Origin of the sequence: Catellatospora sp. KI3 (assembly GCF_029948125.1) — a bacterium.
Taxonomy (GTDB): domain Bacteria; phylum Actinomycetota; class Actinomycetes; order Mycobacteriales; family Micromonosporaceae; genus Catellatospora.
Genome location: NZ_JASAMB010000012.1, coordinates 55,536 through 169,580, shown reverse-complemented (window position 1 = coordinate 169,580; position 114,045 = coordinate 55,536). Strand labels below are relative to the sequence as shown.

Genomic DNA, 114,045 nt, shown 5'->3' with positions numbered 1-114,045 from the left:
CAGCCCGACGGCGGCGAGCCGGCTCAACGCCAATCTGGCTTCAGTGGAGGGCAGCTTGCTGTGGCGCAGGATCTCCGCCGCAGCGGTCGGATGCGAGCTAGCCCATGTGTCGTTGTTCAGCTGCTCCTCACTGCGCGGGATGGCCACCGAGTGCACCAGCACGAGCGTCAGCACCGCACGCTCCAGTGTCGTCAGCGGCTGCCATCCCGCGGCAGTGAGCCCGGCTGCGATCGTGTCGTCGAACCCGGAGGTCCAGTGCAGGCCGCCGTCGACCGTGACCAGCGTGCGGCCGGTGCGGCGCAGGAGATCTTCCAGACTTGTGCGCGAGCTGGCGTCCTCCATGGCTGGCAGGTACTGGCGATGGACCGGTTCGATGCTGTGTTCCAGCAGGGCGAACGCCGCTTCGATGTGTTCGCGCTGCCGGTCGTTGAGGTGCCCGAGCGCCTGTGCGAAGATCGGGTTGGGTCGGCTCACCTGATGCCGCCTTTCCCGGTGTCCTGCGCGGCAGGGTCGGCGGAGGGGATCATGCGCCACAGCTCGCGCAGGGTCGTCAGCTCCAGCGGCCCCCACGACGCAACCCTGGGACCGAGCTGCACGACGCGGGTGCGTTCGTCGAAGCGCAGCCACCCGGCCCAGGCCAGCCTCCGCACCGCGCCCAGCAGCGCGCGATGGCGGGTCTGCCCGTCGCGGCCAGGCGTCAGATGCGCGAACACCGCCGCGATCTGGTCCAATGCCGCTGGCGCGCCGGGCCACATGTCGGAGCCGGGGTCGGTCCAGCAGCAGCGCAGGCAGGCCGCGAGCACCCGCATGGACCCTCGTGGGTCGCTGACCGACTGGCCGGGCAGGCCGTACTCTTCGAGTACCGCGGGCCCTGCCGCCTCGGGCAGGTTGGGCAGCAGCCACACCGCCTGCGCGTCGGCTTCAACCAATCGGCGCAGCCCGGCAGGGGTGAGCCCACCCGGTGGGACGCGCTGCGGACCCCCGGAGCGGATCTTGGCCCACCACAGTGCCGCGTCGTGGTCGCTCACCGTACGCCCTCCTCTGCCGTGCCGGTGCGACCGAACCATCCGTCGGTCACCCATGTTGCCGCCGACTCGACGTCGACACGCAGACCGTCACCCCAGGTCAGCTCGTACGCAAGCTCGTCGCGGTGATGGATCGCGATCATGTGTGACAGCACCTGCCGGCCGGCGGGCCACGGCCCGGCCTCGCGCAGCAACCGGGCCACACTGATCCGGTTACTGCCCGCGAGCAGCAATTCAGCCAGCTCGGCCAGCCTCGGGCCCTCGGTGTCACGCTCATGCTCGGTGGGCGTCGGATCGTCGTCGGTGCGCGGCCGCGGTGGCTGCACCCGGCCGGCCTCGGCGTGCAGACCCTCCTCAACCGCGTCCAGCAGCGCCTCGACCGGAAAGTGGGGCGCGGGTGCGTCGAACAGAAGCCCGTCCAGCGCTGACGCCAACACCGACGCGTCGCTGTCGCGCGCGAACGTGCGCCACCGCTCGGCGGGCAGCAGGCCCAGCGCCCTGGTTTTGCCCGCGTGGGCCAGCAGACGATGCGTCGCCGTGCTGACCGCGTCGCGGTAGCCAGCCAGCGCCATCCGCAGCTCGCTGCAGGCAGGCAGCAGCTGTGGCCACTGTTCCGCGGCGGCGTCGTGGTACTCCTGGGCCTTGTTCAGCAGCTCCTCGTTACCCAGCAGCGGCCGGGCCTGCTCACGCAACGCCTCGATGGCCGCGGATGTCGCCAGATGCATCAGCGGGTTGGCCAGCAGCCGGAACACGTTCGTGACCTCCACAAGGTGAGCACGCGCATCCGCGGCAGTCGCGCCCTTGTCGTCCAGCGACATCCGGGCCAGCGACAGCAGCCGGTGCAGCTCAGCCTGGCCACCGGTGTCGCCGAGGCGCCGCAGGAACAACAGCATCACGTACGGGGCGAACGTGGCCTGGTAGAACATCTCGTTCGGCCTGTCGTTGACCTTGACAACCGCCCGGTACGAACGAAGCACCGAGAACCGGCGCCGCACCTGAGCATCTGGGAAGCCTCGACAGGCCACCGCAACCTGATCCACGCTCAGCCCGCCGGGGCCCGCCCCGGCGAAGGCGTCCAAGATCGACTCGTCGACCTTCACCGAATCGGCGTCATCGACCATGGCGTTGGACTCACGCGCCAGAACCGCGAAGACCTGCTGGTAGATCCCCACGACGGCAGCTTCGGCCACATAGTCGTCGAGCGTGGGTGCGGAAACCTCGGTCACAGGTAGCACACGATAGCGCAGAGCAGCGACACCACTGCACTCAGAGATAGCGCCAGCACCGGACAGGTCATCTATCGAAACTGTTTAGGTGCGTGCGGGCGCAACCGAGGCTGCCTGCCTCGCAGGCAACTCGCCAAGGCGAGACGACGCTCCGAAACCGCGTGACCAGGCGCCCATGCGCAGAGCCGTTCTTCCTCGGCCTCGACGACGAACAGTGGTGGGCCCACAACCGAGATCCCATCGAGTCCACGTCAACATTCTTCGTGGGGCTGTCGCAGGCCGCCCAGCGAATCATCTTCACGACCACGAGCCAGCGCGCTCGCACCGGTCGGATCGCCAAGTTCTTCTCCATGCTCGACGAGGCAGGCGTCCCCGAGATAGATCACAGCTGAGACAAGCCTCCGACCCAGGACACGGGCCCATGCGCGTGAGAGTCGGGCCCCGGCGAAAAGCCAGTGGCGACCGCAGCTGGGGTAAGTAGCCTTGTCCGGTGACGATTTTTGACTGGTGTCGGCACTGCGGCGTGCACAAGCCCATGACGGAGGAGCACCTGCCACCACGAGCCGCGGGCAACGCGTCGCCGATCACCGTCTACACCGAACGGGACGGAATGCTGGCAGTCCTGCGCAGTTACCAGGACGGGCACACAATCCCGTCGCTGTGCTTGGCCTGCAACAACGGCGCCGGAGACCGGGGACTTCCGCAGGCCTACGCGCTCTGGCGGGACGACACCATCGGGCACCTGCAAAGGGCCGCCGCAGGGTTCCACCACGTCACCGGCCAGCCGCACAACGACATGTTCTGGGTCTTCAAGGATACCGGAGCCTTCACCCTGCCAATGGAGCATGGTCGCGGGCTCGGCACAGAGCATCTCGTCACCCTGAACCCAAGCAGGATCATCCGCCAGGTGCTCGGCATGATAATGGCCGTTCAGGACTCGCGACATCTGCTGGACGTCTACCCGCAGCTCGTATCCGCCTACCGGTCGGACAAGCCCGCTTCGATCGAGCCGCTCACGGTGCACGTCGCCCTCGCCAACGTCGACCTGGGCTACTTCCGCAATGGCGTGCTGTCCGTCTCGGTCGACCTCACTGGCCAGGCAACGAGCAGCAGCACCCAGTTCTGGGCAGTCGCCTTCCCTCCGTTCCTCATCTTCCTCGCCAACGGCTCAAAGCCACCCATCGAGGCGACCCGCATCGACCAATGGCTTGCGTACCCGGCCGGCAACGCGTTCAGCAAGCGCGACCGCAAGATCGTCTATCCGATCGCCGATCCGCGCGAATTGCTCGTCCGGAAGCTCTATCAGGATCAGGCGGCGCTGAACAGCTCGGTGGGCCGCCATATGTACCCATTGCCTGACACACAGGAAAGTGTCACCGGCTAGCATGTCGACGCGACTGCCGCGCCATTGCTAGGCCGGTCCTTGGCCTGCGGTCTGCTCGCGGTGCCTCGGTGTCTGCACGTGCGCGGGGACAGGCTCCGGCGGAAGCGTGCCCCCGCGCCGTCTCGCGAGGGGCGCCCGCGACGCCTCCGCAGACCGGAGTCATCGTCTTTCGGGGAGTTGGGGCGGACGAGCCGTCCTGTACGCCGGAGTCTGGGGTACCTATCCATCCGGACCGAAGGTGTTATGCGACGAGTAGGAGGAGCGTCTACCACAACTTCACAGGTCCGGCGCGCTGGCCGCGCTGCGGCCGCTGACCTCGGCAGCCGCCCGACTAAGGGCGGCACGCCAGCCGCGGGTGTGCGAATCTTCGCCACAGCAGCGGACCGGCGGTCGAACCGGCCAAGCCGGTCGAGGGGCCGTGGTGATGTCGGATGTGGATTCACACTGTCGCGAAACGTGTTGAAGGCTGCGGTGTCGCCCCGTAGCGTCGGTGTCCTAGATAGAGGCAAAGGGGGATGAGATGAAACCGGACGCGGTGCACGTGGAGGAGGAGGACGCTGAACATCGAAGGGTGACGACCTTGCGACTCCAGGCCGCACGCGACGACATCCAAATGCTCATGCTCAGCCGGGAAATCTGCCAACGGACGACCCGGATCGCCGAGGCAAGTGATCACGTAAGCGGCAGCCCGTTCTTCCTATACTGGCTCATCAGCCAGTACGCTCAGGCATCCTGCATAGCCATCCGGCGTCTCACCGACAAGGACCCGTCAACCAGCTCTCTGGTAGCAGTATTAAATCGAATCCGCTCCCGGCCTGGCGCATACCGGTACCGGTTCCTTCCTTCTGACTACAGGGCCGAAGGCGGGACGACGGTCAATCCACAGCGGGTTGGCCAAGATGTCGATGAATTGCGGACTGTAGCCGAAAAGGTGATCCAATACGTCAACAAGCATCTTGCTCACCTGGATAAGGCTCCAAATATGGCGATTCCAGACCTTGCTGAACTTAATAAGGTCATCGATTTGCTGGGCGAACGCCTTCATCGGTATGAGTTGCTGGTAACCGGTGTCGACCTAATGTTGCTACCCGTGCTTCAGTTCGACTGGACCACGGTCTTTGATCAGCCGTGGCGCACGGTCCTAACGCCCTAGTCGGATCCCGAAAGTATATGATGAACTCAACGAATGAATGGCCACTCCGGGGCAACCCAGATGAGCAGGTGGGTGCTCCCCATCACATTGTGCCTCGGTTTCAGCTTGAGATGTGGTCGAATTCGGCCAAGGAAATCTTGGTGGTTCAGAAGACCTCCGGCAAGCGATTCCGGACTCACGTCACAAATGCTGGCGCTGAGCGTGACTTCTATACGTACGTCGGTGATGACGGCGAATTGCACGGGCATGCCGAGCAGATGCTATCCAAAATCGAGGATCAAGCCTCATCAGTAATCAAGAATGCTCTGGGGGTATTTCAAGTCTTTCCGCCACAAAGCGAAGACAGGGTACTGCTCGCAACTCTGATCGCTTTTCAAATGACGCGGGGGCGAAAGACGAGACGAGCACTTGAGTTGCAGGCAGACCTGATGGCAAGGCTTCGACTGTGGAACGCAACGCCCGAACAGCTTCTGAACTCTCTCGCCGATGGGGGCGTAGAGGTAGATTCCGGTAGCCTGGACGCGACGCGAGAGTTTATTGAGAACCTCGATTCCTTTGAGTTCAGCGTCGATCCGAACGTGCACATCGGCTCCATGGGGCAGAATGCGCTCGGTGCGCTCCCATTTCTCATGAGGATGCGCTGGTACCTTTTCGACTACGGCCAGCCTTCTCTTTTGACGTGCGACGAGCCGGTTGCGCTCTATATGCACAACCCGCTGCCGACGGACTCTCTTGGCCTCGCCACTGCTGATGAATTGTGGTATCCGCTTAGTCCGCGACATCTCCTCGTGCTTACACGCCACGATGTTGGAGCAGAGGGCGTGCTCCCTGGCGATCCAGCAACCCTGGCCACGGTTAATTACAGGCTTGTGCAGAACGCATACGAACACATCTTCATGCATCCCGACCACGACGTTCTGCCCACGGAGATGCCCGATGACATGCCGCTTTTTGAGGTTGCTGGAGGCCCTAACGCGGAGATGCTCACCCGCTACAACAGGCCCCCGACGAACCGTAAAACGGAACGACGCCGTAAACGTCGCTAGAGCCAACTCGTTTAGTTGAGTCTATTCGCAAATACCAGACGGAATTGTAGGTCGGCGACACCGTTGGCTCGCATCTCATACACGTTGCCGACCAGCCTGCTCGAAGGTAAACGCGCGGGATGGAGATCCTGCGGCCCGGTACGCTTTCTGCATCAATGATGAGCAGTCGCTCGGCGTCCCCAACCGAGTACCACTGGGTCCGGAGGATCAGCGCGGTCCATCCGGCCAGTTAGCGGCATTCGAGCAGACATGGACGAGCGCAGCTTACGGGCCGCGGTGTAGGGCACGGAAATGGTTCACCCGGGGCGATGTGCGAGATCGTCATGCTGTCGACACCGGCTGGGTGACGCCGCCAGTGGCAGCAGCAACCGACGCCAGTGGCAATCATGAATCATGTAACAATGCTGGTCAGTGTCATAAACTACTTGTAGTCCGACATGTTTGGCGCGGGTACATGAAGGCCCTGATTGCAAAGATCGACGTCCGGACCGACTGCGAAGGCCTCCGACTGTTCCACGCAACATCCAGGAGGATCCACGTATCTACCCCGTGGCGTCCACTGAGAGCATCGGAGTCGTATCTGGGCCCGTCGCCGAAACAACTTGTTCTGGGGCAACCGGCCGCTCTGCGCCTCACTGGCGAAGACCATGCGCTCGCGGCCCTGCTGCACGCCGTCACGGACCAAACCAACAAGCTTGCCGGTTGCCTCGCGAATGACAGCTTTCTCACCGATGACCTCGTTGGCTAAGGCGACGGCTCGGTGTGGGCTGATTGGCCAAATGACATAGGGCGCCTCTAGGAGACTCGGTCGGACGTTGCGAATGAAGGGGATAAGGACCGGTGCATCGCATGTCAGGAATCGGCCGTCGAGGTCATGCCACACCTCGATCTGCCGGGTCGTGAGCACGTCGGCAGCCTCCCACATCGCCTTGAACAACAGTTCGGTGTGGATGCCGGCGGCGAGAAAGGGGTTCTCGGGGTCGTTCATCTCGGTGAACTGGTCTGGATTCTGTGCAACGAGCCACGCATGGTGTTGTTGCCGGAGCCGCCGCATTTGCAGGGTGCGCATGTGCTGTACAGCGACCGTGACACCCAAGGCGATCAGATCGTCGAACTCCAGAACGTTTGGGTCTTCGATATCGTTGAACAAAACCTGTAACCGTCGAAGTTCATCGTCTACGACGCCGAAGAGCAACTCCACCCGATTGTGAGCAACGCCATTCGGCCCCACAACTCGATAAAAATTCTCCTTGACACACACATCGGCGAGCCCGAGCGGCTTCACCGCTCCCGTAACGGTGTCGAGGGTCCATATACGCTTGCCGTCAAAGGACCACCGACGAAGGTAGGTCCTCGGTACGTAATGATGCTGGCGGCTCACCGGGTCCTTGGCCGTCTGCAAGCTCAGCAACTTGTCCATGTAAGCGCGTGCGCGTCCGTGCAAGGAGCGGCCACCAGCAGTAAGGGGTACCTGACCCCACGGGTTCCGAACCTCCTTGACCAGCCTCCAGCCGTCCACATCCTCACTCAAGTGCGCGAACTTCACTGTAGGTCAGCTCGTGGCGGTGACCCTCTGGGCAGAGCCATTCGTCGAGGGTGGTCGGAGCCATACTCGGCCGTTCGTTCGGCTTGAGCGGGCGTTGACGCTCCGGCGGCTGTACGGTGATCTGCGCATCAGCGCCGCACGTCCTGCACGGCTTTGTCCATACCATGTTGCTCACACATCCCCGGCTGCTACAGCAATGCAGACCGTCGGTCCCTCAACTGGCAGCTGCTGGAACCGGAAGTCGCGGTAACCTGCCGTCGGACGGAGCCGACGCCCTGCCTGACGTTTTCTGAGCAGTTCGACGATGATCTCGGTGTCATCGACGCTAAGCCCCGCGGACAGACACTTCGTGCGCAGTGACGCGGTGGTGACGTTCCGCCACCGGCTTGGCACATTCATCATGTCGGCCTTCAACTTTGCCACCTCGTTCCACTTCAAGCCGGTGCTGTAACCCGCCGCCCACCTGGCGATCAGATCAATGATCTCGTCTACGTCGTTCGGCAATCCTTCGGCCATGCCGTCAGTGTCCGTGAGCCATCTGACAATCAGCGACGGTGACCCCATGGCACGGCGGTGACGTGTCGTCTTCTCCAGGTGCGTGGGCCCTGAATGCGCTGTTACACGTCGAATCGCGCCTCGAACGCAGACGGTCGTCACCCTTTTGGGTGACCAAACGTATTCGCGGGCGCCACTCCAGCTCTTAACTTCGCGGCTGCTAGCGGCGGGTGGCCGAGCTCAGTTACCAGGTGCCGGACGCGACGGCACGCGACTCGACAACGATGTTCGGCTGGCCCGAGGTCAGGCTCTGGCACACCACGAGCTACGTCCTAACGGCGATAGGTCGTACCGCCGCCGCGTACTCGGCGCAGGACACGGCACTGGCGCTCTATGGCTCGACGTCGCTGGCACCGGATCGGGCCAAGGTGGAGCTGCACAAGGCGCGGTGCCTGATCATCGACGGCAGCGTGTCCGAGGGCCTCGATGAGGCACATCGAGTACTCGACCACCTTCCAGCGGCCCGCAGCGGCTCGGTGCTCAGCATCGCGCGCCGGGGAATGGACACCGTGCCGCAGGTCGAGACGCACCGACCTGCGGCGCTCGCGCTGCGCGAACGGCTGCAGCTGACCCCATGACCCCCATCACCTACGAAACGCTCGACCAATGGGCAGTCGCCCAGAACCGCGACGCCATCGTCGCCGTGTATGCGTCCGTCTTTACCGAGCCGCCGTACTTCGACACCCCTGAGCAAATCGCGACGTTCGGCGATGATCTGCTTTCTCACGCAAGCCTTCCTGGTTTCAGATGCGTGGTGGCATGCCACGGCCAGGAGCTGGTCGGATTCGAGTACGCCATCACCATGGAAGGCAGCAGGTGGTTCCGCCGGGCGGCGGCGCCTCCGCCGGACTTCCTAGCGGGAGTCGACCGCTGCTTCATCCTCGAGTGGGCGGTTCTGCAGGCGTGGCGAGGACGCGGCATCGGCGAGGAGCTGATGCGCCGCGTTCTCACCGACCGGCCAGAGCGGTATGCGGTGCTGCCGGCACGGCCGCACGCTCCCGCTATGGCCGTCTATCGCCGGGCCGGGTGGCAGAAGGCCGGTGACAGCTATCCAACGCCGGAGAACCCGCGACCGCACATGGAGATCATGTACCTGCCATTACCCTGATACGTTGTCCGCACGATATTGGTGAGGCTGCGAAGACAGGTCCGACGCGCCATACCCGAACGCGCCGACCAGGTCGCCCGCCGGTCCGCCAGAGGCAGCCCCAGCGGGCGACCGCCGGTATGTGAGTCAAGTGCTCGTGCCACCCACGCCGACACTGTCGGCGCCGCCTCGGCCCGCTGTCGCCACGGGTTGATCGACGCCTAATTCGGTCTCCAGAGCGTTGACCGCGATGGTCCACGCGTCGATGTCCTGCAGCGGCGGTTGGGAGTCCGGATTGCGGCCGTGCAGCAGCTCGCAGATCGCGCTGTACACCCCGACGGCCGCCGAGACTCGGCGGAGACGCTGAGTCTGCTCGGTATGTGCGAGCCCTGGATCGCCAAGGCTGAGGTATAGGCGCCGTTCGACCACCGAACCCTCAGGCGGCGCGGCGATCACTGAGCGCGGCAGCCCTGCTGCGGCGCGTTCGATGCGCACGCGCAGGATCAGCGCCCACAGGGCCGCCTTCTCGTCGGAGCTGCCTGGCCATGCCGTGTACGCAGTTTCGAGATCGGTGATGCTGACGTCGGAGAACTTTGCCACGTCAGCCACCAATCCCGTTGACGACGCGAATGATCTCGCGGGTGTCGCGCACCCACCGCTGTAGGTCACCATTCGGCACGCGGCCGTGGGACCCGCCGTTGAGGGCCCGGATCGTCTGGTCATAGGGATGGGTAGGTACCGGCTGGATGCCCGCGCGTTGCGCGTACTCGTTGAGAAGACCCAGCTGTTCACGGGTCTTTCGCTTCGCCCGGAGGTCTTCGGCCACCTTCGCCTCAGCAAGCTTGATGCGCCGTGCCATGATCTCGATCTGGGTCACGACCTCCGTGTCGAGGGCCTGACGGCACAGCGCCAGCGTCATGGCCGTAGTGGCCTCCGGGGTGCCGATAGGCTTCCTGGCCTCTTTGTCCAGCATTTCCTGCAGGTCGTCGAGCAGGTGCGCACCCGGGCTGGTGACGTGTGAGATTCGAACCTGCGGCTGCGGTGCGCCGCGCCGATCCATGCGCATGTGGGTGGGCCGGGCGCCGAACGCCCGGAACTCCCGCCAGAGTCGGTCGTCGTGGGTGAATACGACCACTTGGAAACGAGTGGCGAGTTCGAGCAGGTGAGCGGCGAGGTAGCGTACGCGCCAGGTGTCGAACGCATGGATCGGGTCGTCGAGAATCAGGAATCCGAACGGGCTCTCCGGCTGGGTGGCTCGGGGGAGATACGTCGCGAGGGACAGGGCGTTGCGCTGGCCTGTGCTCAGCACGGCCGAGCTGTTGCGGCCGGCCGGAACCACGACATCACCGTCGGCCAGCGCCAGTGCGACGCTGCGCTGGCGCTGGGTTCCGCCGGTCAGCGCGATGTCGATGAGCCTCAGGTCGGTATCGGAGTTGAGCACAGCCCACAGCTGCTTGACCTGGGTGCCGATCGGCCCGAAGATCTCCTCCCGTGAGGTGCGCAGCCAGGTGTCCACTCTGCGGTTGAGCCGCTCAGCGACTGCCAGTCGCGCGAGCGCTGGCCGAGTCCCGGTCAAGGTCTCGATCCACAACTCGATGTGAGCCTTGATGGTTGCCTGGGCAGCGATGGCTTCGTCTCGCACAGCGAACAGCTGCTCGCGGATCGGTGCATACCAGACCGCCAGATCGGCACACTCGTCCAGGACCATCGTTAGTGTCTCGGCGGACATCGTGTACGGGCTCAGGTCGGCGGCGATGTGGGCGAGCCGGTCCCACTGCTTGATGCGCAGCTCGTACGCGGGGGCGGCCTGCCGGTGCAACGCTTCACGTAGGGATGCTGGAAGCGCCGGCGGCAGGCACGAGGTGAGGTTCGCCAACGCCTTGGCGGCTGCTGTTTCGGCCACCCCTATGGCGTCGGTCGTCTCGTCGAGGCGGATCCTGGTGCTAGTCGCGATCTCCACCCAGCCGCGACCTCCAGCCTGGCACAGGGGGCAGACATCGTGCTCACGGTTGCGGGTCAGCAGCGGGTTATCGTGGTCGAGCAGCCTGGCAAGAGCGTCGCGGACCGCTGCCGCGCCAGGCAAACTGGCAGCTCGGGCACCAGCGAGGCGCTGGAGCGCGGAGACGGCGCCGCTCCGTCGGACGCTGTCGTCCTGCCAAAGCTCGGGCAGGCTCGGCGGAGGTGGGGCCGTGTCCGCCAGGTCGCCGACGAGCGCTCGGATGTGCTGCACCGTGTCCGGATCGGCGGCGGATCCACAAGAGCGTAGGAGCGACTCGAGGTCTGGGCGGCCGCTGCGGTGCACGGAGTTGACCGCCGTGCTGAACGTTCGATCTAGCTCACGCCTAGCTGCCATGCCGGCTTCCCTGACGGGTTTCAGTCTGGCCTGAAGCTCTTCCAATGCGCCGAGTTCGAGCGCGTCCTTCAGGAACGAGTGAAGGTTGCCCGGATCCTGGATGACCTGGGAGACCTCTGGGTATAGCAGGACCGGCATGTAGCGGGCGAACGCTTCAGCCCACTCAACGGGGGGAGTGGCGGACATGCCCGCCGAATCGCGCCACGATACGACCTTGTCCGATCCGCACACGATCTCGACGTCGCGGTGGCCGTTGGTGACCGTCACAAGGATCTCGCGGTCGCCGCAGTGGACGTTGTCAGCGAGGACCTGGTAGGCACGCTGCGAACCACCGCTGAGATTGTGCCGGAGTCCGTCAGCGACGCTGGTCTTGCCAGTTCCGTTGCGCGCCGTGATGAGAGTGAGCCCGGGGGCGGGGGTGAAGCTCAACTCGACGGGCTGCTGTCCGACGCCGATGTGCCCACGCACCCGGACCGACCTGACGTACCACGGTCCCTCCGCTGTGATGACGCTGGTGGCGAGAGTAATCCCCTTCTCTCGTACGATCTCGAGCAGTAGCTCGCGCATGGCGGGTTCGAGCCCTGTCGCGGCGTCGGCGATGTCCTGCCAGGTGAGTAGCACGTCGCGCGGCGTGGCTGTGGCGTCCACGTGGGTCCTTCCAGGTGTGGGGATGGCCGGTGGACAGTCGCCGCGATGCCTCGTGCCGGGGTGAGCGTATGGACCGGCGAGCGGCCCAGCAGCGAGCCGGACAACATAGCTGAGCCGGTCCCGGGTCGTAAAACTGTTTCGCACCCGGGTTCACTCGAATGGGTGGTGCGCTGGAGGTGAACGTTCACGCAGCCGAAGAGGCGAGGACGAGCCCCTTGTCCGCCGGCCCGCGCGGAACGCCTGATGACCCTGAGCAAGGGCCTACTCGGTGTCTGCCTCCGCCGGGCCGATGAGGCGGGTGGAGGTCGTCAGCTCCAGCCCGGCCACGAACGGCACCAGACGCTGCGCGAGGTGTGCCGTCCGGTGCGCGACGAAGCCATTGCCATCGCCGTTGCTGAGGCTTTCCCACGCCACTTGGGGGATACCGTGGCTGGCGAGGACCTCGTTGCGATCCGCAGATGCCAGGTTGGTCAGCGCTGACCGGACCGAGGTGCCGTTTCGTGTCGGTAGGATGATCCGGTTCGCGGGCCGGTAGTCCCGCTCGATCACCTGACGGAACAAGGTCGAGTCGCTGGTCGCCAGCAGGCTCGCCGTGTCGATCGGCTCGTTCGCGGCGTTTCGTCGGGCGGGGAACTCGGCCAGTTCCCAGATCAGATAGGCGCGGGTGCGAGCACTGTTCAGGTTGAACTTCTCCGGGATCGGCTCGACCAGGTCCTTCTTCAGCGTCAAAGTGCCGTGCCCGTTGGCGAAGGCGATCATCTCGTCCAGCGCTCTGCGCACCGCAGTGGAGTTGGCGCTGGCGAACGCCTCCGTCCAGGACGTCTTCCAGAACCAGCTCCGGAGTGCGGCTAGTTGGGTTCGCGTCGCGTTCGGTTGGTGGTGGAAGAAGACAGTGAGGAGCATGAGCTGATGGGCGTAGGGCAGGTACTTGAACAGCGGCACCTTGGCCTCATGCTGCAAGAAGGCTGCGGCCGCCGTCATTGCGTGTGCGGTCTCCTCTGTCGCGGTGGCCACCCGACCATCAACCCGCCGTACGACCGCGTTCCAATCAGGGGCCATCACATCCTGCTCGCCGGCGATCGCGAGCACCGTGCGGAACACGGTCTCCCGCCGCGGCTCGCCGAACCCGGTGTCGGCGATCTGCGAGACGATGGTGTCGATGCGCTCGGCCAGTGTCACCTGGCCGCTCTCCCGGAAGGTCAGCGCTGAGACCATCTGATCCGAAGTGATCTTCTGACCTGCCTGGTTGACCCGGGCGAAGACCTCGACAGCCTGGTTGAGATCCCCGCCGATGAGGTGACTCAGAGCGATCTTGTATGACTTGACCCGCTGAGTGATCAGCTCAGCCTGCTCGACGAGGTGTTGGGCATTGTCCAAGCCCTCGCGATCGACCATCTCCCGGGAGAAAGCCAGGAAGTCCAGTGTCCTCAGTACTGACCGTAGCGGGAGGTAGTGTGCTGGCGCCTGGTCGGGCTTGGGAAAATGGCGGTACGCCGATGCCTTGTCGCCTGCGCGTAGGTCCCGGTAAACCCACCAGCGCCAGTCCTTAGGGTCGTCGCCGCGCGGTGCGTCGCTTGCGCGGTAGAGGCAGCCGAACAGGGTGGAGATCCGCTGGTGGCCGTCGAGGATGTAGGAGACGCTCGCGCCAGGCTCCGGGGATGGGATCGGTATGTCGCCGATCTGGTCGAGGCTTTGCACGGGTTCGTCGGTCTGCCAAACGAGCAGGCTGCCGACTGGGTACCCGCGCTCGATGCTGTCGAACAGCTCCAGCATCTGCTCCGGCCGCCATACGAAGGGCCTGTTGAAGACAGGGACCCGCAGTTTTCCGTTGGCGACCCGCTCCAGCAACTCGTCCATCATGACGATCTCAGGACGTACGGACATCGTGATGTTCGCGTTAACCATGATCTTCCTCAAAGCACTCGTTTGATCTTATCCAGCAGGTGCAGCAGCTCGTCGTGCACCTCTTCGCCGAGGGCGCGGAAGTCGTCGAGGGTGAGCGTGAGGTCGTCGGGAACCAGCGGCTTCGGCAGCTGCTTGCGGTATCCCGAGTCCCAGATCCGACGACCTTCGGGGCTGAAGGCATCGGAGATCGACTTGGGACTCTTCGCCAGGCCGTATTTCATGTCGATCCAGCCCTGTTGCTCCGTCGGCAGCGAGCGAAGGTGCCTGAGCAGCTGGTCGGCGTGCTCATGGGGGGACAGCTCCAGGACGGCATCGGGCAGGTAGTTCTCGACCTCGTGCCGCCACCAGATGTGGATCAACGGCTCCTTCGCCGCTCGGCTCGCCAGCTCCGCGGGGGTGGTCGCCTGCTGCGGCAGCCGTTTGTCGTTGTCCTTGAGCACCATGACTCGGCATACGTGCTGAAACCGCTTGGCCGCCTCGTCGGCCAGCCAGGGTTGGTCTCCGCCTCCGCCCGAGTGGTCGATCCTCAGCCAGTGCTTCTCGAGCGCTTCGAGCAACTGGCGGTCGTACGCGCCGAACACCGCCTTCAGCAGGCTGCCGTCGTTGCGGGCGTTCTCGACGATGATGACGGCTGGCAGTCCCAGATCCCCGACGAGGTCCGCGACATTGGCGGCGGTGACCGTCACCGGCGGTGAGGCGTTCTCGGACAGCCGGTCGGTGCTCGTCCAAGCGGAGGCGGTGGCCGCGGTGAAGAGGTACTCGCTCCAACTGGCCAACCCCGGAGCCTTGGCCTCGAGGTACCTACGGGCAGTCTCTGCCGTGGAGGGCTCCGGCAGCCAGTCGTGCCGACGCTCCATCGTGAACTCGAGCAGCTTGAGCACGGTCATGACGTCGGCGACTTGATCGGAGAAGACTCCGTCTTCGATCTCAAGCAGCATCGGCGTGCGCCCTTCTCAGCTGGGCGGCGGTGAGTGCCCGCACCTCGTCGAAGTCTTCGGTGAACACCCCGTCCGGCCACGAACTCAGGCGTCCGGCCTCGTCGACGGCGATCTCCTCCGCGTGTGCGGCGCGACCGTCGTGGTGCACGAAGTAGATCCCCACATCGGCCGGCGTCACGAGGTTCTCGGCGATGCGGCGTCGCAGACGCAGCAGCAGGGCTTCGCTGTGGGTCTCGATGAGAAACCGTTTGCCGGTCTTCTTCGCCGCGCGAAGGTAGAGATCGGCCAGCTGGGCGTGGGCGGCGGGATGCAGATGAAGCTCCGGCTCCTCGACGATCTGCAAGCCCGAGGAGCGGCCGGCGGTAAGTTCGTCGATTGCCTGCTGAGCTAAGATGGGCAGGATCTGGGTCACCCCGGAGCCGGCGTCGGCCACGTTGACGCTCAGATGTGAGTCACGACGCGACCGTAAGACCGTGGCGTACAGCCGGCCGTCCGGCACCTCGTCCAACTGCCAGTCGGGCAGGACCTCCTGGAGGAGTTCGTTGATCCGGCGCCGGACCCGCCCTTCGCCCCGCACCTCGTCGTTGGCCAGGACGGCGGACAGGTGCTGTCCTCCGTCGCCGAGGCTCACTGGCTCGCCGACCGGCAGATAGTGCTCCCGCTTCGGCCGGTCCCGGAAGGGCGACAGATAACCGATCCTGCCGAACGCGGATGCGCACGCCTGAGCCAACTGGACCGCAGCTGTCGGGTAGCTCCTGTGGACGAATTCAGGGAATTTTTGCGGTGCCAGTCCGTCGAACCTCACCGGCCCGAGCAGCACATGGTCCTGGCCGTCGGCACCGAGCCAGCGCTGCCGGTAGAAGTTCTTCTCTTGCGTCCACTCCAGTGAAAGTGTGCCCTCTTTCAGCACCACCTCGAATCTGGACACGATCTGCAACCGCTCGCCGTCGATGTTCTGAATCTGCGCCGTCGCGGAGCGGACCAGGCGGTCGTCGAACTCGAACTCGACGGAGATCCGTCCGTGTGGGCTGTGTCTGTAGACGAGATCGGTGAACGAGCCGACACTGTCCGGACCGAGGCGATCGAGGTCCAGTGGTGCGCGCTGCAGTGTTGTCGATCCCTCGCTGAATCCGGTGCCGAAGACCATAGGGGCCCGAGTGAAGGCACTCTTTCCCGAATTGTTCTTCCCCAACACCACCGTGACCGGCTTCAGGTCGAGAGTCTGGCTATCCTTGAAGCAGCGGAAGTTGCTGAATGCCAGCTTCGTCAGCATACGGCGTTCCTATCGCTTTGCGTCGGGGAGGTCACTCTTTCCATGGCACCGGCCGCTTTTCCCACAGGGCGACTATCGTGTGCCGGCGTAACATCTCGTCTCCCAGTTCCGGCCGGATCTCCTCGCAGCTCAGAAACAGACGGACAGCGAGTCTCTGGGCAGGCTGACGAATGATAGGTTCGTGATGGGCGACTCGATTGCGCAGCCGATAAAGCATGTTCACCTCGTGATCGATCTTCTGCCTCGACGCACCTTGGTTATAAGCGCGATGAAGGGCGGGGACCCATAGTGACTTCTCGCGGGACGTCACAGTCAGATAGCGCCAGAAATCGAGTGTGAGATTCGCGATGAGCTGCCCCGCCGAGGTGTCGCCTCGGGCGTATCGGACTGCTTTGGCGATGGCGTGCCGGGTTTTCGCGTTGATGTCCACGCCGTCGCGGAGGATCGGTCTCCTGACGGGGCTCTGAGGGTCGAGTAGCCAGTGCTGATCGCCCTGCCACCAGGAACTGATGACCGCGTCGTAGGCGTTGCGTAGGGCGATCTCCCACTCACCCAGGCCCTTCTGCAGTTCTCCGCGCATGTCGCGATCCCACTCGACCAGCGCCACTGCCTGCGACCGATCTCCGTCGGCTGCCTCCAGAAAGCTGGCGAAGCGTTCCCGGCCCAGGTATTCCTCGTACCAGTGGTCCGATGCGGCTTGCATTGCGCCCTCCCCAGAGCTCTGTTATGGTTGGTTGAAAGCCCCGGACCGACCGATGACCCTCGCGGTTATGTCGCCGGGGCCTCATTCATTTCCAGGCACCTTCGACATCGTCGAAGCGGATTTCGAGCAGCATCGTGCGGCCACTGCAGTGGGGTCGCAGCGGCCGGCGCGGTGCCGAGCAATCAATCTGACCGATGCGCGCGGGTTACGTCAACAGGCCCTGCTGAATCGGCAAAGAATGACCCTTGGATGGAAATTGTCCATGATCTGACATACCGTGTCGTGCTGTCACTGGTATGTTCAAGGGCTTTGCGCTCGCCAGAACTAGATGGAGCCCTCGGTGTGGATGAACCTCAACGCTAGTCTGACCTCGTTCAGCGGGGCGGTCATCCCTGTTCCGGCACTCCCAGAAGATCGCAGGGGCGGTCGCCGCCAGTGGCTCCAGGTGTCGTGTACCGGACACGATTGCGGGCAGAAAGAAACGTTCATCGACTCCCGTACTCGCAGGTACGCGGTGATGATTACGTTTCGCGGCGGCTAGCTGACGTGTTGACTCGGCGCCCGTCACCACCCTTTGACACTCCCACCCTCGGAGAATCGGCTATGTCAGACACTCCTCTCAGCACTCCGGCCCGGCAGGCCCTCATCGCATTGGCCCTCGTGGGTGAGAAGTCCACCAATAGCGAGATCCACGATCTGTTCGGACTCAGGATCGCGAAGGCTCCGCGAGAGGCACTGGAAATGGCGGACTTGATCCGCACCGAGAAGGGACCGAATCGCGCGACCATCCACGAGCTGACCAAGCAGGGCTGGGAGCGGGCACGGGCGGAGCTGGCGGCCATGGCACCGAAGTTCACCGCGAACGCCGGGCCCGCCTGGGGACGCCTGCTGTACGGAGCGCTCAACGTCCTGGACCGGCTGATGACCGAGAAGAAGCTTGAGATGGCACATGTCTTCGGCACCCCAGCGACCTCCACCGCTCAGAGCTGGGAACCTGAGGCCCACATCGACATGGATGACCAGACCGCCATCGTCGAGAGCAGAGTTCTTGCTGTCTACGACGAACTGGCCCCACGTCCGGGTGATCTGGTGAGCCTGGCCAGGCTCCGTGGCAAGATGGCGGACGTTCCACGAGCCGATCTCGACCGGGTGCTCAAAGCGATGGATCGCGGGCGGATCATCCAGCTCGATCCTGACCCGAACCGCAAGGCGTTGCCGCCGGAGGCCATCGAGGCGGCGATCAACATCGGTGGTGAGGACAAACACCTGCTTACGGTCGTCCGCTGATGAACGAGGACGAGCGAAGGGCACTCGCGGCGCTGAGGTTCGACTGGTCTCCGACGCGAGAGGACGTCTGGAGCCCACCGGAAGCGCATGTGGACGGGATGAACATCGGCATCGCCCGGTCCATCCTCGATGTTTTCGGTAAGGCGATTGAGAGCTCAGGGCCGAGCCCCCTCGGGCTGGTCGTGGAAGGGCAGCACGGGTCTGGAAAGACTCACCTGCTGAGCTGGACTCGTGAGCAGGTTCAGCAGCAAGGCGGCTACTTCTTTCTGCTGGGCCTGCCGCGGGGACGTGACTTCTGGCACACGATGGCGCAAACCTACCTTGACGGGCTGTCTAGACCTGCGATCAAGCATCGCGATCAACTCACCATGCTCTTGGACGGGCTGTCAGATCACGCCTCGGTCCCAGAAAACCTCCGTGACCAGGTGGCGGGTCGGCGACTGTTGACCCGCGAAGGGCTTGACGAGTTCGTCCGACTGGTTCGCCAGGTAGAACGATCACTCGGCAGGGAGAGCCGCGACACCCTGCGAGCGCTCGTGCTCCTGAACGCCGATGACGATGCCCTGAAGGACATCGGAGAAGCGTTCCTGACGTCGCGATCTGATGGGGCGGCGGAGGAGTGGGCACTGTGGGGTCTGCCGTCGCAGGCGAATCCGTCCCACGAGACGGTTGGCGAGATATCACGTCTGATGGCACTGACGGGGCCGAGCCTGCTCGCCGTTGATCAGATCGACACGGCATTCGCCCACATCTCCAATTCAACCGTCTCACATGCGGGATCCGGTTACACCGCTCAGCCAGCGACGAAGCAGCTCGCCGAGGAGATTGGCCACGGCCTGATGGAAGCACGTGAGGTGCTGTTCCGTACGGTCACGGTGGTTGCCTGCCTCGCCACAACGTGGCAGCTCATCCGCACCCACGCACTGGAATCGATCCCCGATCGCTTCCGGCAGGCATCCCGCCTGGCTCGAATCCCGTCGGCCCAGGTCGGGATCGAGCTGGTGGTAGCACGGTTCACACCGCGGTTCTCGGCGCTCGGCTTTGCCGCGCCACACCCCACCTGGCCGGTTGATCCGGCTGCATTCAACGATGCGCCGGACTACACCCCCCGTTCACTCTTCCAGCGGATCGACGACCACGTCGACCGGTGTCTGCGGCGGAACGAGGTGGTGCCGCTGACCGATTTCGGGCGGCAACTCGCTGCGCCGGTTGCTGTCTCGGTTGAACCGGTGATCTCCGAAGCGAAGATGGCGGAGTTCGATTCGCAGCTTGCCAAGCTGAGTTCGGAGACCGACGTAATGCGTGCCCTGTTGGAAGAGCACGAGGACACCGAGATGCCGGCTCTGCTGGTGGCGGGGCTGGAAGCGTGGACGCGGGAGCAGGGTCCGAACCGCGGACGTTACGCCGTCATGTCCGGTGCGGGTGGCAGATCAGTCCACGCGACTCTGCGGGAGACGATCGACGCCGATACGGCGAACTACCGGCTGTGGTTCTTCCGGAGTCTGGCGCGAACCAACGCTCTGGCAGTGCTGTCCCGGATCGAACGGATCAAGGAGCACGCCGCCCTCGACCCGGCCGCACCCGACCGTAAAGCATTCATTCTGCGCAACGTGGCATGGCCGAACGGGCGGGTCACCGCCCAGAGGCTTCAGGAGTTTAAGGCTGCGGGCGGCAGGCAGGAACTAGCCGATCCAGGCGACCTGCGGATCTTCAGTGCGCTCGCGACGATGATGGCGGAGAAGGACCCACAGCTGGACGCGTGGCTGGCGCATCGGCGGCCGGCCAGCGGCACCCTCCTGTTCACGGAGGTCTTTGGCCGACAGCCTGGAGCTGGGTCGGCGTCCGCTGAACCGGACGGTTCTCCGGATAGTGGACCTGCTCGAACGACCAGCACGGGCACGTGGCCGAGTCATACCGCTGCTGCACTGACCGCCGCCGATGCGCCGGCCGCCGGCGGTGCAGATTTCGGCGGCGATCCGGAGCGTCCGGATGTGGCCGGGCCGCGCGATTCGGCGTTGGCGCTGACGTTGGGCGAGGCACTGGGGGTCGGTGCCTCGGTCACGATTCCGCTCATCGCGCTGAGGAAGCACACTGCCATCTTCGCTGGTTCGGGTTCGGGCAAGACGGTGCTGATCAGACGGCTGATCGAGGAGTGCGCCCTGCGCGGTATCTCCACCATCGCACTCGATCCCAACAACGACCTGGCCCGGCTGGGTGATCCGTGGCCGAAGCAGCCGGAGACATGGCGTAGCGGTGACGCCGACCGGGCCAGGGAGTATTTCGAAAGCACCGATGTCGTGGTCTGGACGCCGAGGCGAGAGTCTGGTCGTCCGCTGAGCCTGCAGCCGCTGCCGGACTTCAGCGCCGTACTCGATGATCCTGACGAATTTGGGCTTGCCCTGGATTCTGCTGTCGCCGCGTTGGCACCCCGGGCACGGATGGACGGTGGCACCGCTAAGACGGACCGAGGCAGGGCAGTGCTCAGGGAAGCGCTCGCCTATTGCGCGCGTCGGGGCGCGTCAGGGCTGACCGGACTGATCGACCTGCTGGCCGAGCTGCCAGCAGAGGTTACGTCGCTCGGTAAGGCCGCTGATCTCGCTTATGAGATGTCGCAGACGCTGACAGCCGCAATGATCAATGATCCGCTGTTCGGTGGGTCGGGGGTGCCGCTGGATCCAGGGGTGCTGATGACGCCACCACCGGGCAAGCGCGCCCGGATCTCAGTGATCAGCATGGTGGGCTTGCCGAGCAACGAGCAGCGGCAGAGTTTTGTGAACCAGTTGCAGATGGCACTGTTCGCCTGGATTAAGCAGAACCCGGCGGGAGACCGGCCGCTGAGCGGGCTGTTCGTGATGGACGAGGCGCAGACCCTGGCGCCGTCAGGCGCTATGACCGCCTGCACCGAAAGCACGCTGGCACTGGCCAGCCAGGCCCGTAAGTATGGCCTCGGCCTCGTCTTTGCCACTCAGGCGCCACGCGGGATCCACAACCGGATCGTCGGCAATGCGGCGACTCAGTTATTCGGGTTTCTAAACAGCCCGGTCCAGATCATCGCGGCTAAGGAGATGGCGCAGGCCAAGGCGGGCGATGTGCTCGACATCTCCCGGCTGTCTGCCGGCCAGTTCTATGCGGCAGGGGAGGGGATGCCGTTTCAGAAGCTGGCCGCTCCGATGTGCCTGAGCCACCACCCAAGCAGCGCACTCACGACGGAGGAGGTATTGGAGCGAGCAAGGAGCTGATTGGGCGGAGACGCGTGACACGGCAGTGGGGCGCGGCTTGGAGGAACACTCCGACAACGTCATGAGCAAGTCGTACAAATGGAGGAAGTGTGGCGCGGCCGAAGGGCTTGATCAGGCAGATCCTCGACGCACGGGCGCAGGCAAGAAGGCGTGAAGAAGCCGAACTGCGGCGGCTGCATCAACTTGCGATGGCGGAGGAGCGCAGTGCCGCCGCGGAACATCATCGCAGAGCCAAGCAAGCAGAATCGGACGCCAAGCGGGCCGAGGCTCAGCGGTTACGCGAGCAGAACAAAGCTGTGCGTCTCGCGGAGCAGGCGACCAGAGCAGCCGAGCAGCGACAGCGTGCTGATCGGCGTCGCCAGGAGGCAGACGAACGCAACCGTACCCAGCAAGCTGCCACACTGAGGCGCTCGGCCGAAGCCGCTGAGAACGAGCGGAAGGTCTCCGAAGCGCAGTTCCGCACCGCTGCTGTCGCGGCGAAGCTGGATGCGTTCGCAAGACTGCTGTTCGATCGAAACCGCTCAGCCGCTGCTGCCACACTCGAACTTGAGGGGGCTTTGCGGCACGGCGGGGCGCAGGCACTGGTCGAGCGTCTGCAGCGAGTGCTTGCGCGTTCGCGTTATCCCGAGGGCATGAGCGGCCGGGTGGCTGCTCGGTACGAGCCGAACCCCGGAGAGCTGCTCGTGGAGTACGAGTTCCCGCCACAGGCCGTCGTGCCTGTGGTGACGGGCTACCGCTTCAGCAAGGCGAAAGGCATGCAGCCTGTGCCGCGCAAGGAACCCGAGGCCAAGAAGCTTTATGGTGACCTGCTGGCCCGGCTGACCCTGCGGACCCTTGCGGAAGCGTTCGCCGCGACGCCACCGGATGCCGTGACCGGTATCGTATTCAACGGGTACGTCGCGACCAAGGACAAGGCGACAGGTCAGGACGTCCGGCCGCTACTGATCAGCATCAACGCTGACCGCGAGAAGTTCGCATTGGTCCAGTTGGACGAGCCGCAGTTGGACCCGGTCCTGTGCCTACGTCAGCACCTCAACGCCATCGTCTCGCCGCACCCGTACGACCTTGAGCCGGTCCGTCCAGTAGTCTCCTTCGACCTGTTGAGGTACAAGTTCGTCGATGAGATGGATGTCGTCGCCAGCCTGGACAGCCGACCGGACCTGCTCCACCTCAAACCCGTCGAGTTCGAGCACCTTATCCGGCAGCTGTTCGAGAAGATCGGTATGAAATCGTGGGTGACGCAGGCGTCGAAAGACGAAGGCGTCGATGCCGTGGCGGTCAACGAGGATCCGATCGTCGGCGGCCTGTGCATCATCCAAGCCAAACGCTGGAGCAAGCTCGTCACGGTGGAGTCGGTGCACGCTCTTGCGGGAGTCATGGAGCACAAGCGGGCGGCGAAAGGGGTACTGGTTACCACATCGTGGGTCGGCAAGGCGAGCCGTGACTTCGCAGCCACCAATGGACGTATCGAGATCATTGAGGGCCGACACCTGAAGAGTCTGCTCAAGCAGCACCTCAACATCGATGTGTTAATCAGCCTTCCGGCCAGACCTTCTGGGTGGTCGGACTCGGACCTCGCGTAGGCGTTGCCGGTCGGCGGGTGGCTGTGACGACGCGGAGCCCAGCTGGATCGGGCCTTCGGCGCCGACCGTTCCTCACTGGGAGTGGCGGCCCCGAAGCCATTCCAGTAGTCCGGTTGAGTGAATTCCGATTGGAGGACTTCGGAGTGATATTGCGACCTGGGCATGCGTTGGGCTGGGTTAACGCAGCGCAGAAGTGGTGTGATCACAGACCCCTTGACTGGGGCACTTTATACTTCTGGTGACCTTGGCAAACGATGCCTAGTACACCGCTGACCCTTTACTTGAACCCTGGGGGTCAAGGGGTCGTCGGTTCGAATCCGGCCAGCCCGACAGCGAGAGGGTTTCCGCAGGTCACAGACCACGGAAACCCTCTTTTTCTGATTCAGGGTCGTCGGCCGAGGGCAAGTACACCGCTGGTGGACCCCTTGACTGACGGCTGACCATCTGTTCTTGCACGGCGATGAAGTGCAGTGGGTACTCGTCGTCGAGGTCGAGGCGCAGTTCCTCGGCCAGTTCGCGCTGCAGCGCGTCGTGCAGCGACTCTCCGGTCTCGACGTTGCCGCCGGGCAGCGTGTATTGGTCGATGCCGTCTTTCTCTCGGTGGATGAGGGCAACGTAGCCCTCGCAGAACACAGCGGCGGCGGTGCGGAGCTTGATCTTCTCGAAGGGCGTGTTCATCCTGGCACTCCCGGGTAGGTGTAGAGCTGGTTTGCTGAGGTCAGGGGCATTTTCTCAGTTTCGGCACCGTCGAGCACGTAGCGGCGGAGCGGCTGGCCGGTGACGCGGCTGACGGGGCGCAGGTGCTGTGGGTCGAGTTCCTCGACGAGCAGAGCAGGGACAGCCTGGGCGGTGTTCTTGCCGCCGATGCGGTGCACGGGGCCGACCTCGGTCGGAGCGACGGCGATTCGCCAGACGTTGCCGCGCACGCTGGACAGGCTGAGGTCGCCGTAGCCTCGTTCCTCGCGCGGGGTCATCGGTTCGTCGTCGGTCGCGGCAAGCCCGAGGAACAGGGCACGGGCTCTGCCCTGGTTGACTAGGGCATTGGGGAAGAATCGGGTGGCGTCGGTGTAGCCGCTTCGGGTGCGCCGTTCGGTGCGCGTGTAGACGCGGCACGGCGGTAGAGCTCCTGGCCGTCGCGGTAGGCGCCGAACGCGTCTGGCTTGTCGCCTATCACCATGCACAGCGGCTGGGTGAGCAGCACCTCGACCCGGTTGAACGCATCCGAGCCGACCAGTGGTCCGGTGGGAGAACAGCGCGCGGTTGAGACCGTTGGGCTTGCGCCGTGGTCGCGATCCTCGCCGGCCCCGGATCCGGTCATGCCTTGTGGTCAATAGATTGATATACAATGATCTCTTGAGAGGATTTCTACCCAAGGGAGATCAACATGCGGAAGGCGATCAAACTTGCCTTGGTCAGCGGGCTTGTCGTAGCCGGGCTGGGGCTCAGCGCCTCCCCGGCCGGTGCCCTGGACATCCCGGCCGGGGAGGCATGCGAATACGCGGGCCAGCTGTACTACCCCACCTACCGGCTGGTCCTCCCCGACGGAACCGACATGGTCTGCACGAGCCACGGGGTTTGGCAGGTTCTCTCGGGGCCGGTGTGACGGTCTCTGGCCTGGAGCCGGGGCCCTTGACCAGCCGTGATGCCGGCCGCGGGACTCGTCGGCCGGGGCGGCTGACCATCTGGTCTTGCACGGCGATAAGGTGCGGCGGGGCTCGTCGTCGAGGTCGAGGCGCAGCTCCTCGGCCATTTCGCGCCGTAGCGCGTCGTGCAGCGGCTCCAGGTCTCGACGTTGCCGCCGGGCAGCATCGCGGAGATTCCAGTCGGTGTCTGGTCGGGTCCGGCCTGGCCGGCGCGGGAGGTCAGGTGAGCACTGGCGGGACGATGGCCTTGCAACCGGTGATCTTGCCGTCGGTCACGAAGAGGTAGCCCTCTCGGTTGTCGTGCTCAGACTCGATGTCGACTCCACCCATGACGAGGTACTGCAAGCTCTGCGGGTTGCCCACTTCGGCGCGGACCGCTTCACCGGTGGAGGCGGTCCGCACCGCCTGCTCGATGCCCATCCGCCGGGCGACGGTGCGTCCCGCCCCGCGCAGGTCGACGGTCTGACCGCCGGGGCGGACACCGCGGTGGCGCTCCACGACGACCGGGCTCATCCCGTACTCGTGCAGCCAGTGGGCCAGCGCGGGACCGGCGATGCCCGCACCCGAGATCACCACCCGGCGCCCGGCCATCGATGTCCTTCTCCGTCGCCCCAGCTTCTGAAGTGTCGCGGACCGGGTGCCGCCGATCTAGCAACACGGCCGTCTCACCGGCCCGATGGTGTTCCCGGCGTCGGCTACGGCGGCAGGAGGCCGCGGACGTAGGCGGCCTGGGCGGCGTGCGCGACGTCGTCGTTGGCGACGCTGACGAGCCGGACGCCCATGGTCACCGGCGGATCCCACGCTGCGTCCACGATTCGGTCGAGATCGGCTGGGGTCGACCGGCGCAGCACGTCGCGGGTACGTGCGGCGACGGCGTCGTAGTACTCGACGAGCACGTCCGGGCCGTCGGGCCGCACGGCCGCGACCTGCTTCGGTGTGTGGCCGTATCCTGTGTCGCCGGGGTCCGGCCGCCGCCCGAACCGCCCCGCCCAGGCGCCGGATACCCAGAGCTGCTCCTGGTCGAGCAGCTCCGAGACATGGTCGTCCTGGATCCGGGCCAGGTGCCACACGAGCCAGCCGATGGAGTTGGCACCCGGTGCGGGCGACCAATGCAGCTGCTCTGCGGTCAACCCGGCGACGGCGTCCTGAACCATCTCCGGAATCCGGTCGAACACATCGACGAGCAGGTCGTTCACGTCCACGCTGGAGACCTTCCACTGCGGCTGGCGCCGTGTCGCGTCATGGCCCGGTCACCTGCCGGTTGTCGTCGTCGCGCAGGTAGACGATCTCGCACGGCACCACGCCGTTGCCGAGCCGGTCGGCGGTTTCAGAGGTGGCGTCGGCCTCGATGTCGAACGTCCTGCTCTCTCCGGCACCGACCTCGTCGGTGTTCACCCAGGTCCGGCCGAGGCGCTCGCTTGGATCACCCCATACGACCTGGAGGGTGTAACTGTGGGCCTTGTCGGGATCCAGGTTGTGTATGTGCCATTTCGCCCTGAGCGCGATTCCGGGGTCTTCCGGGCCGAGCCAGGTCGGTGGCCGCTCGCCGATGAGGCAGTCCGTGAGGCTCCAGTCGCCGGCGCTGGCGGCAGCCGGCTGGCCCGGCGAGAACGTGGTCGGTACGAGTACCGCGATCACCGCCCCGATGAGGCAGGAAACTCGGCATCTGCGTGGCTCTGGCATTTCAGCCTCCCCGAGCAGCATCTGCCACCTGGTGTCCCGTCCCGCTCCAGCGGTTCATCGGAGGGTGCGGGTCTTCCGGCTTCTCTGCCCGGCAGTCGCTCTGCGACTGTGCGTGGGTCCGCCACCAGGCGACCGGGATGAACCTTGTGGTACCGGCGGTCGGCTGTAGACCTGGGTCGCTCTTCCACGAGACGAGGGGCCGCCGTGAGTACCGCTTCCCTATAGCTTATCCGCTGCGTGTGTGGGGCGTCGGGCATCGGAGACCCGCGCCCGATGTGGTCGGGCACCGGCGTGGCCTTGCCCGCACTCGCCCGCTACGACGGCCGAACCTGTCGGCGGAGGTCGCCGGTTCTCTCGCGGTCGCTGGTTCACCGTGCCGCCGAGCGAAATGCCGGCGAGGGTTGTGCTTCGGCCGCAGGGGAGTCATTCTTGTCCTCCAACCGGACATGTGTGTCCGGTTGGAGGAGGAGTAGATCATGGTGGACTTCGACAGGGAAGTCGACGTCCTGGTCGTCGGCACCGGCGCGGCCGGGTTCGCCACGGCCCTAGGCGCGGTCGACGAGGGCCTTTCGGTGCTGCTGGTGGAGAGCACCGGCAAGTGGGGCGGCAACAGCGCCAAGTCCGGCGGCGGCATGTGGCTGCCGGACAACCCGCTGATGCGCGCCGACCGCGTCGCCGACTCCCGCGAGGAAGCCCTGCAGTACCTGGAGGCGACCGTCGGGACCGAGGGCCGCGCCAGCAGCCGGGAGCGCAAGGAGGCGTTCGCCGACGGCGTCGCCGACTTCGTCGACACGGCCCGCCGACACGGTATGACGTTCGTGCGCGCGCCCGAGTACGCCGACTACTACCCGGAGCGGCCGGGCGGCAAGATCGGCCGGGGCATCGAGCACGCCCCCTTCGATCTGCGCCGGATCGGCGCCTGGTGGAAGACCTCCCAGGCCCCGGCGGCGCTGCCCGTACTCACCGACGACGTATGGCTGCTCGGCCGCGCCTGGTCCACCCCCAGCGGGTTCCGGCGCGGGGCGAAGCTGGTGTTCCGCGCCCTCGGCGGCATCCTGACCGGCAAGAAACTGGCCGGCATCGGAGCCGGGCTGACCGCCTCGTTCCTACGTGCCGTCGTCATCGACAACAAGACCGAACTGTGGCTGAACTCCCCGCTCGAAGACCTCATCGTGGAAGACGGGCACGTCGTCGGCGCCCGGGTCGGCCGCGACGGGCGAACCCTGGCCATCCGCGCCCGCCGCGGCGTGATGCTGGCAGGCGGCGGCTTCGATGCCAACAAGCAGTGGCGACGCAGATATCACGGCATCGACGGCAACCCCTCCGGTGCGCCGGGCAACCTCGGCCGCCCGATCGAGATCGCGGTGGCGGCCGGCGCGGCCGTGGAACTCATGGACGATGCCTGGTGGGGCGCGTCGATCGCGCCGACGTCGGTCTCCGAGCCGTCGTTCCTCGTGGGGGAGCGGTCGTTCCCGTACACGGTGATCGTCGACAGCCGCGGCGACCGGTTCGCCAACGAGTCGGAGTCCTACGTCGACCTCGGCCACCACATGCTCGAACACGACCGGCACGGCGTCTACTGGATGATCGCCGAGCGCCGCCACGCCCGCCGCTACCTGCGCACCTACGCCATGGACCCGAAGGCGAGCCGGGCCATGAAGAACGAAGGCGTCATGTTCCAGGCCCCCACCCTCGCCGAGCTCGCCGCCAGGATCGGTGTCGAGCCCGCGCGCCTGACGGCGACGGTCGAGCGGTTCAACGGATTCGCCCGCGCGGGAGTCGACGGCGACTTCGGCCGCGGCAACTCCGCCTACGACCGCTACTACAGCGACCCGCTCGTACACCCGAATCCGAACCTCGGCCCGTTGGAGAAAGGCCCGTTCACCGCCGTGAAGGTCGTCGTCGGCGACCTCGGCACCAAGGGCGGCGTCGTCACCGACGGCCACGGCCGAGCCCTGCGCGAGGACGGCACGGTCATCGACGGCCTGTACTCGGCCGGCAACAACTCCGCCTCCGTCATGGGCCGCACCTACCCCGGCCCCGGCTCCACCATCGGGCCCGCCGTGGTCTTCGGCCTGCGGGCAGCCCGCCACATGGCACACCCCACCGAGGAAACCGCATGAGACTCGACAGCAAGGTCATCGTCGTCACCGGCGGCGGCAACGGCATCGGCGGCCAGGTCGTCCTAGGGCTGCTCGCCGCCGGTGCGCGCGTCGCCGCCGTCGACCTGAGCGCCACCGGGCTCGCCGACATCGCCGGGCGCGCGAACGCCGGGCGGCGGCTCAGCACCCACACCGTCGACATCACCGACCGGGCCGCCGTCCTGGCACTGCCGGACGCGGTCGTGGCCGCGCACGGGCAGGTCGACGGCCTGGTCAACGTCGCCGGGATCGTCCACCACTTCAAGCCCGTCAGCCGGCTCGGCTTCGACGACATCGAGCGGGTCATGGCGGTCAACTTCTGGGGCACGGTCAACACCACCAAGGCGTTCCTGCCGCTGCTGGCGGCCCGGCCCGAGTCGGCGCTGGTCAACGTCGCCAGCATGGGCTCGCTCGTGCCGGTCCCCGGCCAGAGCGCCTACGGTGCCAGCAAGGCCGCGGTGAAGCTGTTCACCGAAGGGCTCATCGCCGAGCACCAGGGCATCCAGCCCCGGGTCAGCGTGGTGTTCCCGGGTGGCATCGCCACCAACATCCTGGGCAACTCGGGCATCAGCCTGCCGGGCAGGGACGCCGGCGCGGCGGCCGCGGCCAAGCTGACCTCGCCGCAGGACGCGGCCCGGCAGATCATCGACGCGGTGGTGACGGGGCGGCCGCGGGTCGTCATCGGCCGGGACGCGCGGATGCTGGACCGCCTCGGGCGGTTGGCGCCCACCCGAGCCATCCCGTTCATCGCCGGCAAGATGCGCGACCTGATCAAGTAGTACGCACGGTTCAGGGCCGTAGCGCCCGATCGAGCAGCGACCAGGCCGCCGACGCGGTATCGAGGCGCTCGGATTCGGGCACCTTGGCCAGCAGCGAGGCGATCATGCCCACGGCCAGCATCACATCGTCGGCGGTCACCGCCGGGCGGAGCACACCCGCCCGGCGGGCCTGGTCGACCACGCCGACCAGCGCCGTACGCACCCGGTCGCGGATCGCCTCCAGCCTCGGGTCGCGGTCGGCGCCGGTCACGATGTCGACGAACGCCACCGAGTCGATCATCTGCCGCGTCAGCGCCGCGAACAGCTCATCGACGTCGCAGCCGGGTCGGGCCGCCAGGGCCTCGATCTCGGCGACGTTGGTGTCGAACGCCGCCAGCGCCAGACTGATCCGGTCCGGGAAATGCCGGTACAGCACGCCCTGACCGACCCCGGCCCGCTTGGCCACCGCGTTCAGCGGAGCGTCGATGCCCTGCTCCGCGAACACCTCTGTGGCCGCAGCGACCAGGGCCAGCCGATTCTGCGAGGCAGCACCCGGGCCCCGGTTGGCGGGACGCCGCCCGGTCATCGTCGTCCGCGGGGGTGGATGGTCACCCCGACACAGTACGTGCCCCTCCACCCCACTGCTGAACGCCAGACTGGCGCAGAGGCCCCGGCCATCGTCTCCAGGTCGGGGTCGCCGACGGGCACCTGCTTGCGGACCGCGGCCAGCAGCAAATACCTCATCCGGCGCCCCAGCCACGTCTGGCGCAGATCCTCGATCGTGGCATCCGTCGTGGCGGCGAGGCGCCGGCACCGGCCCGCCCAGCAGCACCGCCATCTCCGCCGACGACATCGGCGCGGCAGCCCTGGCGTCCTCACCGCTCACCACCGTCCGCCTCGACCCGGCGACCCTGGTCCCCGCCCTGGTCACGTCGATCCTGCGGAGCATCGGCCGCGATACCGGTGAGCCCGGCCCGGCCGCCGCCTCGGCCCAGGTGGTCGCCCGCGGCTCGACCGGCCGGGGCGGCAGTCGCGGCGGCTCCCGCCCGGTCCCGCTTGCGGGGCGGGAGCCGCCGTCGATCAGGAGGCGGTGAACGGGACCAGGTTGATCATGTACTCGGCAGGCGGCGGTGCGCAGACGGAGAAGACACTGATGGTGCGGGCCACGGTGCCGTTGTTGCGCAGGCTGACCATATCGTCCCGGACGGGGCCGAAGGCCGGCGATCGGCCGCCCTTCGACCCCCCCCCGCGAGCTGTGTAACCGTTCAAGGTCCGATGAAGAATCGGTGAACAGTCAAGGGTTCCGCAAGGGGCGCCCAGGGTTTCTCATCGACAGGCGCCTTTGGTTGGCTCGGGACGCCGCAAGCGCGGCACGAACCCACCTTGGAGCCCCGATGAAACGCAGAACGTTGACGGCCGGGCTAACCCTGGCCGTCTTCGCCGGGATGACGGTGACGCTGGCCGTACAGCCGGCGGCCGCGACCCCGCCGCCTGCACCCGTCCAGGTGCAGAGTCCGCTCTCGCTGGCGATCTCCGCGGCCGACCGGGCCGCCGTCGGCGGTCACGACGCCCTGGCGAAGGGCCCCTTCGAACAGTACGACCGCCGCATGGTGATCCCGTGGGTCGATGGGTTGTACTCGATCGCCTACACGCGTACCTACCGCGGCCTGCCGGTGGTCGGCGGCGACGCCGCCGTGCTCGCCGACGGCAGGGGCGCCATCCGGGCGATCTCGGCCGCGTCCAGGGCGAAGATCAATGTCTCCACGGTGCCGACCGTCACCGCCGACCGTGCCGAGCAGACCGCCAAGGGCCTGCTCGCCAAGGTCGACAAGATCGAGTCGCGTACGCTGGTGGTACACGTCGAGGACAACACCGCCCGCCTCGCGTGGGAGGTCGTCGAAGCCGGACGCACCGCCTCGGCCCCCAGCCACCTGCATGTGTTCGTGGACGCCCGGACCGGCCAGGTGCTGGCCAAGCAGGAAGACGCCGCCGCCGGTTCGGGTACCGGCAAGTGGAACGGACCCAACCCGCTGTCGATCACCACGTCGCAGTCGGGCGGCACCTACTACCTTCGCGACACCACACGCAGTGGCCTGAACTGCCAGGACTACAGCACGAACACGGTCTTCTCCGGTCCCGACGACAGCTGGGGCAACGGTGTGGGCACCAGCAAGGAGACCGGCTGCGTCGACGCCCTGTACTCGGCGCAGACGGAATGGGACATGCTGTCGAGCTGGCTGGGCCGCAACGGGCACAACGGCAACGGCGGCAGCTGGCCGATCAAGGTTGGCTTGAACGAGCAGAACGCCTACTGGAACGGTTCGACCATCACGATCGGCAAGAACGCGGCGGGCAACTGGATCTCGTCCATGGACGTGGTGGGCCACGAGTTCGGTCACGGCATGGACCAGAACACCCCCGGCGGCACCAGCTCCGAATCCGGTCTCGGCGAGGGCACCGGCGACATCTTCGGCGCGCTGACCGAGGCGTACGCCAACCAGTCCAGCACCTACGACGAGCCGGACTACCTGGTCGGCGAGGAGATCGATCTCGTCGGCAACGGCCCCATCCGCAACATGTACAACCCGTCGCTGGTCGGCGGCGACCCGAACTGCTACTCGGCCTCGATCCCGAACACCGAGGTGCACGCGGCAGCAGGCCCGCTCAACCACTGGTTCTACCTGCTCGCCGAGGGCAGCGCGCCCGGCGGTGGCAAGCCGAACAGCCCCATCTGCTCGGGCGGCCCGGCGTCGGTCACCGGCGTCGGCATCCAGAACGCCGGCAAGATCTTCTACGGCGGCATGCTGCTCAAGACCTCCGGCATGACCTACAAGAAGTACCGCACCGCGACCCTGACCGCCGCGAAGAACCTGGACTCCTCGTGCGTCCTGTTCAACCGGACCAAGGACGCGTGGAACGCGGTGGCGGTCCCGGCCCAGACGGCCGACCCGACCTGCACCGGCTCCAGCACCGACTTCTCGATCTCGGTCAGCCCCACCTCGGGCAGCGTCAACGCGGGCTCCTCGGCGACCGCGACGGTCAACACCACCACCGTCTCCGGCAGCGCGCAGACCGTCTCGCTGACCTCGTCCGGCACCCCGTCCGGGGTCACCGTGTCGTTCAGCCCGTCGTCGGTCACCTCGGGCAGCAGCTCCACCATGACGGTGGCGACCACCTCCGGCGCCGCCGCCGGCACGTACACGATCACCGTGACCGGCACCGGCTCGGTCACCCACACCGCGCAGTACGCGCTGACCGTCAACGGCGGCACCCCCGGCGGCACCGCCCCGAACATCAGCGTGACCAACGTGCAGGCGCACCTGACCCAGCTCAACACCATCGCCACCAACAACGGCGGCAACCGGCGCTCGACCGGCCAGGGGTACCTGCAATCGGTGGCGTACGTCAAGGGCAAGCTGCAGACCGCCGGCTTCACCGTCACCGAGCAGCCCTGCACCTCCGGCTGCACCAGCGGCGCCGGCCCGAACCTGATCGCCGAGTGGCCCGGCGGCAACGCCGGCAACGTCTACATGTTCGGCGCCCACCTGGACAGCGTCTCGGCCGGTCCCGGCATCAACGACAACGGCTCCGGCTCGGCGGCGCTGCTCGAGGTCGCCCTCGCGCTCGCCGCGCAGAACCCGACCATGCTGAACAAGGTCCGCTTCGGCTGGTGGACCGACGAGGAGCAGGGCCTCAACGGCTCGAAGTTCTACGTCAACTCCCTCACCAGCACCCAGCGGACCGCGATCAAGGCCTACTACAACTTCGACATGATCGGGTCGAAGAACGGCGGCTACTTCATCAACAACATCAGCTCGACCGCGTCGCAGCCGATGAAGGCCTACTGGGACTCCCTGAGCCTGCAGCCGGAGGAGAACGTCGAGGGTCAGGGCCGCTCCGACGACTACTCGTTCCAGAACGCCGGCATCCCGACCTCCGGCTACGCGATGGGCGCCAGCGCCACCAAGACCTCGGCCCAGGCGTCGAAGTGGGGCGGCACGGCCGGCCAGGCCTACGACTCCTGCTACCACTCGTCGTGCGACACCACCAGCAACATCAACGCCACCGGGCTGGACCGGGCGGCCGACGGCATCGCCTACACGCTGTGGAACCGGGCGGTCGGCACGACCACGCCGACCAACGACTTCTCGATCTCGGCCAGCCCCGCGTCGGGCACCGTGAACGCGGGGTCCAGCACCACGACCACCGTCGGCACCGCCACCACCGCGGGCAGTGCCCAGACGGTGAACCTGACCGCCAGCGGCGCCCCCACGGGCGTGACGGTCTCGTTCAGCCCCTCGTCGGTGACCTCCGGCAACTCGTCGACCGCCACCATCACGGTCGGCTCGTCGGTGGCCGGCGGCACCTACACCATCACCATCACCGGTACCGGGTCCGCGACGCACAGCACCACGTACACCCTGACCGTGCCCGGCGGTCCCGGGGGCTGCACCTCCGCCCAGCTGATCGTCAACGGCGGGTTCGAGAGCGGCACCTCGCCGTGGACCGGCTCCACCGGCGCGATCGGCAACTACACCGGGCAGGTGGCGCGTAGCGGCACGCGGTTCGCGTGGCTCAGCGGCTACGGCTACGCCGCGACCGACGCGATCAGTCAGACCGTCACCATCCCGTCGGGCTGCACCAGCGCGGTGCTGGCCTATTGGCTGCACATCGACACCGAGGAGTACGAGGCGGTCGCCTACGACACGTTCACCGTCAAGGCCAACGGCACCACCCTGGTGACGCTGTCCAATGTGAACGCGGCGGCGGGCTACACCCAGCGCACCGTCAACCTCGGCGCGTACGCCGGCCAGACGGTCACGCTGACCTTCACCGGCACCGAGGACTCCAACCTGCAGACCAGCTTCGTGCTGGACGACCTGACCCTGCAGGTCGGCTGAACCAGCGGCCGGGTGGGGTCAGCCCCACCCGGCCGCCCCGAGCCGCCGCTGTCCGTGTCGGCACTCGACCGGCTACCCCCCCGCCGCGCCGGGCTGACGGCTGGGCGGCTCAGTTCAGCACCGACCTGGCCAGGGCCGCGGCGCGCTCGGTCAGCGGCAGCACCGGTTCCAGCACGTCGGCGTTGCGGCGCCACTTGTCGGGATGCGGCGCCGAGATCGTCCAAGCCGACAGCGGCAGCCGACCGGTCAGCTGCCGATCGTAGGGCCAGCCGAGGAACGAGCAGATCCGGGCCGTCTCGGCGGCCGGGTCGGCGACCAGACGCCGGTAGTCGGTGGCCAGCCACTGCCGGGGGTCGAGTCGGGCCAGGTCGTTCAGCAGGATCTCCGTGGTGGTGGCCCACTGCACCGCGGCGATCTCCGCGACCGGCCGGCCGATCAGCTCACGCCAGCCGGGCACGAGCATGAACGACCACGGCAGCCCGGTCCAGCCAGGCAGATCGGGGTAGGTGATGCAGCGGCCGGTCAGCCAGCCCTCCAGCATGCTGCTGATGGTCTCCGCCGGCTCGCGGTACAGGTAGACGAAGCGCGCGTCGGGGAACGCCGCCGCCAGGAACGGCAGCCGCAGCGCGTTGCGAGGTGTCTTCTCCAGCAGTGTGGGCTGGTCGAGCGGGCCGGGGCGACGCCCGTCCCGGTCGTGCCACAGCTGCTGGAAGCCGGTGCCCAGCCGGGCGACGACCTGCGGGGTGGCGTCTTCGGCGGTCAGCCGGCTGGACTCCCAGCCCCGTTCGCGCGCCCGCAGCGGTTCGATCGCCTCGATGACGGCGTGGCTCTCGCCGCCGATCGTCCACGCCCGAGGTGACTGCGCGAGCACCTCGAACAGCAGCGTGCTGCCTGCTCGGGGTGTGGACATGAGGAACACGGGTCGCTTCAGCATCCTGTTAACATATCTTTAAAACATTTCGATTTATCGAACTATGGGGGGCCCGTGGACACCGAACAGGCCATCGACCCGGACAGCCTCCTCGCCGACGCCGCCAGCACCCTCGACCTCGCCGACTTCGGTCCGCCCGGTTTCCGCACCGGCCTGCGTGAACTCGCCCGCAGCCTCGATCACGACCGCACCCTCACCCGTGCGGGCCGCGAGCAGGCCCGCGAATTCGTTCGCGCGCCCCTGCGCAACCGCCTGCTGCTGGCCCGGCAGGCGGCCCGGCATCCCGAGATAGCCGCCATCCCAGTGGCCGACCCCGTCTTCGTCCTCGGCGGACCCCGCAGCGGCACCACCCTGCTGCACCGCCTGCTCGCCGGGCATCCCGGCCTGCACGCACCACGATTCTGGGAACTCACCCGGCCGGTCACCCCGGACGGCATGACCGCCGAGGACCTGCTCCGCGCCACCGAGCAAGGGCTCGCCGACCTCTACCGGAAGGCCCCGCGATTCCGGGCCATCCACGCCACCGCGGCGCAGGACCCTGAGGAGTGCACCTGGCTGCTGGCCACCGAGATGGCCAGCATGGTGTTCAGCGTCAACTTCGACATCCCCGAGTACACGACGTGGCTGCTGGCACAGGAGCTGACCGAGGCCTACCGGGGGCACCGGCGTCAGCTCCAGCACCTGCTGTGGCGCCGCCCGGCCACGGGCACGCTGCTGCTCAAGGATCCTTATCACGGCCTGTGGCTGTCGGCGATCGACCGGGTCTACCCGCAGGCACGCTACCTGTTCCTGCGCCGCGATCCGACCACTGTCACCACATCCCTGGCGAACCTCGTACGAACCCTGCGCGAGGTCACCCACGACCGGGTCGACCCGGATGCGATCGAGGCCGAATGCGCTCGACTCGTCAAGACGCTGACCCTCCGACAGGACCCGGCGCGGCGGGCTCCGGCAGTGGCCGGGCGCAGCCTGGAGATCGAATACGACGACCTGGTCGCCGCACCGGGTCAGGTCGTGGCAGACGTCCTGGGCTTCCTGGGTCTGGACGTCGACGAGCCGCGCGAACCGCGGCGAGCGTCCATCGCCGGGCAGCTCGGCGAGTTCGGCCGCAGCGCGGTGTAAGCAGGGGATGGTCGGCCCGGCCTCAGCGAGTGGCCCACGGGCGACTGTCGGAAAGCCGAACCGGCGGCAGTCGCCCACCGCACAGCGCGGCGGCTGCCGCGGCCGCATGCCATCGGTCGGGGTCACCGCGCTGCTCGGCGGTCATCGACCCGAGCATTCCACAGCCGGGCTCGTGCTGGCCGCGGTCTCGCTGGCGATCATGCCGGTGCTGTCTGCCGCGCAGCGGCGGGCCGGGGCGGCAGACAGCGCTGGCTGCCTTGGTCATGGTCTGCCGATGTGCCGGTCTAACTGGAGTCTTACGCGGGAGCTTCGGTACGTGCCGAGGCGAGCAGTGCAGCAGCCGCCATCAGGCACAGAACTGCGACGGTGGCCATCATCGCGGTGCCGGTGACGGCTGCGGCAGCCAGCGGCGCGGCGGCTTTGGCGATCGTGATGGGGACGGTCAGGGTGCCGGAGATGGCGCCGTAGGAGGTGGTGCCGTAGCGGTCGACGAGGATCGCCGGGCGGGCGATGGTGCCGATACCGAAGCCCAGCCCGAACGCGGCCACGCAGGCGATCGCGGCAGTCAGGTGCGCGCCGGCGAGCGGCAGGGCCGCCGCGGCGGCGGCCTGGCCGGCGAAGACCGCGGCAGCGACCGTGGTGACGGTCCGGCGCCGGGCGAGGCCGGTGGTCAGGACCCGGCCGGTGACCGACAGGACGCCAAGCATGCCGGCGACGGTCGCGGCGAGTGCGACGGGGTGGCCCAGAGCGGTGAGGTAGCCGACGAGGTGGACGCTGACGGCCGAGACGGCGGTGCCGTGGGCGACGAACGCGACAGCAAGCAGCCAGAAGCCTCGGTCCCGCAGTGCTTGTCTGGTGTCGGCGGCACGGTTCGATCCTGGCGCCGCGTGTGCCGGGTCGGCGGGAGCGCGGCGGGGGATGGCGAGGGCGTGCGCCGGGACAGTGGTCAGGGCGTGGACGATCGCGAGTACCAGTAGTGCGGTACGCCAGTCGTAGGCGGTGGTGAGCCAGCCGGTGGCCGGGACGAAGATGGTGGAGGCGAACCCGGCGACGATCGTGATGGCCAGTACCGATCCGGCGCGGCGGGCCGGGCCGAGTTGGTGCACCACCACGGTGAAGATGGCTTCGTAGAGGCTGGCGGAGGAGGCCAGGCCGATGAGGGCGAACGCCGCGTACACGTGCCATACGGCTGTGGCCTGGGACAGGCCCGCCACGGCCACCGATCCCAGGGCGGCGCCCGCGGTCATGAGTCCGCGCGCGCTGCGACGGTCGAGGTAACGGCCGACGGGGATCGCGGCCAGGGCGGCGGCCAGGACGCTGACCGTGTACGCGCCGGTGATCACGGCGGTGCTGGTGTGCAGGTCGGCGGCGATCGGGTGCAGGACGACGGAGAAGGTGTAGTACAGCACTCCGTAGCCGACGGTCGCGGTCACGGCCAGCACGGCGATCAGCCGGCGGCCGGTGGTGGGAGTGCCGCCGCCCCGGGCGGGGGCGGCGGCACGGTCGGCGGTGGCGGTCACGTCAGCTGCCGCAGCATCCGCCGCCGTTGCCCGCCTCGGTGGCGGGCTGGAGGACGGGCAGGGTGAGCAGCCCGCCGCCGATTCCGGTGGACAGCCCGCGCGAGACCTGGACCTGCGCGGGCTCAGGCGCGCCGCAGCAGGCGGAGTCGTCTTCGGCGCCGAGGGCGGCGCTGCTGGAGCAGACACCGGTCTCGGGCAGTTCCAGCTGCACGTCGCGGGCGGCGTCCCAGTCCCCGGCCAGCGCGGCGACCACGGAGCGGGCCTGTTCGTAGCCGGTGGCCATGAGGAACGTGGGGGCGCGGCCGTAGGACTTCGCGCCGATGGCGTAGTAGCCGGGCTCCGGCTGAGTCAGCTCGTCAACGCCGTGCGGAGGGACGGTGCCGCAGGAGTGCTGGTTCGGGTCGATCAGCGGCGCGAGGGCGCGGGTCGAGCCCATGATCGGGTCGAGGTCCAGGCGCAGCTCGGACGCGATCGTGTGGTCAGGCCGGAAGCCGGTGGCCGACACGATCCGGTCGGCGGTGACGGTCGCGCCGCTGCGCGCGGTCACGGCCACCTGCCCGCCGTCGACGGCGATGGAGCGCACGGAGAACCCGGAGTGCAGGGTGATGGCGCCGGAGTCGACCAGGGCCCGGACCCGGGTGCCGAGCGCGCCGCGGGCAGGCAGCGCGTCGGCGTCGCCGCCGCCGTAGGTGCGGGTGGCCGCGCCGGTGCGGATCGCCCAGCTCACCTGCGTGCCCGGGACCTCGGTGGCGAGTTGTGCGAGGGCCAGCAGGGTGTTGGCGGCGGAGTGCCCGGCGCCGACGACAAGGGTGTGGCGGCCGGCGAACCGGTCGCGGTCACGGCCGAGGACGTCGGGCAGCGCGGTGTCGATGTACGCCGCGGCCTCGGGTTCGCCGTGGGCGGGCAGGCCGGAGCCGCCGAGTACGTTCGGGGTGGGCCAGGTTCCGGTGGCGTCGATGACCGCCTTGGCGGTCAGCTCCTGCCCGTCGGCCAGGCGGATGAGGAACGGCGCCTGCTCGCGTCCGGTGGAGCGGACCCGGTCGAGGCCGTCGCGGCTGATCGCGACGACCCTCGCCCCGTAGCGGACCCGCCCGGCCAGGGCCGGAAGTTTGGTCAGGGGGAGCAGGTAGTCCTCGACGATCTGCGCGCCCAGCGGCAGCTGTGCCAGGTCGGGGGCGATCCAGCCGTCTGCCTCGAGCAGGCGGCGGGCGGCGGCGTCGAGGTTGTAGCGCCACGGGCTGAACACCCGCACATGTCCCCAGGCGGCCATCGCGGCGGCCGGGCCGTCACCGGCCTCCAGGACGAGGAAGTCCAGGCCGCGCTCGGCCAGGTGCGCGGCCGCGGCGAGGCCGACCGGTCCGGCGCCGATCACCACGGTGGGAAAGGTGTCCTGCGTGCTCATCGTCGTACTCCTCTTGCTCGGGCGCGGGCGGTTCAGATGCGGACGGTGGTCAGCGCGGCGCGCTCGTAGCCGAGGGTGCGGGCGGCCTCGGCGCGGCAGGCGGCGGTGCATACCGGCTCGGTGCAGCCTTCGCAGAACGTGGTGGTGGCCACGATGCGGGCGGTACGGGCGGCGGTGACGCGCCGGATCAGGGAAAGCATGACAATGACCCCTTGTTTCGAAGTTTCTCTAAGCGACGTGTTTAGAGTGCCGCCTACTTAGAGAACTGTCAACTCAGCCTGGTGTGGTGCCCGCCACCGTGCTGCGCCGCTCGACCGCCACCACGTCACGCCACCGCCCGTGCAGGCGGGCTGGCCGCTCGCGCACGCCGACCTCGCGGAAGCCGACCGCCCGGTGCAGGGCCAGGCTGGCGGTGTTCTCGGGGAAGATCCCGGACTGGATCGTCCAGATCCCGGCCGCCTCCGTCGAGGCGATCAGAGCCCGCATCAAGGTCAGTCCGACGCCGCGGCCCTGAGCATCGGGGTGGACGTAGACGCTGTGCTCGACCACGCCCGCGTACGCCGGACGCACCGACACCCGGCTCACAGCGACCCAGCCCAGCACCCGCCCCGACTCTTCGCAGCCGACCAGCCGGTGCTCGGGCAGCCGGCCGGCGTCGAACGCCTCCCACGTCGGGGCGGCCGTGTCGAAAGTGGCGTTTCCGCCGTCGATGCCCAGCTGGTAGATCGCCAGCACCGCCTCGGCGTCGGCGGCGGTCATGGGTCTGACGGTCAGCACGGCGTGTCTCCCGGTGCTGGGACCGGCCTGCCCATCACGACGTCGGCGGCAGTGGGAAAGCAGCTCAGGCAGTTCGCGTTGATCCGGTACAGGTTCGCGTTGCCCGACGCCTCCACCAGCACGAACCGCACTTCCGCCAGGATCTTCAGATGCTGGGAGATCGTCGACTGGGCCAGTCCGACCGCAGCGGTGATCTGGCCGACGCTCATCGCCTCGCGGCTGCGGGCGAGTAGCTCGGCGATCTGCACGCGGGTCGGGTCGGCCAGGGCCCGGAACCAGGACGCGTATCGCTGGGCGACCTCCCGGTCGAGTAGCTCCTCCACCTGCACTCCTGTCAAGTCATCGTTCATCGCCGATAGACGATGATATTGCGTGAAGTGAGGTTCGACAAGCCCCGTTGCCGCCTGCTTCGAAATCTGTCAACCTAGGGGCATGTCGAAGCAGATGCTCACCGTTCTCGAGCCCGAGGTGTGCTGCGCGCCGTTGGCCAGCGCGGCCGTGCCTGCCGAGGCCGCCGCCGACCTTGCCGCGTCGTTCAAGGCCCTCGGTGACCCGGTGCGCCTGCAGTTGATGTCGATGATCGCCTCCGCGGACGGGGGAGAGGCCTGCGTCTGCGACCTCACCCCGGCCTTCGACCTGACCGGCCCGACCATCTCCCACCACCTCAAGGTGCTGCGCGAGGCCGGGCTGGTGGAGTCCGATCGTCGTGGCACCTGGGTCTGGTACCGGGCCAACCGGACCAGGCTGGCCGCCCTGTCGGCGCTGCTGGCCATCGGGGCGCCGACCGCCTGACCCGTCCCGGGCCCTCTCCGCTGGTCGTCACCAAAAGTTCATGATCGCCAAGTTGACGAGCTGACCTGCATCGCAGTTACATAACCACGTGGTGATATCAGTTTCCGGTGATGCGTCGGCGGACGTGGTGCGGCTGCTCGCAGACCCGGCCCGCGCCGCGATCGTCGACCTCCTCGCCGCAGGCCCCGCCTGCACCTGCCACCTCGTCGACGACCTCGGCCTGACCCAGCCAAACGTGTCCAACCACCTGCGCGCCCTGCGCCACGCAGGAGTGGTCAAAGCCGAACCGTACGGCCGCTACACCTACTACCACCTCAACGCCGACGCCCTCGAAGCCGCCGCGGCCCACCTCACCGACCTCGCCGCGCGCGCCCGCGCCGCCGCCGACCGGCGCCGGGAGTGCTGATGCCCACCACCCTGCCCCGCCGCCTGCTCGCCGAGTTCCTCGGCACCATGCTCCTGGTGACCGCCGTGGTCGGCTCCGGCATCATGGCCACCACGCTGTCGCCCAACGACGTCGGCCTGCAGCTGCTGGAGAACTCCACCGCGACCGCGTTCGCCCTGGCCGTGCTGATCCTGATCCTCGGGCCGGTCTCCGGGGCGCACTTCAACCCCGTGGTCACCGCCGCCGCCTGGTGGACCGGCCGCCGCGAACCCGGTGCCCTCACCGGCACCCACGTCGCCGCCTATGCCGTCGTCCAGACCCTCGGCGCGATCGCCGGCTCGGTGCTGGCCAACGCCATGTTCGGCGTCGCCCAAGGCATGTCGACCAAAGACCGCGGCGACGCCAACCTGTGGCTCGGCGAGGCCGTCGCCACTGCCGGACTGCTGCTGCTGATTCTCGCGCTCGTACGGACCGGCCGCGCCGCCCTGGCGGCACCAGCGGTCGGCGCCTACATCGGCGCCGCGTACTGGTTCACCAGCTCGACCAGCTTCGCCAACCCGGCCGTCACCGTCGGCCGCGCCTTCACCGACACCTTCGCCGGCATCACCCCGGCCTCAGTACCCGCGTTCATCGCCGCTCAGGTCCTCGGGGCCCTGATCGGCGTCGTCCTCGTCGCGCTGCTCTACCCGCAGCACGAACCCCGCCCGGTCGCCGGGCCCGCCCCGGCCGATACCGAACTCGCGGCCGCAGGCGCGGGGCAGCGCTGATGGCCGCGGCCGCCGACGTCGACGCCGCGCCCGCCCGACGCCTCGATGCCCTCACCGCCGCCATCGTGACGATGGGCTGCGGCGACGCCTGCCCGTGGTGGCCGGCGAGTGCCACCTCGACTGGGACATCCCCGACCCTGCCGGAGCCGACCTGGCCACGGTGCGGGCCATCGGCGACGACATCGACGTCCGAGTGCGACACCTCATCGAAGAACTGACCGCAGGAGACACGGCATGACCGACAAGAAGCCCAGCGTGCTGTTCGTGTGCGTGCACAACGCCGGCCGCTCCCAGATGGCCGCCGGCTGGCTGCGCCACCTCGCCGGCGACGCCGTCGAGGTCCGCTCCGCCGGCTCCGCGCCCGCCGACCAGATCAATCCTGTCGCCGTCGCGGCCATGGCCGAGGCCGGCATCGACATCACCGACCAGACCCCGAAGATCCTCACCTACGAGGACGCGGAAGCCTCCACCGTGGTCATCACCATGGGCTGCGGGGACGTCTGCCCCTACTTCCCCGGCCAGCGCCACGAGGACTGGAGACTCGACGACCCCGCCGGGCAGGGCATCGACGCCGTCCGCCCGATCCGCGACGAGATCCGCGACCGCGTACGGGCACTCGTCGGCGACCTGCTGCCGCACGCCTGACCAGCGTCAGTGCCACGAAACTACCGGTCTACGGTTAGGCAGCCGACCGGTATGAACGGGTGTATCGCTCGATCGCCGGCATCACCGGCACCTGAAGGTTCGCACACCTGAGAGCCGGGTCCCCCCGAACCAGCAGCGGGGCGGCGAAGTCGGTGTTGTCCACGACGAGGTCGGCACGCTCGTGCGGGCGGACCTCGTCGACATACCGCTGCTCGCCCGGGATGTACTTGGTGCGGTAGCGGTGCTCGGCCGCCGCGGCGTCGCCCATCCACGCCTGGTCGCGCACGATGCCGCGGCGCAGCACCTCGTCGAACCCGATCGCGAGGTAGATCCGCAGGTCCCAGTACGCGTCGAGCTCGGCGCGCTGCAGGAACGCCCCGTCGGCCAGCAGGATCGCGTCGTCGGCGGCGGTGCGCACCGGGCCGTCGACGGGCTCGGTCGCGGGCAGGTTCATGATCGCGTCGCGGTAGCGGCGGCCGCCGCCCGGCCCCAGCGGCTCCAGCAGCTGCTCACGGATGGCCGGGTAGTCCCAGGAGTCCAGGTAGTAGCTGTCCGGCGAATCCTGCGGGTATGCCGTACGCAGGCTGACCGCGCGTTTGAACCAGTCGAGGCCGACCCGGATCACCGGCCGTGAGGTGACCGCCCGGACGGCCGCGGCGAGCTCGTCGCCGAACGTCGACTTGCCCGCGGCGGAGTTCCCGTCGATCGCTACCCGCACCGGATGCGGCCTGGACACGGCCGCCACGGCGCGGGCGACCTCGGCCAGCACCTCATCCCGACCGCCCACGATGACTCCTCCCGCGCGACGCCGTCCAGATCGGTGCGGATCCCCACGCAGTATCGCCGGACTCGGCGTGAGCTGACCACCTGCCGCGCGCGTACCGCATGGCGTTCCCGGCATCTTGCCGATGCCTGCCGCTTGACAGGTGCCCGGGCACCCGTGCATCCTCATTCCACTAGTATCCTAGTAAAACGGGAGTACGGTTTGATCGACTTCCACCTTGACGTGCGTTCGGGGGTCGCCCCGTACCAGCAGATCGTCCGGCAGGTACGCCAGGCGCTGCTGCTGGGGCTGCTCGCCGAGGGCGACAAGCTGCCCACGGTCAAGGAGGTGGTCGCGAAGCTGGCGATCAACCCGAACACCGTGAGCAAGGCCTACCGCGAACTCGAACACCTCGGCCTGGCCGCCGCGAAGCCCGGGGTGGGCACCTTCATCACCCGATCACTCGGCCACGCGTCGCTCACCGAGCACGGGCCGCTGCAGCAGGAACTGCGCGCCTGGATGGACAAGGCCCGCGCGGCGGGCCTGACCGCCCCGGGCATCGAGGCCATGTTCCAGAACACCCTGCGCGAGAGCGACGAAGAGGAGAAATGACAGCGATCCTGCAAGCCCACGCGCTGGGCAAGAGCTACGGCCGACGCCAGGCGCTGGCCGACTGCACCCTGGAGCTCCCGCCGGGACACGTCATCGGCCTGGTCGGGCCCAACGGCGCGGGCAAGACCACCCTGCTGAAGATCGCCTGCGGCATGCTCGCCCCGACCACGGGGCAGATCGAGGTGCTGGGCGAACAGCCCGACGGCGCGACCTCGCAACTGGCGCGGGTCGGCTACGTCGCCCAGGACACCCCCACCTACGCGAACCTGTCCGTCGCCGACCATCTGACGCTCGGCGCCAGGATGAACCCCGGCTGGGACGCGAAGCTCGCCCAGGCCCGCATCGAGCAGCTCGGCCTCCAACCGAGGCAGAAGGCGGGCAGGCTCTCCGGCGGCCAACGCGCCCAGCTCGCCCTGACCCTCGCGGTGGCCAAGCGACCCGAACTGCTCATCCTCGACGAACCCGTCGCCAGCCTCGACCCGCTGGCACGGCGCGACTTCCTGCGGCATCTGATGGAGTCGGTCGCCGAGCAGGGCACCAGCGTCATCCTCTCCTCCCACCTGATCTCCGACCTCGAACGCGTCTGCGACTACCTCGTCGTGCTGGTCTCCTCCCGCGTGCGGCTCGCCGGTGAAGTCGACGAACTGCTCGCCCAGCACCACCGGATCGTGTGCGCGCGGCGCCAGGAGTCCGACCTGCCCGCAGGGCTGATCGTCATCTCGGCGGAGCACACCGACCGGCAGTCCACGTTCGTCGTACGAAGCGAAGGCGAACTGCCCGCCGGCGACTGGTCCGCCGAACACCTCGAACTGGAGGACCTCGTGCTGACCTACCTCGAGCGAGGCGCCGCCCCCGGCGCCGGTGCCGCGACGCGACCGACGGGAGCAGCGCGATGATCTGGCTGACCTGGCGGCAGTTCCGCCCGCAGGCCGTCACCGGCCTGGCTCTGCTCGCCGCCGCGGCGGCCCTGTTCCTGGTGACCGGGTCGCGCATGCACGACAGCTACGCCACGGCACTGGCCGGGTGCGCCCCGATGGGCGCCTGCGACGGGTCGACCGCCGCGGCACGGGCATTGGGCGCCCAGCTCAGCCAACTCCAGCGAAGCTACGAGCTGATGTTCATGCTCCTGCAGCTGCTCGTCATCGCCGTTCCGGCGGTGATCGGCATCTTCTGGGGCGCGCCGCTGATCGGGCGGGAACTGGAGACCGGCACGCACCAACTCGCCTGGAACCAGACGGTGACGCGCACCCGGTGGCTCGCGGTCAAGCTCGGCGTCGTCGGCGTCGCCGCGATCGCCGCCACCGCGCTGCTCACCTGGTTGCTGAGCTGGTGGGCCGGGCCGCTGGACCACCTCGGCGGCGACCGATGGGCGGCGATGACCTTCGCCTCCCGCGGCACCGTCCCGCTCGGCTACGCCGCGTTCGCCTTCGCCCTGGGCACCACCCTGGGACTGCTGCTACGCCGGACGCTGCCCGCCATGGCCATCACGCTGGCCGTGTTCACCGCCGTCCAAATCCTCATGCCCGCCCTCATCCGACCCCACCTGCTGCCGTCGACCACGACCACCTACCCGATCGACCAGGCCACCACGAGCCGGTTCCACGACTTCCAAAGCACCCAGACCGACTTCCGCTTCGGCCTGCCCGTACCGAAGGACGCCTGGCTGACCTCCCAGCCGCCGGTCGAGAACTCGGCGGGACAGGTGGCCCGCGTCGCCGACCACCTCGACTGCCTCCCGACGGGGGCGACGCCCCAGAACTGCCTCACCTCGGCGACTGCCTTTCCAGGTACGACCTGCACCAGACGGTCAGCTACCACCCCGCGAGCCACTACTGGCCCCTGCAGTGGATGGAGACCGGACTCCTCCTCGCCTTCGCCGGCGCACTCGTCGGCACCTGCTTCTGGTGGATCCGACGCCGACAGAACTGACCCGCCGCGCAACGCACGGCCCCGAACCTCCCAGGTCACCCGAAACATCGTTCGCGGGGCTCGCTTGTGCGTCAGTACGTCAGCACGGCCTTGATGGGCAGGTGGTCGGAGGTCCCCTTCAAGGTCTTGCGGCTGAAGGGCCGGGGCCGCCTGCTCGGCGTGGCGACCGAGAGGTCGTCCACGATCGACACGCTGGACAGGTCCAGCCGCAGCCCGTCGCCGGTCAGCAGCCCGCGCGAGGCGATGAACTGGTCCAGGACCTGGTACCGGTTGGCGAACGCCTCGTTCGGGGTGCTCTCCAGGAAGAACGTGCCGGTGCTCTCCGGCGCCAGGAACCGCCACATCGGGTTGTAGAGGAAGTTGTCGTCCCCCCGGTACGCCGACGGCTCCTTCTCGAAGTCGTCGATGTCGTTGGTCGGCCCGACCACCCGGTCCAGCTCGCTCGATGCTTGCAGATGCGATACGACACTGCGGTCGGTCGGCTCGTCGTTGAGGTCGCCCATCAGCAGGATCGGCGTGTCCCAGCGCGCCCGTACGGCGTCGAGGTCACCGTCGGCGCGCAGCTTCAGATAGGTCTCGGCGTCCACGCGCAGGTGGTCGCGTACCAGGAAGGCCACGTTCTCGGCCAGCGCGATGCGGGAGGGCTCGCTCTCGTAGCGGCCCTGGCGGCGCGAGGGCCAGTGGCTGGCCAGGACCACCAGCCTCGCGCCGGTGTCCTTGACGCGGAAGACGACCTCGAAGATGTCGCGGGTCGGGTAGCGCAGGTGCACGACGTGGGAGCGGCACTGCTCGACGGTCAGCTTGCGCTCGTCGTAGGCCAGGGACACGTCGATACCGCGCAGGTCGCTGGTGCCGGACTTGTCCTTGACCACCTTCAGATGCGGCTCGCCGACCTCGTGCAGCAGCTGGGCGAAGACGTCGTCGCCCTCGACCTCGGCCACGCCGAACAGTTCGGGTGCCCGGCCGTTGTGCAGGACCCGGACCGCATCGGCGAGGTTGGACAGCTTCGCCTGGAAGACGGCGGGTGTCCAGCCGCTGGCGGTGGTGAACTCGAGATCGGCCGAGATCGGGTCGTCGTCGGTGTCGAACAGGTTCTGCAGGTTCCACCAGGCGACACGGATGGATTCCATGGCTGCGTCCCGCCTCTGGTTCGGAAAGCGCCCTGCGCTGGTTCCCGCGCTCGTGCCCGGCTGGGAAGGCGAGGACACTGGATGTCGGGTCTCGGAGATGAGATGACGCGGCAGCAGCGGAGGCTGTCCGCCACGGGCCGCGAATGATTCGTACCATTTCACGGCAGGAGCCAACAGACCGGACCGGTCACCCCCAGTCTAACTCGCCGGACCGCACGGAGAGTCTTCGAACCGTCACAACCGATTCACAACCGCCCGGTCGTAGCCTGGCCGTGGCCGTCGACGTCCCCTACCCGCCGTCGGAGTGGCCGCGGCGAGAAGAGGCGGCCAGGAAAGGCGCCCCGTGATACGACTGCTCCGTCTGCCCCTGCTGACCGCGGCCGCCGCCGCGCTGCTGCTGGCGGTGACCCTGCTGCCCGGCGGCCCCGCCGCCACCGCACCGATCCGCCCGGTGGACATGACCCTGCTGATCAGCCCGTCGCCGCTGCCCAGCCCGACCGCCAGCGGCTGCGCCGGCTGCGTGCAGCCGCTGGACACGCTGTGCTGGGAGGGCCCGCCCCGGTGCATGGTGGTGGTGCTGCGGACACCCCCGCGCAGCAACACCGTCACGGCCCACTTCCGGACCGTGGCCATGACGGCCAGGCCGGGGATCGACTACGTCGGCGTCGACTCGGGGACGCTGGTGCTCCAACCGAACCAGTCCTCAGCCGAGATCGCGATCCAGCTGCTGCCCCATCCGCCCGCGAGCCAGGACCGGACCTTCGGGGTGGAGCTGTTCGCGGTCTCGGGGGCGGGCCTGGCCAGACCGATGGCGATCGTGACGGTCAAGCCGGCACAGCACTGACGGCGCGTACCGGACGCGGTGCCGCGAGGTCCACGTGACCGTGGACCTCGCGGCACCGGGCCGCCACGTCATGCTGCGGCGGTGCTCAGGCCGCTTCGACGGGCAGCCACAGTTCGCAGGTCGCGGTGCTGAAATCGGCGGCGCGGTCGAGGATCGCGACGATCGACGGGCCCGGCCGCAGCCGCCACGGGTTGGACGGGAACCACTCGGTGGCCGTGGCGGCCCAGGTGGTCTGCAGCGTCTGCGGGTACGGCCCGGACGTGCGGAAGACCGCCCACCGCCCGGCCGGCACCTCGATGGCGTCGAGGTCGCCGGGCGCGGGCGAGTCGGCGGCCACGGCGACCCCGTGCAGGTAGGTCAGCTCGGTGCCCTCGACCGCGTCGGGATCGACGCCGTCGGTGACCTGCAGCAGGCCGCCGGGCTCGGCGGTGCTGAGGGCCTTCAGCCGCGCGTGCTCCGCCACCGGCAGCGCGGCGATGTGCTGCTGGATGTGCGGGTTGACGCCGTGGTGGATCAGCGGCACCCGGGCTGCGTGCCCGATGAGGCGGAACGCGGGGCGCTCGACGATGCGGGTGTCCATGGGGATGCTCCCTTCGACGGTCAGGCGGAACCTGAGCTGCGGTTGTGTCCGAAGGGGGCCGCCGTCGCGGCGGACGTCGCCCGGGTTGGCGCCGTGCACGGCCCGGAACGCGCGGCCGAACGCCTCGGTCGAGCCGTACCCGTACCGGACCGCGATCCCGAGCAGGTCGTCCTGCCCGCGGACCACGTCGGCGGCGGCCACGGTCATCCGGCGGCGGCGCATGTACTCCGACAGCGGCATGCCCGCCAGCGACGAGAACATCCGGCGCAGGTGGTACTCGGTGGTGCCGAGCGACCCGGCCAGCCCGCCGAGGTCCAGCTCCTCGGTGAGGTGCTGCTCGACGAGGTCGACGAGCCGGTTGAGTGCCGAGATCATGCGGCCTCCCTTCGACCTCCAGCCTGGCCGACGGGCCCCTGCCCGCGCCCGATCGCGCCGGACCGATCCGATCATGCGGCGGGGTGCGGTGTCACGGCGGCGGGCCGGTGCCGCCCCCGCCGGGCTGTCGCGGGGGCGAGCCGCCGGTCCGGGCGGCGAGCCGGTCCAGGTCCGCGCGGATCGCATCGGATTCGTACGGGTCGGGGGCCAGTTCCCGGACGGCCAGGGCCCGGCTGAGGTGCTCGCCGGCCGCCGCGGCGTCGCCCACGGCGAGGTCGATGCGGCCCAGGTGGGCCAGCGCGATGGCCTCCTGGTGCGGGTCGGCCTGCTGCCGGCTGAGGGTGAGGGCCTGGCGGAAGTGCTCGGTGGCCGAGGTGAACCGCTGCCGGGCGTACTCGGTCAGGCCCAGGTTGTTCAGCGTCTCGGCCTCGTAGCGGCGGTCGCCGGTCTGGCGCCGCAGCACCAGGGCGTCATGGAACCGGGCCGTGGCCAGGTCCCATTCGCCCAGGTCGCGGTGGGCCTGGCCGAGCCCGCCCAGCGCGGCGGCCTCCAGCCGCGCGTTGCCGATCTCGCGGCTGGCGGCCAGCGCCCGGCTGAGGTGGTCCAGGGCCAGGTCGGCCCGGCCCATGCGGACGTAGGCGTCGCCGAGGTTGCTCAGGGTCAGCGCGACGCCCAGCCGGTTGCCCTCGGCCAGGTGCAGGGCCAGCGCCTGGCCGTAGGCGTCGACGGCCTCGGGGAAGCGCCGGGCGCTGGCCAGGGTGACCGCGATGTTGTTGCGCACGTGCGCCTCGCCCCGCTTGTCGCCCTGGGTCTGCAGCACCTCCAGGGCCTGGGTCAGGGTGGTCAGCGCGTCGTCGAAGTTGCGGGTCGTCAGGTAAGCCACGCCCAGCCCGCTGCCCATCAGGCCCTCGGCCACCGGGTCCCCGGCGGCGCGGGCGGCGGCCAGGCCCAGGCGGCAGAGCTGGATGCGCTGGGTCCAGTGGCCGCGGGAGTCGAAGAAGCCGGTGACCAGGTAGGTCATCTGCCATGCCGTGCCGGGGCGGCCGTGGTCCATGGCGCAGGTCATGACCGGCAGCAGGTTGTCGCGCTCGCCGTCGAGGAACGACAGCGCCTGGTCGGCCTCGGCCCGGAACGGCAGCGTCGCCGGCGGGTGGTCGATGGCGACGCGGACCCGGTCCCGGCCCCGGTCGACGATCTTGTTGGCGGCGTCGGTGACGGCCAGGTACCAGTCGAGGATCCGGGCGACGATGCCGGCCTGGGCCTGCTCGGGCTCGCCGCGGTGGGCGCATTCGCGCGCGTACAGGCGGATCAGGTCGTGGAAGCGGTAGCGGCCGTTGGCGACCTCGGTGACCAGGTGCACGGCGGCCAGTTCGTCCAGTGCGCGCCGGGCCGCGGCGGGTGCGACGTCGGCCGCGGCGGCGGCCAGGTGCGGGCCGAAGGTGGCGCCCGGGTGCAGGCCCAGCGCGCGGAACACCCGGGCGGTGACCGGCTCCAGCACCTCGTACGTGGTCGCGAAGACCGTGCGCAGGTTGCGGGAGTCGCCCTCGACCGACAGCTCGTCCAGGCGCTCGCCCGTGGTCAGCTCGTCGGTCAGGTCGGCGATGTCGCGCATCGGCCGGGAGGACAGCTTGGCGGCCGCGATCTGCAGGGCCAGCGGCATGCGGTCGCACAGCTCGACCAGCCGGGCGGCGCTGTCGGGCTCGCGGGCCAGCCGGTGCGAGCCCAGCACGGTGTCGAGCAGGTCCAGCGCCTCGTCGGGGCGCAGCGCGTCGAGGTCGACGACTTTGACGGCGTGATGGGTCTTCAGCGCGGTCAGCCGGTGCCGGGAGGTCACCACCAGCAGCGTGGTGGTGTTGGCCGGGACCAGCGGCAGGATCTGCGCGACGGTGCCGGCGTTGTCGGCCAGGATCAGCATCCGCCGGTCGCGGGTCAGGGAGCGGTAGAGGCCGACGCGGTCGAGGCCGTCGGCGGGGCCGCCGCGGTCGGGCTGGTCGAGGCTGGCCAGGACGTGGGCCAGGGCCTCGGCCGCGGGCACCGCGATCGCCGGGTCGTGGCCGCGCAGGTCCAGGTAGACCTGCCCGTCGGGGAAGTCGGCGGCGGCCCGGTGGCCCCACTGCACGGCCAGGGCGGTCTTGCCCATGCCGGCCGCGCCGGAGATGACCACCACCCGGACGGCGGGGTCGGCGGCCACCGCGTCCAGCTGCCGCAGTTCGGCGCGGCGGCCGGTGAAGTGCCCGACCGGGCCGGGCAGCTCGGCGGGGCGGGGGCGGGGCCGGGTGAGCGGCGCCGGTGCCGACGCCAGGACCGGCGGCGGTCCGCGGTGGTCCAGCACGGGATCGCGGCGCAGCATCTGCACGTAGAGGACGGCCAGGTCGGAGCCGGGTTCGGCGCCCAGCTCCTCGCGGAGGTGGACCCGGAGCAGGTGGTACAGGTTGAGCGCGTCGGTGGTCCGGCCGCACCGGTACAGGGCGATCAGCGCGAGTCCGACCAGGCGCTCGTGGAACGGGTACCGCACCAGCAGCCGCTGCAGTTCGCCGACGGCCGCGGTGTGCCGCCCGAGGCGCAGCTCGCCCTCCCACAGGTCGCACAGCGCGGCGAGCCTGACCTCCCCGAGCCGGACCAGTTCCCCCGCGGCCCAGCCGTACGCCTCGGCGCCGGCGAAGGCGTCACCGCGCCACAGGTCCAGCGCGCGGTGCAGCCGGCGCACGGCCGCCGTGTCGGCGCCCTCGGCCAGCTCCTCGCGGGCCAGCCGCACCTCGCGTTCGAAGCGGTGCGTGTCGACGGCGGCGGGGTCGATGGCGAGCTGGTAGCCGGAGTCGTTGGTGTGCACCAGGTCGACCAGGCCGCACTCGTCCAGGGCCTGCCGCAGCCGGGCGATGTGGCTGTGCAGGGTCTTCACGGCCGTACGCGGCGGCTCCTCCCCCCACAGGCCGTCGACCAGCCAGGTCCGGGACACGGTGTCGGGTGCGCCCAGTGCCAGCAGCCCCACCAGGGCGGGCTGGCGGTTGCCGGTGAACACGGCAGGGCCGGCGGGTCCGGTCACCTCGATGGGGCCGAGTAGCCGGATGGGCGGCGGCGGCTCGGCGGGAGCTGATCCGGTCGGTGGCACCTGGGCCTCCTCCGCGACGCAAGGCAGTCATGACTACCGATCTCTTTGCTGAGAATACGAGGTGATCGACAAAGGCGACAACCATCTCGCAGCCGGATGACAGCCGCCAGTTGATAGGAGTCTGCCAATGCGTTGGTGACCACCGGCGCAGTACACGGCAGGAGGATCTCCATGAACACAGAGAGTCGGCCCGCGCGTCGACGCGGTCTGCGACTGGCGCTGGGCGCCGCCCTGGCCGCCCTGGCGGTCGTCTCGGCGGCCGGGGTCGCCGTGGCCGCCGGTGACCACGCACCGCCACCCGCCGGCACCCGCACCGACGCCTTCACCCGCGACCAGGTCGGCGACATCGGTACGGAGCCCAACCCGTCGGCGCTGCCGTTCTGGGCCAGCCCCGACATCAAGGTGTGCGCGACGGCGCTCGGCTGCGCCTCCGACCAGCCGCTGACCGTCGGCGGCACCGCCTACATCTTCATCACGCTGAACAACCCCGGGCCCTACGGCAGCGGCGTCAGCAACGGCGTCATGAACGTCTACTGGACGCTGCTCGGCGGCGCCGCCCAGTGGCCGGCCGACTGGACCCAGATCGGCGCGGTGGCGGTGGCCTCGTCGCCGGGCGTCACCACGATCACCATCCCGTGGGTCAACGTGCCCGATGACGGCCCGGCCCCGGGTGCCCACTTCTGCCTGCTCAGCCGGTGGGTGTCGCCGACCGACCCGTTCACGTTCGAGGGCCCCAACACGGTGGCCAACACGACGGCCAACAACAACATCTCGTGGCACAACGTGGCCCCGATCCCGGTCGTCACCAGCAGCAGCTCCGGCACCACGGTGCCGTTCGCGATCGGCAACGTGGCCGGCGTGCCCACCGCCAACGACCTCGTCTTCGGCGAGGGGGCCGACCGGCACTTCGCGGCCGTCGGCGGCAAGGTCGTGGTGGACCTCGGCGCCAACCTGTTCCAGCGCTGGGTGGCGGCCGGGGCGCGGGGCACCGCGATCCAGCGCATCGGCGGTACGAAGATCGCGATCCTCGACCTGGCCAAGGCGCGGATCGCCGGTATCACCATCAACCCGGGTGAGCGGCCGCAGGTGCTGCTGACGTTCTTCGCCGCCGAGCCGGCCACGGGCGTCTTCCCGATCACGGTCGCCCAGTTCGGTCCCGGTCAGGCGGGTGCGCAGCCGACCGACATCGGCGGCGTCCGCTACGACGTCACCGTCGGACGCGAGCAGGGGTGACCCGCTGACGGCGGGGGCCCTGCCGGGCCGGGGCCCCCGCCGTCGTTCACCTCAGCCCGAACGCGCGGTCGAAGAAGTCCAGGCGGGCCGCGTCCTGGACCGCCTCGCCGCCCTGGTGCCCGTTGAACGGGTACACCTCGATGGCCTTGGGCCCGGCGTAGCGGTGGTAGGCGGCGTACACGGTCGACGGCGGGCAGCTGGCGTCCATGTGCGCCACGCTGAACAGCGCCGGGACCGGGGCCCGCGCGGCGAACAGCACTCCGTCGAAGTAGGAGAGCGTATGGAAGACCTGCCGCTCGCTGTCGCGGTGAACCCCGAGGTAGCCGGCCAGCTCTGGGTAGGGCCCGGCCGTGGCCAGCTGCGCGCCACGGCGCATGTCGCACAGGAACGGGACGTCCGGTGCGGCCGCGACCAGGCCGGGCACCAGCGCGGCGACGGCAAGGGCCAGGCCGCCGCCCTGGCTCTCGCCCGTGACGGCGACCCGATCGGGGTCGACCAGCGGGTGGGTCCGGGCGGCGGCCACGGCCCGGACCGCGTCGGTGATGACCCGCCGGTAGTAGTACGTGCGCGGGTCGAGCACGCCGCGGGTGAGGAAGCCGGGGAAGTGCGGGTCCGCCCCGGCCGGATCGGGGGTATGGCCGTGCCGCCAGCCGCTGCCCTGGCCGCGTACGTCCATGAACAGGTGCGCGTACCCGGCGGCGGCGTAGAGCAGGCACTGGTGGGCCAGCCCTCGCCCGCCGCCGTAGCCCGGGAACTCCACCACGCACGGCAGCGGCCCGGTCGCACCGGCGGGCACGGCCAGCCACGCCTTGACCGGGTCGCCGCCGAACCCGGCGAAGGTGGCGTCGTACACCTCGACGGTCCGCCGCCACGCCGGGGCGAACACCGCGTCCAGCGGCCGCGACGCCGCCTCGGCCAGCGTCCGCGCCCAGAACTCGTCGAAGTCGTCCGGCGCCCGCAGGGTGCTGCGGTAGGCCTCGGGGTCCCGTTCGGTGATCGGCACCGGGTCAGCCCTTCACGCCCGTGTGGGCCAGGCCCTCGATGAACTGCCGCTGCGCGATGACGAACACGGCCAGCACCGGCAGCGCGGTCATCGACGCCGCCGACAGCTGCACGTCCCACATCGGGCCGCCGTAGGCGTCGACGAACTGCGTCAGCGCCTGCGGCAGCGTGAACTTCTCGGCCGAGGACAGGAACACGATCGGTTCGAGGTACAGGTTCCAGCTGTGCAGGAACGTGAAGATCGCCACCGCGCCCAGCGCCGGGCGGGCCAGCGGCAGCGCGATCCGGCGGAACAGCGCGAACCGGCCCAGCCCGTCCACCCGGCCCGCCTCCTCCAGCTCGTACGGCAGGGCCAGGAAGAACTGGCGCATGATGAACGTGGCCAGCACGCTGGGTGCGCCCAGGACCGGCACCAGGATCAGCGGCCAGTGCGTGTCGACCATGCCCCAGCCGTGGAACATCTGGAACAGCGGCACGATGGTGACCTCGCTCGGGATGAGCAGCCCCGTCAGCACCACCAGGAACAGCACGTTCGCGCCCCGGAACCGGATGCGGGCGAACGCGTACCCGGCCATGGCCGACACCGCCAGCGTGCCGACCGTGACCAGCGCCGCGATGTACATGCTGTTGAAGTACTGCCGGGCGAACGGCTGCAGCGTGAACGCCTCCCGGTAGGCGTCGAGGCTGAACGTGTCGGGCCACAGCGTCGGCGGGAACGCGAAGACCTCGTTCACCGGCTTGACCGACGAGGTCAGCATCCACCAGGTCGGGAACAGGAACGGCAGCGCCAGCAGGCACAGCACGCCGTAGACGGCGGTCTTGGCCCTACGACTCATGGAAGACCCACTTCCTGCGCATGCGCCACTGCGCGACGGTCAGCAGCAGCACGATCGCGAACAGCAGCACCGACAGCGTCGCGCCGTAGCCGAAGTGATGGAACTGGAACGCCTGCTGGTACAGGTAGTAGACGAGCACCGTGGTGGAGGTCCCCGGGCCGCCCTGGGTGAGCACCGCGATCTGCGCGAACACCTGCAGCGACCCGACCACCGTGATGATCGAGGTGAGCAGGATGGTCGGACTGATCATCGGCACGGTCACGCTGCGGAACTGCCGCCACCGGCTGGCGCCGTCGACGGTGGCCGCCTCGTACAGGCTGCCGGGCACGCCCTGCAGCGCCGCCAGGAACAGCACCATGTTCAGGCCGACGTTCTTGACCACCTGCACCACGATCACCGACACCATCGCGGTGCCGCCCTCGCGCAGCCAGTTCGGACCGTCGACGCCGACGGCCTTGAGCAGGCCGTTGACGCCGCCGTCGTCCTGGAGCAGGAAGCCCCACACGATGGTCCAGGCGACCAGGCTGACCACGACGGGGGAGAAGAACACGGTGCGGAAGAACGTCGTGCCGCGCAGCCGCTGGTTGAGCAGCACCGCCAGCAGCAGCGCCAGGGTCAGGTTCAGCACCACCAGGCCGACCGAGAACAGGCCGGTCGCGGCCAGCACGTCGCCCAGACGCGGGTCGTCCAGCAGGGCCTGGTAGTTGTCGGTGCCGGTGAAGGTGAAGGTGTCGGCGAGCACGTTCCACTCGTGCAGGCTGTACCAGGCGGTCAGCGCCAGCGGGGTGAAGACGAACAGCACCGACCCGATGAGCTGGGGGGCGATGAACAGGTAGCCGGCGAGGTGGTCGCGCCGGCTACCGGTCCAGAACGGTCGTTTCACTTGCTCAGCAGGGGGTTGATCGCGGTGCAGACGCCGCCGAGCACGGTCTTGACGTCGGCGTCGGCCTTCCACAGCGGGTCGAGCGCCGACCGGACCGCCTGGGCGATCTCGGCCTGGCCGCTATGGCTGGGTTTGACCACCCCGGTACTGATGCCGTTGATCACCACCGACTGCAGCTGCTCGGGCTTGAGCAGCGGGTTGGTCTTGGCCAGGGTGTCGGCGGTCAGCAGCGAGGTGCGCGGCGGCGGGAAGTACGCCGCGAGCTTCGCCGAGTTCTCCGGGTTGGTGAAGAAGGCCAGGAAGTCCGCGGCCACGTCCGGGCTCTTGCCCTTGCGCAGCGCCCCGAGACCGGCCTGCCCGATCACCGAGTAGCCGCCCTTGGGCCCGCTGGGCAGCGGCACCAGGTCCCAGCCGAACTTCGCGTCCTTGAGCAGCGAGGCCCGCGAGATCTGGGTGATGGTCATCGCGGCGTCACCGGCGAAGAAGTCTGCGGTCGTGCCGGGTCCGGGCAGAGCCTGGTCGGTGAAGATCGCCTTGTGCAGGAACGTCATCGCGTCGACCATCGGCTGCTGGTCGAAGCCGCAGGTCCTGCCGTCGGCGCTCCAGGCCTGCGCGCCCCAGCCGGTCCACACGGTGGCCAGGTTGTCCCAGGTCTTGTAGTCGAAGTCGCGGACGACCAGGCCGCCCTTGCCGTTCTTGGCGTGCGAGGCCGAGGCGGTGGCGACCGCCTTGTCCCAGGTCCACTCGTTCTTGGCGATCAGCTGCGCGGGGGTGGGCTGACCGGCGGCGGTGAGCAGGTCGTTGTTGACGAACACCCCGAACGGCGAGGTGCTGAACGGGTACGCGTACAGCTTGCCGTCGTTCTTCCACAGGTTCGTGGCGGCCGGGCTGAGGTCGGCGGTGTCGTAGCCGTCGGCCTTGGCCAGGGTGTCGTCCAGCGGCAGCAGCGCGCCGGAGCCGACGAAGTCAGGTGCCGAACTCTCCAGCACCCAGGCCAGGTCCGGGCCGTTGCCGCCCGCGATCTGGGTGGTCAGCGTGGTGGTGTAGCTCTCGAACGGGATCGGATCGAACTTGACCTCGGTGACCCGGGGGTTCTTCGCCTTGTACGCGTCGGCGATCTCGTTGAACAGCTTCAGGTGCGCCTCGTTGGAGGTCCACACCGTCATCCGCAGCGAGACCGGGCCGGTCGACGCCTCGGGCTCGTCCGCGCCGCAGGCGGCCAGACCGAGCGTCAGCAGACCGGCGGTGGCGGCGGCGAGCAGGCCGCGTATTCTCATCAGGAACTCCAACTCCATAGTCGGAAACACTCAGTAACCGGACACGTCGGGCCAGCGCAGCTCGACGCCGTCGCGGACCAGCTGTGCCTGGAACCCCGAGAGCAGCTCGGGGCTGTTGCGCACGCCTCGCGGCGTGGTCTCGTGCGACAGGCTGTACGCGGCCAGCGCCCCCGCGACCTCACCGACGTTCCACTCGACCGGATGCAGCCGGAACGAGCCGTTGGTGATGTGGGTGGTGCCGATGTTCTTGCCCGCGGGCAGCAGGTTCTCCATCCGGCGCGGGATCAGCGCGCCGAGAGGGATCTCGAAGGGGCAGGACCCGACGTCGATGTAGTTGTCGCCGCCGGTGGAGGGGTGCAGGTCGATGCGGTACATGCCGACCCCGACCGCGTCGTGGTAGGACACCGCGCCCTTGTCGCCGCGTACGGCCAGCGACAGGTCCTGCTCGACCACGGTGTACTCGGCCCGGATCCGCCGCGACTCGCGGATGTAGGGCGCGACCGCCAGGCCGTCGGCCGAGCCGCCGGTGACGTCGCCGCGCAGCCGCAGCCCGGGGAACCCGGCCTCGGTCTGCAGCCAGTAGAGGACCGACAGCGACAGCTGCCGCGCGTTGGCCAGGTGCTCCGCCGCGTCCGGCACGTCGATGACCGGGCCCTCGAAATAGTCGATCATCGGCCAGTTGACCAGGCAGATGTCGCTGTCGTACGTGCCGGGCGCGAACAGCTTGCGGGCCGCGATGCGCCGGAACGTCCAGAGGTTGCCGTCGCCGGGGCTCAACCGCTGGTCCGCGACGACCGACAGCGGGTCGTCGTCGGGGTTCGGGGTGAAGCTGCGCTCGCTGATCGCCAGCGTGCGCGGGTTGGGGGAGCGGAACGACAGCAGCCGGTCGCCCCAGAAGTCCGGCCGGTACGCGCGCCAGAAGTCGTACTGGGCGGGCTTGTCGATGGTGTGGTCGCCGTCGACGTGGTCGATCGCGAAGCACACCGACACCGCCTGCATGTTCATCGGCTGCGCCGCATCCGGTGCGCTCGGCTCGCCGGTGTCGTGGCGGGACTCGAAGCCGGTGACGTACTCGGTGCCGGTCAGCGGCAGCAGCTCGCCGGTCTCGGTCGCGTCCAGCACGTACGCAGCCTCGATGGTGATTTCTTCGCCGGTGCGGCAGTGCTGCACGGTCACCGCGCCGACCCGGTCGCCGTCCACCTCGGCGGCCACCGGCCGGTACGGCTGCAGCACCGTCAACCGCCCCGACGACCGGTACGGCGCCAGCATCGCCTCGATCACCGCCACCGCCACCCGCGGCTCGTGGCACAGGCGGCTGACGTGCCCGCCGCCGGGGTTCAGCTCGCGCCACGCCCGCGCCGCCGGCGTCAGCGGGTAGTGCCGCCGGTAGTGGTCGCGGATGCCCTCGCGCAGCGCGCGGTAGCTCGCGGTCACCCCGAACTGCTCCACCCAGCTGTGCTCGTCCGGGGGGACGGCCTGGCTGGTCAGCTGGCCGCCGAGCCAGTCGTACTCCTCGGTGAGCACGACCCGGCGACCGGCCCGCAGCGCACCCAGCGCCGCCGCGACGCCGCCCAGGCCGCCGCCGACGACCAGGATCTCAGCCCGCATGTCAGATACCTCTTTCGATGAGCGTGGTGCCGGGCACGACCTCGCACGGCAGCAGCCGCTGGCGCGGTCCGGGCGTGCCCTCGATGACCGCCATCAGGACCTCGACGGCCTGGGCGCCCATCGCCTGCCGGGGGATCCGCAGGCTGGTGAACTCGGTCTCGGTGGCCGGCGCGGCCCGGGTCGGCTCGCCGAGCGTCGCGATGGACAGCCGCACCCCGCGCGAGCGGGCCAGCTCGTGCAGCGCCACCCCGTCGGCGTGCTCCTCGGCCAGCACCGCCGTAACCCCGGCGGCCAGCGCGGCGTCCAGCGCCGCGGCCAGGTCCGGGCCGGGCTCGGTGGCCTCCGCGGGTGTACCGGAGGGTTCGCGGGTGGGGTAGTGCACGCCGGTGACCCCGGCGCCCGCGACGGCGGTGCGGAACCCGCGCATACGGTCGGCCCACGACTCCGGTCCGGCGCCCTGGCCCAGGTACGCCAGGCGCTCATGGCCCAGCTCGACGGCCCGGCGCACCAGCACCGCGACCGCGGCTGGGTAGTCGGCGCCGACGCTGGGCACCGGGCCGCCCGCGTCGTCGCGGCGGCCGATCGACACGAACGGCACCTCCTCGGCCAGCAGCCGGGCCAGGTCGGAGCGGTCCAGCGAGCGGCCCAGCAGGATGCTGCCGTCGGCCAGGCGCAGCCGGTTGTCCTGGTGGAAGATGCGGCGCTGGCCGTCGACGACCGGCGCGCTGGTCAGCAGCAGCAGGTCGCAGCCGAGCTGCTCGGCCTGCTGCTCGATGCCGACCAGGAACGGGTGGTAGAAGTCGCTGTTGGCGCTGGGGAACACCGGCTCGTAGGTGAACACGCCCAGGATGCGGTTGTGCCGGGCGGCCAGCCGCCGCGCGATCGGGTCGGCGACGTAGCCGGTCTCGGCGATCGCGCGCAGCACCCGCTCGCGGGTCTCGGCCGACAGCTTCACGCTGTCCTCGGCGCGCCCGTTGAGCACGAGCGAGACGGTGGCCTGGCTGACCCCGGTCATCCGGGCGATGTCCTGCTGGGTCACCCGCCTGCGGGCTGCTCCGGTCACGGTACGTGTCCAATCCTCTGGCTAATGCGCATTAGTTGTTTCGGTGAGATGACATATTGCTGCCGCCCTCCGGGTTCGTCAAGACCTCGGCGGCAAATCGAGCGCGATCGAATCTCCTGAACTAATTCGTATTAGCCCCTTGACGCACCCGCGCGCCGACGCCCAGACTTCCGGTTACTTTCGGTTAACTCCATCGACAGGAGGCACCACCGATGAACCCGTCCCTCAACCGGCGGCAGCTCCTCAAGGGCACCGCCGCGGTGGCGGCCGGCGGGCTCGGCGCGGCCACGCTGCTCGGCGGCACCGCCCACGCCGCCCCGGCCGGCTTCCCGACGTACAAGTACCTCGGGACCCCGTTCACCAAGGCCAACCTGCGCTACAACCCCACCGGCGAGCTGATCTTCCCGTGCATCCGCGGGGTGTACGACAAGCTCGCCGCCCCGCTGGCCCGGTACTACCTCTACTACGCCCCGCACGACGCCCCCGGCGGCATCTGCCTGGCCTACGGCAACTCGCTGGGCGGCCAGTTCACCGAGTACCCGAACAACCCGATCGTGAAGAACGTGTGGTCACCGCACTACTCGGTGAGCCACGTGTCGTCGCCGCACGTCATCTGGAACGCCGCGAACTCGAAGTTCTACCTGTACTACCACGGCGAGAACCACACGACCCGGATGGCCTGGTCCACCGACGGCGTCAACTTCACCTACTTCGGGCGGGTGCTGCACACCGGCGTCATCCCGGGCGCCACCGAGACGTCGTACGCCCGGGTGTTCGAGCACGCGGTGCCCGGCCTCGGGAACAAGTACGTCATGGTGTTCATGGGCGTCACCGGCGGTACCCGCAAGATCTTCTGGGGGTGGTCGGCCGACGGCAAGTCCTGGTCCTACGACCCCACCCCGCTGGTCACCCCCGGCCCGGACGGGCAGACCGACATCTCCGGCGCACACCTGCTCAAGCGCAACGAAACCGCCTACATCGTCTACCACGGCGGCAGCGGCGACATGTACCTCACCGAGGTCGGCAACAGCTTCGACCGCGAGGTGCACCTCGGGGTGTTCCACTACGCCCTGGACGGCGCTCCCGACCGGGGCCGCAGCGCCGCCCCGTCCTTCGGCACCGACGGCGGCGTGCAGTACATGTTCTACGAGGCAGGACCCCGCCTCGACGCCACCATCGCGGTCGCCCGCGCCGTCTGACCGGCGCCCGATCGGTACGGCCGGCTGCCGTCGGACCGGCGGTGCGCCGGTCCGACGGCAGGCGCGTGACAGGTTGCCGACGAAGGCCCGCGACAGGCCTGAACTGATCGGCAACCCGACAGCCTGGATCTTGTTTCGGGGCTACCGTCGCGGTGACCACCCCTGGAGGAACAGTGTCACCTCGCCGTCTCGCCGCTCTCGCCGCCGCGGCTGCCACCGGACTGCTGGTGCTGGCCGCACCAGGCATCGCCGCGGCGTCCGTATACCTGTCGAACGACTCGGTCACCCTGTCGGCCACGCCGCAGTCCTACCACTACAGCACTACCGACACCTACTGGTCGGTGGTCGCGCTGCAGTCACCGGGCAGCGGCGACTTCGACCTCGCGCTCTCCGGCGGCGGCACCGCCCTGGGCACCAGCACGCAGGGCACCGGCCGCACCGACTTCATCGCGGTCAACTCCAACAGCGGGTTCCGGCCGGTCGGCCGCTACCTGGCGACGGTCACCGCGTACAGCGGGTCGGGGACCTACTCGGTCGAGCGCCAGACCGGGGCGAGCACGATCGTGCTGCCGGCGGTCACGCACCCGGGCAGCACCGGCGCGTCCGATCCGGACCTGGCCTTCGCGGTCCTGGCCGATCACGACATCGTCTCCATCGCCGACATCTGGCTCACCTCTGGCCAGGCGTTCTGGGCCACCACACCCACCGCAGCCCAGCATCTCTACCTGGTCAGCAGCACAGCGGGTACGCCGTCCACCTACGTCCGCAACCGGACCGCCGCAGCGTCCGGCCAGTCGGCGGCGGTCGTCGACGGGTGTACGAAGTACACGGCCACCGTCACCGGATGGCATGCCCTGGTGTTCGTCGGGGACCGGGAACCCGAGCTGCCGCAGGTGCCCGAGGACGGCATCGCGCACGCGTTGAAGCTGGTGGACCCGGCGACCCCGAACACGTGCCCGGTGAGGAACTTCCCAGCCGCCACCCCGTGACACGACCGCCGCCGCGACTCGACCCGAGTCGCGGCGGCGGTTTGATTCAGCAGCTCAAGCGCACTCCACCCCAACTGCCGTGGTCATAGGCGTTGCCGTCACCAGCGTCGGCGACCACCAGCCGGAGCGTGGACCGACCGGCCACGCTCACGTCCACCGTGGCGGCGGCCCCGGCGCGCAGCGTGGGGCTCGTCCAGAGCGTGACCCCGTCCGCGACCACCGTGAAGACCGAGCTGGCCGCCGCCGACGTCACCTCGCCGTCGATCCCGACCACCGCCGTGAAGCGCTGGCAGGTGCCGTTGAGCGCGAGCGCGATGTCGCTGGCGGCGTGCGTACCGATGCCCTTGACGTAGCTGACGCCGCCGACCACCGGCACGACGCCGTCACCGGTGGCGGTCTCGCCGTTGGACTGGTCGCGCTCGGCCGCGCCCCAGCCGTTGCTGGACGAGGTCCAGGCCAGGTCGGAGGCGTTCGACCCGGTGCCGGCCGTGGTGCAGGTGAGCGTCGCCGCGCCCCAGTCGCCGTGGTCGTAGTCGATGCCGTTGCGGCCGTCGGCGGCCCGCAGCTCCAGCGTCGCGTACCCGGCCGTGGGCACGCTCAGCGTGGTCGCGCCCTGGCTGGCGGTCTTGACGTCGGTGTAGGCCAGCAGCTTCCCGTCCCCGTAGACCTGGAAGCGGACGCCCGCGGCCGCGCTGCTGACCTCGTCGTCGATGCCGACCTGGGCGGTGAACAGCGGGCAGGCCCGCCCCAGCCACAGGTGCACCGAGCTGTCGGCGTGCACGCCGACGCCCTTGGCGTACGTGGTGCCGTTGATGGTCAGGGTGGTGCCGTCCCCGGCCGCCTGCTCCTTGTTGGACCGGTTGCGCTCGGCCGGACCCCAGCGGTTGGTCGAGGCCAGCCAGGCCATGTCGCCGACCTGGTACGTCCCTGCGGCCGGGGCGGCCTGGGTGGTGCCGGACCGGCTGATCCGGTACATGACCACGCCGTGCGAGGCGACGCTGCCCGAGACTGCGCCGGTGCTGGTGGACGTGGCACCGGACCAGAGGTTCTTCAGGTTGTAGCTCGACGACCCGCCCAGGCCGAGCTCGGCCGCGCTGGTCGCGACCGTGGCGGTGGCGGCCGTACGGTTGAACAGCACCACCGCGACCGAGCCGTCGGACATCGGCTTGGCCCAGACCTCGGTCTCGCCGTCGTCGCGCACCCGCCGCCCCTGGGAGCCGCCCCAATCCTGGTCAACCGCGATCACGTCGGCGTTGCGGACGATGGACAGGGTGGTGTCGTTGACCGAGCGCAGGTCGTTGCCCAGCAGCAGCGGCGCGTTGAGCAGCGCCCAGAGGCTGAAGTGCGACGTGTACTCGGCGGTGGTCATGCCGCCGTTGCCGACCTCCAGCATGTCCGGGTCGTTGTAGGCGCCCCGGCGCGCGAACGGCTCCAGCCCGGCCTGCTGGTCCAGGATGCCGGTCATGCTGTTCCACGAGTCGCTGATGTCACCGGTGGTGCGCCAGAGGCTGCCGCCCACGTTCGGCCCGAAGATCCACGGCGTGTCGTCGCCCCAGTTGCAGATGCTGTAGACGATCGGGCGCCCGGCCGCCTTCAGCGCGTCGCCCATCGCCTTGTACCGCTGGATCGCGGGTCGGCCCAGGTTGTTGCAGTTGTCGTACTTCAGCAGGTCGACGCCCCACGAGGCCCAGGTCTGCGCGTCGACGACCTCGTGGTCGAGGCTCGCGGGCAGCCCCTGGCAGGTCGCGGTGCCGGCCGAGGAGTAGATGCCGAGCTTCAGGCCCTTGCCGTGTACGTACGCGGCCAGGGACGCGATGCCGGAGGGGAAGCGGACGGGGTCGGCCTGGAGCCGGCCCTGGGCGTCGCGGGTGGGTGCCATCCAGCAGTCGTCGATGTTGACGTACCGGTATCCGGCGGTGTCGAGGCCCTTGGCCACGATCGCGTCGGCGGTCGCCCGGATCAGGTTCTCGTCGATGTTGCAGCCGAACCGGTTCCAGCTGTTCCAGCCCATCGTCGGGGCCGTGGTCTGGACCACCGGGGTGGACGCCTGGGCGGGCGGGCCCACCGGTGCGATCGCCGCGGTCAGCCCGACCGCGAGCAGGAGAGCGAGTCTGCGCACGATTCCTCCTGGGACGGAGTGTGTTCGATGGCGACATGGCGCCTTTTTCCGATATCGAACACAGTGAATTTGTTGTACTCCCAGACATCGAAGATCGCAATAACGTTCTACTGCCCGCCGACTGTGCCCGGCGGCGGCTGCCCCGTTCGGGCACAGTCGGCGTCGGCGCCGGTCAGGCCGCCGCGACGAGCACGCGCGAGCCCTGGTGCGCCTCGGCCGAGCAGTCGAGCAGCAGCGCGGCCACGTCCGCCCGGGGCACCGTCGGATTGCCGCGCAGCGGGCGCCCGGTGGCGTTCACCGTCCGCCCGCTGCCCGGTCCGTCCGTGAGCGTCACCGCGCGGACCACGGTCACCGGGTTCGGCACCCCGGCCAGCAGCCGCTCGGCCGCACCGAGTTGCCGGTACGCCGTACGCAGTGAACTCGTACCGATGACGGCCCTGGCGATCCACGGCAGGCGCTGCCACGACTCGCCGACGCCGACGGCGCTGAGCAGCACCAGCCTGGTGCTGGGCGGCACGGCCGGGAGCAGGGCGCGCACCGCTGCCGGCACGACGTCGGACCGGCCCGCGACACCACTCCACGGGTGACCGCGCCGGTAGCGCAGCCCGGCGCAGACGACGACCGCGTCCGGGGCCGGGCTCACCGCCTCGGCCACCGCCACCGGATCGTCGATCTGTCCGGTCACGACCCGCAGGCCGCTGCGGCCCGGCAGGTCGGCGGGCAGCCGCCCCGCGTCGCGGACCAGGACGGTCACCTGCCGACCCTGGGCCAGGGCCTGCCGGACCACGAGGGCGCCGACCCGGCCGGTGGCGCCGAGCACGGTGATGCGAATGGACATGTGGCTCCTCACCTTCAACCCATCGCCGGTGCGTGGGTACGGTGCATGCCACACCTTCGAGTCGACTCGAAGTCAAGCGAGCGGGAGCGTGCCGTGGCCGAGCCGAGCACCGCGCAGTGGACCGTGGCGGAGTTCGCCGCCCGGTCGAAGGTGCCCGCCACCACGCTGCGCTACTGGGACGCCGAAGGGCTGCTGGTGCCGCAGCGGCTGGTCAACGGCCATCGCCGGTACCAGGCGGCGGACCTGGACCGGGCCGAGATGATCAGGTTGTGCCAAGGGCTGGGCGCCAGCGTCGAGGAGATAATGCTGATCCTGGACGCCTCCGATCCGCAGCAGCGGGCACGGTACGCGGCGGGCAAGCTGCCCGAGGTGATCGAGAAGATCGCGCTGCTGCGTACCGCCGAAGCCCTGCTGCGCCACCTCGCCGACTGCGCCCACCCTGACGCCGAGAGCTGCCGCGCCTGGATGCGCGCGCACCTGCCCTGACCGGGCAGGCTACCGCCGGTGCGCGGATCCGGTGCGCTTCGGGCTGTGCGCGCCGTAGAGGTTGACGCGGTGATCGACCTGGTGGCGCGGGGTGCGCTCGAGGAACAGCTCCGGCGTCGCGGCGGCGTTGGCGATGTTGACCGTCCACTCCTCATACCACCAGTTCGCCGTGCACTGGCAGCCCCGGAACCGGAAGTTGGCCTCGTAGCGGGCCGCCTCGCCGGGTGCCAGCGTGAACAGGCGGCGCGATGCCCACAGGCGCGGATACACCGCTGAGGTGGGTGCCGCATGCACCGTGATGCCGTCGTCGGAGCTGCTCAGATCGAGCGACATGGTCTTGGCGGCGCCGGCACCGGACCAGACGCGCTCGAAGAGCCGGTAGCCGCCCGAAGGGCTCGCGGTGACATCGTGGCCGACCACGGCGTCGTCGGGCAGATCCTCGGGCAGGGGTAGCACCCTGGGCACCTGCCGTCGCAGGTCGGCGTGGGCGGCACCACGTTCGTCCGGCCGCAACGTCACCCGGATCCGGTCAACTACCCGGCCCTGAAGGGCCAGGCTTGCAGGTCTCTCGTCCTGGCTGGCTACGAGGTGAGGCCGCGTGCGGGCGATTGACTGCGCCCCAGTCCTCGACACCGCGTTGGGCGATGTTGAGGGCCGCATTGTGATCGGCGTGGGCAACGACCCCGCACGATCGACAGGTGAACGTTTCCTGATCGGGCCGGTTGCGTTTGTCGCGGTGCCCGCACCGGTTGCAGGTCTGGGAGGTGTAGCGCGGGTCGACCTGGACCAGTGGGACACCAGCTCGGTGTGCCTTGTAGGTCAGGAACGCGCCGAGTTGGTGGAAAGACCATGAGGAAAGGGTGACCCGTTGGGGCTTTCGGAGCCGGACCCGGTCGCGGATGCCCGTCAGTTTTTCGACGGCGATGCCGCGGCCGGTGCGTGCAGCCTCGGTCACGATGGTCTTGGCGATGAGGTGGTTGACGTTCGCGGCGTGGCGCGTTTCCTTGCGGCGGCGCCGGGCCAGCAGCCTGCGCGCCGACTTCGTGGATTTGGTCTGCAGCCGTTTTCGCAGCCTCTGCTGGCGGCGGCGGTAGCCGTTGAGCCGTGTTCCGGCATGGCGGTTGCCGTCGGAGTCGTAGGCGATGTTGGCGATGCCCATGTCCACGCCGAGGAAGCCGTCAGGTTCGTACGTCGCCTGCTCGGCTACCTCGACCGTGGCGTACAGAAACCACATGCCGTCGCGGTGGACCAGGTCGCACTCCCCGAGCGGCAGGCTTGCCACGGCTTTGAGCTGTTGCGGTGACCCGGTGTACGCCACGCCCTTGCATCGGCCGTCGACAGTCCAGATCGACACGGTACCGGCGTCTGCCTGCCAGGACAGCATCCGCGCGTCGTAGGGCTGCGCGGCATCCCATCGAAATGACACCGGCCTAGACTCGGCGTCACGGCGGCGTTTTGATCCAGGCCTGCCGAGGTTGCCGGCCCGGATGTTGGACGACAGCGTCTTGTACGCGTCGCTGACCTTCTTGATCACGTGCTGGGCCGCTTGCGCGCCGAGCCGATGCTCGCCCTTGACCGCTTGGTAGACGTCTCTGCGCAGGTCGTAGTTGCGATAGACGCCGGTCCGGCGTGCCACGGCGGCCGCTTCACAAGCCGCCGTGTTGCAGGCTCGCAGGGTCGCTTCCAGCGACGACGCCTGCTGCGGCGTGGGCTGGAGCTTGACCTGCACCACCAGCTTCACGGCTTCACCGTAGCATTTGGTCTGTGTCACCACGATGGACGCCTGACAGTGAGGATGTAGGAGCGGGTCACCTGGGCGGTCTGACCCACCGCCTGACCGACGATTTCTGTCCTCGTGAGGATTCGTCGACCGTCCGGGTGCCCGTTCCTGCACGTCACTGGTCGGGCATGTGACTTCATAGGAGCCTGTGCAAGAGGTCCCGTCACTGTCTTGTCCGCCGTCCCGGCGGGTGCGTGCCGACTCTGTTCGGTGCAAGCGAAAGAGGCGACGGTTCCAGCATGGCAGCCAAGAAGCGCCCGGTCACGGGCGGGATAGACACCCACGGCAAGACCCACCACGCCGCCGTGATCGACCAGACCGGCCGGGTACTGGCAGACCAGCAGTTTCCCGCGACTGCGGCGGGCTACCGGCAGCTACTGGCCTGGCTGCGCTCACACGGGCGGCCGGTCAAGGTAGGGATCGAGGGCACCGGCGCCTACGGAGCCGGCCTGGCCCGCTACCTGACCGGCGAAGGCGTCGACCTGGTCGAGGTCGACCGGCCCGACCGCAAGACCCGCCGGACCAAAGGCAAGTCCGACCCGATCGACGCCGTCGCCGCAGCCCGCGCCGCACTGTCCGGACAGGCGACCGGAACACCTAAGACCCGCACCGGCCCGGTCGAGGCCATCCGCGCCCTGCGCGTGGCCCGCCGGGGCGCGGTCAAGGCACGCACCGCGGCGCTCAACCAGCTTCACGGCCTGATCACGGCGGCACCCGAGGACATCCGCGCCGACCTGGCCGGACTGAGCACCGCCATGACGGTCACCGCCTGCGCAGGCCTGAACTGCGACGACACCGCCATGACCGACCCGGCCCAGGCGACCAGGGCCGCACTGGCCGCGGTCGCCGGCCGCGTCCAGGCTCTCGACGCCGAGATCGCTCAAGCCGACCGGCGGCTGCGTCCGGTGATCGCCCGCACCGCGCCACGGCTGAGCGCGCTCAAGGGCGTCGGCCCGGAAGTCGCCGGACAGCTGCTGGCCACCGCCGGTGACAACCCCGACCGGCTGCGCTCGGAAGCAGCCCTGGCACACCTGTGCGGCGCCGCGCCGATCCCCGCCAGCTCCGGACGCACCGACCGCCACCGCCTCAACCGCGGCGGCGACCGGGCCGCCAACAGCGCCCTGCACACCATCGCGCTCTGCCGCATGCGCTGGGACCCACGCACCCGCGACTACGTCGACCGACGCACCAAGCAGGGTCTGACCAAGAAAGAGATCATGCGCTGCCTCAAGCGCTACATCGTCCGCGAAGTACACGAAGCGCTACTGGCCGACTTCGCCGCGATCACAAGCGCTTGACATCCATAGGAGCATCAGGCGAGCACATCGCGACGCTGACTCGGCCGCGCCGCAACCGCGGCGTGGCCGAAGGGCGGCGATGCTGCGTAATCGACTCGTGCCCGAGCCGCCGGGAAAACCCCCAATCGGGTAACGGCGAACTGTCCGTGACGGGGCCACTCTGTGTCGTAAGGATTGAGTACGATCTCGGGGACACGAAGGGGGTCGATGTGGTCGAGCTGGTCCCGGGAGTCGGGCGTGGATCGTTGTTGCAACGCGAGCTTCTTGATCCGTCGCGGGCAGTTGAGGTCGGCGGCGTGTACCGCTTGGATTACGAGCGAGCGCTGGTTCTGACCGCCGACAAGTGGAAGGCCGATGCTGGTGGCATCCCGCCATTCTGCTTCCTGCTGGCGACGGCACGTGACATCTCCGGCCGCAAGGTTAGCGATCCTGACGATGATGAGGTTCTTCTCCTGCGCGTCGAAGGAGTCGCGAACCTCGCGATGGAACGCGATCTGCTGAGCGTGCGCGAAGAGGCTCTGCGGCAAGCCTTGGTCGGTGGGCGCATACCCACGACCGACGACGTACTTGGCATCGACCCGTACACGAAGGAACGGATCTCCTTCACTGGCCTGGATTGCCGCATCCTCGGCACCTTCTACGAGGAGCAGCTCGACGGCGAGATGGTCCTGGACTGGGGACATGACGTCGACAACTTCTACGCTACCGCTACGTACCGCGTGTACAAGCCCATTGGCGATGGGCTGTCCTCCATCGCCTCCTATCTCAAGCCCGTCGCGGACCAGAGTGTCCAGCGTGTGCGGATCGGCGTCGTGCGGTACTCCTCGACGCGGCGTCGCGCTCGGGCCGCAGGCCACGCTGACGCAGCAGTCGAGATCAACGTCGAGGACTTCGTCGGCCAGAAGACCGGCATGTTCGGCATGACCCGGATGGGCAAGTCCAACACGATGAAGACCGTGACCGCCCGCGTGTTCATGGTGTCCGAACGGCGCAGGCGGATGGGCGAGGCACCAATCGGACAACTGATCTTCGACCCGCAAGGCGAGTACGCCAACCCGAACACCCAGGACGGCACGGAGATCGCGGCCATCGGCCCGAATCACGTGAGCATCTACAAGTTCGGCGCGGATGGCTCGCAGTCGCACGTGCGGCCGCTCGGCATCAACTTCTTCGATCCCCAGCAAATCGGCGCGGTGCAGGCCATGGTGGCGGGCGAGCTTGCTGACAGCTCGTCGGGATACGTGCAGGACTTTGCGCAGGCAAGCTTCGAGGACGACCGCAGCGACCGCCGTGCCACGGCGTACGCACAGCGAGGGCGTCTGGCCTTGTACGCGTCCCTGCTGAAGGCTGGCTTCAAGCCGCCGACCGGGTACAGCGTGCTCGTGCCGGTGAAGAAGGAGCTTCGCGAGGCCATCGACCCCCCGAAGCCAGCACCCAGCGACGGTGAGGAGGAGGCCAAGGAGCCACTTCTGCGGCTGTTGCCTAACGGAAACGGCATGTGCGCGATCCGTGCCGAGAACATGATTGAAGTGGTTCAGAAGGTTATCGACTTGCGGGAGGCAGGCAGCGTCGCGGCGAAGGAGTTCACCGATGACGTGCGCTGGCAGTCGACGGAGCCGATCTTTACCGGGCAGTCCCTGAGTAGCCGGGTCCGCGGCTACCGTAACTTGATCAAGCTCAACCGTTTCCACAACGAGAACACCAAGCGCGATGTCGCCGACGAGATCCACGAGGATCTCGTTGCGGGGCGCGTGATCATCGTTGACCTGCACCTGGGCGCGGAGGCTGTGATCAAGCGGCTGTCTGAGGCGATCGTCTACCGGTTGATCGCCAAGCAGACCGAGATCTTTACCTCCGGGACAAAGCCGCCGAGCATCCAGGTCGTGGTCGAGGAGGCGCACAACCTGTTCGACCGGCGCAAGTTCGACAAAGATCGCTCCGACCCATGGGTGGATCTTGCGAAGGAGGCTGCGAAGCTCAACATCGGCCTCGTATATGCGACGCAGGAGGTGACGGGCGTCGCACACGAGGTGCTCGCCAACACCAAGAACTGGGTCGTCGCTCACCTGAACAACACCCGCGAGGTGCAGGAACTGTCGCGCTTCTACGACTTCGCCGCGCACGCAGACAGCATCATCAAGGCTGAGGACAAGGGCTACGTGCGGCTGAAGACCATGTCGTCACCGTTCATCGTGCCGGTGCAGATCGATCGCTACGGCCTGGAGGTCGTCAACGAGGCTCGCGCGGTCGCGGGCGAGTCGGCTCTGGTGCCTCCACCCACTCAGGGTACCCTCCTCTGATCTTGCCGGGAGAACGGGATGCCCTACGACGATGGACACGGCGGCTTCGAGCGAGCCAGCCGCACTGCACACACCTATACGGTGGTCCGCGCGCTTGCTGAGCGCGCGGAGTTCTACGTGCCGGTTGAGCACCTTGCTGATACGCAGTGGCTCGCGGGCAAGATCAAGAAGCGTTCAGAGCTTGTGCCCGACGGCGCGGCCGCGACCCTGAGCCACGCCATCGCGGTCGACGGCTCCCGCATGGTCGTCGAGGCGCGGGCGGGGCTGCCTTCGGTCCGCTATGGCTACGTCCAAGCCGGGGCCGTCTATCTCGATCTTGGCGCGCTGGAGACGCAACGCCAGGAGCGCTTCGTGGACCCGGTGGTCCTGCACCAGGCGGCCCGGAGGGCGCTGGTCGCCCTCGACCTGCCCACCGCCGGTGCCTACACCCGCCAGGGCATCGACATCAAGCAGTCCTGGCGCGAGGCCGTATTCGACCTGTTCCAGCGCAAACGGGTCGAGGTCAACGGCCTCAACCAGACCTTGCTGGAGCTGCTGTACCTGCTGCACGGAACACCGGACCGGCCCGCCAGCACCATCCCGGTCGACTGCGTCGCCTGCCCTCAGAAGAACATCGCGGTGGAGCCCACCGGCACCACCTGCCCCGCGTGCAGCGCCGAGGTCGTGCCGATCGACAAGCTGCGGCTCACCGAAGACGTTACCGACGAGGGGACGAACGAGCTGCCGCTGACCCGCCTGATGCAGATCGTCGAGCTCCTGGTCGTCATCGGCCTTATGACCCTGCTGTGGCGATCCGCCCGCAACTCCTACCTCCCCAAGACGCTGTTCATCGTCGACGGCCCTCTCGCGGCGCAAGGCGTTACCGCACCCCTGAAGACCCCCACGTTGGCGTTCATCCAGTCGATGACCCAGCCCGGGACGCTCGGTCCGTTTATCTGCGGCGTGGAGAAGTCCAGCGAGTTCGTCGACTTCGCCGAAGCGATGGCACGCTACGACGTCCTGGAGCCTGGCCAGCTCCTTGTGATCGATGACGAGGTCATCGCACACGTAACCAACAACCCCAACCCGAAGAACTACGGTCAGGCCACCTACTGGGGCCGCAAGTTCATCTATCGCGCCACAGATGGACGCGTACTCGTCGTCACCATCCCGCCAGCCACCGGAACGCCCTACAGCAAGCAGGGCGGGCGCCCCGAGCCTCAGCACTATCCGACGATGCCTGCCATCCTCGACGTAATCGACCGGACTGGCTCAACCATGTACCTCAACGCGCTGGTACCGATCGCCTTGGCCCACGGAACTGCCGCATATCCCATCGGCGTGGGCACCGACGTACTTAAGCTCGTCGCGCAGCAGAAGCTGGGCATGGCGCAATGACGAAGAGGGCGAACGGGGGCCGCCCCATCGATGCGGTGCCAGCCTCAAGCGAGGCTGCCACCGCGTCCACCGTCAAGGCCGGACCGCTCCCGAACCCGGATCGGGCCTCGATGCGCTACCTCAGCCCGCTGCGCTACCCGGGCGCCAAGAGCGGCATCGCCCGTTGCATCGCCGAGCTGATCAAGGCCAACGCCAAGAAGCCGCCCTTCTTCCTGGAGCCGTTCGCAGGCGGAGCGGCCACGACACTTCGCCTGCTGGCCGACGGCATTGTCTCCCATGCGATCATCGGTGACGCCGACCCCCTCGTCGCCAACTTTTGGATCACGGCCGCCACGCGGCCTGAGTGGCTGGTCGATCGCATGATCGACGAGCCGGTGACGCTCGACCGTTGGGACTACTGGCGCGCTTACGAGCAGAAATCGCCTGACGATCCTGAACTCGCCGTCAAGTGCCTCTTCCTCAACCGCACCACGTTCTCCGGCATCCTGCATGGCCGTGCCGGCCCCATCGGCGGACGCAAACAAGAATCGGACTACGCGATCGGCTGCCGATTCAACAAGGACGCCTTGGCTGAGCGCATCCGATTCGTCGGCGACCTGTACAGGTCCGGACGGCTCGTGGCGGCCTGGCGCGGTGAGTGGCAGCAGACCCTCAAGCTTTTCGGAGAGCAGTTCCCGGAGTACGCCGCCAGCGGCGACGTCGTCGTCTACCTTGATCCTCCTTACGTGGACAAGGCAGACCGTCTCTACACGGCCGAGTACGCCGCGTTCAATCACCTGCAGCTTGCCGCTCAGCTTCTGCATCACGTTCCCTACCGGTGGGTGCTGTCCTATGACGACCACGCCGATATCCGCGCTCTCTACCAGGCCAAGACGGTGCAGCCGCACAGCCCTGGCGTGCGGCAGTGGCGCGTTCAAAAGAGACTCGTCGAGCTTCGCTACTCCGCCAGCGGCCGCACCGGCCGCGGCCCAAAAGACGAGCTCGTCATCACGACCCTGCCCAAATTCCCTGACGATGCGTCATTCCGGGCGGTCGAGATCTGACCTGGGAGGCCCTGCTCGACGGGCGCGGTGTCGTACCGCACTCCTAACGGCGGCTGCCGCGATCGCCCGGCCGACGAACCGCACCAGCACACGCACCGGCTCACCTCCGTCTGCGTCGAGCGTAGGACGTCGGTGTCCGGAGCACGAGGTCCCAGCCAGGACCGGTCAGCCGGGGAAGCGGCGGGAGAAGTCAGTGGCCAGTTCGACCTGGCGCGCGTTGACCGCGGTGTCGCAGGGCGACTGCGCCCCGCAGGCTTCGCAGGTCGAGTCCTCGACCGATACCGGCTGATGCGAGTCCAGCAGCTCCAGCGCGGTCGTGACGACCATGCTGTCGGGATCGAACAGGAAGGACATGCTCTACCTCGCACTCGGCGTATCGGGCCGGTTGACGGCCGGTCGCCTCTCGATATCCGCGCCGGCGCCGCGCGAAACCTCGGGCGCCACGGAAAATCGGCGTTCCGATGGGTGTCGGGGCCGGTTATCCGGGAAGAGGTGACATGCGCAATGCTCGACGCCAGTCCACCCCGGAGGAATTCGTGCTTCACCTTCGAATCATCGCGCCGCCGCACCTGTCCGACGCCGTCGTCAAGGCGCTGGCGGCCGACGGGGCGGTCGCCCACCTTGCGGTCCTTCCCGGTGCGGCCGTAGAACCGCTCGGGGATGTGATCCTGTGCGACGTGGCCCGGGAGGGCGCCAACGCGGTCCTGGACCACCTGCGCACGCTGGGCGTCGAGCATGAGGGCGCGATCGCTATCGACGAGTCGGCGGTCGTCCTGTCCGACGCCGCACAGCTGGCGGCTGCCCGTACGCCCGGGACCGGCGCCGATGCCGTGGTGTGGGAGGAGATCGAGCACCGCACTGGGCAGGACACGCGGCTGTCGGCGACGTACCTGGTGCTCCTTATCGTCGCGACCATCATCGCCGCCGTGGGGGTGCTGCTCGACCAGCCGATCCTCATCGTCGGCGCGATGGTCGTCGGGCCGGAGTTCGGGCCGCTGGCCGGATTGAGCATCGGCCTGGTGCAGGGCCGCCGCCCGATGGTCGCGCGCTCGGCCGCGGCGCTGGCGGTGGGCTTTCCGGTGGCGATGGCCGCCACGGTCGCGGCGACCTGGCTGATGACCGCGGCCGGGCTGGTCGACCGGTCGATGCTGCTGGCCGAGCGGCCGTACACCGATTTCATCTGGCGGCCGGACGCGCTGTCGTGGGTCGTCGGCTTCCTGGCCGGGATCGCCGGGATGGTGTCGATCACCTCGGCCCGCTCGGGTGCGCTGATCGGGGTGCTGATCTCGGTGACGACGGTGCCCGCGGCCGCCAACGTCGCGGTGGCGGCCGCCTACGGTGTGGCCGACGAGGCCTGGGGCTCGGCGCTGCAGCTGCTGATCAACCTGGCCGCGATCGTGGTCGCGGGCGCTCTCACCCTCACCGTGCAGCGGCTGTGGTGGCGGCGGGTGCGCCCACCGGTCCGGCCCGTGTCGGTAGCCGCCCGCCGGCCCCGGCGCGGTGGCAGCGTGGTCCGGAAGGCCGGCTGACCGGTATCGACTGCCCGCGCGTGCGCCATCGCTGGTCACGGGCTTTACACAACGAATTCGTTGTGCAAGTATCCAGTTGTGGAAGCTGCTACCGCGGAGAATCTGGCCCGCACCTTCATGGCGCTGGCCGACCCGACCCGGGTGGCGATCGTCGCGCGGCTGTCGCGGGGCGACGCCACGGTCAAGGAGCTGACCGAGCCGTTCGCGCTGACCCAGCAGGCCGTGTCCCGCCACCTCAAAGTCCTGGCCGACGCCGGGCTCGTGTCGCGGCGGCATGTCGCCCAGGCCCGCCCGGCCAGCCTGGAGGTCGACCGGCTGGTCGAGGTGCTGGCATGGATCGACGCCAGGCGCACCGAGTGGCACGACCGGCACGACCGGCTGGCCGAACACCTCCGGCGCCTGGGCGGGGAGCAGCGATGACCGTCCCGTCCGCCGAGGGCGACTTCACCGTCCGCCACGTCCACCGGGCGCCGCGCGACCTCGTGTTCACCTGCCTGACGACGCCGGAGCACCTGGCCGAGTTCTGGGGTCCGGCCGGCACGCACACGCCACCGGGGAGCATCGTGCTCGACCTGCGGCCCGGCGGCGCCTTCGAGACCACGATGGTCAACGACGTGAACGGCGAGACCTTCACCATGCGCGCGGTCTACGTCGAGGTCGACCCGCCGCGGTACGTGTCGTGGCGCGAACTCGACTCCGGGGTCCTCAGCGAGGTGACCCTCGTCGACCTCGGCGACGGCACCACCGAAGTCGTGACCACCCAGCGCGGCCTGCCCCCGTGGATGCGCACGCCGCAGGCCCGCGCGGGCTGGAGCACGGCGCTCGACCGGGCCGCCGCCTACATCGCGGCCCTCGCCGCCACCGAGAAGAACGGATGAACGCCGTGGACAACCATGCGCAGGCACTGGTCGGGCCGCAGCTGCGGGCCCTGGCGGATGCGCTGGCGAGTCGGCCCGCCTCGGTGGCCGACGAGCCCTCGCTGTGTACGGGCTGGGCCGTGCGGCACGTCGTCGCCCACATGACGATGGCCGCCCGGTACGACGGCCCGTCGTTCCTGGCGGAGCTCGCGGCCGTCGGGCACGACTTCGGCGCCCTGTCGGAGAAGGTGGCCCGCAGGGACGGCGACCTGCCGTTCGACCTGCTCCTGGCCGACCTGCGCGGCGAGGCCATGGCGGCGTGGGCACCGCCTGGCGGCGGTGCGGCCGGGGCGCTCAGCCACGCCGTCATCCACGGTCTCGACATCACCTCGGCGATCGGGCTCCCGAGAACGGCCGACGACACGGCCACCCGGCTCGTGCTCGACACGCTGACCACCGGCGGCGCGAGCGGCCACTTCGGCGTCGACCCCACCGGGCGGCTGCTTCGTGCCACCGACCTGGCCTGGGAAGCCGGGCGGGGGTCCCCGGTCGAGGCGTCGGCCGGGGACCTCATCCTTGCGCTGGCCGCAAGGCCGCGACCGGGTGTGGCGCTGCACGCCCGGTAGGGTTACGGCGTCGACCGGGCGGCGTGCGCCTCGCGGATGAGTCGCAGGGGTGTGGTCGCGTCGCCATAGGCGTCACCGGTCATCACGATGACCAGTTCCTGGGCGGGGAACAGCGCCAGCAGCTGTCCGCCCTTGCCGAAGGCGAACACCATGCCGAGTTCGGTGTCGACCCACCAGTGCCAGCCGTATGCGCCGACGTGCGGATACGTGTAGGTGCGCGGCTGCCAGCACTGCCGCAGCCACTCGGCGGGCACCAGGTCGCCGCTCAGCAGCCCGCTGCCCAACCGGGCCAGGTCAGTGGGGCGCAGGCTCAGCCCGTACCCCGCGTGGCTGTAGCCGTGGCGGTCGGCGTGGAACCGCCACTGCCTGATGCGCAGCGGCTTGAACAGGCACTGCTCCGCCAGCTGTGCGACAGTGTGCCCGACGGCATGGCGCAGCACCGCGCCCAGCAGGTGTGACGAGCCGCTGGAGTACCACATCGCGGTGCCGGGTTCGGCCACCAGCGGCGGCGCGAGGATGGTCCGCAGCTGGTCGCTGCTGCCGGTCATGGGCCTGGCGTAGCCGCCCCACTCCTCCCACTCGGGCCACCGCAGGCCAGAGGTCATGGCGAGCAGGTGTTCGACGGTGATGGCGTGCTTGCGCTGATCGTCGACGGTGACATGGGGAAGGTGCGACAGCACCGACGAGCCGAGGTCGAGGCGGTCGGGCCCGGCGAGGGAGCCAGTGATGCTCTTGGTCACGGAGTGCAGGTTGACGGGCCGGTCATCGCCACCGTGCCGGCGGAACCACGCGCATTCGGTACGCCCCGCGTGCTGCACGACCAGCGAGTGGATCTCGGCCGCCCGCAGGCGGCGCTGCCAGCGGTCGCCAGACCACAGAGATTCGATCACGTCGGCGGACTGTAGCGACGGCCCCGGGCCTTCACAACCACATACGCCGCGGCGCTCAGCCCGTCTGGGTCGCGTCGGCGGAGCCGGGTATTCGGTCGCGGCGGACGTCTGATCACGGTAGAACCGTGGGATGACCGAACAACGGCTGCCCGGCGGGCGCAGTTTCGGAGCTGTACGCGTCGGCGACGAGGTCCGCCGCCCCGTGCAGCCGTGGACGGCGACCGTGCACACGGTGCTGCGGCAGCTGGAGGAGGTCGGCTTCGACGGCGCCCCGCGCGCCCGGGGCTTCGACGACCAGGGTCGCGAGCGACTGACGTTCCTGCCCGGCCAGACCTTGGGCGAGACGATGCCCTGGCCGGAGTGGCTGCGCTCCGACGACGCGCTGAGGCAGGTCGGTGCCTGGCTGCGGCGTCTGCACGATGCGACCGAGGCGTATCGGCCTGCCGGCGACCCCGTCTGGTTCACCGGTCGGCCGTGGCAGCCGGGCCTGCTGATCGCCCATCTGGACGCGTCGCCGTGGAACGCCGTGTGGGCCGACGGCGCCCTGGTCGGCTTCGTCGACTGGGACACCGCCAGCCCGTCCCGGCGCGAGGACGATCTGGCCTTCTCGGCGCTGACCTGGGTGCCGCTGCTGACGGCGGAGCTCGCCGAGCAGGTCGGATTCGGTGACCCGGCCGACCGGCACCGTCGCTTCCACCTGCTGCTGGACGCGTACGGCTACACCGCCGACCGGACCGCGATCCGGGACGCGATCATCGGCCGGGTCGGGCGCAACGTCGCGATGATCCGGCAGCTGGCCGGGGCAGGCGAGCCGACCTTCCAGCGCATGCTCCCGTGGGCCGCGGACCTGGAACGCTCCGGCGCCGAGGTCGCCGAACTCCCATCCCCCTTCTGGCGCCGACCCGCCTCCTGACCGCCCTCCGGGCCTGGTGAGAGTGCAGTTTCGGGGAGACTGCGCGAATCACGGCCCGGATTCCAGCACTTTCCCCGAAACTGCGTCCACTGTCGCGCGGCGGGTCACCCGCCGAGGAGGTGGCGGCGGGCCTGGGAGAGGGCGGCGGCGGGGATGCCGGCGAGGGCGGCCAGGGGCAGGCGGCGGCCGCCGTCGATGCGGCGCGGCTGCTCGACCGGGTCGAACAGGTTGCCCGGCGACGGCGGTGCGGGGCGGCCGAACTGCGCCGTCTGGCCGTACCAGACGAGCAGGCGCTCGGCCAGGGCCGGGGCCAGCCGCCACGGCCACATGACGCTGGCGGCGCCCGTGCCGACCAGGCTCTGCCGGCGCGGGTACTGCAGCAGGTGGACGATGCGGTCGGCGACGTGCTGCGGCGAACTCAGCGGGCGGGGCGCCAGGACCTCCCGTTCCGTGTAGTTGGCGGCCCAGGCGAACAGGGGAGTGTCGATCGAGGCGGGCAGCACGGTGCACACCGACACCTCGTCGATCCCGTCGGCCTGCAGCTCCTGGCGCAGCGAGTCGGCCAGGCCCTGCACCGCGTGCTTGGCCATGACGTACGCGCCGAGGTAGGGCAGGGACACCTCGGACAGCACCGAGCCGACCATGATCAGTACGCCGCCGCCCGCGGCGCGCAGCCTCGGCAGGGCCGCCTGAACGCCGTGCAGGTAGCCGAAGACGTCCACGTCGATGGTGCGCCGGACCTGCTCCACCGGCAGGTCCCGCAGCCTGCCGTAGACGGCTACCCCCGCGTTGTTGATCCAGGCGTCGACGCGGCCGAAGTGTGCCTCGGCGTCGGCGGCGAGCTGCTCGACGGCGCGGGCGTCGGCGGTGTCGGTGGGCAGTTCCAGGGTCGGCGCGCCGAGCCGGCGGCATTCGTCGCCGATGTCGGTCAGGCCCTGCTTGCTGCGGGCGGCGAGCACGAGCCGGGTGCTGCGCCGGGCCAGGGTCAGCGCGGTGGCGGCGCCGATGCCGCTGGACGCGCCGGTGATCACGACGGTGGACTCGCTGAGTGACCGTGTCAGTGGCATCGGGTGGCAGTACCCGGCTCACCGTCGGTTTACGCAGCCTGCCCCTGGTGAGGGCTGGTTTGTCGCCCGCTCGGGCCGGGTACGCCCACGGATCTGGTCACTCCGAGGGGTTGTCATGACGACTACGGGTCAACTGCCGGTACGTTCACGAAGTGACGCGACCCAGCGGCTGCGCGTGCTGGGCGTGGAGAGTTCGGGCAGCGCACTGCGGGTGATCGCCGACGGCGATCTGGTCGTGGTGCAGGCGCGGTTCACCGGGTACGGCGATGCCCCCGACTTCATCGGGTTCGAGATCATCAGGCTGGCCGGGGCCCGGACGGCCGAGCGGTGGGTCGCGCTGCAGCCTTCGACCGACACGGTCGGGTCGTGCGCTCCCGACCAGCCCGAACACCCCGAGCAGACTAAGCTCAGCCGCCGCCTCGTGGACTACTACACCGATCACGTGCTCATCGGCGGCGAGCTGTCGAACGTCAGCCACTTCGTCGTCACCGACCTCATCCAGCACACCGCCGCGCTCGGCAGCGGGGTCGCCCCGATGTGCGCGGCGCTGTCGAACCGGCTGATGTGCTACCGCCGCCGCCACCTGACCGTGGCCGAGGGCGAGTTCGTCTTCGTCGTGTGCACCGGCGGCGTGCATGACGAACCGGCGGCGTTCTACGACCTGTACCGGCTGGACCGGGCGATGATCGTCGAGCACTGGTCGGTCATCACCCCGATGCCGGACCGGCTCCCGGGCTCGCCGGTGGGGCTGGGAGCGGCCGGGCGCTGAGCCGGCCGCACCGAAACCTATGCTCGCCGTGACTTGAAATCTGTAGCAGTGGCTATAGAATAGCTGTCAGGCGAGCGGGAGGCTTGCCTGAGGTACTCATCTGGGAGGTGTGTTGATCATGATGCGTTTCGACCCGTTTCGCGACTTCGACCGGCTCGCCGGTGAGGTGTTCGGCACGGCTCGCACGCCGTCGCCGATGCCCATGGACTGCCTGCGCACGGGCGACACCTTCGTGGTCCGGTTCGACATGCCCGGCATCGACGTCGACAGCCTCGACGTCTCGGCTGAGAACGGCACGCTGACGGTGCGCGGCGAGCGCCGCCGCAGCGACCCCGAGGACTCGTCGTACCTGGTGTCGGAGCGGCCCGCCGGCCGGTACAGCCGCCAGCTCGTGCTCGGCGACGGGCTCGACGTGGAGGCCATCCGCGCGGACTACCGCGACGGCGTGCTGACGCTGACCATCCCGGTCGCCGAGCGCGCCAAGCCGCGCCGGATCGAGGTCACCCGCGGCGCGGACGCCACGCTGTCCGGCCGCGAGGGGCACAAGATGATCAGTGGCCAGGTGGGCGAGGACCGTACGCTGGCCGGTGCCAGGAGCTGATCGAACGCGGCTCGGCCCCGTGCGGGTTCGCTGGCACGGGGCCGAGCCTGTTGCGGAGAACGGATCGTTGATGACCGAGCCGTCGCAGGGCCGTCCCCCGGTGCTGGGTGACGCCGACTTCCCGGGGTATGCGATGGGCACTGCGGCGCAGGCCATCGGTGTCACGCCGGCGTTCCTACGCGCTGTGGAGACCGCCGGGCTGTTTCAGTCGCACCGGTCCGACGGCGGCCACCGCCGCTACACCCATGAGGATCTGCAGCGCGCCGACCGCGCCCGTCACCTCGTCGACGACGGCATGCGACTGGACGCGGCGGTGCGCATCGTCGATCTGGAGTACCAGTTGGCGGCCGCGAACATGATGATCGAGGTGCTGCGCCGTCGCCTGGACGACCGCTGATTCGCGTGGTGGGCGCGAACGCCCGTCGCGGTGGCGGGTCCGCCCGCCGATGTCGGGTGATACCCCATTAAAAGGTGCAGTTCGGGCATATGGTGGGCGAAGATTTCTCGCATCAATGAGGAGAGTGCCATGCCGCCCGCTGCCCGCCCGATCACGATCGTCGCAGCTGTACTGCTGGGCACCGCTGCGTTGACCGGCTGTGCGACGAGCCAGTCCGTGCCCGCGCCGCAGTGGGCCGGACAACCCAGCCCGTCGCAGGTGTCCGGTACCGACGTCCAGTTCGTCCAGCAGATGATCGCCAACCACGAGCAGGTGGTGCAGGCAGCCGGTATGGCCGCCGGGCAGGCCGCCAGCACCGAACTCAAGCAGCTGGCCACCCAGATCCAGCAGACCTACTCGACGCAGCTCGATCAGCTGAAGGCCTGGCTCACCCAGAAGGGCCTGACGCTGCCGTCCGCCAGCCCCGGTCTGCCCGCCAGTCCCAGTCTGCCCGAGGCCAGCCCCGGCATGCCCGAGGCCTCCGCTTCGGCCAGTCCAGGGACGACGGCGACCCCCATGCCCGGCCTGCAGCAGCTGCAGGGCCTGAGCGGCGAGCAGTTCGACCAGGCGTTCGTACAGGTGATGAGCACGCTGCAGCAGGACGCGCTCGCCCTGGTCGACGGTGAGATATCCAGCGGCGAGGACCAGGACGCCAAGCAGCTGGCCACCCAGCTGCAGACCACCGCGAACGCGACCCTGCAGCAACTGCGCCAGCTGGCCGGGGGCACGCCGGCTCCCACACCCAGCCCGACCAGCTGACCGTCCGCGTACCGGCCAGGCCGCGGTGCAACCTGGCCGGTCCGGTCTTCGGCGGCAGGTCGGCTTGCGGGGTGCCCGGACGGCTTCGGCCATCCGCAGGTCGGCCTACGCGGCCTGCCGGTGCTCCTCCGCGCGGTGATGCCCCAAGAGCGGGGCCGCCGAGGGCTAAACGGCCCGGTCGGCGGCCAGCACGGCCAGCGGGACCGGTTTCACGGGCGCCTGCGCGGTGAACGTGCCGACCTGCTGGGCGGTGCGGCCGGTCTGCGCGACGAGCCGACACACCGCCGGCGCGCAGGACCGGCCCTGGCACAGGCCCATGCCCGCGCGGGTCAGCAGCTTCACGGCGTTGGCGGTGCCCAGGTGCGGGTGGTCGCACAGGGCGCGGCTGATGTCGCCGGCCCGTACCTCCTCGCACCGGCACACCACCGTGTCGTCGGTGAGCAGCGCGTCCAGCAGCGCAGCAGCGGGGGCGAACCGGCTGAGGACGGCGGCGGCGAAGCGCCGCCGCCGGGCCAGCAGCCTGCGTACGGGCCGGGCCAGGGTGCGCGCGCGGGCGGCGTCGAGCCGCCCGAGCTCCCGCAGGATGCCGTACGCGGCGAGCCGCCCCTCGACCTCGGCCTGCTCCGCTCCGGCGACACCGGTCAGCTCCCCGGCGGCGCTGACGCCGGGCACGGAGGTGCGCAGCCATTCGTCGTGCTCGACGACCCAGCCGCCCTCGGCGGGCCGCCACCGCACCGCGCAACCGGCCTGCCGGGCCAGCTCGGTGGAGGGCACGAAGCCGTACCCGAGCGCGAGCACGTCGCAGGCGAGGGCCCGCTCGCCGCCCGCGACGGGCGCTCCGGCGGGGTCCACCCGGGACAGGGTGACGGAGGTGACGGCGTCGGCGCCGGCGGCCGAGCTGACGGCGGTGCCGAACCGGATCGGCACCCGGGCGCGGTGCAGGGTGGCCAGCGCGGCGGCGCCCTCGGCGAGCTTGCCCGCGCTGCCCAGGGCGGCGAGCAGGTCGCGTGGTCCGGGTACCAGGGTGCGCAGGTGCTGGCTGAACGCGACCTCCACCACCGTCGCGCCGGCCTCGACCAGCTGCGCGGCAACGACCAGCAGCAGCGGGTGCCCGCCGGCCAGCACGACGCGCCGCCCGGGCAGCAGTCCCTGCGCCTTGACGAAGGTCTGCACGCCACCGGCGGTGAGCACGCCGGGCAGGGTCCAGCCGGGGAACGGTACGGGCAGGTCGTACGCGCCCGCGGTGAGCAGCAGCGCGGCGGGTTCCAGCATGCGGCCGCCCGCCGGGGTGTGCACGCCGACCCGGATGCGGCCGGGCCCCGGGGCCGGTCCGGCGTAGTCGTCGAGCCCGGCCCGGGTGCCGAACACACCCCACGCGGTGCTGTCGGGCAGCCAGCCGACATTCGGTGCCGCCGCGGCCTCGGCCAGCAGCGCCTGCCCGGCCCTGGCGTGCCGGTCGGGGCGGGTGAAGCCGGTCGGCGGCTGCCGGTAGATCTGGCCGCCGGGCCGCTGCTGCTCGTCGACGACGAGCACGCGTGCCCCGTGGCGGCCGAGGACCGCGGCGGCGGCGAGTCCGGCCGGGCCCGCGCCGACCACGACGACGTCAGGCTCCGGGTTCACCGCGGGGCTCCGGTGCGGACGCTGAGTCCGGGCTGGACCCGGACCAGGCAGGAGCGCTGGAAGGGGCGGTCGTCGACGGTGACGACGCATTCGAAGCAGACGCCCATGTTGCAGTACGGCGCCCGCGCGGCACCCGAGGCGGTGGCGCCGGTGGCGCGCCGCCCGGCGGCCAGCAGCGCGGTGGCCAGGGACTCGCCGGGGTAGGCGGTGACCGGTTCGCCGTCGACGTCGATGGTGGTGGGGCTCGGCCGCCGCAGGGCGGTACGGGTGGGGTCAGACAAAGTTCAGGGCTCCAAACCGGGCGGGGGAGTAGTCGTCCAGCGACAGGTCGGGCTGCCCGCCCAGCAGCGTCGCGGCCAGCAGGCGGGCGTAGGTGGGCCCGAGGGTGAACGCGGAGCCGCCGGTGGCGGCGTACAGGCCGGGGCGGCGGGGGATCGGGCCGAGCAGCGGCAGCTGGTCGGGGGTGAGCGTGGTCATGCCGGTCCAGGACCGGATGACGGGCAGGCCCATGACGGCGGGCACGACCCGGGCGGCGTCGGCGTTGCCGGTCAGCGACTCGTAGCGCAGCTCGGGGTTGTGGTCGAGGTCGACGCGGCCGTGGCGGGTGACGAGCTTGGCGGGCCAGCCGCCGCCGAGCAGGATGTTGCCCTCACCGGTCTGCTTCATCGACAGCCGCCGCCCGACGTGCTGCACCAGGTGCGGCAGCAGCGGGGCGGTGCGGGCGGTGGCGCTCATGGTGAGCCCGACCGGGAAGGCGGGCAGCCTGACGTCGGCCATCGCGGCGAGTTCGGTGGTCCACACCCCGGCGGCGAGCACGACCGTGTCGGCGGTGTCGAGCCGGCCGTCGGCGCCGGTCAGGTGCCAGCGGCCGCCGTCGCGGTGCAGGGCGGTGACGCGGTGGCCGGTGCGGATCTCGGCGCCGTGGGCGGTGGCGGCGTGGGCGAACGCCGGGGTGACCAGCCTCGGGTTGGCCTTGCCCTCGCCGGGCAGCAGCGCGGCGGCCCGGACGCTGTCGGCCAGGTACGGTGCCAGCTCGCGCAGCCGCTCCCCTTCGAGGATCTCGACGTCGAGGCCGTACTCGCGCTCCAGGGCGGCTTTGCGGTCCAGGGCGGCGACCTGCGCCGGGGTCTCGGCGAGCATCAGTCCGCCGCGCTGGGCGACGCCGCAGGGGCGGCCGAGGTCGGTCTCCAGCCCGGCCCAGGCGCGCATGGCGTCCAGGTGCAGCGGCAGGGCGCGGGCGGCCAGCCGGGCCGCGTCGTCGCCGTGCTCGACCATGCGGTATTCGAGCTGGAAGTGCAGGCTGCCCGCGTTCTGGCCGGAGGCGTGCCGGTTGAGCTGGTCCTTCTCCACGACCAGGACGCGGGTGCCGGCGCGGGCGAGGTGCCAGGCGACGGCGCAGCCCAGCAGGCCGCCGCCGACGACCACCGCGTCGTAGCGCGCCATCAGCGCAGGCCGAGGTCGGTCAGCGTGGCCCGGACCCGGGCCTGCTGGTCGGCGGTGAGCGGCAGCAGGGGGCGGCGGACGTGCCCGGCCGGGACGCCGCGCAGGGTCAGCGCGTACTTGAGGATGGCCTGGGCGCTGGCGAAGCTGGCGCCGTAGTCGGCGCCGAACCAGTTCTCCATCAGCACGCGGTCGCGGGCGCCGAGGTGCCGGGCCCGGTCGAGGTCGCCGCCGGCGACGGCGCGGAAGAAGTCGGGGTGGTCGGCGCCGAGCACGGCCCCGGCGCCCATGAGGCCGTCGCCGCCGATGCGGGTGAGCAGCTCGATGCCGGTCTCGTTGGTGGGGATGCCGAAGTAGCGGACCCGGTGCCGCAGCGCGACCAGGCCCTTGACGAAGCCGCCGAAGTCCGGGGTGCTGTTCTTGACGGCGACGACCGTGGGCAGGTCGGCGAGCCGGGTCAGCAGCTCGGTGTCGAGGTCGACGCCGGTGCCGCGGGGCCAGTTGTAGACGCACAGCGGGATGTCGACGGCCTTCGACACGTCCCGGTAGAAGGCGAGGATCTCCTCCCGGCTGGGCACGACGTACGGCGGCGGGGTCAGCAGGATGCCGTGCAGCCCGGCGGCCTGGGCGGCGCGGGCGTGCCGGATCGCCTCGGCGGCGGTGTACGCGTTGCAGCCGCCCAGCACGGTCATCCGGTCGCCGACCTGCCGCGCGGCGGCGTGGAACAGCTCGGCGCGCTCCTGTTCAGTGAGGCTGAACCACTCGCCGGTGGTGCCGGCCACGACGATGCCGTGCATCCGCTGGTCGGCAAGCCAGTCGAGCTGGGCGGCCCAGGCGGGCAGGTCGAGGTCGCCGTCGGCGGTGAACGGGGTGGTGACGGCGGGGATGTAGCCGTGCCAGTCGACGCTGTCGCGGTCCATGGCGGTCCTTCCGTGGCGCAGGGGGCATCGGCCCGCCGGTCCGGCGGGCTGTGCGGTGGTGCGATGGGGTGTCTAGGGGGTCGGCGGCGTCACCGCGATGACCAGGCGGGCCGGTTCGGTGCTGGTGTTGAGGTAGCGGTGGGGCAGGCGGGAGTCGAAGGTGACCGACTCGCCGGTGGTGAGCTGGTAGGTGCTGCCGCCGATCTCGGCGGTGACGGTGCCCGCCAGCACGATGGCGCACTCGGTGGACGGGTGCGACCACGGCTGGGCGGAGCTGGCGTCGCCCGGGTCGAGGTCGGCCTGCAGCACTTCGAGGTCGCCCCGGCCGGGGGTGAGCCGGTCGTAGGAGATCTGGCCGGGGGGTGCGGCCAGGCGGCTGCGGGCGCCGGGGCGGCTGATGTACACCGCCGGGGCGTCGGGTTCGCTGAACAGCATCGCGATCGAGGTGTCGAACACCCGGGCGAGTTTGCGCAGGGTCGACAGGCTCGGGTCGGTCGCCCCGTTTTCAATCTGGCTTAGCAGGGCCGACGAGACGTCGGCTTCGGCGGCAAGCTGGCGCAGCGTATAGCCGTGCTGCTGGCGCAGCTCACGGAGCCTGTCGCCGAGCATCGGGGCCTCCAACTAGATAAGTTTTGCTGAACTTGTTTGACTAAACTACACGAGCATGTTTAGTGTGGTCAACCAGAGCGGTAATGAGCACCACTGTTACCAGCCCTTACTGCACAGCACCGGGCACGACGTGTCCGTCCACATCGAACACGTACGGCCGACACCGGTTGCACCGGGCCGAATCCGTACACCCGAAGGCGCGCCGCCGGCCGCATGCCGGCCCCCGGAACCGCCGGTCCCCGGAAATCCTCCCTCCCGTGGACCGGCCCGAAGGAAGGTAGGAACCGCATGTCGGTGAACCCCCGCCGACTCCGCGCCGCAGCGCTCGCGCTCGTCGCCCTCACCACCGCCTCGGCCACCGCCGCGTGCACCGCCGGCAGCGGCGGCAGCGGCACCCAGGCCGCCGCCGACACCCTCACCGTCGACACCTCGTTCGTGATCAAGACCCTGGACCCAGGCCGGGTGTACGAGGCGACCGGCGTCACCGCCACCCACGCCCTCTACGACACCCTGCTCACGTTCAAGGGCTCCGACGTCAGCAAGCCGGTGCCGGAACTGGCCGAGTCCTACGAGGCCTCCGCCGACGCCAAGACGTTCACGTTCAAGCTGCGCGAGGGCGTGAAGTTCTCCGACGGCACGCCGCTGACCGCCGATGACGTGGTGTTCAGCCTCAACCGGCTGAAGAACGTCAAGGCCAGCCCCGCCGTCATGGTCACCGACCTGACCGCGAGCAAGACCGACGACAAGACCGTCGTGGTCACCTCGGCCCAGCCCAACCCCAACGTCCCGGTCGTGCTGGCCATGTCGGCGACCGGCGTGGTCAACTCCAAGGTCGCCAAGGCCAACGGAGCCACCGACAGCGCCGACGCCGCCTCGGCCGACACCGCGCAGCAGTTCTTCGACAAGACCTCCGCCGGCAGCGGCCCGTACACGCTGAAGTCCTACGACCCGTCCTCGCAGGTCGTGCTGGAGGCCAACCCGAACTACTGGGGCGCCAAGCCCCGGTTCAACCGGGTGGTGCTGCGCAACATGGACGTGCAGACCCAGAAGCTGACCATGTCCCGGGCCACCTCCGCCGAGGTGTCGCTGGACATCTCCGGCAAGCTGCTCGACGGCCTGCCCGACACGCTGCTCACCTCGGGCGTCCAGGACACCATCTACTACCTCATCCTCAACGCCGACCCGGCGGTGTCGCCGGTGACGTCGAACCCGAAGTTCCGCCAGGCGCTGCGGGCCTCGATCGACTACCAGGGCGTCGCGGCGCTGTACGGCAAGGGCGCCGGCCCCGGCGCCGGACTGGTCGCCCCCGCCTTCCCCGGCACCCTGCCCGCGGGCGAGGAGGGCAAGCGCGACGTCAACCTGGCCAAGCAGCTGCTGGCCGAGGCAGGGCTGAGCAAGCCGACGGTGAAGTTCACCTACCCGACGATCACCTACCGGGGCGTCGACCTCGGCACGGTCGCCACCAAGGTGCAGGGCGACGCCGCCGAGGCCGGGATCACCCTGGAGCTCAACCCGCAGCCGCTGACCTCGTTCCTGGACGTGATGCGCAGCGGCAAGATGGCGATGGGCTTCAGCCCGCAGAGCCTCAACTACCCGGTCGCCGACTCGCTGGTCAACAACATGGCACCCGGGGCGGGCAGCGCCCTGCGTGCCGGCTGGACCGTCGAGCGGGCCGACCCGGCCGTCGTCGCCGCCGGTGAGAAGGTCGTGTCCACGCTGGACCCGGCCGCCCGCGCCGAGGCGATGAAGGACTGGCAGCGGCTGATGAACCAGCACTCGCCGTACCTCGTGATCGCCAACAACTCCGGCATGAACGTCGCCACGCCCGACCTGACCGGAGTCGAGTACACCCCGGCCGGCTGGCAGCTCGACCTCGCCGCGATCGGTACCAGGTAAATGACCACGCGCACCACGGACAACCCGGGAGCGGCCACCACGGCCGCCCCCGGGCCCCGCCCCCGCCTCAGCCACCGGCACCCCATGCTGGCCTACCTGGCCAAGCGGCTGGTCATCACCGCCGGACTCCTGCTGGGCGTCACCGTCCTGACGTTCGGCCTGGTCCAGGTCGTGCCCGGCGACCCGGTCACGGCCAACCTGTCCGACCAGGCCCTCAACGACCCGGCCGCCGTCGCGGCGTTCCGCGCCAAGTGGGGCCTGGACCAGCCGGTGTACCTGCAGTACTGGCACTACCTGCAGCACCTGCTCTCCGGCGACCTGGGCACCTCGCAGCAGACCGGCCGCGCCGTGGTCGAGGACCTGCTGCACTACGTGCCCGCGACCATGGAGCTGGCCATCCCGACCATGCTGCTGGCGCTGCTGCTCGGCACCGGCATCGGCATGCTCGCCGCGGTCCGCAACGGCCGCCTCACCGACCAGCTCATCCGGGTCGGGGCGCTGCTCGGCCTGTCCACCCCGCCGTTCTGGCTGTCGCTGGTCGTGCTGTACCTGTTCTTCTACCAGCTCGGACTGTCACCCAGCGGCGGCCGCCTGTCCCCGGGGTTCACCCCGCCCGACACCGTCACCGGCATGTACACCGTCGACGCCGCCCTGTCCGGGCAGTGGGAACTGGCCTGGGACGCCGCCCAGCACCTGGTCCTGCCGGTGCTCGTGCTGACCTGCCTCACCGTGGCGATCCTGGTCCGGTTCGTGCGCTCCTCGATGCTGGAGGTGCTCCAGCACGACTACATCAAGGCCGCGTACGCCAAGGGCCTGCCCACCAGCCTCGTGCTGCGCCGCCACCTGCTGCGCGCCGGCCTCGTCCCCGTCATCACCGTCTCCGGCCTGGCGTTCGCGTCGCTGCTGTCGGGCACGGTGCTGGTCGAGAACATCTTCGGCTGGCCGGGGCTGGGCCAGTACGCCTACCGCAGCGCCAGCGCGCTGGACCTGCCCGCGATCCTCGGCGCCAGCCTGTTCGTGGCCCTGGTCTACACGCTGGTCAACCTCGCCGTCGACCTGCTGTACGGACTCATCGACCCCAGGATCCGTTTGCAATGACAAGCCTCGCCGAAGTAGACCCCAAGCTCGCCAAGCCGTTGAACCGCCGCCGCTGGCTGCGCCGGGTGCGCGGCGCCACCGCCGGCCGTCCCATCTGGCGCCAGCCGGTCACCGTGGTGGCGTTGAGCATCCTCGCCGCGTGGCTGCTGATCGCCCTGGCCGCGCCGCTGATCGCCCCGTACGACCCGATCGCGCAGAGCGTCGACACCTACCAGGGCCCCAGCGGCGCCCACTGGTTCGGCACCGACTCGCTGGGCCGCGACGTGTTCAGCCGCGTCGTCTACGGCGCCCGCCTGTCCATTCCGCTGGCGCTGGCCATCGTGGCGCTCGCGCTGCTGCTCGGCGGCCTGCTGGGCCTGGTCGCCGGGTACGTCGGCCGGTTCCTCGACGAGGCCGTGATGCGGCTGACCGACCTGGTGTTCGCGTTCCCGCAGATCATCCTCGCGATGGCGGTCACCGCCGCGTTCGGCCCGAGCACCGGCAACGCGATCCTGGCCCTGGTCATCGTCTCCTGGCCGGTGTACGCCAGGGTCATCCGCAGCGCGGTGCTCACCATCCGGGGCGAGGACTACCTCAACGCCTCCCGGCTGCTGGGCGTCGGCCCGATCACCACGCTGCGCCGCGACGTGCTGCCCAACAGCGTCGGCCCGGCGATCGTGCTGGCCACCCTGGAACTCGGCAACGCCGTACTGCTGCTGGCCGCCCTGTCCTTCCTCGGCCTCGGCCCGCGACCGCCCGCCGCCGAATGGGGCTCGATGGTGGCGCTGGGCGCCCAGGACCTGTCCATGTGGTGGGTCAGCGTCTTCCCCGGCCTGGCCATCCTCACCGTCGTGCTGGCCTTCAACGTCCTCGGCGACGCGCTGCGCGACCGCCTCGACCCCCGCTACATGAACGGACGCTGACGATGGGCGCACTCCTCGACATCGACCGCCTCGCCGTGGCCCTGCCCGGACCCCGCGGACCCCTGCCGATCCTGCACGACGTGTCCCTGACCGTCGGCGAGGGCGAGCTCGTCGGCATCGCGGGGGAGAGCGGCTGCGGCAAGAGCATGACCGCCCAGACCGTCCTCGGCCTGCTGCCGCCCGGTGCGAAGACCACCGGCTCGGCCCGCTTCGACGGCCGGGAGCTGCTCACCCTCGACCGCAAGGGCTGGCAGCGGGTACGCGGCCGCGGCATCGCCATGGTCTTCCAGGACCCCACCGCCGCCCTGCACCCCATGCTCACCGTCGGCACGCAGCTCACCGAGCACATGCGCATCCACCTCGGCATGAACCGCAAGGCCGCGCAGCGCCGCGCCGTCGACCTGCTCGACCAGGTACGCCTGCCCGACCCCGAACGGGCCCTGCGCGCCTACCCGCACCAGTTCTCCGGCGGCATGCGCCAGCGCGTCGCGATCGCCGGCGCCCTGGCCGCCCAGCCGCGCCTGCTCATCGCCGACGAGCCGACCACCGCCCTGGACGTCACCGTCCAGGCCGGCATCCTGGCGCTGCTGGACCGGCTGCGCCGCGACACCGGGCTCGCCGTCGCGTTCATCACCCACGACCTCGGCGTGCTCAGTGCCCTGACCGCCCGCAGCTACGTGTTCTACGCCGGCAGGGTCGTCGAGGCCGGGCCGACCGGGGCGCTGCTGACCGGACCCCGGCACCCGTACACGGCCGCGCTGCTGGGCGCCCGCCCGCACGGCGGCCAGACCGGTGTGGCGCTCACCCCGATCCCGGGCAGCCCGCCCGCCCCCGGCGAACTGCCGCCCGGCTGCGCGTTCAGCACCCGCTGCGCGCACGTACGCGACGAGTGCCGCACCGCCGTGCCGCCCCTGCACCCGGCGGGGCCCGACCGCACCTCGGCGTGCGTGATCCGTACCGAGTTGGAGGTGGCGGCGTGACGCTGCTGGAGATCGAGGCCGTGCACGTCGAGCACAAGCCGCGCGGCCGCGCCCCCGTCCGGGCCGTGGCCGGGGTGGACCTGGCCGTCGCGCCGGGGCAGATCGTCGGGCTGGTCGGGGAGTCGGGGTGCGGCAAGTCGTCGCTGGCCCGGGTCGCCGCCGGGCTGACCGCCCCCAGCGCCGGCCAGGTCCGCTACGCCGGACGGCCGGTCACCCCGCTGGGCTGGCGCCGCCGCAACGCCGACGAGGTCGGGCTGCAGATGGTGTTCCAGAACCCGTACGCCTCGCTCAACCCGCGCCGCGCCGTCGGCGAGCAGCTGCTCGACGGCGTACCGGCCGAGGTGGCCGGCCCGGCCCGGCGCGCCCGCGTCGCCGAGCTGCTCGACCGAGTCGGCATGCCCGCCACCGCGGCCGCCCGCTACCCGCACCAGTTCTCCGGCGGGCAGCGCCAGCGGCTGGCCATCGCCCGCGCCCTGGCCCCGCAGCCCCGGGTGATCATCGCCGACGAGCCGGTCACCGCCCTGGACGCCTCGTCGCAGGCGCAGGTGGTGAACCTGCTGGTGGGGCTGGTCCGAGAACTCGGGATGGGCATGCTGTTCATCTCGCACGACCTGGCGCTGGTGCACGAGATCGCCGACGTCACCGCCGTCATGTACCTCGGGAAGATCGTCGAGGCGGCGCCGACCCGCCGGTTGTGGGAACAGCCGCTCCACCCGTACACCCGTGCTCTGATCGACGCTGTGCCCCGCATCAGCGCCGAGCCGGTGCTGCCCGCGACCTTGGCGGGCGAGGTGCCGGACCCGGCGAACGCGCCGTCCGGGTGCCGGTTCGCGCCCCGCTGCCCGCACGCCTTCGACCGCTGCGCCGAAGCACCGCCCACCGTCGCGACCGGACCGTCGGCCGCCGTCGCCTGCTGGCTCCACCAGCCCCAGCCCGCCCACCTGTAAGGAGGCAGCATGTTCCGCCCAGTCGAGCAGGTGCTCGTCAACTGCTCCGTCTACGACGCCGTCAGCGACACCGTCCACCCCGACCACGCGGTATGGGTCGACCCCGCCGGCATGATCCGCGCCGTCGGACCCGTCGACGACGTACTGGCCGAAGCCCCCGGCCGGACCGTCGTCGACCTCGGCGGCGGGTACCTCATGCCCGGCCTGACCAACATGCACGTCCACCTGTCGCTCGGCCTGCCCGGCCACTTCGGCGACGAGGTGCACCGCTCCGACCAGGCCGAACTGGTGCTGCTGATGGCCGACTCGGCCCGGCGCACCCTGCACGCGGGCATCACCACCGCCCGCCTGGTCGGCGAGAGCCGGTACGCCGACTTCGCCCTGCGCAAGGCCATCGACAAGGGCGCCGTCGACGGGCCGCGCATCTTCACCGCCGGGCACGCCCTGTGCTGCACCGGCGGCCACGGCTGGGACGCCGACGCCCTCGAGGCCGACGGCGCCGACGGTTTCCGCAAGCTCACCCGCCAGCAGATCCGCGCGGGCGCCGACCTGATCAAGGTGTGCATCTCCGGCGGCATCGCCGGGCAGCACGAGGCCATCGACACCCCGCAGCTGCTCGACGACGAGATGGCCGCCGTCATCCAGGTCGCCCACGACTGGGGCCGCAAGGTCACCGCCCACGCCGGACCGGCCGACTCGGTCCGCCGCGCCGTCGAGCTGGGACTGGACTGCGTCGAGCACGGCTACGAACTCACCGACGACGTCACGAAGCTGATGGCCGCGCGCGGCGTCTGGTACGTGCCCACGATCGTGGTCAGCCGCTGCGAGCAGTTCTTCCGCGACTCAGGCGTACCCGGCTGGCTGATGGACCGGGCCCTGGGCGCCGGACCCCGGCACTGGGAGAGCCTGCAGCTGGCCATCCGCAACGGCGTGCCGATCGCGCTGGGCAGCGACATGCCGCCGCACGCGGGCTACGACGAGACCACCGCGACCGTCCGCGAGCTGGAGTTCATGGTCGACGCCGGGATGAGCACCGCCGACGCGCTCAAGTCCGCCACCGTACGGCCCGCGCAGTGGCTCGGCGCCGACGAGCGGCTCGGCACCGTCGAGGCCGGCAAGCACGCCGACCTGATCGTGCTGCGCGACGACCCGACCCGCGACATCGGCGCGCTGCGCACCCTGCACCTGGTCATGAAGGGCGGCGTCGTGTACCGCGACGACACGAATCTGACCCGGAGGTTCGCCCGATGAGCACCGTCACCGAGGTCGCCGACGCCTACCTTGCCGCACTCGCCGCGATCGACCCCGACGCCGCCGACGTCGTCGGCCGCCCGCTGCCGCTGCGGTTCGGCGACCTGTCCCCGGCCGGGTTCGCCGCCCGCACCGACCTGGACCGGCGCACCCTGGCGCAGGCGCGCACCGCGACCGCCGCCACGACCGCCGAACGCGCCCTCAAGGCCGCCCTGGTCGACCGGCTGGAGAGCGACCTCGCCCTGTACGACGCCGGGTTCACCACCCGGCTGCTCGCACCGCTGGCGACCCCGGTGCACCTGACCCGCCAGGTCTTCGACCAACTGCCCCGCGACACCGAAGCCGACTGGACCGTCGTCGCCGAGCACCTGGAAGCGCTCGGCGACGCCCTGGACGCCTACGCCTCGACCCTGCGCGACGCCGCCGACCGGGGTCACCTCGTCGCCCGCCGCCAGGTCCTCGCCGTCGCCGACCAGGCCACCGCCTGGATCACCACCGACGACTTCTACGGCAGGCTCGTGTCCGCCCACCCCGGCGGCGGGTGCCACGACCGGCTCGTCGCAGGAGCCGACCAGGCCGTCGCGGCGACCGGCCGGTTCGTCGACTTCCTGCGCACCGAGCTGGCCCCGCGCGCGGGGACCGTCGACGGCGTCGGCCGCGACCTGTACGCCGTCACCTCCCGCAGCTTCCTCGGCGCGCGGGTCGACCTCGACGAGCTGTACGCGTACGGCTGGGACGAGCTGCGCCGCACGGCGGAGCAGATGCGGCAGGTCGCCGCCGAACTCGGCCACCCCGACACCGCCTCGGCCATGGCCGCGCTGGACGCCGACCCGGCGTGGCGGGTCGCCACCGGACCGGCCCTGGAGCAGTGGCTCAACGAGCGCGTCGAGCAGGTCACCGACGCCCTCGACGGCACCCACTTCGACATCCCGGCCCGGACCCGCAAGGTGCAGTGCCGGCTCAGCCCGGCGGCCTCCGGCGTCATGTACTACACCCCGCCCGACGCCGCCCTCACCCGCCCCGGCGGCATCTGGTGGGCGGTCCCCGGCGGCCAGGCCGAGATCCCGGTATGGAGCCACGTCGGCACCCTGTACCACGAGGGCCTGCCCGGCCACCACCTGCAGTTCGCCATCACCATGACCACCGACGAGCTGCACCCGTGGCAGCGCCACCTCTGCCACGTCCACGGCTACGCCGAGGGCTGGGCCCACTACGCCGAGCGCCTGGCCGACGAACTCGGCCTCTACCGCGGGCCCGCCGAACGCCTCGGCATGCTCTGCGGCCAGATCTGGCGCGCCGCCCGCATCGTCATCGACATGGGCCTGCACCTGGACGCCCCCATCCCGGCCGGCAACGGCTTCACCGACGCCACCGCCTGGACCACCGAACTGGCCGTCGACTTCCTCGCCACCGTGGCCGGGCTCGACCGCGCCACCGCCCGCTTCGAAGTGGACCGCTACCTCGGCTGGCCGGGGCAGGCGCTCGCGTTCAAGGCCGGCGCCCGGCTGTGGGCCCAGGCCCGCCACGACGCCGAGACCCGCGCCGGAGCCTCGTTCGACCGCAAGCGGTTCCACGCCGACGCGCTGCGGCTGGGCCCGATGGGCCTGGACCCGCTGCGCGCCACCCTCACCGCCCTCACCCCCAAGGACCGACCGTGACCACGTCCGACATCGCCGCGGTCATCACCGCGATGTACCGCTCCCTCGGCGACCGCCCCGGCTTCGACGCCCACCTGCACCCCGACCTGACCATGTGGGAGTCCGACGCCCCCGCCCTGCTGCACGGCCTGCCCGCCCTCGACGACCTGCGCGACCGCCGCGCCGCCGCCCGCACCAGCGCCCCCGCCCGGGGCGCGGTCACCGTCGCCCCCGAGGAGCTGCTCACCGAGGCCTGGGGCGAGACCGGCCTGGCCCGCTACCTGCTGCGCGCCCGGTACGCCGACGGCGGCCGCGACGACGTCTTCCGCGTCACCGACGTGCTGCGCCGCGACGAGACCGGCTGGCGCATCGTCCACCACCACGCCGAGGAGCTGTCATGACCGACCAGCCCGTGACCGACCTGTACGACCTGCGCGTCGTCGTCGAACGGATCGAAGGCCGGTCCGTGTGCGGACTGAAGGTCGGCGACTACATCGACCTGACCGAGTCCAACCGGCTGTCCACCCCGCCCGGCGGCCACTTCTGCCTGTACGCCCTGGCCGCGTGCATGCCGCTGCTGCCTGCCAAGCAGCGCCCGCTGCCGCCGGGGGACTGGCTCGAAACCGACTGCCACGTCGCCTGCCCCGACCCCGACGAGCGGCTGATCATGCGCATCGAGCGCACCGGCCGCCGCACCATCCCCACGGACGAGCTGACATGACCCAGCGCCTCATCGGACTCGGCGTCCAGTCCGACAAGACCGCCGCCGAGTACGCCGCCATCGCCCAGCTCGCCGAACGGCACGGCTTCGACGTGCTGTCCGTCTTCGGCGACCTGATGTACCAGCCGCCGATCTTCCCGCTGCTGGTGGCGGCGCAGCATACGAGCCGGATCGGGCTGGGGCCCGCGTGCCTGAACCCGTACACGATGCATCCGGCCGAGATCGCCGGCCAGATCGCGGCCCTGGACATCGCCTCGCAGGGCCGCGCCTACCTGGGCCTGGCCCGGGGCACGTGGCTGGACCAGGTCGGGGTGCCGCAGGAGCGGCCGCTGCGGCGGCTGCGCGAGACCGTCGACGTGGTGAACCTGCTGCTCGGCCAGGACCCCGCCGGTTACCGCGGAAGAGAGCTGTCGATCGCACCCGGGACGGCGCTGCGCTACACCCCGCACCGGCCGCGCGTGCCGCTGCTGGTCGGTACGTGGGGGCAGCGGACCGCCGAGCTGGCCGCGACCGTCGCCGACGATGTGAAGGTCGGCGGGTCGGCCAACCCGGCCATGGGCAAGACGATGCGGGGCTGGCTCGACGCTGCCGCCGTCAAGGCCGGGCGGGCGCCGTCCGAGGTCGGGCTGACCCTGGGCGCGGTGACCGTGGTCGACGAGGACGGCGAGGCCGCGCGGAGCCTGGCCCGGACCGAGGTCGCGATGTACCTGGCCGTGGTGGCCGACCTCGACCCGACCGTCGAGATCGACCCGGAGCTGCTGGCCCGGGTGCAGGCGCACGTCGGACGCGGCGAGCATGTGGAGGCAGGTGCGCTGATCAGCGGTGACCTGCTGGATCTGTTCGCGTTCTCCGGTACGCCGCACCAGATCGCCGCGCAGGCCGAGGCGGTGTTCGCGGCCGGGGTGACCCGGATCGAGTTCGGCACCCCGCACGGGCTCACCCCGATGCGCGGCGTGGACCTGCTGGGCCGCCGCGTCCTGCCGACACTGCGCAGCTGAATGCGGCGTGGTGGTGCCTGCACGGGAGCGCAGGCACCACCACGGTGTTCCCGCATGGGACAGGTCGCAGCTCAGGGGACGATTACTGCCCCGGCTAATTCCAGACTGTCCAGAACCAGTTCGTTGAAGCCGCACGCTCTTGAGAACCTTGTGCCCCGCAGGTGATCATTGACGGACGTCCTAGAGATGATCTCTCCGTTGGAGATGAGCCGGTGAGCGATCTCTCCAGAGCCGGACACCGACAGGAACGACTGGCCATCCGGGTGTGCGATCACCTTTTCGACCCCCAGCGCAACCTCGTGCTCCCAGAGTGCGGGTCCAGTCGGCATCGGCCAGGCGCTCACCCCTCGGCCGGTTCCAACGATGACCACGTAGGTCGGGACGACAAGCAGGTTGGACGATGGCAATTCGGCTGAGGATTCGACGCTACGCTGCCAGACGGACTGCCCGTCTAGGTCCAGCAGATCGACTGTCCAAGATCCTTTCCTCGTCTCCGAGTGTTGAAGCAGGAAGTCAGAAGCCCACACTGTCCGATATTTGAGTGAAATGGAGCGTCCCCATCGACCGTCATCGAGCAGTGCAAACATCTCCGACTGGCCTGCCAGTGATGAATAGAGGAGGCGTAGCTCGCCAGAGCGTGTGTACCGCATCTGCACTCTGGAGGTCAATGCGTGGCGCAAAGGGTCGGGTGGATCGAACTGCGCCACCGGTCTCAGGCCGTCCTCTAATACGATGCAGTATTGGTTGATCCCTTTATGCCGGGTAAGGACGGCCATCGCGGGCTCCGACCGCCATTCCATCGGCACTATCTGTACTACTGACCTGCCTTGAAGCGCGCGGCGGGTGGAGCCGTCCGGATCGCGTACGATGAGGCCGTTTGTTGCGCTGATCGCGACTTGCCCGTTGGTCAGCGCGGCGACACTTCTTCTGCGGTCGGTCGGTCCGATTTTTTCGTGCTCCGGGGAGTCGTGAAGGTTCCCGTTCTCCCAGACGGCCGAGTCGGTCAAGGCGCCAAAGTCGGTGCATACAATTGATCCGAAGCTTGTCACCGCAACCTGGGGTGTGAACGTCCGCAGCACCTCGACGTCGGTGATGAAGGCACCCGTCAGGTCGGCTCCGGTGATGCTTGTCCACCGCATAGCCACCCCGGACAGGTCTGCACCTCGCAGATCGGCGTGGGCGAGACTGGAAATCGCCAGGTCGTGGTGGGGATTGGCGCCGGCGAGGTTCGCACCGGCGAGATTAACCCCGGCCAGGTCGGGTGCTGCGAATCTGAGGAGGTTAAGGCAGTTGCCGCCGAGGTTCTGAGGATCGGGTAGGGATCCTGTGGTTCTGGCGAGTGCCAATAGTTGGTCCTTGACCTGGTCGGTGCCCGAGATCATCGACCATAGGAATTGGAACGTGGTGAATTCGTTGAGTGCTCTGCCGAATGTCGAGGCGAGCCGATCGGAGGCTTCAGCCGTGAACCGGCTCAGCGCGGGCAGAGCTCCATTGGTGCGGTGTTGCATGAAGTACTCCGACCAGCGGTAGTGGCTGCCATCGGAGCGGGGGTCGGCGTTCACGAGGTCGAGGAAGTCGTCATCCAGCAGGCCGAGCTCCGCGCCGAGCTTGTAGGCGACGAAGAACTCCAGCAGCGAGCGGTGGGCCGGGCTGTAGTCGCCGTCGGCGTTGCGGACCAGGAGGGTCTGGGAGCGCATGTCCTGATCCCAGTGGTCGATGTCTTTGGGGGAGCTGACGGCGGTGCCGAAGTGCGTTCGCAGACGGTCCGGGAACTCGCGGTAGTTCAGGCTCATTGTGCTGGTCGACAGCATCTCCCACGCTAGCTCGCAGAGGAAGTAGAGCTTGTCGGGGCGGCCGGTGAAGGTTCGCCCTTCGCGGATGTCGCGATCCATCTTGCGCCGGACGGCGTAGAGGTAGACCCGTGCCATGTCGATGCGCTGGCCGGCGCCGATGTCGGGCAGCGCCTCAAGGACCAGCTCCGACATGACCGGGCGGCGCAGCAGGTCACGCAGTTCCTCGTTGTTCATCACGACTTTGACGTTGTACTCGTCGGTGATCCCGGTCAGCACCGCGCGGATCTGGTCGACGTCCATCGGTGCTATCTCGATGATGTCGAAGCGGAGCGGTTCGACATCGGATACCGCGGCCGCGTGCACGTTGCCAGCCAGTAGCTGACGGGTACCCTCCGCATCAGGGAAGTGCTCGGTACGGCTGCTGAGCAGTACCTTCGCACCGGGCTCGGCGACCTTGGCCAGCTCCCAGAAGTTGCTGACCATGACGTTGCGGTCGACCCGGGCGGCCATCTCGTCGAAGCCGTCGAAGATGAGTAGCAGCCGTCCCATCTTGTTGAGGTGCTGGAAGGTGCGGTAGTTCAGCTCAAGCTGATGCTCGGCGAAGAAGAACTGGGAGATGACCGACTCGACCGTCGCGGCTTTCGCATACGTCCGCAGCGGGATCAGCAGGGGTAGCCTGGGGCGGGGCAGCCCACGTCGCTTGGCCTCGCGCCACAGGCGACCGAGGCGCCAGGCGAAGTGCAGCGCGAACCAGCTCTTTCCGGTGCCGAACTCACCCAGCACGGACAGGTGCTCCTTAGCGGGGTCAGCCAGCCATCGGTGAACGTACTCGGTGAGCCCGCCGTCCTTCCAGTCGTAGAGACTGGGCTGCTCTTCGCCAGGCTCCTCCCGTCGACAGGACAGCTCGACGTATCGCTGCTCCATCCGCAGTTTCCTGACTGTGTCCTCCAGCCAGTCGAGGTATGGCTCGAAGTCGGCGTTGAGGTCGATTAGATCGTCGAAGGTCAGGCACAGGACCGACGGCATTTCGGCTGCCCCTTGGCGCGCGGATGGGCTGATCCGCTGTTGGGCGATTACCCACGCTCCATCAGCCGCATGCTCTCGGACCGCCTCGATCGCGCGGCTGACATAATGCTTCATCAGCTCACCGTCCACCACCAGGATCACCACGGTCCCGTACCTGCCCGGTGTGACCGGTGCCCGAAGCGTCCAGCTGTACGTGGTGTCATCGTGGCCGAGCTCAGCGGTGACCCGGTAGTTGAGGGTGGCGAACCAGGCTCGGACATCGGAGTTCAGGCGCTCCAGCGGTGTCGCGCTGCCCCGATGGGGCTCGCGCTCCTGCCGGTGCTGCTCCTCGTCCTGGCGGGCCAACGCAACACGTGCCATCTCGCCGAACTTGTCCGCCGGTATTTCCAGCAGATCGGCGGCGATCCTGGCCGGTAGTGCGTCGAGCTGATTCTCGAAGTGGACCTGCAGTGCGTCGAGCTTGTTTTCGAAACGGGCCTGTGCTGGCGTCCGGCTTCGCGTCACCCAGTAGTGGAACCGCTCGATGACCGGCCCGATCTCATCGGCGATCCGGTATGGCAGATGTCCGAACTCGCTGGACTCTGCATTGCGTTCGACCGCGCCGGCGACCTCTTCGAGTAACCGGCTGTAGTCGTCCGAGTGGAATGAGTCGGTGAACGCCTGCCGGACGTATTGGTCGCGGAACAGTGCGAGCACGGGTGCGGGCTTGCCGTAGAGGACGTCGATCACAGTGCGGGCGTACAGCGCTCCGAAGTCCGCAGGTGGCACCGGTCCTTCCAGGCGGAGCTTGCGCAGGACGGCGACGATCTGGTCGTTGCGCTGTGCCGCCTCCGCTGCGGGTTTGACCGCTACAGCGGACAGAAATTTAAAGGCACCGCCCACGTAGTCCATTGGTAAACCGGTACCAGCTCGAAACTAGTAACCAGCCGGTATGTCAAACAGCCGACACCTCCGCAAAGCCTTGCAGACCGCAGACGGCCCTTGCGGTGTCTACACAGTCGCCCATCCACCGAACGGTGGATAGGCGATGGCGCTGTTGTGTCCCCCTATGCTTGGCCGCGACGCGGATGTGCACGTATTTGTGCCTGGGTGGGGGACTGGCGACACTTGAAAGCAAAATCGACGTATTTGGATACTGGGCCGGTACGTCGCGGATACGCCTGACCGACCGGGAGGCGCTCGGCGGCGTACGGACGGGACCGACCCCAACGTCCCGCCGACCCTCCAGGAGGACGCCCAGTGACCACTACTCCGCAACGTACCCGTACCAGCCGGCTGCTCATGGCCGCCGTCGGCGCGGTCACCCTCGCCGCCTTCGTTCAGCCCGCGGCCGCGACCGCCGCCCCGCGCTTCGGCGCCGACACCCTCGCCGCGGTCGACGCCGCGGTCGACCGGTCCGGCGTCGTCGGCATCTCCTGGTACACCGACACCGCCGCCGGGCGGGTCGTGGTCACCGCCGACGCCACCGTATCGCCCGCCGCGCTGGCCACCCTGAAGCAGGCCGCCGGAGCGAACGCGGGTGCGCTGCGCATCGAGCGCAACGCCGGGGTGTTCCGCCCGACGGTGTCGCCCGGCGACGCCATCTACGGCGGCGGCTACCGCTGCTCGCTCGGCTTCAACGTGGTCAAGGGCGGCGTCTACTACCTGCTGACCGCCGGGCACTGCGGCACGCTGGTGAGCACCTGGTACACCAACTCGGCGCAGACGACCCTGATCGGCGCGACCACCGGGTACAGCTTCCCCGGCAACGACTACGCGCTGGTGCGCTACGACAACACGTCGCTGAGCCACTCGGGCGGCTACACCGTCGCCGACGCGTTCGTGGGCGAGTCCGTCACCCGGGACGGGTCGACCACCGGCGTGCACAGCGGCAAGGTCACCGCGCTCAACGTATCGGTGCGCTACAGCGGCCACCCCGGCGGCAAGGTCGGCGGCCTGATCCAGACCACCGTCTGCGCCGAGGGCGGCGACTCCGGCGGCCCGCTCTACGACGGCAACAAGGCCATCGGCCTGACCTCCGGCGGCAGCGGCGACTGCCGCTCGGGCGGCACGACCTTCTTCCAGCCGGTCCGCGAGGCCGCCGACGCGTACGGCGTGAGCCTGCTCTGACCGACGTGCGTCATGCCCGGCACCGGGAACCGGTGCCGGGCACGAACATCAGTCTGCCCGGCGCAGTCGCATGGCACCATGCATCGCATGAGTGAAGCAGGTACCTGGGGGTTGCATCACGACGGTGTGCTGGTCGCACGGATCATCGTGACCGGCGGCGACTTCCCCTGGATGCACGGGCGTGTCGAAGCCCTGCCCGGGTTCGACGCCATCCGCCCGCTCTTCACCGAGTCGGAGGCAACCGGCGCCGCAGAGGACGTCGAGGCTCACCGCCGGATGCTCGCCGCGACCTCCCTGACCTACCCCGAGGGCGATCCCGTCGCTGAGTACTGGCTGAAGATCTTCGACGACGGCACCTGCGGCTGGCGCTGGCACGACGACGAGCCCTTCGACGACTGAACGACCGAGTATTCCGGGTCACCGGGCGCACTCTCCGCCGGACACGGCAGAGGGCGTCCAGGTCGGCTCGTGAGAAGCCGGCCTGGACGCCCTCCGCGTCGGTCAGGGGGCGATGAACAGGAGCTTCGCCCGCCAGTCGGTGCCGTCGAGGGACGGTCCGCTGCGTACCGTGAACGACCCGCTCGGCACGCCACCGGCCCACGCGGTGGACGAGAGGTCGCCGGTGCTGCGGTTGACCTTGTAGAGGGTGGTGCCCGACAGGAGCAGCCCGCCCGCGTCGGCCATGCCGCCCACGCCCGCGACGGTGAACTTGTCGGCGCCGACGACCCCGCTGTCGGGGGTGAACCAGCGCCAGTACAGCTCGTTCGACCCGGCCAGGGTGTAGTAGACCCGCCCGGCCGTGTAGAGCATCGCGGTCACGTTCGGGATCTCGGCGTAGAAGTTCACCGTCGAGCCGGCGTACGTCTGGCCGGAGTCGTTGTCCACGGTGTCCCAGTACGCGTCGTGGTACGGGTCGACCAGCGTCGCCGTGCCGAAGGCGGTGCCGTTGAAGGTACGCCGCCACAGCGCGCCGTTCATGCCGTAGAACAGCGTGCCGCCGACCCAGAAGCCGCCCCGCACCGTCGACCAGGCCGTGCTGTCGGGGTTGGCGACCGCGCTGGTCGCCCCGACGGTGGTCGCCCCGTCGTAGGACCGGACCAGCACGTCGTCGGCGTTGCCGGCCGGCGGCGGCCCGGTCTTGACGATCTCGATGCCGTTGATCAGCGGGTTCTCGACCACGTGGCCGAAGTCGAGGTCCACCGAGCCGTCGCTGACGACGGTGAAGGAGCGCATGGTGCCGACGTCGTGCCCGGCCGACCCCGACAGGTCCAGGTTGGCGAGCACGGTCGTGCCGTCCAGGGCCACGTTGAAGACCCGGGAGCCGGGCGAGGCGGTGCCGCCGTACCGGTTGGCGAAGTAGAGCCGGACCTCGACCTCGGTCCCGGCGGTGACCGGGAACTGCCAGCTCATCTCCGGGGCCGAGCCCGGGTCCCAGCGCTCGGAGGAGAACAGCGCGGCCGGGGTGCCCGCGGGCACGGTGGCGTCCACGGTCGGCACGGTCCCGTACCCGGCGGTGCTGCTGTCGGTGTTGTGGTACGGGCTGGGGCTGCCGCCGTCGTCGCCCGCCCAGTCCGGGCCGTTGTCGGTCGCGGCGACCGCGGACCCGCCCGCGTTGACGCGGTAGAGCACATTGGTCGGTACGGGCACGCCCGCCCGGTACACGTTGCCGGGCAGCGCGGCCGTGGTGGTCGGGTGCGGGGCGCTGCCGCCGGTCAGCGGGAAGAACGCGATCCGCTCGCGCCGGTACTGGTGGTCGCCGATGAAGGCGGTGTCGGAGCCGACCCACAGGCCGCTCGGGGTGACCAGCATCTCGGAGGCGCCGACGCCGCGCGGGTGCCGGCCCGGGTTCCAGGCCAGCGGCAGGCCGTTGAGCGGGTCGAGGGCGGCGATGCTGGCCCGGCCGACCGCGCCGGGGCCCGCGCTGTCGCCGCCGAAGCTGTTGTTGAGCCAGCGGGAGTGCCCGCCGACGTAGACGGCCTGCTCGCTGATGTCGACCGACAGGAACGTGTCGCCGCCGGTGTAGTCGACCCAGGTCGGCTGGGTGTCCGTGCCGGTGGCGGCGGTCTCCCAGCGGGCGGCGGCGTCGCACAGCGTGCCCGCGTTCGGGGCGCCGGTGGACACGACCACGAAGTAGCTGCTGTCGGGCGCGTACGCGATGTCGCGCATGTACGAGTCGAACGCCCACCAGGCGCAGCGCGGGGTGTAGCGGGTGGTGTTCCAGGCGGCGATCGTCGCCGCGCTCGGGCCGAGGTCCAGCTTCACGATCTGGTCGTGCAGGACCGCGTCGGCCTTCTTGAAGTTGCCGATCACCACGAGCACCTGGCCGTTGGGCGACAGCGCGAGCTTGCTGGCGCCGACTCCGGCGCTGGAGCCGCTGACCCCGTCGTAGTTGTGGTTCTCGGTCAGGGTGGTGGTCAGGTAGCTGTCGACCGCGCCGGTGGTGGCGTTGAGGGAGGCGAGGCCGCCGCGGGGGACGGTGTTGCCGGCGGTGGTGAAGATGCCGCCGACCAGCAGCCGGTTGCCGGCCAGGGCCACGTCCTTGACCGCGCCGTTGAAGGCGGGCCCGGCGAAGCTGGTGACCACCGCGCCGGTGCTGACGTTGAGCAGGGCGACCTTGCGCCGGGTGACCCCGTTGACGGTGTTGAACTTGCCCGCGATGTAGACCGTGCCCGTGGTGGGTCCGGCGATGACGGCGGAGACCTCGCTGTCGACGGTCGGCGCGAACGCGGTGTCGACCGTGCCGGTGGCCTTGTCGAAGGCCAGCACATAGTTGCGGGTGATGTCCACTTCGGTGCCGCGGTTGCGGACGGTGGTGAAGTCGCCGGCCGCGATGATCTTCGTGCCCGCGTCGTAGATGGCGTTGACGGTGCCGTTCTTGATGTCGGGCGTGGCGGAGGAGGGCACCGCCTTGACCACCGTGGTGTGGTTGGGCGCGGCGGCCGCTGGTACGGCCGCGCTGACGCCCGCCGCGGTGAGCGCCAGCGCGGCGAGCGCGGCGAGGGCACGGCGGGGCATGGTCGAACGAGGTGTCACGGGCACTCCGAAGGGGCGTACTGGCGGTGGCGGCGGGCGCGACATACCCGCCGGGCCACCGAGGACTGGCGCATCCCATACCCTCTGCCACCGGTCGCTCACCGTCCAGCGCCCGCCGGGTTTTCTGCCTGTCCACCCCGCAGCCCCGTCCGACCACCCGACGCCGGGCGGCGGGACAGCCGGGCCGACCGTACGAAAAGGCGGCGCGAGTCGGTTGTTCGGTGCGTCCGGCCGGACAAAAGATCAGGTGGGGTGGAGGGTCGGCGGCGAGTGGTCCATCCCATCCGGCAGCGTGGATGTTTTTGGCACGCCGGCCACAAGCTCATCACAAGCCCGATGCCCGATGATGCGCTGCATGACGATGAAATCGAGGATGCTTCCCGCGCTCGTCGCCGGTGCGGTGGCGCTGGCCACCGTCATCGCCGCCACCGCCGTCGGCGACCAACCGCGCGCGGCCGCCGACTGCCAGCGGTCGGTGGCGATCGACCCCCAGGTCACCGTCTCCGAGGCCGCCGCCACCCTGACCTTCACCGTGTACACGGCGTCGTGCGCCGCGGCCGGCTCGGTGTCGTACGCGGTCACCGACGGCACCGCGCACCGGCCCGGCGACTTCGCGCTGGCCGGCGGGGTGCTGCAGTGGCCCGCGGGCGACAGCGGCCTCCGGCAGATCCAGGCGGTCATCGTCGGGGACGCGGTGACCGAGGCGCTGCTGGAGGACTTCACGGTCACCCTCACCAACCCCAGCCCGGACGTACGGATCGCCGCCGCCACCGGCCGGGGCCGGATCTTCGACAACGACACCTCGATCCGCGCCGTGACCGCGGACAGCCGCCTGTGCCTGCTCGATCCCCGTACGTCGCCGCCGCCCTCGCCCTCGCCGACGCCGTCGCCGAAGCCCGACCCGGGCACCGTCGTGCCGTGCACCATCGAACCGGGCAACATCGTCAGCACCCCGCTGGCCACGAACAACCCGTCCACACTGGACCAGGTGGTGACCGTGCGGACCTCCGACGGGGACCTGACGGCCGGGCTGGACTACGTGGCCGTCAACCGCACGCTCACCGTCCCCGCCGGGCAGACCGGCGTGTACGTGCCCGTCCAGCTGCTGCCGCACGCCTTCACGCAGAGCTGGAAGTACTTCAACCTCACCGTCACCTACTACTCGGGCGGCACCGTCGTGACCGGCACCGCCAAGGTGACGCTCTGGCGTTAGCCCAGTAGGGACATGTTGGCCAGGGTCCGCGCCTCCAGGCCCCGGTCGTCGAGCTCGCGGCACCGTGCCAGCGCCCGCCCGAAGTGGTCCAGGGCGCTGGCGTGCTCGCCGCGCGACAGGTGGACGAGGCCGATGGCATTGGACGTCTCGGCCTCGCGCCGCTTCTCGCCGTTGCGGCGGCGGATCGCCAGGGCCAGCCCGAAGTGGTGCAGGGCCCCGTCCTCATCCCCGGCGGCCAGCCGGGCCTCGCCGAGGTTCTGCAGCACGGCGCCCTCCAGGTGGGCGCTGCCGAGGTCGCGGGCCAGCCGCAGCGCCCGGTCGAGTGCTACGTGGGCCAGGTCGAAGTCGCCGAGCTGGGTGTGGATGTCGGCGATGTTGTTCAGCGCGAGGGTGATCCCGGGCAGGTGGTCGTCGGCGGTGTGCAGGTCCAGCGCCTGCGTGAAGGCGTCGCGGGCGTCGGGCAGCCGCCCGAGCTGGGCGTGTGCGTGGGCGATGTTGTTCAGCGCCATGCCCTGGCCGCGCTGGTCGCCGCCCTCGCGCATGAGCTCCAGGGCCCGGGTGAGCTGCCGCAGGGCGTCCTCGTGGCGGTGCGTGACGTTGCAGGCCACCCCCAGGCCGCTGCGCATGAGCCGCTCGCCGACCGGGTCGTCCAGGCGCAGGGCGGCGGTCAGGCCTTCGCGGCAGATCTCGGCGTAGGCGGCCCAGTGGCCGCGGTGGGTGTAGTAGCTGGCCAGCAGGTAGGTCAGCTGCCAGGTGACCTGCGGTTCACCGTGGGCGGCGGCGTGGCGGGCGACGGGCAGCAGGTTGGGGCGTTCGCCGTCGAGCAGGGACAGGACCGTGGCGGCGTCGGGCAGCGGCGGCAGGTTCGGGGGCGGGCTGTGCCAGGACAGTTTGACCCGGTCGCGGGCGGGTTCGAGGGTCTGGTTGGCGGTCTCGGCCAGGGCCAGGTACCAGGTGAGGGTCGCCGCGCGGGCCCGCTGCGCCTCGTCGGGGCCGCAGCGTTCGACGGCGTAGAGCCGGATCAGGTCGTGGAAGCGGTATCGGCCGTCGGCGACCTCGGTGACCAGGTGCACGGCGGCGAGTTCGTCGAGGGCTTCGGCCACGGGCCGGCCCGCCACCGCGGCGGCCAGGTGCGCGGTGAAGGTGGGCCCGGGATGGTGGCCCAGGCGCCGGAACAGGGCCGCGGCCGGCGGGCTCAGCGTCTGGTACGCCGAGGCGAACACCGCCCGTACGCTGCGGGAGTCGCCGGGCACGGTGAGCGTGTCGAGGCGGTCCCCGCCGGTGAGGTCGGCGACGAGTTCGGCCAGCGGCCGCAGTGGCCGGGCGGCGAGTTTGGCGGCGGCGATGCGCAGGGCCAGGGGCAGCCGTCCGCACAGGTCGACCAGCCGGTCGGCGTGGGCCGGCTCGCGGTCGACCCGGTCGTGGCCGAGGACCCGGCGCAGCAGCAGCGACGCGTCGGCGTGCGGGAGGGTGTCGAGGCTGATCGCCACCACCTCGTGGTCCAGGGCCAGGGCTGTGAGCTGGTGGCGGCTGGTGACCACGAGCAGGCTGTTGCCGTCGGGCGGGACCAGCGGCGCGATCTGTTCGGCGGTGGCGGCGTCGTCGAGCAGGATGAGCATGCGCCGCTCGTGCAGGGCGGAGCGGTAGCGGCCGAGGTCGTGCGGTGCCGCGTCGGCGGTGACGCCCAGGGACCGCAGCAGGTGGGCCACGGCCTCGGCGGCGGGCATGGCGGTGGCCGGGTCGTGGCCGCGCAGGTCGAGGAACAGCTGCCCGTCGGGGTAGCGGTCGATGACCCGGCGCGCCCAGTGCACGGCCAGGGCGGTCTTGCCCATGCCGCCCGGGCCGGAGATGACGGCGATGCGGCCGGTGCCGTCGACCATGGTGTCCAGCGCCGCCTCCTCGGGGGCGCGGCCGGTGAAGCAGCCCGCGGCGGCGGGCAGTTGGGCGGGCCGGTCGGCGGCGGTGGGTCCGTCGAACTCCAGCGACGGGTCGCGGCGCAGTACGGCCACGTGCAGGCGCTGCAGCTGCGGGCTCGGATCGACGCCCAGCTGCTCGGCCAGGTGCTCACGCAGCCGCTGGTAGGCCCGGACGGCGTTGGCGTGCCGCCCGGACCGGTACAGGGCCAGCATGAGCAGCCCGACCAGGCGCTCCCGCCCGGGGTCGGCGGCCAGCAGCTGTTCGATCTCGTCGGCGGCGGTGGCGTGCTCGCCCAGGCGCAGCCGGGCGTCCCACAGGTCGTCGAGGGCGCTCAGCCGGGCCTCGGCCAGCCGCTCGATCTCGCTGACGGCCCAGCCCGCGGGTTCGCCGTCCTCGAAGGCGGTGCCGCGCCACAGGCCGAGGCCGTCCAGCAGATGGGTGGCGGCCTGGGCGGCCGCACCCTGGGCCAGGGCGCGGCGGCCCAGGTCGGTGTGCTCGTGGAAGCGGGCCACGTCGGTCTGGGCGGGGTGCAGGTCGAGCAGGTAGCCGGAGTCGCGGGTGACCAGGACGCCGGGCAGGCCGCAGTCGTCGAGGGCCTGGCGCACCCGGGCGATGTGGGAGTACAGCGACTGGGTGGCGGTGCGGGGCGGCTGGTCGCCCCACAGGGCCTCGGCGAGCCGGTTCGGTGACACGGGTTGGCCGGCGCGCAGGCCGAGCACGCCGAGCAGAGTCCGTTGGCGGCCGCCGACCAGGGCGGCCCGGCCGCGCGGGCCGGTCACCTCGATCGGGCCGAGCAGCCGTACCACCTGCGTGCCGGGCGCGGCGGGCTGGCGCCGGTCCTCGTCGGCCAGGTCGCGCAGCGTGGCGAGCTTCCCCTGCTCGGCGGGGGAGGCGCCGAGCAGCCGGACGAGGGTGTCGAAGCGGTCGGTCGGGGGCAGCGTCTTCCCGGTGAAGTAGTGCGCGATGATGCCGGTCGACCAGCCGGTCCGGGCGGCTAGGGCCCGGTAGGTCAGCTCCGCGCCGCCGCGCCGCCGGGCGTCGCGCCGTTTGAGCTGGCGCAGGGTCCGGGCCAGCTCCTGCAGGGCACCCCCGTCGGCCATCGGACTCCTCGATAGACGAACCTGAGTTTGTCATCGTACTGGCCGCGCAGCCGTGTTCAACGGTGTTCAGGATCGGCCTGCCGGGCGCCGCAGCCTGCCGACGATGGCTGCCATGACTGACACACTGCCTGTCCGCGCCAGGATCGGTTGGGGCGTGGCCGCCCTGATCGTCGCTGCCGCGCTGCTCCCGGCGGCAGCCGCCTCAGCCGCCGAGGAGACCAAGCCCGACCAGCAGGGCGTCGCGCCCGCCGAGCCCGTACCGGGTGGCTTCCGCACCTGGGAGGACCTGAGCGAGGCGCAGACCCGCCTCAACACCGCCGCCGACGACATCCTGTCGGTGTCCTCGCCCGGCTACGCCGGCACGATCGCCGCCCCGGAGAACGGCGAACTGCAGATCTACTGGAAGGGCCAGGTGCCCGCCGACGCGCAGGAGCGCGCCGCGCGCACCGGCGTGCCGGTGAGGTTCCTGCCGGCCCGGTTCAGCGAGGCCGAGCTCGCGGCCGAGGTCGACCGGCTGGGCGCTGACCCGCGGGTCGCCACCGCCGCGCCCAACGTGGACGGTTCCGGGCTCGCGGTCTCGGTGACCAGTGACGCCGACCGCGACGCGATCGTGGCCCAGGCGGCGGTGCCGCTGACCGTCACCGTCGAGCGCAAGCCCGACCTGCTGTTCGACCGCCAGAACGACGTCTCGCCGTACTGGGGCGGGGCCCGCTGGACGAACCTCAGCACCGGCGGCGGCTGCTCCACCGGGTTCAGCGTGAACTGGGCCGGGGCGCCGCGGATGCTCACCGCCGGGCACTGCGGCAGCAACGGCAACACGGTCCGCATCGGCAACGCCACCCAGCCGAACACCACGATCACGGCCGACGTCAACGCCCGCGACACCCAGCTGCTCAACCGCCCGGTCAACCGCACCTTCGCCGGACGGATCTACACCGGTGCCTGGAACAGCTCGTCGAGCATCCGGGTGGGCGGGTCGGCGGTCGACTACGTCGGCAACTGGATCTGCACCGGCGGCTCGTACAGCGGCGAGCACTGCAACGCCAAGGTGTACGCGGTCAACACCAGCGTGCTGGGCATGGCGCCGATGACGTACGCCGCGAAGGTGCCGGGCGTCCCGGCCGCGGGCAACTGCGTCGCCGCCCCCGGCGACAGCGGCGGCCCGGTGTACTCGCACGGCCTGTTCATCAACAAGTGGCCGAACTTCGAGATCGCGGCGCTGGCCCGCGGCACGATCACGGCCGGCTACCTGGACACGCCGTGCCTCTCGCAGGGTGTCTGGAAGACCGGCTCCTACCGGGTCTTCTACGCGCCGGTCCGGCGGCCGTTCTTCGGCCCGTACGTCGGATCGCTGACCTTCTACGGGGCCACCCTCATGTGACCGGAGTCCGGCAGCACGGCCGGGAGGGCAGCCTGCCCGCCCGGCCGTTCACGCGTCGCCGGTGAGCAGGCCGTACACGTCGACGATCTCCAGCACCTCGCGGACCGTCCCCTGCGCTCCGGTGAGCCGGAACCCGCCGCCCTCCCGCACGGCTCGGGCCTGGGCCTGGAGCAGCACCCGGATGCCGCTGGAGTCGAGGAAGCCGACCCGGCTGACGTCGACCTCGAGCCGCCGGTCGGGATGGGTCCGGATCGCCTCGGTCAGCCAGCCCGCGACCGCCCCTTCGACGCCCATGTCGATCTCACCGACGAGCGACACCCGTACGATCCCGGGTGCCAGCTCCACCTCGTGGGACGCCTGGGGCGGCCGGCTGACGTTGTCCATGGTCAAATGAGATCACATTCTTCTGACCGCGACCACCGCGACGTCGTCGGCGTTGGGCGGTGTGGTGAGCCGGTCGAGCAGCCGGTCGCAGAAGGCGTCGAGATCGGCGTCGACGTGCCGGGCGAGCTGGTGCAGCGTGGCGATGCCGTCCCGGATGGAGGTCCCGCGGTGCTCGATGAGCCCGTCGGTGTACAGCAGCAGGGTGCTGCCCGGCGGCAGGGTGAACTCCAGGTCCGCCGGCCGCGGATGCCCGATCCCCAGCAGCGGCGCGCGCTGCCACAGCTCGCTGGCCTGCCCGTCGGTGATGAGCAGCGGCGGCAGGTGCCCGGCGTTGGCCAGCCGGGCCCGGCCGGTGGCCGCGTCGATGGAGATCACGCACAGGGTCGCCATCTCCACCGGCAGCAGCCGGACCATCAGCTCGTCCACGAGCTGCACGATCGCGCCCGGCGGATGGCCCTCCACGGCGTAGGCGCGCAGCGCGTGCCGGATCTCGGCCATCACGGTCGCCGCGTGCAGCGAGTGGCCGACGACGTCGCCGATCGCGATCAGCAACCGGTCGTCCAGCAGCGACAGCTCGTAGAAGTCCCCGCCGATCTCAGCCTCGGTGCTGGCGGGTTCGTAGCGCATCGCGAGCTCGACCCCGGGCAGCGCGGGCAGGCTGCGCGGCAGCAGGCTGCGCTGCAGGGTCACCGCGATCCGGTGGTCGAGGTCCTGCGCGCGCTGCGCCTCGGCGGCGGCCCCGAGCGCCTGGGTCAGCTGGGTGAGCAGCTGGGTGCTGTCCTCGTCGGGGATCTGCGCGACGAAGAGGTACAGCGGCGGGAGGTCGTCGCGCAGCCGGGCGCTGGCCACGGTGAGCGGCTGGTCGTCGAGCCAGCCCGCGGGCAGTCGCCAGTGGTCGGCGTGGCCGCTCTGGCACCGGAATCCGATCGGCGCGTCGTCGGCCGGCGGGGTCCAGTCGCGGCGGTCGGTGCGGCCGGTGTCGTCGACCCGTACCGCCGACCAGGTCCCGTCCAGGACGTCGGCGGCGACGACGGCGGTGCCGCCGAACAGGCGCGCCGCGCCCGCGGCGGCGTGGGTGAGCAGCTCGCCGAAGCCGTTGGCGGTGGTCACCGCCAGGGTGGTCCGGGCCAGCTGGGCCAGCCCGGCGGCCAGATGCTCGGCCTTGCGCAGGGCGCGGTAGTAGCGCAGGACGGCCTGCACCGTGGCGACCAGCTCCTGCGGATCGATCGGCTCGGCCAGGTAGGCGTCGGCGCCGCCGACCAGGCCGATGGTGCGGTCGGTCACATCCACGGCGTGGGCCGACACGTGCACCACCGGTATGGTGGCGGTCCGCTCGTCGGCCTTGATGCGCCGGCAGACCTCCAGGCCGCTCATGTCGGGCAGTTTGACGTCCAGCACCACCATGTCGAAGTCGCGGGCCTCGATCTGCGCCAGCGCCTCGTGTCCGGTCTCGGCCTGCGAGACGGCGAAGCCGGCCCGCGACAGCCAGTTGCTGAGCAGGTACCGCTTGGGCGCCGAGTCGTCGACCACCAGGATGGTGGACTCGGTGATCGCGGTCACGCCTGCCTGACCAGGGGCAGCGTCACCGTGAACTCGCTGCCGCGACCCGGCTGGCTGTCCAGGTCCATGGAGCCGCCGAGGATGCCGGTGAGCCTGCGCGCGTACGGCAGCCCCAGACCCGTGCCGAGCACCTTGTGCCGACTGGGCAGCTGGACGAACTCCTCGAAGATCCGTTCCTGCTCGTCGGCGGGGATGCCGCTGCCGGTGTCGGCGACGGTGAACATCCAGTTGCGCTCGTCGCTGCGCACGTGCAGGGCCACATGTCCATGCTCGGTGAACTTGACCGCGTTGTGCAGCAGATTGCGCAGGACCTGCGACAGCAGCGCCTCGTCCGACTCGATCCAGGCGTCCTCGCCGGGTTCGTCCACGATCAGCTCGACGTCGGGGTTGGTGAGGATGGCCCGCACCGTGCCGCGCAGCTGCCGGAACAGCCGGTCCAGGCTGACCGTCTGCCAGTCGGGCTGCAGCCGGCCGGACTCCGCCTTGGCCAGGTCGAGCAGGTCGTTGACAAGGGTCAGCAGATCCGAGGTCGAACCGCGCATCAGTTCGATCTGCTCCTGCTGGGCCGGGGTGAGCGGATCGGACGACGGATCGGACAGCATCCGGATCAGCCCGATCACCGAGGTGACCGGGGCGCGCAGCTCATGGCTGACGTTGGCCAGGAAGCGGGTCTTGGCCTCGCTGGCCGCGCGCAGCTGCGAGGACTTCTCGTCGAGCTCGGCGTACAGGGCGACCACGCCGCGGTTGGTCTCCTCCAGCTCGCTGTTGAGCTGGTGGTAGAGCGCCATCACGCCGCGGTTGGTCTCCTCCAGCTCGTCGTTGAGGACGGTGAGCCGGTCGCGCTGCCTGCGCACGTCCTCCAGGGCCGCGAGCAGGTGCTCGTTCTGCGTGGCCAGCTCGTCCAGCGGGCTGGCGACCGCCGTCATACCCAGGGCACGGCGGAGTTCATCGACGCGGAGCTCGGTGAGCGCGCCGGTGACGGGGAGGCGGCGTGACAGCATGACCACGGTCCTCTTCCCGTGCTCGACCACTTCCAAACCATCGACCAGGCGCCCGGCCGGCTGCAGCGGCCCGCGCTCGACGGACCCGTCGACCGCCAGGTCGATGCGCAGCCGGTCGGGGTGTCGGCAGACCCGGAAGACGACCTCGACGGCGGGTGCCCGGGCCAGCAGCACCCGGCCCACGTCGCTGAGGGCCGTGGCCAGCCGGATCTGGTCCTGGTGCTCCAGGCCCAGCGCCGTCGCGGCCTCCCGGCCGCGCTGACGGAGCGTGAAGACGTCCTGCTCACGCCGGAGCGCCAGCTGCAGCAGCACGGTCTCCGTCACGGGTGCGCCCTGGCCACCAGCACGCACGCGTCGTCGCGGCGGACACCCGCGTCGCGCAGCACGGTGGCGGCGATCAGCAGCGGCGACCTGGCCGGCAGACCTGGATAGGGGTGCAGCGTCCACTTGTCGGTGACGCCGTCGGAGTGCATGACCAGCAGCGAGTGGTCCTCGATCGGGTGCTCGAACTGCCTGATGTTGGCCTTGCCGTGCCCGGTGATGCCCGGCATGGAGATCAGATTGCGCCGCTGCTCGCCCGTGACCAGGGACGCTGCGATGTTGCCCAGGCCGCAGACGCGGACGACGTGCGCGTCGGGGTCGATCTCGGCGAGCGCGACCGCCGCGCCCCGGGTGTGCGACAGGCCGCGGTGCAGCCGCTCCAGCAGCCGCGGCAGCGGCTCGTCGGGGGCGGTGTGGAACAGCTGCAGCGCCGCCTGCGACGCCGCGGCGGCCAGCGGGCCGTGCCCGAGCCCGTCGCTGACCATCACCTGCCGCCTGCCGGCCACGGTCCGTACGGCGTAGGCGTCGCCGCTGACCGTCTCGCCGGTCAGCGGGCGGGTGAGCCCCTCCGCCCACGGCTTCGGCGGCGGCGGTTCGTGCCACAGCTGCGCGCACAGCACCGAGCCGCGTCCGGGCAGCGAGAACCCCTC

General features: G+C 69.8%; 104 protein-coding genes and 2 pseudogenes (2 of these 106 running past the window's edge). 54 read left to right on the top strand and 52 right to left on the bottom strand.

Annotated elements, in window-relative coordinates; all coding sequences use genetic code 11:
- The 3 genes in view from QEZ54_RS20500 to QEZ54_RS20490 are tightly spaced (each overlapping or abutting the next) and all read right to left on the bottom strand, a layout consistent with a single transcriptional unit that may run on beyond the window.
- Positions 1–474, bottom strand: partial view of a hypothetical protein gene (locus tag QEZ54_RS20500; RefSeq protein ID WP_281306284.1) — the 5' portion only. Its footprint begins 186 nt before the window's first position; the window shows 474 of its 660 coding nt (coding positions 1–474); the start codon lies at positions 472–474; the stop codon falls past the left edge of the window.
- On the bottom strand, positions 471–1,028 hold the full coding sequence (locus tag QEZ54_RS20495) for a hypothetical protein (RefSeq protein ID WP_281306283.1): 558 nt from the start codon (positions 1,026–1,028) through the stop codon (positions 471–473). Before QEZ54_RS20495 ends, QEZ54_RS20500 begins: the two co-directional genes overlap by 4 nt.
- Complete coding sequence (locus QEZ54_RS20490; RefSeq protein ID WP_281306282.1) at positions 1,025–2,251, bottom strand: hypothetical protein; 1,227 nt, start codon at positions 2,249–2,251, stop codon at positions 1,025–1,027. Before QEZ54_RS20490 ends, QEZ54_RS20495 begins: the two co-directional genes overlap by 4 nt.
- Positions 2,252–2,412: 161 nt before the next feature.
- Here QEZ54_RS20490 and QEZ54_RS20485 point away from each other — a divergent pair, with 161 nt between their 5' ends.
- The 4 genes from QEZ54_RS20485 (at position 2,413) to QEZ54_RS20470 (ending at position 5,834) form a co-directional block, all read left to right on the top strand.
- Positions 2,413–2,643, top strand: coding sequence for a hypothetical protein (locus tag QEZ54_RS20485; RefSeq protein ID WP_281306281.1), 231 nt, complete (start codon positions 2,413–2,415; stop codon positions 2,641–2,643).
- A 98-nt stretch (positions 2,644–2,741) separates the two neighbouring features.
- Positions 2,742–3,635, top strand: coding sequence for a hypothetical protein (locus tag QEZ54_RS20480; RefSeq protein ID WP_281306280.1), 894 nt, complete (start codon positions 2,742–2,744; stop codon positions 3,633–3,635).
- Positions 3,636–4,155: 520 nt separating this feature from the next.
- Positions 4,156–4,788, top strand: coding sequence for a hypothetical protein (locus QEZ54_RS20475; protein WP_281306279.1), 633 nt, complete (start codon positions 4,156–4,158; stop codon positions 4,786–4,788).
- A gap of 17 nt (positions 4,789–4,805) precedes the next feature.
- Positions 4,806–5,834: a DUF4238 domain-containing protein gene (locus tag QEZ54_RS20470; protein ID WP_348650557.1), complete on the top strand. Its 1,029-nt coding sequence runs from the start codon at positions 4,806–4,808 to the stop codon at positions 5,832–5,834.
- Positions 5,835–6,255: 421 nt separating this feature from the next.
- On the opposite strand, the gene QEZ54_RS20465 is transcribed toward QEZ54_RS20470, so the two are convergent.
- Positions 6,256–7,254 carry a DUF4238 domain-containing protein gene (locus QEZ54_RS20465; protein WP_281306277.1) on the bottom strand — a complete coding sequence of 333 codons (999 nt, stop codon included), beginning with the start codon at positions 7,252–7,254 and terminating at the stop codon, positions 6,256–6,258.
- Between the two features lie 297 nt (positions 7,255–7,551).
- Complete coding sequence (locus QEZ54_RS20460) at positions 7,552–7,896, bottom strand: hypothetical protein (protein ID WP_281306276.1); 345 nt, start codon at positions 7,894–7,896, stop codon at positions 7,552–7,554.
- Between the two features lie 209 nt (positions 7,897–8,105).
- Here QEZ54_RS20460 and QEZ54_RS20455 point away from each other — a divergent pair, with 209 nt between their 5' ends.
- Positions 8,106–8,513, top strand: coding sequence for a hypothetical protein (locus tag QEZ54_RS20455; protein ID WP_281306275.1), 408 nt, complete (start codon positions 8,106–8,108; stop codon positions 8,511–8,513).
- On the top strand, positions 8,510–9,043 hold the full coding sequence (locus QEZ54_RS20450; RefSeq protein ID WP_281306274.1) for a GNAT family N-acetyltransferase: 534 nt from the start codon (positions 8,510–8,512) through the stop codon (positions 9,041–9,043). The genes QEZ54_RS20455 and QEZ54_RS20450 overlap by 4 nt, the downstream gene beginning before the upstream one ends.
- Positions 9,044–9,169: 126 nt before the next feature.
- Here QEZ54_RS20450 and QEZ54_RS20445 read toward each other — a convergent pair whose 3' ends face one another.
- From QEZ54_RS20445 to QEZ54_RS20420, 6 genes are all read right to left on the bottom strand, one after another.
- Entirely contained in the window at positions 9,170–9,622 is a 453-nt protein-coding gene (locus QEZ54_RS20445) for a hypothetical protein (protein WP_281306273.1), read from the bottom strand.
- Between the two features lies 1 nt (position 9,623).
- Positions 9,624–12,023 (bottom strand): hypothetical protein, encoded by a 2,400-nt coding sequence (locus QEZ54_RS20440; RefSeq protein WP_281306272.1) that lies wholly within the window; start codon positions 12,021–12,023, stop codon positions 9,624–9,626.
- Between the two features lie 261 nt (positions 12,024–12,284).
- The gene (locus QEZ54_RS20435; protein WP_281306271.1) at positions 12,285–13,928 is read right to left on the bottom strand and encodes a DUF262 domain-containing protein; all 1,644 of its coding nucleotides are present in this window, start codon (positions 13,926–13,928) and stop codon (positions 12,285–12,287) included.
- Positions 13,929–13,936: 8 nt separating this feature from the next.
- Entirely contained in the window at positions 13,937–14,866 is a 930-nt protein-coding gene (locus QEZ54_RS20430) for a hypothetical protein (protein ID WP_281306270.1), read from the bottom strand.
- A complete protein-coding gene (locus QEZ54_RS20425; RefSeq protein ID WP_281306269.1) occupies positions 14,856–16,139 on the bottom strand; it encodes a DUF3696 domain-containing protein in 1,284 nt (427 codons plus the stop codon). Before QEZ54_RS20425 ends, QEZ54_RS20430 begins: the two co-directional genes overlap by 11 nt.
- A gap of 31 nt (positions 16,140–16,170) precedes the next feature.
- Complete coding sequence (locus QEZ54_RS20420; RefSeq protein WP_281306268.1) at positions 16,171–16,842, bottom strand: Abi family protein; 672 nt, start codon at positions 16,840–16,842, stop codon at positions 16,171–16,173.
- A gap of 660 nt (positions 16,843–17,502) precedes the next feature.
- On the opposite strand from QEZ54_RS20420, the gene QEZ54_RS20415 reads away from it, so the two are divergent.
- From QEZ54_RS20415 to QEZ54_RS20405, 3 genes are all read left to right on the top strand, one after another.
- Positions 17,503–18,129, top strand: a complete 627-nt coding sequence (locus QEZ54_RS20415; protein ID WP_281306267.1) for a hypothetical protein — start codon at positions 17,503–17,505, stop codon at positions 18,127–18,129.
- Complete coding sequence (locus tag QEZ54_RS20410; protein WP_281306266.1) at positions 18,129–21,368, top strand: DUF87 domain-containing protein; 3,240 nt, start codon at positions 18,129–18,131, stop codon at positions 21,366–21,368. The genes QEZ54_RS20415 and QEZ54_RS20410 overlap by 1 nt, the downstream gene beginning before the upstream one ends.
- An 89-nt stretch (positions 21,369–21,457) precedes the next feature.
- The gene (locus QEZ54_RS20405; protein WP_281306265.1) at positions 21,458–22,951 is read left to right on the top strand and encodes a restriction endonuclease; all 1,494 of its coding nucleotides are present in this window, start codon (positions 21,458–21,460) and stop codon (positions 22,949–22,951) included.
- Between the two features lie 351 nt (positions 22,952–23,302).
- On the opposite strand, the gene QEZ54_RS20400 is transcribed toward QEZ54_RS20405, so the two are convergent.
- The gene (locus QEZ54_RS20400; RefSeq protein WP_281306264.1) at positions 23,303–23,629 is read right to left on the bottom strand and encodes an NUDIX hydrolase; all 327 of its coding nucleotides are present in this window, start codon (positions 23,627–23,629) and stop codon (positions 23,303–23,305) included.
- Positions 23,626–23,925 carry a hypothetical protein gene (locus tag QEZ54_RS20395; protein WP_281306263.1) on the bottom strand — a complete coding sequence of 100 codons (300 nt, stop codon included), beginning with the start codon at positions 23,923–23,925 and terminating at the stop codon, positions 23,626–23,628. Before QEZ54_RS20395 ends, QEZ54_RS20400 begins: the two co-directional genes overlap by 4 nt.
- Before the next feature lie 410 nt (positions 23,926–24,335).
- Between QEZ54_RS20395 and QEZ54_RS20390 the strand changes: the two genes are divergently transcribed.
- Positions 24,336–24,554: a hypothetical protein gene (locus tag QEZ54_RS20390; protein WP_281306262.1), complete on the top strand. Its 219-nt coding sequence runs from the start codon at positions 24,336–24,338 to the stop codon at positions 24,552–24,554.
- A gap of 259 nt (positions 24,555–24,813) precedes the next feature.
- On the opposite strand, the gene QEZ54_RS20385 is transcribed toward QEZ54_RS20390, so the two are convergent.
- From QEZ54_RS20385 to QEZ54_RS20375, 3 genes are all read right to left on the bottom strand, one after another.
- The gene (locus tag QEZ54_RS20385; protein ID WP_281306261.1) at positions 24,814–25,185 is read right to left on the bottom strand and encodes an FAD-dependent monooxygenase; all 372 of its coding nucleotides are present in this window, start codon (positions 25,183–25,185) and stop codon (positions 24,814–24,816) included.
- 104 nt (positions 25,186–25,289) lie between these two features.
- On the bottom strand, positions 25,290–25,796 hold the full coding sequence (locus QEZ54_RS20380) for a DinB family protein (RefSeq protein WP_281306260.1): 507 nt from the start codon (positions 25,794–25,796) through the stop codon (positions 25,290–25,292).
- Positions 25,797–25,833: 37 nt separating this feature from the next.
- Positions 25,834–26,232, bottom strand: coding sequence for a hypothetical protein (locus QEZ54_RS20375; RefSeq protein ID WP_281306259.1), 399 nt, complete (start codon positions 26,230–26,232; stop codon positions 25,834–25,836).
- A 521-nt stretch (positions 26,233–26,753) separates the two neighbouring features.
- Between QEZ54_RS20375 and QEZ54_RS20370 the strand changes: the two genes are divergently transcribed.
- Positions 26,754–28,400, top strand: a complete 1,647-nt coding sequence (locus QEZ54_RS20370) for an FAD-binding protein (RefSeq protein ID WP_281306258.1) — start codon at positions 26,754–26,756, stop codon at positions 28,398–28,400.
- Complete coding sequence (locus QEZ54_RS20365; RefSeq protein WP_281306257.1) at positions 28,397–29,197, top strand: SDR family oxidoreductase; 801 nt, start codon at positions 28,397–28,399, stop codon at positions 29,195–29,197. The genes QEZ54_RS20370 and QEZ54_RS20365 overlap by 4 nt, the downstream gene beginning before the upstream one ends.
- A gap of 10 nt (positions 29,198–29,207) precedes the next feature.
- Here QEZ54_RS20365 and QEZ54_RS20360 read toward each other — a convergent pair whose 3' ends face one another.
- Entirely contained in the window at positions 29,208–29,762 is a 555-nt protein-coding gene (locus tag QEZ54_RS20360) for a TetR/AcrR family transcriptional regulator (protein ID WP_281306256.1), read from the bottom strand.
- Positions 29,763–30,570: 808 nt separating this feature from the next.
- Here QEZ54_RS20360 and QEZ54_RS20355 point away from each other — a divergent pair.
- Complete coding sequence (locus tag QEZ54_RS20355) at positions 30,571–34,077, top strand: M28 family peptidase (protein ID WP_281306255.1); 3,507 nt, start codon at positions 30,571–30,573, stop codon at positions 34,075–34,077.
- A gap of 109 nt (positions 34,078–34,186) precedes the next feature.
- Here QEZ54_RS20355 and QEZ54_RS20350 read toward each other — a convergent pair whose 3' ends face one another.
- Positions 34,187–35,011 carry a sulfotransferase gene (locus tag QEZ54_RS20350; RefSeq protein ID WP_281306254.1) on the bottom strand — a complete coding sequence of 275 codons (825 nt, stop codon included), beginning with the start codon at positions 35,009–35,011 and terminating at the stop codon, positions 34,187–34,189.
- Between the two features lie 51 nt (positions 35,012–35,062).
- Between QEZ54_RS20350 and QEZ54_RS20345 the strand changes: the two genes are divergently transcribed.
- Together QEZ54_RS20345 and QEZ54_RS20340 are read left to right on the top strand one after the other, a co-directional pair.
- Complete coding sequence (locus QEZ54_RS20345; protein ID WP_281306253.1) at positions 35,063–36,130, top strand: sulfotransferase; 1,068 nt, start codon at positions 35,063–35,065, stop codon at positions 36,128–36,130.
- 121 nt (positions 36,131–36,251) lie between these two features.
- A pseudogene (locus QEZ54_RS20340) lies at positions 36,252–36,365 on the top strand (cobalt transporter); the annotation flags it as partial.
- A gap of 61 nt (positions 36,366–36,426) precedes the next feature.
- On the opposite strand, the gene QEZ54_RS20335 reads toward QEZ54_RS20340, so the two are convergent.
- The 5 genes from QEZ54_RS20335 to QEZ54_RS20315 form a co-directional block, all read right to left on the bottom strand.
- Positions 36,427–37,650 (bottom strand): MFS transporter, encoded by a 1,224-nt coding sequence (locus QEZ54_RS20335; protein WP_281306252.1) that lies wholly within the window; start codon positions 37,648–37,650, stop codon positions 36,427–36,429.
- Between the two features lies 1 nt (position 37,651).
- Complete coding sequence (locus QEZ54_RS20330) at positions 37,652–39,052, bottom strand: FAD-dependent oxidoreductase (protein ID WP_281306251.1); 1,401 nt, start codon at positions 39,050–39,052, stop codon at positions 37,652–37,654.
- 32 nt (positions 39,053–39,084) lie between these two features.
- Entirely contained in the window at positions 39,085–39,252 is a 168-nt protein-coding gene (locus QEZ54_RS20325) for a hypothetical protein (protein ID WP_281306250.1), read from the bottom strand.
- 73 nt (positions 39,253–39,325) lie between these two features.
- Positions 39,326–39,811, bottom strand: coding sequence for a GNAT family N-acetyltransferase (locus QEZ54_RS20320; RefSeq protein ID WP_281306249.1), 486 nt, complete (start codon positions 39,809–39,811; stop codon positions 39,326–39,328).
- Positions 39,812–39,822: 11 nt separating this feature from the next.
- Positions 39,823–40,152 (bottom strand): metalloregulator ArsR/SmtB family transcription factor, encoded by a 330-nt coding sequence (locus QEZ54_RS20315; RefSeq protein WP_281306248.1) that lies wholly within the window; start codon positions 40,150–40,152, stop codon positions 39,823–39,825.
- A gap of 109 nt (positions 40,153–40,261) precedes the next feature.
- Here QEZ54_RS20315 and QEZ54_RS20310 point away from each other — a divergent pair, with 109 nt between their 5' ends.
- The 4 genes and pseudogenes from QEZ54_RS20310 (at position 40,262) to QEZ54_RS20295 (ending at position 42,418) form a co-directional block, all read left to right on the top strand.
- Positions 40,262–40,621: a metalloregulator ArsR/SmtB family transcription factor gene (locus tag QEZ54_RS20310; protein WP_281306247.1), complete on the top strand. Its 360-nt coding sequence runs from the start codon at positions 40,262–40,264 to the stop codon at positions 40,619–40,621.
- Positions 40,622–40,709: 88 nt separating this feature from the next.
- On the top strand, positions 40,710–41,027 hold the full coding sequence (locus QEZ54_RS20305; RefSeq protein WP_281306246.1) for a metalloregulator ArsR/SmtB family transcription factor: 318 nt from the start codon (positions 40,710–40,712) through the stop codon (positions 41,025–41,027).
- Positions 41,027–41,695, top strand: a pseudogene (locus QEZ54_RS20300) (MIP/aquaporin family protein); the annotation flags it as partial. The gene QEZ54_RS20305 and the pseudogene QEZ54_RS20300, both read left to right, overlap by 1 nt.
- A 312-nt stretch (positions 41,696–42,007) precedes the next feature.
- Complete coding sequence (locus tag QEZ54_RS20295) at positions 42,008–42,418, top strand: arsenate reductase ArsC (RefSeq protein WP_281306245.1); 411 nt, start codon at positions 42,008–42,010, stop codon at positions 42,416–42,418.
- Positions 42,419–42,452: 34 nt separating this feature from the next.
- Here the strand turns inward: QEZ54_RS20295 and QEZ54_RS20290 are convergent, their stop codons facing one another.
- Positions 42,453–43,205: a uridylate kinase gene (locus QEZ54_RS20290; protein ID WP_281306244.1), complete on the bottom strand. Its 753-nt coding sequence runs from the start codon at positions 43,203–43,205 to the stop codon at positions 42,453–42,455.
- A gap of 198 nt (positions 43,206–43,403) precedes the next feature.
- On the opposite strand from QEZ54_RS20290, the gene QEZ54_RS20285 reads away from it, so the two are divergent.
- The 3 genes from QEZ54_RS20285 to QEZ54_RS20275 are packed head-to-tail and all read left to right on the top strand — an operon-like array spanning position 43,404 to position 45,816.
- Positions 43,404–43,793, top strand: coding sequence for a GntR family transcriptional regulator (locus QEZ54_RS20285; protein ID WP_281306243.1), 390 nt, complete (start codon positions 43,404–43,406; stop codon positions 43,791–43,793).
- The gene (locus QEZ54_RS20280; RefSeq protein ID WP_281306242.1) at positions 43,790–44,689 is read left to right on the top strand and encodes an ABC transporter ATP-binding protein; all 900 of its coding nucleotides are present in this window, start codon (positions 43,790–43,792) and stop codon (positions 44,687–44,689) included. The genes QEZ54_RS20285 and QEZ54_RS20280 overlap by 4 nt, the downstream gene beginning before the upstream one ends.
- Complete coding sequence (locus QEZ54_RS20275; protein WP_281306241.1) at positions 44,686–45,816, top strand: ABC transporter permease subunit; 1,131 nt, start codon at positions 44,686–44,688, stop codon at positions 45,814–45,816. The genes QEZ54_RS20280 and QEZ54_RS20275 overlap by 4 nt, the downstream gene beginning before the upstream one ends.
- On the opposite strand, the gene QEZ54_RS20270 is transcribed toward QEZ54_RS20275, so the two are convergent.
- Positions 45,794–46,852, bottom strand: coding sequence for a hypothetical protein (locus tag QEZ54_RS20270; protein WP_281306240.1), 1,059 nt, complete (start codon positions 46,850–46,852; stop codon positions 45,794–45,796). The two genes, QEZ54_RS20275 and QEZ54_RS20270, sit on opposite strands and share 23 nt — an antisense overlap.
- Positions 46,853–47,195: 343 nt before the next feature.
- On the opposite strand from QEZ54_RS20270, the gene QEZ54_RS20265 reads away from it, so the two are divergent.
- Positions 47,196–47,696: a Calx-beta domain-containing protein gene (locus tag QEZ54_RS20265; RefSeq protein WP_281306239.1), complete on the top strand. Its 501-nt coding sequence runs from the start codon at positions 47,196–47,198 to the stop codon at positions 47,694–47,696.
- Positions 47,697–47,781: 85 nt separating this feature from the next.
- Here the strand turns inward: QEZ54_RS20265 and QEZ54_RS20260 are convergent, their stop codons facing one another.
- Together QEZ54_RS20260 and QEZ54_RS20255 are read right to left on the bottom strand one after the other, a co-directional pair.
- Positions 47,782–48,651, bottom strand: coding sequence for an AraC family transcriptional regulator (locus QEZ54_RS20260; protein ID WP_281306238.1), 870 nt, complete (start codon positions 48,649–48,651; stop codon positions 47,782–47,784).
- Positions 48,652–48,742: 91 nt separating this feature from the next.
- Complete coding sequence (locus QEZ54_RS20255; protein WP_281306237.1) at positions 48,743–51,760, bottom strand: BTAD domain-containing putative transcriptional regulator; 3,018 nt, start codon at positions 51,758–51,760, stop codon at positions 48,743–48,745.
- Positions 51,761–51,931: 171 nt separating this feature from the next.
- Between QEZ54_RS20255 and QEZ54_RS20250 the strand changes: the two genes are divergently transcribed.
- Positions 51,932–52,993 carry a hypothetical protein gene (locus QEZ54_RS20250; RefSeq protein WP_281306236.1) on the top strand — a complete coding sequence of 354 codons (1,062 nt, stop codon included), beginning with the start codon at positions 51,932–51,934 and terminating at the stop codon, positions 52,991–52,993.
- Positions 52,994–53,039: 46 nt separating this feature from the next.
- Here the strand turns inward: QEZ54_RS20250 and QEZ54_RS20245 are convergent, their stop codons facing one another.
- From QEZ54_RS20245 to QEZ54_RS20220, 6 genes are read right to left on the bottom strand one after another with little or no spacing between them, the layout of a single operon-like run.
- Complete coding sequence (locus QEZ54_RS20245) at positions 53,040–53,996, bottom strand: acetylxylan esterase (RefSeq protein ID WP_281306235.1); 957 nt, start codon at positions 53,994–53,996, stop codon at positions 53,040–53,042.
- A 4-nt stretch (positions 53,997–54,000) separates the two neighbouring features.
- Positions 54,001–54,831 carry a carbohydrate ABC transporter permease gene (locus QEZ54_RS20240; protein WP_281306234.1) on the bottom strand — a complete coding sequence of 277 codons (831 nt, stop codon included), beginning with the start codon at positions 54,829–54,831 and terminating at the stop codon, positions 54,001–54,003.
- Complete coding sequence (locus QEZ54_RS20235) at positions 54,821–55,714, bottom strand: sugar ABC transporter permease (protein ID WP_281306233.1); 894 nt, start codon at positions 55,712–55,714, stop codon at positions 54,821–54,823. Before QEZ54_RS20235 ends, QEZ54_RS20240 begins: the two co-directional genes overlap by 11 nt.
- Positions 55,711–56,991: a sugar ABC transporter substrate-binding protein gene (locus QEZ54_RS20230; RefSeq protein ID WP_281306232.1), complete on the bottom strand. Its 1,281-nt coding sequence runs from the start codon at positions 56,989–56,991 to the stop codon at positions 55,711–55,713. Before QEZ54_RS20230 ends, QEZ54_RS20235 begins: the two co-directional genes overlap by 4 nt.
- Before the next feature lie 30 nt (positions 56,992–57,021).
- On the bottom strand, positions 57,022–58,599 hold the full coding sequence (locus QEZ54_RS20225) for an FAD-dependent oxidoreductase (protein ID WP_281306231.1): 1,578 nt from the start codon (positions 58,597–58,599) through the stop codon (positions 57,022–57,024).
- Between the two features lies 1 nt (position 58,600).
- Complete coding sequence (locus QEZ54_RS20220) at positions 58,601–59,662, bottom strand: LacI family DNA-binding transcriptional regulator (protein WP_281306230.1); 1,062 nt, start codon at positions 59,660–59,662, stop codon at positions 58,601–58,603.
- Positions 59,663–59,874: 212 nt separating this feature from the next.
- Between QEZ54_RS20220 and QEZ54_RS20215 the strand changes: the two genes are divergently transcribed.
- Together QEZ54_RS20215 and QEZ54_RS20210 are read left to right on the top strand one after the other, a co-directional pair.
- A complete protein-coding gene (locus tag QEZ54_RS20215; protein ID WP_281306229.1) occupies positions 59,875–60,861 on the top strand; it encodes a twin-arginine translocation signal domain-containing protein in 987 nt (328 codons plus the stop codon).
- A gap of 173 nt (positions 60,862–61,034) precedes the next feature.
- Positions 61,035–61,850: a hypothetical protein gene (locus tag QEZ54_RS20210; protein WP_281306228.1), complete on the top strand. Its 816-nt coding sequence runs from the start codon at positions 61,035–61,037 to the stop codon at positions 61,848–61,850.
- 46 nt (positions 61,851–61,896) lie between these two features.
- Here QEZ54_RS20210 and QEZ54_RS20205 read toward each other — a convergent pair whose 3' ends face one another.
- Complete coding sequence (locus QEZ54_RS20205) at positions 61,897–63,969, bottom strand: NPCBM/NEW2 domain-containing protein (protein ID WP_281306227.1); 2,073 nt, start codon at positions 63,967–63,969, stop codon at positions 61,897–61,899.
- A 172-nt stretch (positions 63,970–64,141) separates the two neighbouring features.
- Entirely contained in the window at positions 64,142–64,807 is a 666-nt protein-coding gene (locus QEZ54_RS20200) for an NAD(P)-binding oxidoreductase (RefSeq protein ID WP_281306226.1), read from the bottom strand.
- A 93-nt stretch (positions 64,808–64,900) separates the two neighbouring features.
- Between QEZ54_RS20200 and QEZ54_RS20195 the strand changes: the two genes are divergently transcribed.
- Positions 64,901–65,293 carry a MerR family transcriptional regulator gene (locus QEZ54_RS20195; RefSeq protein WP_281306225.1) on the top strand — a complete coding sequence of 131 codons (393 nt, stop codon included), beginning with the start codon at positions 64,901–64,903 and terminating at the stop codon, positions 65,291–65,293.
- A gap of 9 nt (positions 65,294–65,302) precedes the next feature.
- Here QEZ54_RS20195 and QEZ54_RS20190 read toward each other — a convergent pair whose 3' ends face one another.
- Both QEZ54_RS20190 and QEZ54_RS20185 read right to left on the bottom strand, forming a co-directional pair.
- On the bottom strand, positions 65,303–65,749 hold the full coding sequence (locus QEZ54_RS20190) for a hypothetical protein (protein WP_281306224.1): 447 nt from the start codon (positions 65,747–65,749) through the stop codon (positions 65,303–65,305).
- A 73-nt stretch (positions 65,750–65,822) separates the two neighbouring features.
- On the bottom strand, positions 65,823–67,034 hold the full coding sequence (locus QEZ54_RS20185; RefSeq protein ID WP_281306223.1) for a transposase: 1,212 nt from the start codon (positions 67,032–67,034) through the stop codon (positions 65,823–65,825).
- Between the two features lie 278 nt (positions 67,035–67,312).
- On the opposite strand from QEZ54_RS20185, the gene QEZ54_RS20180 reads away from it, so the two are divergent.
- From QEZ54_RS20180 to QEZ54_RS20165, 4 genes are all read left to right on the top strand, one after another.
- Positions 67,313–68,371 carry an IS110 family transposase gene (locus QEZ54_RS20180; protein ID WP_281306222.1) on the top strand — a complete coding sequence of 353 codons (1,059 nt, stop codon included), beginning with the start codon at positions 67,313–67,315 and terminating at the stop codon, positions 68,369–68,371.
- 209 nt (positions 68,372–68,580) lie between these two features.
- Positions 68,581–70,671: a DUF87 domain-containing protein gene (locus QEZ54_RS20175; RefSeq protein WP_281306221.1), complete on the top strand. Its 2,091-nt coding sequence runs from the start codon at positions 68,581–68,583 to the stop codon at positions 70,669–70,671.
- A gap of 18 nt (positions 70,672–70,689) precedes the next feature.
- A complete protein-coding gene (locus QEZ54_RS20170; protein WP_281306220.1) occupies positions 70,690–72,048 on the top strand; it encodes a hypothetical protein in 1,359 nt (452 codons plus the stop codon).
- Positions 72,045–73,091: a DNA adenine methylase gene (locus QEZ54_RS20165; RefSeq protein ID WP_281306219.1), complete on the top strand. Its 1,047-nt coding sequence runs from the start codon at positions 72,045–72,047 to the stop codon at positions 73,089–73,091. Before QEZ54_RS20170 ends, QEZ54_RS20165 begins: the two co-directional genes overlap by 4 nt.
- 165 nt (positions 73,092–73,256) lie before the next feature.
- Here QEZ54_RS20165 and QEZ54_RS20160 read toward each other — a convergent pair whose 3' ends face one another.
- Entirely contained in the window at positions 73,257–73,445 is a 189-nt protein-coding gene (locus QEZ54_RS20160; RefSeq protein ID WP_281306218.1) for a hypothetical protein, read from the bottom strand.
- Positions 73,446–73,627: 182 nt separating this feature from the next.
- On the opposite strand from QEZ54_RS20160, the gene QEZ54_RS20155 reads away from it, so the two are divergent.
- The 4 genes from QEZ54_RS20155 (at position 73,628) to QEZ54_RS20140 (ending at position 76,103) form a co-directional block, all read left to right on the top strand.
- Positions 73,628–74,620, top strand: a complete 993-nt coding sequence (locus tag QEZ54_RS20155) for a DUF389 domain-containing protein (RefSeq protein WP_281306217.1) — start codon at positions 73,628–73,630, stop codon at positions 74,618–74,620.
- 78 nt (positions 74,621–74,698) lie between these two features.
- Positions 74,699–75,040, top strand: a complete 342-nt coding sequence (locus QEZ54_RS20150) for a metalloregulator ArsR/SmtB family transcription factor (protein ID WP_281306216.1) — start codon at positions 74,699–74,701, stop codon at positions 75,038–75,040.
- Complete coding sequence (locus tag QEZ54_RS20145; protein ID WP_281306215.1) at positions 75,037–75,498, top strand: SRPBCC domain-containing protein; 462 nt, start codon at positions 75,037–75,039, stop codon at positions 75,496–75,498. Before QEZ54_RS20150 ends, QEZ54_RS20145 begins: the two co-directional genes overlap by 4 nt.
- Entirely contained in the window at positions 75,495–76,103 is a 609-nt protein-coding gene (locus QEZ54_RS20140; protein ID WP_281306214.1) for a maleylpyruvate isomerase family mycothiol-dependent enzyme, read from the top strand. The genes QEZ54_RS20145 and QEZ54_RS20140 overlap by 4 nt, the downstream gene beginning before the upstream one ends.
- A gap of 2 nt (positions 76,104–76,105) precedes the next feature.
- Here QEZ54_RS20140 and QEZ54_RS20135 read toward each other — a convergent pair whose 3' ends face one another.
- Positions 76,106–76,993: a serine hydrolase domain-containing protein gene (locus tag QEZ54_RS20135; protein ID WP_281306213.1), complete on the bottom strand. Its 888-nt coding sequence runs from the start codon at positions 76,991–76,993 to the stop codon at positions 76,106–76,108.
- Between the two features lie 130 nt (positions 76,994–77,123).
- Here QEZ54_RS20135 and QEZ54_RS20130 point away from each other — a divergent pair, with 130 nt between their 5' ends.
- Positions 77,124–77,906: a phosphotransferase gene (locus QEZ54_RS20130; RefSeq protein WP_281306212.1), complete on the top strand. Its 783-nt coding sequence runs from the start codon at positions 77,124–77,126 to the stop codon at positions 77,904–77,906.
- 104 nt (positions 77,907–78,010) lie between these two features.
- On the opposite strand, the gene QEZ54_RS20125 is transcribed toward QEZ54_RS20130, so the two are convergent.
- Positions 78,011–78,973: an SDR family oxidoreductase gene (locus tag QEZ54_RS20125; protein WP_281306211.1), complete on the bottom strand. Its 963-nt coding sequence runs from the start codon at positions 78,971–78,973 to the stop codon at positions 78,011–78,013.
- A gap of 115 nt (positions 78,974–79,088) precedes the next feature.
- On the opposite strand from QEZ54_RS20125, the gene QEZ54_RS20120 reads away from it, so the two are divergent.
- The 4 genes from QEZ54_RS20120 to QEZ54_RS20105 all read left to right on the top strand — a co-directional run bounded on the left by QEZ54_RS20120 (position 79,089) and on the right by QEZ54_RS20105 (position 81,538).
- Positions 79,089–79,742, top strand: coding sequence for a hypothetical protein (locus tag QEZ54_RS20120; RefSeq protein ID WP_281306210.1), 654 nt, complete (start codon positions 79,089–79,091; stop codon positions 79,740–79,742).
- Between the two features lie 118 nt (positions 79,743–79,860).
- Positions 79,861–80,343: an Hsp20/alpha crystallin family protein gene (locus QEZ54_RS20115; protein WP_348650556.1), complete on the top strand. Its 483-nt coding sequence runs from the start codon at positions 79,861–79,863 to the stop codon at positions 80,341–80,343.
- A gap of 70 nt (positions 80,344–80,413) precedes the next feature.
- The gene (locus QEZ54_RS20110) at positions 80,414–80,740 is read left to right on the top strand and encodes a MerR family transcriptional regulator (RefSeq protein ID WP_281306209.1); all 327 of its coding nucleotides are present in this window, start codon (positions 80,414–80,416) and stop codon (positions 80,738–80,740) included.
- 129 nt (positions 80,741–80,869) lie between these two features.
- On the top strand, positions 80,870–81,538 hold the full coding sequence (locus QEZ54_RS20105; protein WP_281306208.1) for a DUF305 domain-containing protein: 669 nt from the start codon (positions 80,870–80,872) through the stop codon (positions 81,536–81,538).
- Positions 81,539–81,703: 165 nt separating this feature from the next.
- Here QEZ54_RS20105 and QEZ54_RS20100 read toward each other — a convergent pair whose 3' ends face one another.
- From QEZ54_RS20100 to QEZ54_RS20080, 5 genes are all read right to left on the bottom strand, one after another.
- Positions 81,704–83,158 (bottom strand): FAD-dependent oxidoreductase, encoded by a 1,455-nt coding sequence (locus QEZ54_RS20100; protein WP_281306207.1) that lies wholly within the window; start codon positions 83,156–83,158, stop codon positions 81,704–81,706.
- Positions 83,155–83,439, bottom strand: coding sequence for a (2Fe-2S)-binding protein (locus QEZ54_RS20095; protein ID WP_281306206.1), 285 nt, complete (start codon positions 83,437–83,439; stop codon positions 83,155–83,157). The genes QEZ54_RS20100 and QEZ54_RS20095 overlap by 4 nt, the downstream gene beginning before the upstream one ends.
- Positions 83,432–84,601, bottom strand: coding sequence for an FAD-dependent oxidoreductase (locus QEZ54_RS20090; protein WP_281306205.1), 1,170 nt, complete (start codon positions 84,599–84,601; stop codon positions 83,432–83,434). Before QEZ54_RS20090 ends, QEZ54_RS20095 begins: the two co-directional genes overlap by 8 nt.
- Entirely contained in the window at positions 84,601–85,518 is a 918-nt protein-coding gene (locus QEZ54_RS20085) for a dihydrodipicolinate synthase family protein (RefSeq protein WP_281306204.1), read from the bottom strand. The genes QEZ54_RS20090 and QEZ54_RS20085 overlap by 1 nt, the downstream gene beginning before the upstream one ends.
- A 72-nt stretch (positions 85,519–85,590) precedes the next feature.
- Complete coding sequence (locus QEZ54_RS20080) at positions 85,591–86,127, bottom strand: cupin domain-containing protein (protein ID WP_281306203.1); 537 nt, start codon at positions 86,125–86,127, stop codon at positions 85,591–85,593.
- A gap of 288 nt (positions 86,128–86,415) precedes the next feature.
- On the opposite strand from QEZ54_RS20080, the gene QEZ54_RS20075 reads away from it, so the two are divergent.
- Genes QEZ54_RS20075 through QEZ54_RS20030 form a run of 10 tightly spaced genes read left to right on the top strand, consistent with a single transcriptional unit; the run spans position 86,416 to position 96,557 of the window.
- Complete coding sequence (locus tag QEZ54_RS20075; protein ID WP_281306202.1) at positions 86,416–88,023, top strand: ABC transporter substrate-binding protein; 1,608 nt, start codon at positions 86,416–86,418, stop codon at positions 88,021–88,023.
- Positions 88,024–89,121 carry an ABC transporter permease gene (locus QEZ54_RS20070; RefSeq protein ID WP_281306201.1) on the top strand — a complete coding sequence of 366 codons (1,098 nt, stop codon included), beginning with the start codon at positions 88,024–88,026 and terminating at the stop codon, positions 89,119–89,121. It begins immediately after the preceding gene.
- A complete protein-coding gene (locus QEZ54_RS20065; protein ID WP_281306200.1) occupies positions 89,118–90,023 on the top strand; it encodes an ABC transporter permease in 906 nt (301 codons plus the stop codon). The genes QEZ54_RS20070 and QEZ54_RS20065 overlap by 4 nt, the downstream gene beginning before the upstream one ends.
- Positions 90,024–90,025: 2 nt before the next feature.
- Positions 90,026–91,003 (top strand): ABC transporter ATP-binding protein, encoded by a 978-nt coding sequence (locus tag QEZ54_RS20060; RefSeq protein ID WP_281306199.1) that lies wholly within the window; start codon positions 90,026–90,028, stop codon positions 91,001–91,003.
- Complete coding sequence (locus tag QEZ54_RS20055; RefSeq protein WP_281306198.1) at positions 91,000–91,950, top strand: ABC transporter ATP-binding protein; 951 nt, start codon at positions 91,000–91,002, stop codon at positions 91,948–91,950. Before QEZ54_RS20060 ends, QEZ54_RS20055 begins: the two co-directional genes overlap by 4 nt.
- A 9-nt stretch (positions 91,951–91,959) precedes the next feature.
- Positions 91,960–93,201: an amidohydrolase family protein gene (locus tag QEZ54_RS20050; protein ID WP_281306197.1), complete on the top strand. Its 1,242-nt coding sequence runs from the start codon at positions 91,960–91,962 to the stop codon at positions 93,199–93,201.
- Positions 93,198–94,859, top strand: a complete 1,662-nt coding sequence (locus QEZ54_RS20045) for a DUF885 domain-containing protein (protein WP_281306196.1) — start codon at positions 93,198–93,200, stop codon at positions 94,857–94,859. Before QEZ54_RS20050 ends, QEZ54_RS20045 begins: the two co-directional genes overlap by 4 nt.
- Complete coding sequence (locus QEZ54_RS20040; RefSeq protein ID WP_281306195.1) at positions 94,856–95,239, top strand: nuclear transport factor 2 family protein; 384 nt, start codon at positions 94,856–94,858, stop codon at positions 95,237–95,239. Before QEZ54_RS20045 ends, QEZ54_RS20040 begins: the two co-directional genes overlap by 4 nt.
- Positions 95,236–95,559, top strand: a complete 324-nt coding sequence (locus tag QEZ54_RS20035; protein WP_281306194.1) for a TIGR04076 family protein — start codon at positions 95,236–95,238, stop codon at positions 95,557–95,559. Before QEZ54_RS20040 ends, QEZ54_RS20035 begins: the two co-directional genes overlap by 4 nt.
- A complete protein-coding gene (locus tag QEZ54_RS20030) occupies positions 95,556–96,557 on the top strand; it encodes an LLM class flavin-dependent oxidoreductase (RefSeq protein ID WP_281306193.1) in 1,002 nt (333 codons plus the stop codon). Before QEZ54_RS20035 ends, QEZ54_RS20030 begins: the two co-directional genes overlap by 4 nt.
- Positions 96,558–96,628: 71 nt before the next feature.
- On the opposite strand, the gene QEZ54_RS20025 is transcribed toward QEZ54_RS20030, so the two are convergent.
- The gene (locus QEZ54_RS20025; RefSeq protein WP_281306192.1) at positions 96,629–100,267 is read right to left on the bottom strand and encodes a pentapeptide repeat-containing protein; all 3,639 of its coding nucleotides are present in this window, start codon (positions 100,265–100,267) and stop codon (positions 96,629–96,631) included.
- Positions 100,268–100,615: 348 nt separating this feature from the next.
- Between QEZ54_RS20025 and QEZ54_RS20020 the strand changes: the two genes are divergently transcribed.
- Complete coding sequence (locus QEZ54_RS20020) at positions 100,616–101,485, top strand: S1 family peptidase (protein ID WP_281306191.1); 870 nt, start codon at positions 100,616–100,618, stop codon at positions 101,483–101,485.
- Between the two features lie 87 nt (positions 101,486–101,572).
- Positions 101,573–101,884: a hypothetical protein gene (locus tag QEZ54_RS20015; RefSeq protein WP_281306190.1), complete on the top strand. Its 312-nt coding sequence runs from the start codon at positions 101,573–101,575 to the stop codon at positions 101,882–101,884.
- Positions 101,885–101,986: 102 nt separating this feature from the next.
- Here QEZ54_RS20015 and QEZ54_RS20010 read toward each other — a convergent pair whose 3' ends face one another.
- A complete protein-coding gene (locus QEZ54_RS20010) occupies positions 101,987–104,500 on the bottom strand; it encodes a malectin domain-containing carbohydrate-binding protein (RefSeq protein ID WP_281306338.1) in 2,514 nt (837 codons plus the stop codon).
- A gap of 373 nt (positions 104,501–104,873) precedes the next feature.
- Between QEZ54_RS20010 and QEZ54_RS20005 the strand changes: the two genes are divergently transcribed.
- Entirely contained in the window at positions 104,874–105,731 is an 858-nt protein-coding gene (locus tag QEZ54_RS20005) for a Calx-beta domain-containing protein (RefSeq protein WP_281306189.1), read from the top strand.
- On the opposite strand, the gene QEZ54_RS20000 is transcribed toward QEZ54_RS20005, so the two are convergent.
- Positions 105,728–108,748 carry a BTAD domain-containing putative transcriptional regulator gene (locus QEZ54_RS20000; protein ID WP_281306188.1) on the bottom strand — a complete coding sequence of 1,007 codons (3,021 nt, stop codon included), beginning with the start codon at positions 108,746–108,748 and terminating at the stop codon, positions 105,728–105,730. The genes QEZ54_RS20005 and QEZ54_RS20000 overlap by 4 nt on opposite strands.
- A 112-nt stretch (positions 108,749–108,860) precedes the next feature.
- Here QEZ54_RS20000 and QEZ54_RS19995 point away from each other — a divergent pair, with 112 nt between their 5' ends.
- Positions 108,861–110,129, top strand: a complete 1,269-nt coding sequence (locus QEZ54_RS19995; RefSeq protein ID WP_281306187.1) for a S1 family peptidase — start codon at positions 108,861–108,863, stop codon at positions 110,127–110,129.
- A 48-nt stretch (positions 110,130–110,177) separates the two neighbouring features.
- On the opposite strand, the gene QEZ54_RS19990 is transcribed toward QEZ54_RS19995, so the two are convergent.
- The 4 genes in view from QEZ54_RS19990 to QEZ54_RS19975 are tightly spaced (at most 12 nt apart) and all read right to left on the bottom strand, a layout consistent with a single transcriptional unit that may run on beyond the window.
- Positions 110,178–110,513: an STAS domain-containing protein gene (locus QEZ54_RS19990; protein WP_281306186.1), complete on the bottom strand. Its 336-nt coding sequence runs from the start codon at positions 110,511–110,513 to the stop codon at positions 110,178–110,180.
- Between the two features lie 12 nt (positions 110,514–110,525).
- Positions 110,526–112,073 carry a fused response regulator/phosphatase gene (locus tag QEZ54_RS19985; RefSeq protein WP_281306185.1) on the bottom strand — a complete coding sequence of 516 codons (1,548 nt, stop codon included), beginning with the start codon at positions 112,071–112,073 and terminating at the stop codon, positions 110,526–110,528.
- Entirely contained in the window at positions 112,070–113,398 is a 1,329-nt protein-coding gene (locus tag QEZ54_RS19980; protein WP_281306184.1) for a sensor histidine kinase, read from the bottom strand. The genes QEZ54_RS19985 and QEZ54_RS19980 overlap by 4 nt, the downstream gene beginning before the upstream one ends.
- Positions 113,395–114,045, bottom strand: partial view of a SpoIIE family protein phosphatase gene (locus tag QEZ54_RS19975; protein WP_281306183.1) — the 3' portion only. The gene runs 354 nt beyond the window's last position; 651 of the gene's 1,005 nt are visible here — the last part of the coding sequence; its start codon lies off the right edge, out of view; it ends in the stop codon at positions 113,395–113,397. Before QEZ54_RS19975 ends, QEZ54_RS19980 begins: the two co-directional genes overlap by 4 nt.

Excerpts from the sequence above, each read along its gene's own strand:
- QEZ54_RS20105 (WP_281306208.1), top strand. The coding sequence starts at position 80,870 with ATGCCGCCCGCTGCCCGCCCGATCACGATCGTCGCAGCTGTACTGCTG.
- QEZ54_RS20280 (WP_281306242.1), top strand. The coding sequence starts at position 43,790 with ATGACAGCGATCCTGCAAGCCCACGCGCTGGGCAAGAGCTACGGCCGA.
- QEZ54_RS20310 (WP_281306247.1), top strand. The coding sequence starts at position 40,262 with ATGTCGAAGCAGATGCTCACCGTTCTCGAGCCCGAGGTGTGCTGCGCG.
- QEZ54_RS20215 (WP_281306229.1), top strand. The coding sequence starts at position 59,875 with ATGAACCCGTCCCTCAACCGGCGGCAGCTCCTCAAGGGCACCGCCGCG.
- QEZ54_RS20085 (WP_281306204.1), bottom strand. The coding sequence starts at position 85,518 with ATGGACCGCGACAGCGTCGACTGGCACGGCTACATCCCCGCCGTCACC.
- QEZ54_RS20200 (WP_281306226.1), bottom strand. The coding sequence starts at position 64,807 with ATGTCCATTCGCATCACCGTGCTCGGCGCCACCGGCCGGGTCGGCGCC.
- QEZ54_RS20050 (WP_281306197.1), top strand. The coding sequence starts at position 91,960 with ATGTTCCGCCCAGTCGAGCAGGTGCTCGTCAACTGCTCCGTCTACGAC.
- QEZ54_RS20275 (WP_281306241.1), top strand. The coding sequence starts at position 44,686 with ATGATCTGGCTGACCTGGCGGCAGTTCCGCCCGCAGGCCGTCACCGGC.
- QEZ54_RS20080 (WP_281306203.1), bottom strand. The coding sequence starts at position 86,127 with ATGCTCGGCGACAGGCTCCGTGAGCTGCGCCAGCAGCACGGCTATACG.
- QEZ54_RS20045 (WP_281306196.1), top strand. The coding sequence starts at position 93,198 with ATGAGCACCGTCACCGAGGTCGCCGACGCCTACCTTGCCGCACTCGCC.
- QEZ54_RS20270 (WP_281306240.1), bottom strand. The coding sequence starts at position 46,852 with ATGGAATCCATCCGTGTCGCCTGGTGGAACCTGCAGAACCTGTTCGAC.
- QEZ54_RS19990 (WP_281306186.1), bottom strand. The coding sequence starts at position 110,513 with ATGGACAACGTCAGCCGGCCGCCCCAGGCGTCCCACGAGGTGGAGCTG.
- QEZ54_RS19995 (WP_281306187.1), top strand. The coding sequence starts at position 108,861 with ATGACTGACACACTGCCTGTCCGCGCCAGGATCGGTTGGGGCGTGGCC.
- QEZ54_RS20425 (WP_281306269.1), bottom strand. The coding sequence starts at position 16,139 with ATGCTGACGAAGCTGGCATTCAGCAACTTCCGCTGCTTCAAGGATAGC.
- QEZ54_RS20385 (WP_281306261.1), bottom strand. The coding sequence starts at position 25,185 with ATGGCCGGGCGCCGGGTGGTGATCTCGGGTGCGGGCATCGCCGGTCCC.
- QEZ54_RS20160 (WP_281306218.1), bottom strand. The coding sequence starts at position 73,445 with ATGTCCTTCCTGTTCGATCCCGACAGCATGGTCGTCACGACCGCGCTG.
- QEZ54_RS20365 (WP_281306257.1), top strand. The coding sequence starts at position 28,397 with ATGAGACTCGACAGCAAGGTCATCGTCGTCACCGGCGGCGGCAACGGC.
- QEZ54_RS20230 (WP_281306232.1), bottom strand. The coding sequence starts at position 56,991 with ATGAGAATACGCGGCCTGCTCGCCGCCGCCACCGCCGGTCTGCTGACG.
- QEZ54_RS20070 (WP_281306201.1), top strand. The coding sequence starts at position 88,024 with ATGACCACGCGCACCACGGACAACCCGGGAGCGGCCACCACGGCCGCC.
- QEZ54_RS20260 (WP_281306238.1), bottom strand. The coding sequence starts at position 48,651 with ATGATCTCGGCACTCAACCGGCTCGTCGACCTCGTCGAGCAGCACCTC.
- QEZ54_RS20125 (WP_281306211.1), bottom strand. The coding sequence starts at position 78,973 with ATGCCACTGACACGGTCACTCAGCGAGTCCACCGTCGTGATCACCGGC.
- QEZ54_RS20400 (WP_281306264.1), bottom strand. The coding sequence starts at position 23,629 with ATGAACACGCCCTTCGAGAAGATCAAGCTCCGCACCGCCGCCGCTGTG.
- QEZ54_RS20430 (WP_281306270.1), bottom strand. The coding sequence starts at position 14,866 with ATGCTGCTTGAGATCGAAGACGGAGTCTTCTCCGATCAAGTCGCCGAC.
- QEZ54_RS20115 (WP_348650556.1), top strand. The coding sequence starts at position 79,861 with ATGATGCGTTTCGACCCGTTTCGCGACTTCGACCGGCTCGCCGGTGAG.
- QEZ54_RS20180 (WP_281306222.1), top strand. The coding sequence starts at position 67,313 with ATGGCAGCCAAGAAGCGCCCGGTCACGGGCGGGATAGACACCCACGGC.
- QEZ54_RS20170 (WP_281306220.1), top strand. The coding sequence starts at position 70,690 with ATGCCCTACGACGATGGACACGGCGGCTTCGAGCGAGCCAGCCGCACT.
- QEZ54_RS20450 (WP_281306274.1), top strand. The coding sequence starts at position 8,510 with ATGACCCCCATCACCTACGAAACGCTCGACCAATGGGCAGTCGCCCAG.
- QEZ54_RS20110 (WP_281306209.1), top strand. The coding sequence starts at position 80,414 with ATGACCGAGCCGTCGCAGGGCCGTCCCCCGGTGCTGGGTGACGCCGAC.
- QEZ54_RS20010 (WP_281306338.1), bottom strand. The coding sequence starts at position 104,500 with ATGCCCCGCCGTGCCCTCGCCGCGCTCGCCGCGCTGGCGCTCACCGCG.
- QEZ54_RS20325 (WP_281306250.1), bottom strand. The coding sequence starts at position 39,252 with ATGCTTTCCCTGATCCGGCGCGTCACCGCCGCCCGTACCGCCCGCATC.
- QEZ54_RS20320 (WP_281306249.1), bottom strand. The coding sequence starts at position 39,811 with ATGACCGCCGCCGACGCCGAGGCGGTGCTGGCGATCTACCAGCTGGGC.
- QEZ54_RS20120 (WP_281306210.1), top strand. The coding sequence starts at position 79,089 with ATGACGACTACGGGTCAACTGCCGGTACGTTCACGAAGTGACGCGACC.
- QEZ54_RS20015 (WP_281306190.1), top strand. The coding sequence starts at position 101,573 with ATGAGTGAAGCAGGTACCTGGGGGTTGCATCACGACGGTGTGCTGGTC.
- QEZ54_RS20130 (WP_281306212.1), top strand. The coding sequence starts at position 77,124 with ATGACCGAACAACGGCTGCCCGGCGGGCGCAGTTTCGGAGCTGTACGC.
- QEZ54_RS20475 (WP_281306279.1), top strand. The coding sequence starts at position 4,156 with ATGAAACCGGACGCGGTGCACGTGGAGGAGGAGGACGCTGAACATCGA.
- QEZ54_RS20295 (WP_281306245.1), top strand. The coding sequence starts at position 42,008 with ATGACCGACAAGAAGCCCAGCGTGCTGTTCGTGTGCGTGCACAACGCC.
- QEZ54_RS20000 (WP_281306188.1), bottom strand. The coding sequence starts at position 108,748 with ATGGCCGACGGGGGTGCCCTGCAGGAGCTGGCCCGGACCCTGCGCCAG.
- QEZ54_RS20240 (WP_281306234.1), bottom strand. The coding sequence starts at position 54,831 with ATGAGTCGTAGGGCCAAGACCGCCGTCTACGGCGTGCTGTGCCTGCTG.
- QEZ54_RS20250 (WP_281306236.1), top strand. The coding sequence starts at position 51,932 with ATGAACACAGAGAGTCGGCCCGCGCGTCGACGCGGTCTGCGACTGGCG.
- QEZ54_RS20225 (WP_281306231.1), bottom strand. The coding sequence starts at position 58,599 with ATGCGGGCTGAGATCCTGGTCGTCGGCGGCGGCCTGGGCGGCGTCGCG.
- QEZ54_RS20025 (WP_281306192.1), bottom strand. The coding sequence starts at position 100,267 with ATGGACTACGTGGGCGGTGCCTTTAAATTTCTGTCCGCTGTAGCGGTC.
- QEZ54_RS20355 (WP_281306255.1), top strand. The coding sequence starts at position 30,571 with ATGAAACGCAGAACGTTGACGGCCGGGCTAACCCTGGCCGTCTTCGCC.
- QEZ54_RS20075 (WP_281306202.1), top strand. The coding sequence starts at position 86,416 with ATGTCGGTGAACCCCCGCCGACTCCGCGCCGCAGCGCTCGCGCTCGTC.
- QEZ54_RS20030 (WP_281306193.1), top strand. The coding sequence starts at position 95,556 with ATGACCCAGCGCCTCATCGGACTCGGCGTCCAGTCCGACAAGACCGCC.
- QEZ54_RS20410 (WP_281306266.1), top strand. The coding sequence starts at position 18,129 with ATGAACGAGGACGAGCGAAGGGCACTCGCGGCGCTGAGGTTCGACTGG.
- QEZ54_RS20420 (WP_281306268.1), bottom strand. The coding sequence starts at position 16,842 with ATGCAAGCCGCATCGGACCACTGGTACGAGGAATACCTGGGCCGGGAA.
- QEZ54_RS20145 (WP_281306215.1), top strand. The coding sequence starts at position 75,037 with ATGACCGTCCCGTCCGCCGAGGGCGACTTCACCGTCCGCCACGTCCAC.
- QEZ54_RS20090 (WP_281306205.1), bottom strand. The coding sequence starts at position 84,601 with ATGGCGCGCTACGACGCGGTGGTCGTCGGCGGCGGCCTGCTGGGCTGC.
- QEZ54_RS20470 (WP_348650557.1), top strand. The coding sequence starts at position 4,806 with ATGATGAACTCAACGAATGAATGGCCACTCCGGGGCAACCCAGATGAG.
- QEZ54_RS20065 (WP_281306200.1), top strand. The coding sequence starts at position 89,118 with ATGACAAGCCTCGCCGAAGTAGACCCCAAGCTCGCCAAGCCGTTGAAC.
- QEZ54_RS20460 (WP_281306276.1), bottom strand. The coding sequence starts at position 7,896 with ATGGCCGAAGGATTGCCGAACGACGTAGACGAGATCATTGATCTGATC.
- QEZ54_RS20165 (WP_281306219.1), top strand. The coding sequence starts at position 72,045 with ATGACGAAGAGGGCGAACGGGGGCCGCCCCATCGATGCGGTGCCAGCC.
- QEZ54_RS20395 (WP_281306263.1), bottom strand. The coding sequence starts at position 23,925 with ATGACCCCGCGCGAGGAACGAGGCTACGGCGACCTCAGCCTGTCCAGC.
- QEZ54_RS20060 (WP_281306199.1), top strand. The coding sequence starts at position 90,026 with ATGGGCGCACTCCTCGACATCGACCGCCTCGCCGTGGCCCTGCCCGGA.
- QEZ54_RS20140 (WP_281306214.1), top strand. The coding sequence starts at position 75,495 with ATGAACGCCGTGGACAACCATGCGCAGGCACTGGTCGGGCCGCAGCTG.
- QEZ54_RS20370 (WP_281306258.1), top strand. The coding sequence starts at position 26,754 with ATGGTGGACTTCGACAGGGAAGTCGACGTCCTGGTCGTCGGCACCGGC.
- QEZ54_RS20330 (WP_281306251.1), bottom strand. The coding sequence starts at position 39,052 with ATGAGCACGCAGGACACCTTTCCCACCGTGGTGATCGGCGCCGGACCG.
- QEZ54_RS20390 (WP_281306262.1), top strand. The coding sequence starts at position 24,336 with ATGCGGAAGGCGATCAAACTTGCCTTGGTCAGCGGGCTTGTCGTAGCC.
- QEZ54_RS20465 (WP_281306277.1), bottom strand. The coding sequence starts at position 7,254 with ATGGACAAGTTGCTGAGCTTGCAGACGGCCAAGGACCCGGTGAGCCGC.
- QEZ54_RS20350 (WP_281306254.1), bottom strand. The coding sequence starts at position 35,011 with ATGCTGAAGCGACCCGTGTTCCTCATGTCCACACCCCGAGCAGGCAGC.
- QEZ54_RS20005 (WP_281306189.1), top strand. The coding sequence starts at position 104,874 with ATGACGATGAAATCGAGGATGCTTCCCGCGCTCGTCGCCGGTGCGGTG.
- QEZ54_RS20435 (WP_281306271.1), bottom strand. The coding sequence starts at position 13,928 with ATGGTTAACGCGAACATCACGATGTCCGTACGTCCTGAGATCGTCATG.
- QEZ54_RS20035 (WP_281306194.1), top strand. The coding sequence starts at position 95,236 with ATGACCGACCAGCCCGTGACCGACCTGTACGACCTGCGCGTCGTCGTC.
- QEZ54_RS20360 (WP_281306256.1), bottom strand. The coding sequence starts at position 29,762 with ATGACCGGGCGGCGTCCCGCCAACCGGGGCCCGGGTGCTGCCTCGCAG.